The sequence below is a fragment of the Geodermatophilus sp. SYSU D01105 genome (assembly GCF_054050095.1).
This window is the reverse complement of sequence record NZ_JBJGYR010000001.1, coordinates 111492-224057: the sequence shown is the minus strand read 5'-3', so window position 1 is coordinate 224057 and position 112566 is coordinate 111492. Positions and strand designations below refer to the sequence as shown.

Here is a 112566-nt window from a genome sequence, read left to right as displayed (position 1 = left end):
TCGATGTGCATGACCGGCGTGCCGACGTCGTCGCCGACGGGGTCCATGCCCTCGTGGTGGCTCTTCTCGAGCGCCTCGTCGTACTCGGTGGAGGTGGCGGCCTCGGCCAGCGACGCGGGCAGGCCGACCCGCTCCAGTGCGGGGGCGATCAGCTCGTCGAGCTCGACGCCCTCGTGGTGGCGCAGCGTGCCCATGGCCGTGTAGAGGTCGCCGAGGACCTCGTCGCCGTGCTGCTGGGCGGCGGCGATGGCCACGCGCACCGGGCCGATCGCCTTGGTCATCATCTCCTGGTACTCCGGCGGCAGGTCCCGGCCGCGGTTGAGCACGGCCAGCGACATGACGTGCCAGTGCAGGTCGATCTCGCGGACCTTGGCCGCCTCCAGGACCCAGCGGCTGGTCAGCCACGCCCACGGGCACAGCGGGTCGAACCAGAAGTCGACGCGGGCCTTCACGGGGGCGCTCTGCACTGCCTCGGTCATGGTGGGTTCTCCTCGCTGCTGGACGTCTCTCGCCGGTCTCAAGCCCGACCGGATGGTGGTTGTTCCCTCAACCGGATGCCGGCCCCCGCGCACCGGGGAGTGGTGTCGGGCCTCCGTGGGAAGCTGCCGTCCGTGGCCGTACCCAACCTGACCCGGAATGACGCCGCCCGCCGCGCCGAGCTGCTGGCGGTCGACAGCTACGACGTCCAGTTCGACCTGACCGACGGTGCCGGCCGCCCCGGCGAGCACACCTTCGGGTCGACGACGACGGTGCGGTTCACCTGCCGCGAGCCCGGGGCGAGCACCTTCATCGACCTGGTCGCCGAGACCGTCCACTCGGCCACGCTCAACGGCACCCCCCTCGACGTCGGCACCTACACCGAGGAGGGCGGCCTGCCGCTGCCCGAGCTCGCCGCGGACAACACGCTGGTCGTCGTCGCCGACTGCCGGTACTCCAACTCCGGCGAGGGGCTGCACCGCTTCGTCGACCCCGAGGACGGCCGGGTCTACCTCTACACGCACTTCGAGCCGGCCGAGGCCAAGCGCGTGTTCACCTGCTTCGACCAGCCCGACCTCAAGGCCACCTACACCGTCCACGTGACCGCGCCGTTCGACTGGGAGGTGGTATCCAACACCGGCGGCCGCACGGTCGAGGCCGGGCCCGCAGGCTCCCAGCTGGTGCACTTCGAGCCGACGAAGCGGCTGTCGACCTACCTGCTGGCGCTGATCGCCGGCCCGTACGCGCGGGTCACCGACTCCCACGAGGGGATCCCGCTGGGGCTCTACTGCCGCGCGTCGCTGGCCCAGCACCTCGACCCGGAGGAGCTGTTCCGGGTCACCAAGCAGGGCTTCGACTTCTACCACCGGGTGTTCGACTACCCGTACCCGTTCGACAAGTACGACCAGCTGTTCGTACCCGAGTTCAACGCCGGGGCGATGGAGAACGCCGGCGCGGTCACCTTCCTCGAGGACTACGTCTTCCGCTCCAAGGCCACCCGCGCCCGCTACGAGCGGCGCGCCGAGACGGTGCTGCACGAGCTGGCCCACATGTGGTTCGGCGACCTGGTGACCATGCGCTGGTGGGACGACCTGTGGCTCAACGAGTCCTTCGCCACCTACATCTCCACCCTCTGCCAGGCGGAGGCCACCGACTACACGACGGCCTGGACGACGTTCGCCAACACCGAGAAGGCGTGGGCCTACGCGCAGGACCAGCTGCCCTCCACCCACCCGATCGCCGCCGACATGGTCGACGTCGCCGCGGTCGAGGTGAACTTCGACGGGATCACCTACGCCAAGGGCGCCTCGGTGCTCAAGCAGCTGGTCGCCTACGTCGGCCGTGACGAGTTCCTGTCCGGGGTCCGCCGGTACTTCCGCAAGCACGAGTACGGCAACACGACCCTCGCCGACCTGCTCGACCCGCTGTCGGAGGCCACCGGCCGCGACCTCTCGGCGTGGGCGGAACAGTGGTTGCAGACCAGCCAGGTCAACACCCTGCGCCCGGTCGTCGAGCTGACCGACGACGGCCGCTACGCCCGCTTCGCGATCGAGCAGACCGCCGTGCCCGAGCACCCCGTGCTGCGCCGCCACCGGCTGGCCGTCGGCCTCTACGACCGCGGCCCCGACGGGCTGACGCGGACCACCCGCGTGGAGCTCGACGTCGACGGGGAGCGGACCGAGGTGCCCGACCTGGTCGGCCACCCGGCGGCGGACCTCGTCCTGGTCAACGACGACGACCTGACCTACGCCAAGCTGCGGCTCGACGAGCGCTCACTGGCCACGCTCAAGGAGAGCATCGGCACCATCCCGGGATCCCTGCCCCGTGCGCTGTGCTGGTCGGCCGCCTGGGACATGACCCGCGACGCGGAGCTGCCCGCCCGCGACTGGGTGGCGCTGGTCCTGGCCGGGGTGGACGCCGAGACCGAGATCAGCGTCGTCCAGTCGCTGCTGGCCCGCGTGCAGACGGCACTGGCGAACTACGCCGACCCGCGCTGGGCCGAGACCGGCTGGCGCGCCCTGGCGGACAAGGCGCTGTCGGCGCTGGAGGCCTCCGAGCCGGGCAGCGACACCCAGCTGCAGTGGTCACGCACCTTCGCCACCGCGGCGCGCACCGGCGAGCACGCCGCCGTCCTGCGTGGTCTGCTCGACGGCTCCCGCGTCGTCGAGGGGCTGCCGGTCGACGCCGACGCCCGCTGGGCGTTCCTGCACGGACTGGTCGCCATCGGCGCCGCCGGGGACGCCGAGATCGCGGCGGAGGAGGCCCGCGACGCGACCGCCACCGGCCAGCGGCGCGCCGCGACGGCCCGGGCGCTGCGCCCGACGGCGGAGTCCAAGGAGGAGACCTGGCGGCGGGCCCTGACCGACGACAGCATCCCGAACGCCGTCCACGAGGCGATGCTGCAGGGCTTCTGGCACCCGGCCCAGCGGGAGCTGACCGCCGGCTACGTCGAGCGCTACTTCGCCGACATCCGCCCGCTGTGGGACCGCCGTCCCGGGGAGATCGCGAAGAACGCGGTGCAGTACCTGTTCCCGCCGGTGGTGGAGCTGCGCACCGTGCAGGCCGCCGACGCCTGGCTGGCCGCAGAAGACCACCCCGCCCCGCTGCGGCGGCTGGTCGCCGAGGGCCGGGACGGGATCGCCCGGTCGCTGCGTGCCCGGGAACGGGACGCCGCCGAGAACGGCTGAGCGGACGAGAGGCCCAGGACCCGACGGGTCCTGGGCCTCTCCCGTGTCCGGGGTGACGAGGACGGGCGGCCCTGGTGCAGGGCCCCACGCCGAGCGTGCGAGGCGTGGGGGGCACCGGGGCCCTTCTTCAGTGCGTGCGCAGGCTCCGCGGGTGGCCGGCCTGGTCCGACAGCTGGCGCAGGCCGTTGACGATGCCGCCCACCAGGTCGCCGGAGGCGAAGGAGTTGGTCATCGACAGCACCGCCAGGGCGCAGGCGCGGTCGGGCAGCCGGCGGGACGCCGCCGCGCCGACGACGACCTCGATCACCCGCTGCCCGGGCGAGACGGCCAGCAGCACCGACTCGGCCAGGTTGCCGCCGGAGCGCTCGAACAGCCCCTCGGCGCGCTGGCGGGTCTGGGCACCGAGGTCACCGATGTAGAGCGTGAACCGCAGCCCGGTCTCCCGGGAGGACATGGTCAGCGCCTCGTCGATGCGGAGCAGCTCGCGGTAGCTGAAGATCGAGTCGAGCGACTCGGCCTCGTCGGACCGCGCCGCCGCGGTACCGGCCGACGTCGCCGTGTCGTGCGACGTGGCTTCCAGCGCGCGGGTCATCGCAGGCCTCCGGAGGCGTTCTCGGTGCGGATCAGGGGGGTCATGCGCTCACCACGTCCCGCGGGCGCCGCCGTAGGGGCGGGCCGCGGCCACCGCGGCCGCGGACGGGAGAGCAGTGGCCCCACGGCCGTGCCCGTGCCCGCCGTCGTGCGCCGGCCCGTCGTGCTGCTCGGGGTACATCGACGAGCCCAGCGCGGTGGTGCCGTCCCCGGGGACCGCAGCCGGGCCGTGCGCCTCCGTCGGGCCGTGCCCACCCCCCTGCGGGTGCGGCTCGTACCAGACGGGCTCGTGCTCCCACGGCTGACCCGGCTTGTAGCGGACCTTGCGGCGTCGCGCGCCCGGGACGAGCGTCAGGAGCGCGAGGAGCAGGACCACGGCCAGCGGGGCCCCCACGTAGACGAGGATGGTCTCGACGACGGTCACCCCCTCAACCTACCGGCAGCCGTCGCACCCCTCCTGGTCAGTCCCATCCGGCGGGGCGCCGGTGCGCCCAGGGCCGGACCGCCTCCAGCTGGGCGGACAACGCGATGAGGGTCGCCTCGTCGGCCGGGCGCCCGACGAGCATGGTGCCGACCGGCAGACCGCCGTCGGTCCAGTGCAGCGGGACGCTGACCGCCGGCTGTCCGGTGACGTTGAAGACGGCGGTGAACGCGGCGTAGCGCTTCTGCCGCTCGAAGTCGGCCGCGCCGTCCCCGTCGGCGTCGAACCAGCCCACCGGCCGCGGCGTCAGGGTGGTCACCGGCGCCAGCAGGACGTCGAACGGGCGGGTCGCCTCGAGGAAGCGGCGGGAGAACAGCCGCAGCGCGGTCAGGGCCTCCATCGCCGCCTGGGCCGACAGCGCCAGACCGCGGGAGCGCAGCTCGCGGGTGAGCGGCCGCAGCTCCCCCACCCGCTCGGGCGGGACCGGCAGCAGCGTGCCCGACAGCGTCCACGCCCGCTCGAAGGCCGCCAGCACGTCCGCACCCAGCAGGCCGGCCGGGACGTCGTCCACCTCGTGGCCGAGGTCGGTGAGCAGCCGGGTGGCGTCCTCGAACGCGGCCGCCACCTCCGGCTCGAGGACGGCGTCGGGCATCGGGGACTCCAGGTGCCGGCCGATCCGCAGCCGGCCCACCGGGCGGTCGGCGTAGCCGAGGAAGGTCTGGCCGGGCGGGGGCGGTGGGGCCCAGGTGGCGTCCCCGGGGACCGGGCCGGCCATCGCGTCGAGCATGGCGGCGGCGTCGCGCACCGTGCGCGCGATCGGCCCGTTGGTGCCCAGGCCGGTCACGTCGGCGCCCAGCGGCCCGTTGCTGACCCGGCCGCGGCTGGGCTTGATGCCGAACAGGCCGTTGACGCCGGCCGGGATCCGGATCGAGCCCCCGCCGTCGCTGCCCTGCGCGAACGGCAGCATCCCGGCGGCCACCGCGACCGCCGCTCCCCCGCTGGACCCCCCGGCCAGCCGCGTGCGGTCCCACGGGCACAGCGCGGGACCGGCGAGGGCGTTGTCGGTGTAGCAGGGGAACCCGAACTCGGGGGTGTTGGTCTTGCCCACGCTGATCGTCCCGGCCGCGGCGAGGGCGGTCACCACGTGGTCGTCGATGCGGGGGACGTTGTCGGCGAAGACCGTGCAGCCGTACGTCGTCCGGACCCCTGCGGTGTTGTTGAGGTCCTTGATCGCGGTCGGGACGCCGAGCAGCGGGGGCAGCTCCCCGCCGCGCGCCACCCGGTGCTCGGCCCGCCGCGCCGCGGTCAGCGCCCGCTCCGGGGTGACGGTGAGGAAGGCGCCCAGCCCCGGGCCGACGTCCTCGATGCGCCGCAGCGCGTGCTCGACGAGCTCGACCGGACTGACCTCCCGCGCGCGGACGGCGGCGGCCTGCTCCAGGGCGGTGAGGTCGTGCAACTGGGTCACGGTGCGGGACGGTAGACCGGTACACAGGACGGCGTGGACCTCTCCCGTGCACACGCCGAGTCCCTCGACGCGGCCGACCCGCTGGCCGCCTTCCGGAGCCGCTTCGCCGGTGCGGGCGAGGACGGCCTGCTGTACCTCGACGGCAACTCGCTCGGGCGGATGCCGCGGGAGACCCCCGCGGCGCTGGCCCGGGTGGTGGAGGACGAGTGGGCCCGCGGGCTGGTCGGCTCGTGGTCGTCGTGGATCGGCGCGGCCACCCGGATCGGCGACCTGCTGGCCGAGGGGGTGCTCGGCGCCCGGGCCGGCGAGGTGCTGGTGAGCGACTCGACGTCGGTGGACCTCTACAAGCTGCTCGTGGCCGGGGCCGACGCCCGGCCGGGCCGCGACGTGCTGGTCTGCTGCGCCGACGACTTCCCCACCGACCGCTACGTCGTGGCCGGTGTGGCACAGGCGCGGGGCATGACCGTGCGGGAGATCGCGGCCGACGTCGACGAGGGGCTGGACCCCGCGGTGCTGGCCGCGGCGCTCGACGAGCGGGTGGCCGTCGTCGTCCTGTCCGCCGTCGCCTACCGGTCCGGTGCGCGGGCCGACGTCGCCGCCGTCACGCGCGCCGCGAGGGAGGTGGGCGCGCTGGTGCTGTGGGACCTCTCCCACGCCGCGGGCGCGGTGCCGCTGGACCTGACCGCCAGTGGCGCCGACCTCGCCGTGGGCTGCACGTACAAGTACCTCAACGGCGGGCCGGGCGCGCCGGCCTTCCTCTACGTGCGCCGCGAGCTGCAGGAGTCGCTGCGCCAGCCGATCTGGGGCTGGTTCGGCCAGCGGGACCAGTTCGCGATGGGCCCGGTCTACGACCCGGTGCCGGGGATCGAGCGGTTCGGCGTGGGGACGCCGCCGGTCGTGGCGATGGCCCCGGTCGAGGTGGGCGCCCGCCTGGTCGCCGAGGCCGGGATCGAGCGGCTGGCGGCCAAGGGCCGGGCGCTGGGCGAGCTGACCGTCGCCCTGGCCGACGCCTGGCTGGCTCCGCACGGCGTCGCGCTGGCCTCGGCGCGGGACCCGGCGCGCCGGGGCTCGCACGTCACCCTCGCCCACCCGCAGGCCTGGCAGCTGACCCAGGCGCTCGTGGCCCGCGGTGTGGTCCCCGACTTCCGCACGCCCGACCGCGTGCGGCTGGGCCCCGCGCCGCTCTACACCCGCTTCGTCGACGTGTGGGACGCGATGGCCTGCTCCCGGGAGATCCTGTCGACCGGCGCCCACGAGTCCTTCCCCGTGGAGCGCACCAGGGTCACCTGACCAGCGGTATCGGAAGCGACACCCGCGTATCGGCCCGGCAGACGACGGTTCCGCTTCCGATACCGCTGGTCAGTCCGGGTCGGGGACGCCGATCGGGTTGCGGTCGGGCCACAGCCCCGCGGCGAGGACGGCCCGCCGCAGCGGCACCAGCAGCTCGGCCAATCGGTCGCAGCGCACGGCGCCGAGCTCCTGCCACGGGCCCAGCGCCAGCCGGTCGGTGTCGGCCTCGACCGCGGCCACGATGGCGGCGCCCTCCGCGGTGAGCTCCTCGCCGGCCAGCCAGCCGCGGGCGGCGAGGTCCTCGGCGGCGGCGTCCCACGCGGCGGCGTCCCACCCGCGGGCGCGCAGGAGCCACTCCTTCTCCGTCCGGCCCGCGGCGGCGGCCAGCACGTGGGCGCCCACCCCCGAGATCTCCCGCTGCAGCAGCGCCGCGTTGTGCCCGTCGCCCCGGTGCTCCCGCAGCGTGGTGAGCGACTGCCACAGGGCCAGGTGCGTGTCGCCGGGGACGGGCAGTCCGGCGTTGGCCGCGGCCAGCGGCCGCCCGGGCAGGTCGACCACCGCGGCGGCTCCCCCGGCCAGCTCCGCCGCCTCCGTGACGGCGGCGCGCCAGTCCTCCCCGAGCACCCGGCGGACCGCGGCGTCCACCCCGACCAGCCGGGCGGTGAGCGCCTGCTCCGGCGTCACGGTCTGCCAGACCGCCGGCACCCGGCGGGCCACGAACGCCGGCGCGAAGTTGTAGAAGGTCGCCGTCACGACCTCGGGGCCGACCGGTCCCAGCGGGGCGGCACGCATGGCGAAGTAGGGGGACCAGAAGCCGGTCAGACCGGCGGCCTCCGCGGCCGACCGGCACTCGTCAGCGAAGTAGGTCAGCGCGTGGACGGGCTCCGCCAGCGCCCACAGGCGCCGGGCCGTGGCCGGCGAGGTCATGCCGGCCCCGTGCAGGGACCGGCCGCGAGCGTGCGGGCGGCGGGGGGCAGCGGGTCCTCCCTCACGCCGACACGCTCTCCGGCACGCCGAGCCACTCCCGCCAGCGGGGGTCGACGGTGCGGGCGCCGAGCAGCCGCCAGGCGGCTCCGCTCGGGGTCCGCGGCGGGTGCGGGAGCTTCCAGCCGAGTTCCGCCAGCGACCGGTCGGCCTTGGTGTGGTTGCACCGCCGGCAGGCCGCCACCACGTTGTCCCAGGTGTGGGTGCCGCCGCGGCTGCGCGGGACGACGTGGTCGATGCTGGTCGCCGATCCGCCGCAGTAGACGCAGGAGGAGCCGTCCCGGGCGAAGACCGCCCGCCGCGACAGGGGCACCTGCGCCGGGTAGGGGACGCGCACGTACCGGGTCAGCCGCACCACGACCGGCACCGGCAGGGCGACCGTCTCGGCGTGGACGACCTCCGGTGCGCTGTCCACCGACACGGCCTTCTCGGCGAGGACGAGCACGATGGCGCGGCGGCTGGACACCACGCACAACGGCTCGTACGTGGCGTTGAGCAGCAGGGTCGCGGCCGTGGTCGACCGCGCGGGAGCGGGCGCGAGTGGATGAGGGAGTGGGTCGCGCCGCTGACCTGGCTGGCCGGCGGACGACCCTGACGCGGAACGCGGCACAGGGCACCTCCGAGCGCCCGGGGCCGCGCGCCGGGTGCTGTGCGACCCGTGGGCGCTCCCATTCTGACCTGCGACAGCGCATCCGCGCTGCCGGGAGCGGCCCAGCGCCTCGATACCGTGACCCGGGTGCGCTACCCCGACGCCCCCCGGCTCGACCTCGTCGAGCACCTCCACGGCCACCCCGTCGCCGATCCCTACCGCTGGCTCGAGGACCCCGACGACGCCCGCACGGTCGCCTGGACCGAGGCCCAGGACGCCCTGACCGCCGAGGCGCTGGCCGGCCTGCCGCTGCGCGACCGGTTCGCCGCCCGGCTGGAGGAGCTGGTGCACGCCGGCGCGGTCGGCGTGCCGGTCTGGCGCTCCGGCCGCGCGTTCTCCACGCGGCGCGACCCCGGGCAGGAGCACGCCGTCCTCCGCGTGCTCGAGCCCGACGGCAGCACCCGGGTGCTGGTCGACCCGATGGCGATCGACCCGTCGGGCACCACCACGCTCGACGCGTGGTCGCCGTCCTGGGAGGGCGACCGGTTGGCCTACCAGCTCTCCACCGGCGGCGACGAGGAGTCGCGGCTGTACGTCCTCGACGTGGCCAGCGGCGAGCAGCTCGACGGGCCGATCGACCGCTGCCGGTACTCGCCGGTCGCCTGGCTGCCCGGCGGCGAGGAGCTGTTCTACGTCCGCCGGCTGGCCCCCGACCTCGTCCCCGCCGGGGAGGAGCAGTTCCACCGGCGGGTGTGGCGCCACCGGGTGGGCGCCGACCCGGACGGTGACGCGCTGGTGCACGGGGAGGGCAGCGACCCCGCGACCTACTTCGGCGCCCGCACCAGCCGGGACGGCCGCTGGCTGGTGGTCTCCGCGTCGGTCGGCACCGCTCCGCGGGACGACGTCTGGCTGGCCGACCTGGCCGGGGACGGCGTCCTGCGCGAGCTGCAGGTGGGGGTCGACGCGCAGACCGCGGCGTGGGTCGCCCGCGACGGCCGGCTCTGGCTGATGAGCGACCGCGGCACCCCGCGCTGGCGGCTCGCCGTCGCCGACCCCGCGGACCCGGGCACCTGGGCGCCGGAGGCGTGGCGGGACGTCGTCCCCGAGCAGGAGGACGCCGTGCTGACCGACGTCGCCCTCGTCGACGGCGCGGACGGCGACCTGCAGGTCCTGGCCGTCCACTCGGTGGACGCCACAGATCGGCTGTCGCTGTGGGCCGGGGACGGGTCCGGGCGCGTCGCCGAGGTGCCCCGGCCCGGCGCGGGCAGCATCTCCGGGGTCAGCTCCCCGCCGGAGGGCGGGACCACCGCGTGGATCGGCTACACCGACCATGCCACCCCGCCGTCGGTGTACCGGTGGGAGACCGGCGCCCCCGAGGAGCTGACCACCTGGGAGCGGGCCCCGGTGGCCGGCGAGGTGCCCGCGGTGCGCGTCGTGGAGACCCACGCGACCTCCGCCGACGGCACGCCGGTGCACCTGTTCGTCCTCTCCACGACCGGGACGCCGGACCGGCCCCGGCCCACCGTGCTCTACGGCTACGGCGGGTTCAACGTCGCGCTCACCCCGGCCTACTCGGCACAGGCGCTGGCCTGGGTGGCCGCGGGCGGGGTGTGGGCGGTGGCCAACCTGCGCGGCGGCTCCGAGCACGGCGAGGAGTGGCACCGCGCGGGGATGCGCGAGCGCAAGCAGAACGTGTTCGACGACTTCGCCGCGGCCGGGGAGCACCTGGTCGCCGAGGGCTGGACGACGCACCCGCAGCTGGCCGTGATGGGCGGCTCCAACGGCGGCCTGCTGGTGGGGGCCACCCTGACCCAGCGGCCCGACCTCGCCGCCGCCGTCGTCTGCAGCGCGCCGCTGCTGGACATGGTCCGCTACGAGCGCTTCGGCCTCGGCCGGACCTGGAACGACGAGTACGGCACCGCCGAGGACCCGACCGAGCTGGGCTGGCTGCTCGGCTACTCCCCCTACCACCGGGTCGTCGAGGGCACCGCCTACCCCGCGGTGCTGTTCACGACCTTCGAGTCCGACACCCGCGTCGACCCGCTGCACGCCCGCAAGCTCGCCGCGGCGCTCCAGCACGCGACCAGCTCGGCGGCGCCGGTGCTGCTGCGCCGGGAGACCGAGGTCGGCCACGGCGCGCGGGCGGTCAGCCGCACCGTCGGGCTGGCCGCCGACCAGCTGGCGTTCCTCGCCGCCCACACCGGGCTCGAGGGCTGAACGACAGCGGGCCGCGCCCCCTCCGCGGTGGAGGGGACGCGGCCCGCCGGCGGCCCCCCGCAGGGTCCCGCCGCGAGCTCGCGAGTGGCGGGGGGCAGGGGGTCCTCTCTCAGTTCTCGACGAAGATGTTGTCCAGCTCGACGTCGCCCTCGATGATCCCGTCCTGCTCACCGAGCTCCAGCAGCTTCTCGACCGACTCGCGGTTGATCTCGCTCTGGAAGGTCGGCAGGGTCAGCTGCTGGGCGATCTCGGGGCTGATCTGGGTGTAGGTGCCCAGCACCGCGCGCACCTGGTCGGGGTTGGCCTGCGCGTACTCCTGGGCCTCGATCATGGCGTCGGCGAACCGCTGCACCACGTCGGGGTTCTCCGCCGCGTACTGGTCGGAGGTGAAGTACCCGGCCACGGTCAGGTCGTCGTCGGTCTCGGTGTAGGGGGCCGACACCCGGCGCAGGCCCTGGCTCTCGCCGACCGTCGCCGACGGCTCCACGGCGAAGGCCGCGTCGACCTGGCCGGTGCTCACCGCGGCCGGCATGTCCGGGAAGGGGATCTCGACGAACTCGACGCTCTCGGGGTCACCGCCGGCCTGGCGCACGCTCTCCCGGACGACGGTGTCGCTGATGTTGTTGATCGAGTTGATCGCCACCCGCTTGCCGGCGAGGTCCGCCGAGGACTGGATCGGGCTGTCGGCCGGGACGACCACGGCGGCGAAGTCGTCCTCGGCGTTGCCGGTCGCGCCGGGGCCGGGGGCGACCAGGCCCAGCGGGACGCCGCGGGCCTCGGCCTGCAGCAGGCTGGTGATGTTGGAGAAGCCGAACTGGGCCTCCCCGTTGACGACGGCGGGCACGATCGCCGCGCCGCCCTGGGCGAGGAACGGCTCGACCTCGAGGTCGTGCCGCTCGAAGATGCCCTGCTCGATGCCGAGGTAGAGCGCGGCGACGTCCACGATCGGGATCGCGCCGACCCGGATCTGGGTGGGGCCGGTCTCGCCGCCCCCACCGGAACCGCCGGAGTCCTCGTCCCCGCCCCCACAGGCGGCGAGCACCACGGTGCTCGCCAGGGCGAGGGCCATCCACGTACGACGCACAGGTCCTCCACGGTGTTGCTCGGCCGGACACGTGACGGACACGCGACCGACGCATGGTCGGCGGCGATCGTCAGATCGGCGCCGACCACGCGTCAACACGGCCGTCGGAACCGCTACCGAATCGTGGCCGACGCTCCCGGGCGGGACCGATCCCCCGCGGGTGGTGCCCCTCGGGCCGCGAACCTGAGAGTATTTCCCGTGATGAACGCGTCACCCTCCGTGCTCGCCGCGGCCGACGACGGCCTGGCCGGCTCCGTCCCCGACTGCGCCGACTACTGGCTCTGCCAGAAGGTCTACGACTGGTTCGGGATGGACTGGCTGGCCGAGAACGCCCAGGCCCTCATCGCCAAGCCGGCCAAGATCCTGCTGATCGTCGTCCTCGCGACGCTGGTGCGGGCGCTGGCGCACCGGGCCATCCGGCGGCTGACCGACTCCACCGCCAGCGGCGCCGTGCCGGCCATCCTGCGGACCCGGCGCACCCGCGCCACCGCGCTCGGCGACGCCGCCGAGCAGATCGCCGCCCGGCGCACCCAGCGCGCCGAGGCGATCGGGTCGGTGCTGCGCAGCTCCTCCTCGATCGTCGTGCTCGGCATGGCCGTGGTGCTCGTCCTCGGCGAGCTGGGCATCAACCTGGCGCCGATCCTGGCCAGCGCCGGCGTGGTGGGCGTGGCCCTGGGCTTCGGCGCGCAGAACCTGGTCAAGGACTTCATCGCCGGGATCGGCATCATCCTGGAGGACCAGTACGGCGTCGGGGACGTCGTCGACCTCGGGGAGGTCAACGGCACCGTGGAGGCCGTGGGGCTGCGCATCACGCGGCTGCGGGACGTCAACGGGGTCGTCTGGTACGCCCGCAACGGCGAGATCCTCCGCGTGGGCAACAAGAGCCAGGGCTTCGCCCAGGTGGTCATCGACATGCCGGTCGCCCACGACACGGACCTGGACCGCTGCCGCACCGTCATGCAGGAGGTGGCCGACGAGATGTACGCCGAGGCCGAGTGGGCACCGGCGCTCCTGGCCGCCCCCGAGTCCCTCGGTGCCGAGCAGATCACCGCGGAGGGGGTCGTCATGCGGCTGCAGGTGCGCAGCACCAGCGCCGACCAGTGGCGCGTCGGCCGTGAGCTGCGCATGCGGCTCCAGGAGCGCTTCGTGCTCGAGGGCATCAAGACCCCGCTGCCGTTACTGAGCGCGGTGTCCGGTGCCGGGGCGGGGGCCCCCTGACCGCGGGCGCGCCGGCGGGCCGGGGCCCGGCCGGCGGCAGTCCGTCCCGTCCGGCGACCTTCCGCGAGGTCTTCGCCGTGCCGGAGTACCGGCCGCTGTTCGGCAGCTACCTGCTGTCGACGATCGGCGACGAGCTGGCCCGCGTGGCGCTGACCGTCCTGGTCTACCAGCGCACCTCCTCCCCGCTGCTGTCGGCGATCACCTTCGGCATCAGCTACCTGCCGTGGCTGCTCGGCGGCCCGCTGCTGTCCACCCTCGCCGACCGGTTCCCCCGGCACCGCGTCCTCATCGCGACCGACGTCGCCCGCGCCCTGCTGGTCGCCGGCATGGCGATCCCCGGCACCCCGCTGCCCGTGCTGCTGGCGCTGCTGCTCCTGGTGGCCCTGGGCGCACCACCGTTCGAGTCCGCCCGCTCCGCGCTCATGGCCGACGTCCTGGACGGCGACCGCTACGCCGTGGCCACGTCCCTGACCAACGTCGCCGGCCAGGTGTCCCAGGTGGTCGGGTTCGCGCTCGCCGGCGCCCTGGTGGCGGTGCTCTCCCCGTCGACGGTGCTGCTGCTCGACGCCGCCACCTTCGTCGTCTCCGCGGTCTGGCTGTGGGCGCGGCTGGAGCGCCGACCGGCTCCGGACGCCGGCACGCCCGGGGAGGACCGGCCGCGGTCAATCTGGCGGGACGCGGCCGAGGGGCTGCGGCTGATCGGCCGGACGCCGCGGCTGCGCGCCATCATCGCGCTGACCTGGATCGGCACCCTGTTCGCCAACGCGGCCGAGGGCGTCGCCGCGCCCCTGGTCGACCAGCTCGGCCAGGGGGCCACCCAGGTCGGCCTGCTGCTCGCGGCCAACCCGCTCGGTGTCACCGTCGGCGGGCTGCTCATCGCCCGCGCGGTCACCCAGGACCGGAGGGAGCGCCTGGTGCCGGGGCTGGTGGTGCTGTCCCTGGCGCCGGTCGCGCTGGCCGGGCTGGTCGCGCTGTGGGCCGACCCGGGACGCGGGGCCTACCTCCTCGTCGTCGCGCTCATGTTCGTGGCCGGCCTCGGTGCGGCCTGGGGGATCCCGCTCAACGTCGCCTTCGTCCAGGCGGTGCCGCAGGCCTTCCGCGGCCGGGCCTTCGGGGTGGCGGTCAGCGGGCTGTACGGCGTGCAGGGGCTGGGCGTGCTCGCCGCCGGCTTCGCCGCCGAGGGCCTGTCGCCGGGCGCGGTCGTGGCGCTCGTCGGAGGCGTCGGGCTGGTCGCCGTCGTCCAGCCGCTGGTGGCCTACGGACGTACCCAGGGTCACGTGGCAGCAGCCGCCGCGGCTGCGGGACGATCGACGTCATGAGCCGTTCCCTGCCCTCGGCGCGGACCTTCTACGAGGAGGTCGGCGGCGCGCCGACCTTCCAGCGGCTCGTGGCCCGCTTCTACGCCGGGGTCCGCACCGACCCGGTGCTCGCGCCGCTGTACCCCCAGGACGACTGGGAGGGCGCGGAGACCCGCCTGCGCGGGTTCCTGGAGCAGTACTGGGGCGGTCCCACCACCTACTCGCAGCAGCGCGGCCACCCGCGGCTGCGCATGCGGCACGCCCCCTTCGCCATCGGCCCGGCCGAGCGCGACGCGTGGCTGGCCCACATGCGCGACGCCGTGGACTCCCTGGAGCTGTCCGCCGAGCAGGACGCCACGCTCTGGGGTTACCTGGAGATGGCGGCACGCAGCATGCAGAACCGCTGGCCCGACGACGCGCCCGGAGACCTGTCGCTCGCCTGAGGCGAGCGCTCCCCCGATGTCCACCGGCCTCGGCCCGAGACCCACCCCGAGCGTGCGAGGGGTGAGGAGGCCGAGGTCCTTCTCCTGAGGAGCCCGGTGAGCCCTGCTCCCACCTCCCGCCGCACCGACGCCGACTGGTGGCGGGACGCCGTCTTCTACCAGGTCTACATCCGCAGCTTCGCCGACGGGAACGGCGACGGCGTCGGCGACCTGGCCGGCATCCGCGCGCGGCTGCCGCACCTGGTCGAGCTCGGCGTCGACGCGCTGTGGATCACGCCGTTCTACCCCTCCCCCATGGCCGACCACGGCTACGACGTCGCCGACCCGCGCGACGTCGAGCCCGCCTTCGGCGACCTCGGGGAGTTCGACGCCCTGCTGGCCGAGGCGCACGCCGCGGGCATCCGGGTGACCATCGACCTGGTCCCCAACCACAGCTCGCACCAGCACGAGTGGTTCCAGGCGGCGCTGGCCGCCGGCCCCGGCTCGCCGGAGCGGGCGCGGTACGTCTTCCGCGACGGCCGCGGCCCGGACGGCGCGCAGCCGCCGAACAACTGGCCGTCGGTGTTCGGCGGCCCCGCCTGGACGCGGGTGCCCGACGGCCAGTGGTACCTGCACATCTTCGCGCCCGAGCAGCCGGACCTGGACTTCACCAACCCCGAGGTGCTCGCCGACCTCGAGACGACCATGCGGTTCTGGCTCGACCGCGGCGTCGACGGGTTCCGCATCGACGTCGCCCACGGCATGGCCAAGCCCGAGGACCTGCCGGACATGCAGCCGATGGAGGACACCGGCCTGCTCGACGACCACGGCCCCGGGGACCACCGGTTCGACAACGACGGCGTGCACGACGTGCACCGGCGGATCCGGGCGGTGCTCGACCAGCACCCCGGCACCATGGCCGTGGGTGAGGTGTGGGTCTCCGACGACGACCGGCTGGCCCAGTACCTGCGTCCCGACGAGCTGCAGCTGGCGTTCAACTTCAAGCTGCTCACCGCCGACTGGACCGCCGAGGAGCTCCGGGACGCCGTCGTCCACTCCCTGGCCACGGTCGAGGGCACCCCGGCCCCGGCCTGCTGGGTGCTGTCCAACCACGACCGTCCGCGCCACGTCACCCGCTACGGCGGCGGGGAGCTCGGCACCCGCCGGGCGCGCGCCGCGCCGCTGCTCCAGCTGGCGCTGCCCGGGGCGGCCTACCTCTACAACGGCGACGAGCTCGGCATGCCCGACGTCGACCTGCCCGACGAGGCCCTGCAGGACCCGATCTGGGAGCGCTCTGGCCACACCGAGCGAGGCCGCGACGCCTGCCGCATCCCGGTGCCGTGGTCGGGCACCGAGCCCTCCTACGGGTTCAGCTCCCGCCGGGACACCTGGCTGCCGATGCCCGAGGGCTGGGGCGCGCTGACCGTGGCAGCGCAGGACGCCGACGCCGGTTCGGTGCTGTCGCTGTACCGGACGGCGCTGCGCCTGCGGCGGGGGTCCGACGCGTTCGCGGGCGAGTCGCTGGAGTGGCTCCCCGCGCCGGAGGGCTGCCTCGCGTTCCGCCGTCCGGGCGGCCTGGTGTGCCTGCTCAACGTCTCCGGCGCCGCCGTCCCGCTGCCCGAGGGCCAGGTGCTGCTGGCCAGCGCCGACGTGGCGGCGGGGACGCTGCCCGACGACGCGGCGGTGTGGCTGCGGGCCTGAGCGGGCAGGACCCCGGGGCGTTCCCCGGCCTCCGGGTTCGGGAGGCGCCAACCCCGTGCGCGGGTAGCATCGGACCGGTGACGAAGCGTCGCGGGGGACGCTGACACGACGATCGACCGACCCCGTGGTCGGGGACCCTGACGGGGAGGCCGCCCGCCCATGCCGCTGCTGCAGGTCGAGGGCTTGAGGAAGTCCTTCGGGGGCCGGCGCGTCCTGCGGGAGGTCTCCTTCGAGATCGCCGAGGGCGAGATCGTCGGGCTGGTCGGCACCAACGGCGCGGGCAAGTCGACGCTGGGCGACATCGTCGCCGGGATCACCCCCGCCGACGCCGGCGTGATGACGCTGCTGGACCACCCCTACGCCCCGCTGTCGGCGGAGGACGCCCGCCACGTCGGCGTCGGGGTCGTCGAGCAACTGGTCCGCATCGACCCCGGGCTGACCGTGGCCCAGGCCGTGTTCCGCGGCACGGCGCAGGCGGGGCGCCCCCAGGCGGAGCTGCGCCGGCCGGCCCAGGCCCTGCTCACCGAGGTCGAGCTCGAGGTCGACCCCGACACCCTCGTGGGGGACCTGCCGCACTTCGTGCACCCCCTGGTGGAGACCGCCCGCGTGCTGGCCGAGGACACCCGGCTGGTCGTGCTCGACGAGGTCTCGGCGGTGCTGCTGCCCTCGGAGGTCACCCGGTTGCACGCCGTCGCCGGCCAGTTGAGCAAGCAGGGGCGTGGCGTGCTCTACATCAGCCACCGGCTGCCCGAGATGCTCGAGGTGGTCGACCGGGTGCTGGTGCTCAGGGACGGTCGGATCGCCCTCGACAGCCCGAGCGCGTCCCTGGACCCGGTCCGGCTGGCCGCGGAGACGGTGGGCGGACCGGTGTCCCTGCCGGTGCGCCGCGAGTCCGCGACTCCTCCGCCGACGCAGCCCGACGACGCCCCGGCCCCCGCACCGGCCCGGCCGGCGCCGTCCGAGGAGGTGGCCCTGCGGGTCCGCAACCTGCGGGTCCCCGGCCGGGTCCAGGGCGTGGACCTCCTGCTGCGCCGGGGCGAGGTGGTCGGGCTGACCGGGCAGCGCACCTCCGGCGTCCGCGAGATCGCCGGGGCCCTGAGCGGAGAGCTGCCGGCGCTCAGCGACGAGGCGGTGCTGCACGGTGAGCCGCGCACGCTGGACCCCTCCGCGGACGACGCCGCCCTGCGGCTGCCCGCCTACCGGCCCGACGACGACGCCTACGGCGTCGACCCCGGCGAGACGATCGCCCGCACCCTCACCCAGGAGGCGTGGGGCACGCTGACCGACCTGCGCAAGGAGATCGCCACGCTGCGCAGCGTGATCAAGACGGTGCACCAGCTCGACGTCAAGACGATGAGCATCCGCACCGTCTTCGGCGCCCTGTCCGGCGGTGACCAGCACAAGCTCGCGCTGGCCCGGTGGATGGCATCGGCCCGGGACGTCGTCGTGCTGCACGAGCCCACCCGCGGCCTCGACGTCCGCGCCCGCCAGCAGGTGCGCCAGCTGCTCGACGAGGCGACCGCACACGGGACCTCGGTCGTCGTGGTGTCGGTGGACCCCGACGAGCTGGCCGACTTCTGCGACCGGGTCGCCATCGTGGCCGACGGCCGCGTCACCCGCTGGATCGACACCGGCGAACTCGCCGTCGAGGCCGTGCGCGAGCGGATCATCGAGGCCGCCACCGCCGCCGCCTGAGGCGGGCCCCCGCAGGAGGGCCGACGACGTCGGCCGGCAGCGGCGCCGCCGTGCCCCCGGGCCCGGCGGCGCCGCCCGCCGTCAGACGCTCACGGTGCCCGCGACGGCGCGCAGCTTGTGCCGGGCCAGGGCGAGGTTGGCGGTCATGCGGTTGAGCACGAGGTAGATGAACAGGCCGGCGTTGCCCTGCCCCTTGAGCACGTTGATCAGGTGGTACTGGTTCTGCAGCGTGATCAGGACGTCCTCGATCTCGTCCTTCAGCTCGAGGTCCTGGATGGTGCGCAGCTTCGCGCGCACGACGTTCGAGTTCCCGGCGGCCGCGACGTTGAGGTCGAACCCGGGCGTGCCGCCGGCCGCGAGGGCCATGCCGCTGTCGATGTCGACGATGGCGGCGCCGCTGGCGCCCTCGATCGCGAGCAGGTCGGCGATGACGTTGTCGAGCTGTGCCACGGATGGGGCTCCTGTCGTCTCGTTGGGGGCCCGCAACGGGGTGCTGCGGACCGGGTCGGGGGGCGACCCGGGTCGACCGGACGAGCCGGGCGTCTGTCGGCGTGCGGTGTGCCGGGGCGGCTCCGGTGCCGCCTCGACGCGTGTCGCACCGGCCGGAGCGCGGTGCGCGGCCTCCTCGTCGACGGCGGGCGGCAGGGACGGCGGCGGTGTCCGCTCCGGCCGGGCCCCGTCGCCGGGACCCCGATCGGGGTGCTGCGGTGCGTCCGCGGCGAGCTCGTGCGGTGCGGGGCGTCCCCACGGCCACAGCGACGCCCACCACCCGCTTGCCATGCCTTGTTCCGCCTTCGCCGAGGGGGCTCAGGAACTCCAGACAACACGGCTCGGGCAGGCCCGGCAAACCGGCCCGCGTATCTGCAGGTGAGCGCGCAGACACCGACGGCGACCGATTCGCGACCCGCCGGACCGGGTCCCGATGACGCTGCGACGTGGGATCGCGGGCGGGAGACCGGGCGGGGACGACGGCCGGCCGTCCGGGTACGTTCCGCGGGGACCCGAGCGCCGCACCGATCCGCCGCCGTCAGGAGGAGACCGCCGTGAAGACCAGGGATCTCGCCTACGTCGCCCTGTTCGCGGCGATCACGGCCGTGCTCGGGCTGCTCCCGCCGGTGCCCGTCCCCGGCATCCCGGTGCCGATCACCGCGCAGACCCTCGGGGTGATGCTGGCCGGCTCGGTGCTGGGCGCCCGGCGGGGCGGGCTGGCGCTGCTGGTCTTCCTGGCGGTCGTCGCCGTCGGCGCCCCGGTGCTGTCGGGCGGGCGCGGGGGCCTGGGCGTCTTCGTCGGGCCGACGGCCGGCTACCTGTACAGCTGGCCGGTCGCGGCCTTCGTCGTCGGGCTGCTCACCCAGCTGTTCTGGCGGCGGCTGAACCTCGCCTGGGCGCTGGTGGCCAACCTGGTCGGCGGGGTGGTCGTCATCTACGCCATCGGCATCCCGTTCACCAGCCTCTACGGCGACGTCCCGCTCTCGGCGTCGTCCACCGGCGCCCTGGCCTTCATCCCCGGGGACGTGGTCAAGGCCGTGGCGGCGTCGGTGGTGGCGGTGGCGGTCCGCCGCGCCTACCCGGTGATCGAGCTGCCCGGCCGGCGCGCGACCGCCGGCTGACGCGTGCGCTGGGGACGACGGGGCGCGCAGGTGGCGCCCGCGGCGACCCTCCCGCGCACGGCGATCGAGCTGCGCGAGGTCGGCCACGCCTACGGCGAGCGGACCGTGCTGACCGACGTCTCGCTGACCCTGACCGAGTCGCGGGTCGGCGTCATCGGCGCCAACGGCTCGGGCAAGAGCACCTTCGCGCGGCTGCTCAACGGGCTGGTCGTACCGACGGCCGGCACCGTGCTGGTCGACGGTCTGGACACCAGGACCCGGGTCCGCGAGGTGCGCCGCCGAGTGGGCTTCGTCTTCCAGGACCCCGACGCGCAGATCGTGCACCCCACCGTCGCCGAGGACGTCGCCTTCGGGTTGACCAACCAGGGCGTGCCCCCCGACGAGATCGCCCGCCGGGTGGACGACGTCCTCGTGCGCTACGACCTCGGCGGCCACCGCGACCACCCCGCGCACCTGCTCTCCGGCGGGCAGAAGCAGCTGCTGGCCATCGCCGGGGTGCTGGTGATGCGCCCGGAGCGCGTGGTCTTCGACGAGCCGACCACGCTGCTGGACCTGGCCAACACCCGGCGGGTGGCCCGGGTCATCGCCGAGCTCGAGCAGGACGTCGTGGTGGTGACCCACCACCTGGACCTGCTGGCCGGGTTCGACCGGGTGCTGGTGTTCGACGACGGCCGGGTGGTCGCCGACGGGACGCCCGCCGAGACGGTGCCCTGGTACGTGGCCAGGATGGGCTGATGCTGTCGCTGTACCTCCCGGGCACCAGCCCGGTCCACCGGGCGCCGGCAGGCCTGAAGCTGGCGGTCCTGGCCGGCCTCGGCGTCGGGCTGTTCGTGGCCTCCCGGCTCGAGGTGCTGGCCGCGGCCCTGGCGGCGGTGCTCGCGGTGGGCCTGCTCGTGGCGCGGCTCCCGGCCGGGGTGCTGTGGGCCCAGGTGCGCCCGGTCTGGATCTGGCTGGCCGCCCTGCTCGCCGTGCACCTGCTGGTGACCGACGCCGTCACCGGCACCAGGGCCGTGCTGCGCCTGCTGACCCTGGTGCTGGCCGCCGCGGTGGTCACGGCGACCACGCGCGTCACCGCCCTCGTGGCCGTCGTCGAGGTGCTGGCCCGGCCGCTGCGCCTGGTGGGGGTGCGACCGGCCCGGGTGGGGCTGGTGATCGCGATGACGCTGCGGTTCATCCCGCTGGTGGCCGAGCAGGCGGCCCGGATCCGGGAGGCGCAGGCCGCCCGCGGCGCTCCGCGGCTGCGCGCCGGGATGCTGGTGCCGCTGCTCATCTCGGTGCTGCGCCTGGCGCACACGCTCAGCGAGGCACTGGACGCGCGCGGGGCCGACGACGTCCCGCCACGGCGGGTCTCCCCGGGGAGGGCGTGATGGGTGAGCTGGCCGAGATCTGGCTGACCGGGACGGCGGCCGCGCCGATGCGCCGGGTGTCCTCGGCCCGACTGCTGGCCGGGCGCGGGCTGGAGGGCGATCGCTACGCCCTGGGCGGCGGCACGTGGGCGGACTACCCCGACCTGGAGAAGCAGCTCACGCTCATCGACGCCGACGACGTCGCAGCCGTGGCGGTGGAGGTCGGCGCCGACCTGGTGCCCGGCGACACCCGCCGCAACCTGGTGACGACGGGGATCGACCTGCCCTCGCTGGTGGGCCGCTGGTTCACCGTCGGCGACGCGCTGCTGTTCGGCGTGAAGCGCTGCCCGCCCTGCACCCACCTGGAGCGGCTGACCGGGACCCGGCTGGTCAAGGCCATGGTGCACCGCGGTGGGATCAACGCGGCGGTGTTCGCCGGGGCCCCCATCGCCCCGGGCGCGCCCGTGCGGGTGCTCTCCGAGGAGGAGGCGGCCCGCCGCGGCGCTCCCACCGGCACCGACCGCCCCGTTCCCCGGATCGTCGGGAGCTGAGCGCCCGGGTCACGCGTGGTCGCTCTCCTCTCACCGTGGGAGAGCGCCACCACCCGGGGGGAACCGGGCGGCGGCGCGGCCCGTGGGACGGGCGTGGACACCATGCGGACACTGCTCAACCTGGTCTGGCTGGTCTTCCAGGGCTGGATCCTGGCCCTCGCCTACGCCCTGGCCGGACTGGTCGCCTGCCTGCTGATCGTGACGATCCCCTTCGGCATCGCCGCCTTCCGGCTGGCCGGCTTCGTGGTCTGGCCGTTCGGCCGGACGACCGTGCCGGCGCCGGGTGCCGGGGTGGCCTCGGCCGTGGGCAACCTCGTGTGGTTCCTGGTCGCCGGGTGGTGGCTCGCCCTGATCCACGTCGTCAGCGGCATCGGCTTCTGCCTCACGATCATCGGCATCCCCTTCGGGATCGCGTCGTTCAAGCTGGCCGCCGTCGGGTTGTTCCCCCTCGGCAAGCGGGTCGTCGAGACCGCTCCCCCACGCGACTGGCTGCACGCCGGCGGTGGCGTGGTGCAGGCCCCGGCCGTCCGCTGAGCGGGATGCGGGCCCCGGCCGTGCGCGGAGCGGCGGGCTCCTCGTCAGCCCTGCGGCTGCTCGTCGGTCCAGCGGACGAGGAAGTCCTTCTCCTCCGGGGTGAGCCGGCGCGGCCGGTTCAGCGAGAAGTCGAAGGGGACCAGCAGCGTGCTGCCGGTGACCGCCAGCTGCTCGTGGTCGAACAGCTCGTAGTGGCAGGTGAAGGCGGCGGCACGCAGGCCGGAGACCCAGATCTGCACGTCCAGCGGGCGGGAGGAGTAGACGACCGGCCGCTTGTACTGGATGTCGTGGGCGGCGACGACCGTCCCGCGGCGCAGGCCGGTCCGCTCCTCCAGCGAGGCCCGCTCGAAGAACAGGTCGACGCGGGCCATCTCGAAGTACTGCAGGAACACGACGTTGTTGACGTGGCCGTAGGCGTCCATGTCCGACCAGCGCATCGGGACCTGCACCGTGTACCGCACGGCCGCCACCCTGCCGTACGGCCGACGGGGACGGTCACCGCCCCCCGCGCAGACGCCGACGGCCGGCCGGAGCGGGTGCTCCGACCGGCCGTCGGTGAGGTGCTGGAACGGCCCCGGGCAGGGCCCCACGGTGCCCGGCCCCCTGCCGGGCCCACCGCGAGCTGGCGAGCGGTGGGGAGCAGGGGGTCCTTGCTCAGTCCCGCGTGAGCTTGCGGTACGTCGCGCGGTGCGGACGCGCCGCCTCGGGCCCGAGCCGGTCGACCTTGTTCTTCTCGTAGTCGGCGAAGTTGCCCTCGAACCAGAACCACTTCGACTCGCCCTCGTAGGCGAGGATGTGCGTCGCCACGCGGTCGAGGAACCACCGGTCGTGGCTGACCACCACGGCGCAGCCGGGGAACTCCAGCAGCGCGGACTCCAGGCTGGTCAGGGTCTCGGTGTCGAGGTCGTTGGTCGGCTCGTCGAGCAGCAGCAGGTTGCCGCCCTGCTTGAGGGTCAGGGCGAGGTTGAGGCGGTTGCGCTCACCGCCGGACAGCACGCCGGCCGGCTTCTGCTGGTCCGGGCCCTTGAACCCGAACGCCGCGACGTAGGCCCGCGAGGGCATCTCGACGTTGCCGACCTGGATGTGGTCCAGGCCGTCGGAGACGACCTCCCACAGCGTCTTCCTGGGGTCGATGCCGCTGCGGTTCTGCTCGACGTAGGAGAGCTTGACCGTCTCGCCGACCTTGATCTCGCCGTCGTCCGGCTTCTCCTCGCCGACCAGCATCTTGAACAGCGTGGTCTTGCCGACGCCGTTGGGCCCGACGACCCCGACGATGCCGTTGCGCGGGAGGGTGAAGGACAGGTCGTCGATGAGGACGCGGTCGCCGAAGCCCTTGGTGAGGTCCCGGGTCTCCACGACGACGTTGCCCAGCCGCGGACCCGGCGGGATCTGGATCTCCTCGAAGTCCAGCTTGCGGTACTTGTCGGCCTCGGCCGCCATCTCCTCGTAGCGCTGGAGGCGGGCCTTGCTCTTGGCCTGGCGCGCCTTGGCGCCCGACCGCACCCACTCCAGCTCCTCCTTGAGGCGCTTCTGCCGCTTGGCGTCCTTGGCGCCCTCGACCTTGAGGCGGGCGGCCTTGGTCTCGAGGTAGGTCGAGTAGTTGCCCTCGTAGGGGTAGGCCCGGCCCCGGTCGAGCTCGAGGATCCACTGGGCGACGTTGTCGAGGAAGTACCGGTCGTGGGTGACGGCGACGACGGTGCCGGCGTACTTCTCCAGGTGCTGCTCCAGCCAGGCCACGCTCTCCGCGTCGAGGTGGTTGGTGGGCTCGTCGAGCAGCAGCAGGTCCGGCGCCTCCAGCAGCAGCTTGCACAGCGCCACGCGGCGGCGCTCACCGCCGGAGAGGACCGTGACGTCGGCGTCGCCGGGCGGGCAGCGCAGCGCGTCCATCGCCTGCTCGATGCGGGCGTCGAGCTCCCAACCGTCGTGGTTCTCGATGAACTCCATGAGCTCGCCCTGCTCGGCGAGGAGGGCGTCGAAGTCGGCGTCGGGCTCCCCCATCGCCGCGCTGACCTCCTCGAAGCGGGTCAGCGCGTCGCGGAGGGGCTTGACCGCCTCCTCCACGTTGCCGCGGACGTCGAGCTCCTCGTTGAGCGGCGGCTCCTGCAGCAGGATGCCGACCGAGGCTCCGGGCGCGAGCATGACGTCGCCGTTGGAGGGCTGCTGCAGGCCCGCCATGATCTGGAGGACCGTCGACTTGCCGGCGCCGTTCGGCCCGAGCACGCCGATCTTGGCGCCGGGCAGGAACGACAGGGTGACGTCGTCCAGGATCACCTTGTCGCCGTGCGCCTTGCGCGCACGCACCATCGTGTAGATGTACTGAGCCACTGGGCTTCGCAGGCCTTCCGTCGATTCGCGAGTGGAGGGCGGGCCGGCTGCCTGCCGGCCCGCCCCCGTGCGTTCCCGCCGTCGATCCTCCCAGCCCGAGGCAACTACGCGTGCGCGGGATCCCTGGCGAGGTCGCCGGTGGTCGTGTCGTACAACGCCTCGTCGGCCTCCACGTAGTCCCGCCCGGGCACGGGAGTGTCGGGATCGCCGACGAACGGGTCCGCCTCGGCGGCGGCCGTCCCCGGCACCGGTGGCGCTCCCTCGTCGGCGGCCCGCGCCGGCCGGCTGCGCTTGAACAGGGCCGTCCCCCGGTTGAGGTTCGGCCCCACGGCGGTGGCCCGGATGCGCGGGACGCTCCGCCGGCCGTGCTCGCTCTCCCAGCTGTGGGTGCTCAGCGTGCCGTGGACGATGACGGGGTCACCCTTGCTGACGCTGCCGGACACGTTCCCGGACAGCTCGTTCCAGCACTCGACGTCGACCCAGAACGTGGTGCCGTCGACGAACTCCTGGGTCCGGCTGTCGAAGCGCCGCTGGGTCGAGGCCATGCGGAAGTTGGTGACGGGGTTGCCGCCGTCGGGACTGAAGCGACGGGGTGGGTCGACGACGTTTCCGACGACGGTGACGTGGGTCTCGTTCACGGTGCTCCTCGGGTCCGTGGCGCCGGGACGGCGCGACCGGCGCGGTGCCGGTGTGCGGTCGACCCTCGGCGGCACGAGTCCCGCCGGACAGCCATGGCGGGCATCTGTGGACGGCGCGGCTCCCTGTGGAGGACGGAGCCGGGATCCGAGCAGCGGGGTGCTGCACTGCCCGGGTGAGCGCCTCACCCCTTCCGACCGTGCACCGCCCAGGCCCGGGCGATCAGGCGGATCGAGCCGTCGTCCGCCGTGGGCACCCGGGCCCGCAGGGTCTCGCGCAGGGCTGTCCGCGCCTCCTCCCCGAGGGAGGCGGCGTAGGCCGGTGCCGGTCCCGTACCGCCCAGGAAGGGCGTCCAGAGGTCGTCGAAGTCGTCGAACACCGTCGGGACGACGATCTCCTCGACGGCCACGTCGGCCAGGCCGGCGCCGGTGAACAGCGCGCGCAGTGGCTGGGGCGCACACCCGGGGAAGCGCACGCCCTCGTCGAGCGCGTGAGCCGCGGGGTCGCAGGCGGTCGCGGCGTCCCAGAACGACCGGATCACCTGCATGCCCTCGGCGTAGTCCCAGACGTAGGCGGCCACGACGGCCCCGGGTCGGGCCGCCCGCTGCATCTCGGCCAGGGCGGCGGCCGGGTCGGGCACGAAGTTGAGGACCGAGCCCGAGACGACCGCGTCGACCGAGGCGTCGCCCACCGGCAGCGCCTGCGCGTCGCCCTCCCGGAACGACACCCTCCGGTCGCGCAGGTGGCCGGCCGCGTGGGCGAGGAAGGCCGCGGACGGGTCCACGCCGACGACACTCTCCGGTGCGCACGCCGCGAGGACCGCCCCGGTGAGCGCGCCGGTCCCGCAGCCGACGTCGAGCCAGCGCCCGCCCGCGGGCACGCCGAGCCTGGCGACGAACCGGCGCGCGACCGGCCTGCTCCACCGGCCGACGTAGGCCTCGTACTGGTCCGCTCGCGCCCACGTCCCCGGCGCTGCACCGAGCTGGTCCACGGCGGCCTCCCGTCGACGGGCGGCGGTTGCCCGGCCATCGTCGTCCCGGGCCGGCGATCGGCACCAGAGGCCGACTCCCCGTGGCCCGTCGACGGACCCGAGGAGGGCCGGGGGTGCGATGATCGCCACCGAGCGCCCGTAGCTCAGCGGATAGAGCAGGTGCCTTCTAAGCACTTGGTCGCAGGTTCGATCCCTGCCGGGCGCGCCCACGGCACCCGCCCCTCAGAGATGAGCGCATCAGGTCCTCGGACCCTCGGCAGACGTCGGCGCCGTCTCGTGCCCGAAGATGCCCTGACGGTCGAGCGGACGCTCGGGCGTCTGCTCCGGCTGGGGTTGGACCTGCCTCCGGCTCCCGCTACGCAGACCAGGCCTGCCCAGGCGTGTCTTCGGATGCGATGCCCGGGACGTCAACGGCAGGACGGCCATGGGAGGGGACCGACATGAGCGCACCCCCACCGACTCCTGCGCCTGGGAGACGGAGGCAGCGGGACTGCTCGTCAGGCTGCTGAGAGACCGTAACGCTCCGGTCCATGCAGGCCCCGAGCGCTCGCCAACGACGATCACCACCATCGGGGGGAGTGGCTGCGCTTCAACTCCTGTCCCCATCGCGCTGCCGGGCGCCCGGCACCTGACTACGGATCGGAAGGTAGGCGGGTCCGAACCCCTCCGGGCGCACAGAGAACGGCTGAAGAGCGCGAACACCGCCCAGGCCTTCAGCACCTCGCGGGCGGTTCCGGTCACGGACCGCCACCCGAGGTCAGGCGCCCGCCGTCATCCGGTTGAGGACGTTGGCGGTCATCCGCTGGATGCGCGGGTCTGCATAGCGGAGACCATCGCCGTTGAACAGGCCCCAGGACCACTGGATGGTGCCGGCGTTGAACACCCACGCTCCGCTGGGCGCCTGGTACACGGACGACTGTTGGTGGGCCTGCAGGTGGTCGCTGTCGATGTACGGCGAGTGGGAGAGCCTGGTGTAGGTGCCGGCCCTCGCCGTAGGCCGCGGATAGCCGCTGTCGTAGCCGTCGGTCTCGTAACCGACGATGGCGGCGACCGGCTCGTTCTCGCTCAGGCCCGTGCCGGCGTAGACCCAGTTCGAGGTGTTGGTGGCGATGAACATCGCCGGTGACCCGGTGTCCAGCTGCATGCCGGACGTCATCGTGCCGAGCAGTTGCTGTTCCGGGCGGTTCAGCGGTGGGTCGCGCCAGAGCACCGTCTCCGTCGAGTCCTCGACCGGATCGAGGCCGGCGTCCTTGTAGCACACCTGCACCCGATGCGGTCTGCCGTTGGCCGACGGCTCGAAGCGGATCTGCCACACGACGGAGTTGGCGCCGAAGAACCCCAGACCCACGCCCTGATCGCGGGCATCCTCGGCCGCGTCGTACATCCGGGCCGACCAGTACTCGTCATGGCCCACCGACAGGAAACCGCGATGCTTCAACAGTTGGTCGCCGTCGCGGTCGACGTCCACGTTCGTCGTGTAGGTGACGTCGAAGCCGCGCTGCTCGAGCCAGCGCACGTAGTAGCTCTCCCACTGCGTGAACTGCCCTGACCCGTCACGCCGCCCGACGGCGGCGGAGTACGGCCGGTCGTAAGAGACCTCCACCGCCCGCTGCGTACCCAGCCCGGTCCGCACCGTGGAACTGTTGAAGTCGTAGAGGCTCTTGCCGGTGGCGGGGAGGGAGGCCCCCGGCGGGGCGTCGTACGGGTAGTTGTTGTACGCCTGATAGGTCGTCACGCTCTGCTGGTACAGCAGTGCGGAGCGGCGGTCGTCGTCGCGTACGACGAAGGTGATGTAGTTCTCGAAGCCCTCCGCGTTCGTCAGCTTGGCCAGATAGACGCCGCTGGTCCACGTGGTCGGGACGTCGAGGGTGTAGTTCGGGGACCAGTCGCAGGAGACCATCCCGGTCGTCGGGTCGACGGGGCAGCTCGGCTGGGTCACTCCGGTGCCCGCGTCGACGTGCTGCATCAGGCGGCCGCCCAGACCTTGGTAGTAGCCGAACCGGTACACGTCGATCGAGTACCCCTGCACCGGGTTCACCGTCACGAAGAACGTGATCGACTCGCCCAGGTCGACGCTGACGGCGGACGCGTAACCCTTCACCTGCTGGTGGACGTCGTCGCTGCGCCGGGTGATCTGCCACGACTCAGTCCCGGGATGTTGGTTCTCCACCACGACCGGATTCGGGCGGGCAACGGAGGTCGAGCACGCGCCCCAAGTCAGGGGGGCCACCACGGCCAGGAGCAGCGCGAGCACGAGGCGGCCGACCCTCGTCGGGCGCGCAGACGTTGCCATGTGCATCCCCCGCCCACCGGAGCGCTCTCAGGGTTGGCAAGGTACGGCGTCCGCCGCACCGATGTCTGCGCCTCGGGTCGGGAGCGCGGAAGCCGTCAGCGCCCTGGTGCCGGGGGGTCATCCGGCACCGCGTTCTGCTCCACGGTCCGACGTACGTGGTCCGGACGTCGCCGTGCACCAGGACGTCGGGCATCTCGACGAGCCCTCGGGCGCCCTGGAAGCCGTCCCTCCACCCGTGGTCGGGTGGACGCAGCCGCCTTTCGACCAGGCCTCCCCTGGATGGGGTGAACGTCGCCCACTGGACGTAGTCGAACCGCTGTCCTCCGGACGGCTCGTGAGCCTCACAGCTCGTGTCGAGGTCCGCGTCGACGCAGCCCGCGAATCGCTCGGTGCCGGTTCCGATCACGCGGGAGTCGGACTCGTACAGAGGACCGCACGTGAGGATCCAGAAGTCCCCCAGCAGACCGCCGTGGATCTCGTACAGGTTCTCCCTGACCAGGATCTGAGTGCCTCCCACGTGGAAGGTCGTCGGTCCGTCGACCATGGCAGCGGCCGGAGCCGCAGTGGCCACCGAGGTGCAGGCGATGGCGAGCCCGGCCAGCGCGGTTGTCTGCGAAGCAGCGTTCACCGATCTGCCCCTGGACGACGGAGCACCGTTCCGGACGAGGCCGTCGACATGGAGCGGACAGTGGCCGGGACGGCGCCAGGGGGAGACCGCGGATCGACCGCATGCCGGTCGAGCTGCACAGGACCCAGCGGGTCACACCGGTACGCACGGGCCGGCTGACCCGAGGTCACGCCGATCGACTCCCCCGTCCCGTGCACCCCACGCTGACCGTCCGCCTCGGGAGTCCGGAGAGCGGACCTCCGGAACCGGTACGTTGCGCCCGATCCGGATGGGCACGCGACACCGCGCCTCCCATCGACCCGCCGGTGGAGGCAGCAGTGAGACAGCGCGCACTCGTCCTCGGGCTGACCGCGGCCCTGTTCCTGGCCGGGCTCGTCAGCGCCGCGCCGACCCCGGCCGCGGCCGCCACGGCGTCCGGCCAGGTGGTGACCGTCTCCGCGGCGTCGGCGACGAGCACCTACGCGACGGTCGAGGCATGGTCCCGCCAGCCCGACGGCCGGTACAAGCGGGTGGCCCGGTTCCCCAACGCGCGGATCGGGTCCGCCGGCATGGGGACGGCCAGCGAGAGCGTGGCGCGGACACCGGTCGGCCACTTCCGGCTCAGCCAGCCCTTCGGGATCAAGCCGAACCCCGGCGTCGGGTCCTGGTTCCAGGTCGACCGCAACGACGTGTGGACCGGGTCCACGGGCTCGGTGGTCAACCAGCACCGGCGCTGCGCCCCCAGCACCTGCCCGGCCGGCTACGGCTCGATCGAGCGGCTGAGCAACTACCCGGGCGCCTACGACTACGCGATCTTCATCGGCTACAACGCGCCGGCCCCGTACGGCACCGGCGCCGTCCGCGGCAAGGGCTCGGCCTTCTTCCTGCACGTGAAGAACTCGAAGGCCACGGCCGGGTGCGTGGGGGTGTCGGCGAGCGAGATGCTGTGGCTCCTGCGCTGGTTCCGCGGCACGCAGAACCCGACCATCTCGATCGGCGTGGGCACGCGGGCGTACGCGCCCATCCCGCACCGCTACGTCTGAGCCCGGTCTCGGCCGGTCTCCAAGTCGGCCACCAGAGAGCGACAAGTACGGCGAAAGACCTCCCCGCCAGGCTCCTCACCGAGCCCCATGGAGGAGGAACCCATGACCCAGCAGGCCCACGACCCCCGGTTCGGCGCCACGCAGCCGTCCCCGCCCGGCCCGCCGTCCGCGCCGTACGCCCAGCCGCCGATCGCCCAGCCGCCGTACGCCCAGCCGCCGTCCGCGCCGTACGCCCAGCCGCCGTACGCCCAGCCGCCGTACGCCCCGCAGCCCGGCTTCGGCGCCCCGCAGCCGCCGGCGCCCCGCAGGAGGACCGGCGCGGTCATCGGCGGCATCGTCGGCGTGCTGGTGGCCGCCGGCCTGGTCGTCGGCGGGCTCTTCCTGTTCGGTCCGAGGACGCTGGACACCGCCGAGGTCGAGCGGCAGATCGCGGCGCTGACCGAGGAGCAGGTGGGCGTGGCGGCGTCCGACGTCTCGTGCCCCGAGGACGTCGAGGCCGCGGCCGGCGGCACGTTCCCCTGCACCGGCACCCTCGACGGCCAGGAGGTCTCCTTCACCGTCGAGCAGACCGACGACGAGGGCAACGTGCAGATCTCCGGGGACGACACCCTGGTCGTGGTCGCCGCCGTCGAGGAGTCGGTGGCCCAGCAGGTGGGCGCCGAGGCCGAGGTCCAGGCGGTCGCGACCTGCGACGCCGGGGGCCGCAGCGTGCTGGTCGACCCCGCCGGGACGCCGATCCCCTGCACGGTGACCAACGCGACGGACAGCACCGACAGCGCCGACGTCCTCGCCACGGTCGACGAGGCCGGCGCCGTCAGCTACGAGTTCGTCTGACCCCCACGACGGCGGAGGCGGTGGCACCCCGGAACGCCCGGCGCCACCGCCTCCGTGCTGTCAGCGGCCCCGCTCGGCCGGCGGCACCCAGCCGATCGCCGGGGCCACGTGGCGCACGATCGTCTCCAGCAGCCGGGCGTTGTAGTCGACGCCCAGCATGTTCGGCACCGTGAGCAGCAGCGTGTCGGCCTCCCGGACGGCGGCGTCCTTGGCCAGCTCCTCGGCCAGCTGGTCGGGCTCGCCGACGTAGCTCTTGCCGAACCGGGCGCGCACCCCCTCGAGCAGGCCCACCTGGTCCTCGCCCGAGCGCTCGCCGAAGTACTGCCGGTCGAGGTCGGTGACGACCGGCAGCACGCTGCGGCTGACCGACACCCGCGGGGTCCGCTGCCAGCCGGCCTCGGCCCAGGCTGCCCGGTAGCGAGCGATCTGGTCGGCCTGCAGCTCGTCGAAGGGCACGCCGGTGTCCTCGCTGAGCAGGGTGGAGCTCATCAGGTTCAGTCCCTGCCGCGCGGTCCACTCGGCCGTGCTGCGGGTCCCCGACCCCCACCAGATCCGCTCGGCCAGCCCCGGCGCCTGCGGCTGGATCACGAGCCGGCCGGTCACACCACCGGTCATCCGCGGGTCGGCGTCCACGACCGGCTCACCGGCGACCGCCGCCAGGAACAGCGCGGTCTTCTGCCGGGCCAGGTCGGCGTCGGAGGAACCCTCCGGCGGGACGTAGCCGAACGCCTCGGAGCCGCGCAGCGCCGTCTCCGGTGACCCGCGGCTGACGCCGAGCTGGAGCCGGCCACCGCTGAGCAGGTCGGTGGCCGCCGCCTCCTCGGCCATGTACAGCGGGTTCTCGTAGCGCATGTCGATCACGCCGGTGCCGAGCTCGATCCGGCTGGTCCGGGCGGCCATGGCGGCCAGCAGCGGGAACGGCGAGGCCAGCTGCCGGGCGAAGTGGTGCACGCGGACGAAGGCGCCGTCCACCCCGAGCTCCTCGGCGGCCACGGCCAGCTCCACGCTCTGCACCAGCGCGTCCCGGCCGGTCCGCACCTGCGACCCGGACACCGGCTGCCAGTGCCCGAAGGACAGGAACCCGATCCGCTTCTCCACTGCGTCCACGCCCCTCCGAGCGCCGGCGACCGCCGGTCTGTTCCCGGAGGAGCGTGCCCTGCTCAGCGAGGGACGACCGCGGCGCTGCGGGCCGACGCCGGTCCGGTGCCGGCGGCGTTGGTGGCGGTGACCGTGAACGTGTGCTGGACGCGTGTGGCCAGGCCGGTCACGGTCACACTCGTTGCGCCGCCCCTCACGACGACGGTCCTCACCAGCGTCGAGCCGCGGTAGGCGCGCACCGTGTAGCCGGTCACCGCCGCTCCCCCGTTGCTGACCGGTGCCGCCCAGCGCACGACCGCGGCGGCGTAGCCGGCGCTGGGCGTCCCGATCCGCGGCGCGCCGGGCGTGGTCCGGGGGACGACCGCGACGCTGCGGGCCGACGCGGCCCCCGCACCGGCGGCGTTGGCCGCGGTCACCGTGAAGGTGTACGACCGGCCGTTGACCAGACCGCTCACCACCGCGCTGGTCGCCGCGGCGCCGGCCCGGACCGTCGTCACCCACGTCGAGCCCCAGTAGGCGCGCACCGTGTAGCCGGTCACCGCCGCTCCCCCGTTGCTGGCCGGCGCTGCCCAGCGCACGACCGCGGCGGCGTTGCCGGCGCTCGGCGTCCCGATCCGGGGCCCGCCGGGCGTGGTGCGGGGGACGACCGCGACGCTGCGGGCCGACGCGGGCCCCTCGCCGGCGGCGTTCGTCGCCGTCACGGCGAACGTGTACGGCTTGCCGTTGACCAGGCCGGTCACCGCGGCGCTGGTCGCCGTCGCGCCCGCCCTCACCGTCACGGCCGGCGCCGAGCCGGAGTAGGCGCGCACCGTGTAACCGGTCACCGCCGCTCCCCCGTTGCTGGCCGGCGCCGTCCAGCGCACCACCGCGGCGGCGTTGCCCGCGCTCGGCGTCCCGATCCGCGGCGCGCCGGGCGCGGTCGCCGGGGCCCTCGGGGTGACCGGGGTGCTGCGGGCCGACTCCGGCCCGGGACCGACCGAGTTCGCCGCGGTCACCGTGAAGGTGTACGCCCGCCCGTTGGTGAGTCCGCCGACGGTCGCGCTGGTCGCCGATGCGGGCGCCGACACCGTCGTCGCCGGCGTCGACCCGTCGTAGGCGCGCACCGTGTAGCCGGTCACCGGCGACCCGCCGTCGCTGACCGGCGCCGTCCAGCGCACCACGGCCGCGCCGTTCCCGGCGGTCGGCGCCACCGCGATCGACGGGGCCCCGGGGACCGTCGCGACCGGCGGTGCCGGCGCCTGCTGGCCGGTCAGCAGTGCGTGGGCGTCGATCAGCCCGTAGCCGGTGTTGTCGTCCCGGCCGGGCGCCTCGATGTCGGTCGCGGTCGCCTGCAGGGCGGCCCGGACCTGCGCCACCGTGGCGGTGGGGTGGGCGGCGAGGTACCGCACGAGCACCCCGGCGACGTTGGGAGCGGCCATCGACGTGCCGCTGGCGTAGTCGTAGGCGGCGGGGTCCCAGCTCTGGGTGGAGACGACGTCGACCCCCGGCGCGCTGATGAGGTTGGTGGGGCCGCTGTAGCTGAACTCGGCGGACGCGCCGCTCACGTCCGTGGCCGCGACCGCGAAGGCGCCCGGCGAGGCGGCGGGGTAGCCCACGGTGTTGCCCTCCAGCCGGTTGTTGCCGGCGGCCACGACGACGAGCACGCCGCGGTCGGTGGCGTACCTGACCGCCGGGTCGTAGTGCGAGGCGTACGGGCCGGACAGGCTCAGGTTGATGACGTCGGCGCCCACGTCGACCGCGTGGTGGATGCCCGCGGCCGTCCAGGAGGACCAGCCGCGCCCGGCCGCGTCGAGGACGCGGACGGGGATGATCTCCGCGTTGCTCACCCCGGCGATGCCCAGGCCGTTGTCGGGGACCGCCGCGATCTGCCCGGCCACGTGGGTGCCGTGGCCGTCCGGGTCGGCGCACCCGTCCCCTGCGGGGTCGTAGGTGGCGGCGTCGTCGGTGAAGTCCCCGCCCAGGTCGCAGCGCACCCGGCCGGCGAGGTCCTCGTGGTCGGCCAGCACACCGGTGTCCAGGACGGCGACCTTCAGGCCCGACCCGTCCGGCGTGCCGGGCGGGAGCCGGTCGACACCCATCGCCGGCAACGACCACTGCTCGTCGCGGAAGAAGTCCGCGGTCCCGGCCGCGGACACGGGCACGTCCACGCCGACGTGCACGACGCCGGGCTCCTCCCGCAGTTCCGCCTTCGCCTCGGGCACGTCGGCCGGCGCGACCTCCTGGGTCACCACGTCCACGCCCTCGTCGGTCACCACGACCGCCGAGACCGGGACGAGGTCGCCGTCCGCGGGGACCGGGTCCTCGGCTCGTGCCGGCGCGGGCACGCCGACGGCGGCGAGGGCGACCGCGGCCACGGCGGCGAGGACGAGCGGACGCAGCCGGGACCGGCGGGCGGGGAGGGGGTGCACGGAGCGCTCCTTGACGTGGGGTCTCCGTCCTCCGTCGGCTCGCGCGCGCCGGTTCCGGAGCGAGATCACCCTCCCGGGTCACCGGACCGCCGCCTCGGATCCCGGCCCCCGCGTCGTCCCACCCGCCACTCCCGCCTCACCGCACACGGCCCATCACGGTCTGTGACCGATCGACCACGACTCTCCGTCGACGGGTTCCGTCACTTGACGGCTCCGGTCCCGCACCCTGTCCGGGTGACTCTGAGCGCCCCCGACGTACCGCGGCCCCGGGCGGGGACCCCCGGCCCCGCCGCCGGCTCGAGGCTCCGCGCCATCGACACCCTGCTCGCCGACCGCGGCCAGCTCTTCCGCGCCCTCTTCCTGGAGGCGCCGGTCCCCAAGGCGCTCGTCGACCTCGACGGGCACCTCCTCGTGGTCAACGAGGCGCTCTGCGCACTCACCGGGCGCACCGCCGAGGACATGGTCGGCCGGCACGTCGACCTGCTCGCCCACCCGGACGAGGCGCCGGTCCCCGACCTCCCGCCGGACGCCGAGGCCGCGCTGGACCCGTGGCTGCGGGTCGACGGCGAGCGGCAGCTGCGCCGGGCCGACGGCGAGGAGCTGTGGGCGCTGCAGTCGCACCAGGTGATCCACACCAGCACCGGCGACCCGCACTTCGTCGTCCTGTCGCTGGTCGACGTCACCGACCGCCGCCGCGCCGAGGAGGACCTGGTCCGGCGGGCGTTCACCGACCCGCTCACCGGCCTGCCCAACCGCCGGGCCCTCGGTGACCGGCTCAACCACGCGCTGGCCCTCTCGCGCCGGCGGGGGCTGCAGGTGGGGCTCGTGCACCTGGACCTCGACCGGTTCCAGGCGGTCAACGACGTCCTCGGGCACGAGGCCGGCGACCAGCTGCTCACCCAGGTCGCCGACCGGCTGCGCTGGAGCACGCGCATCGAGGACACCGCCGTCCGGCTGGGCGCCGACGAGTTCCTCATCCTCGCCGAGGACGTCGAGGACCTCGACGGGCTGCGGGCGCTCGCCGACCGGCTGCTCTCGGTCCTCGACGACCCGTTCCTCATCGGCGAGCGCGAGATCGTGCTGTCGGCCAGCGTCGGCCTCACCCTCGGCTCCGACGTCGCCCCCGACGACCTGCTGCGGCAGGCGCACACCGCGCTGACCCGCGCCAAGGCCGACGGCAGCCGGGCGCGGATCGAGGTGCACGACGGGGTGCTCAGCGACAGCGACGTCGACCAGCTCCAGCTGGAGACCGACCTGCGGCACGCCCTGGAGGGCGACGAACTGCGGCTGTTCTACCAGCCGATCGTGTCGCTGTCGGACGAGACGCTGCTCGGCTACGAGGCGCTGATCCGCTGGCAGCACCCCACCCGCGGGCTGCTGCCGCCCGGCGCCTTCCTCGACGCCGCCGAGAACAACCGGCTGACCTCCAGGCTCGGCGCCTGGGTCCTCCGCCAGGCGTGCCTGGACGCCGCCGGCTGGCCGGCGGGCCTGCGGGTGCACGTCAACGTCTCCGCCCGGCACCTGGCCGAGCCCGGCTTCGCCGACCTGGTCGCCGAGGCGCTGGCCGAGTCGGGGCTGCCGCCCGAGCGGCTGGAGCTGGAGATCACCGAGTCGACGGCGCTGTTCGCCGCCGAGGCCACCCTCCAGGCGGTGTCGGAGGTGACCGACGCCGGCGTCACCCTCGCCCTCGACGACTTCGGCACCGGCTACTCCGCGATCACGGCGCTGCACCGGCTGCCCATCCACACCGTGAAGATCGACCGCTCGTTCGTCGCCGACGTGGTCACCGAGCCCTCCACCGCGGCGCTGGTGCAGGGCCTGGTGCAGCTCGGCCTCGGCATGGGCCTGCAGGTCATCGCGGAGGGGATCGAGGACCTCGAGCAGGCGCAGTGGCTCCGCGAGCACGGCTGCGGGATGGCGCAGGGCTACGCGTTCGGCCGCCCGGCGCCGCTGCCCAGCCACCCCGACGACCCCGAGGACGTCGAGCTGACCGGCACCCTCCCGCCCGGGACGGTCACCGTCGAGGACGTGCTCGCCGCCGAGGAGCCGGCCGCGCCGGAGCAGCCGGCCACCCGGCTGATGAGCGCCGAGGAGCTGACCGCCGAGGGGCTGGCCGCGCACGAGCTCGCGGCCCGGGAGGACGAGGAGGGGCCGACCGGCCCCGAGTAGCCGACGCGGGGTCAGGCGCGGGGCAGGGCGAGCGGCACCGGCCGCTTGGCCGCGCGGCCGTCCCCGGACGACCGCCCGCGCAGCCGGCGGCCGATCCACGGGGCGACGAAGCCGCGCACCCACGCGGCCTCCTCGGCCAGGGCCGCCCGGAACGCGCGCCTCGGCTGTGGCGGCAGCGGGGTGCGCCAGTCGTCACCGACCGGCAGCCCGAGCGCCGTCGCGGCCGCCAGCGCCGTCCGCCGGTGCCCCTCGTCGGTGAGGTGGATGCGGTCGGTGTCCCACATGCGCCAGTCCTGCAGCCAGTCGGCGCCCCACTGGTCGAGGACGACGGCCCCGTGCCGGGCCGCGATCGACCACAGGGAGGCGTTGAACACCGCGACCCGCCCGCGCGTGCGGCGGATGATCGGCGTCTGCCGCGGGTCGACGCCGGTCGCCAGCAGCACGTCGGCGCCCGCGGCCCGGAACCGGGCCACGGCGTCCTCCAGCGTGGCGGCCAGCCGGTCGGGGTCGGCGCCGGGCCGCAGCAGGTCGTTGCCCCCGGCCACCAGGCTCACCAGGTCCGGCCGCGCGCCCAGCGCCACCGGCACCTGCTCCGCGACGACCTGGTCCAGCAGCCGGCCGCGGACGGCGAGGTTGGCGTACTCCAGGTCGCCGTCGGTGGCGGCGGCCAGGTGCTCGGCGAGCCGGTCGGCCCAGCCGCGGTACTCCCCGGGGCGCTGCGGGTCGGGGTCGGCCAGCCCCTCGGTGAAGGAGTCGCCGAGGGCGACGTAGCGGCGCCAGGTGGTCCGGGAGGGCTCGAGCTGCACGCTCCCACTCCAGCACGCCGTCCCCACGCGGACCGGTCCCAGGTGTGGTGACCGCCCCCACACCCCTCCGACCTGCGCCGACGCCACGATGGGGCATGCGGACCGACGTCGCGGCGACGATGACCACCTCCTCCCCCGCACCGGCGACGGCGCTGCTGCAGGTGGCCGCCGCGGCCCCCGCCGAGGAGCGGCTCACCGTGCTCTGCGACGGCCGACCCCTGCGGTCGAGGAGTTCGCCGTCGGGGAGGCCCGGGTGCACCGGGTGGAGCTCGCGGAGAGGGGACGACGACGGTCGCCTGCACCGCGACGGTGGAGGGCGACGGGCCACCCCGGCCGGTCACGGGCCACCGCCACCGTCGAGGGCGAGCTGCCGGTGACCACTCCGGCGCCGCACGCGCTGCCGCGACGCCGACCTCCCCGCAGGATGGCCCCGTGCGGACGACGAGCAGCAGGGAGGTCTACCGGAACCCGTGGATCCGGGTCCGGGAGGACACCGTCGAGCGCGCCGACGGGTCGGCCGGGGTGTACGGCGTGGTGGAGAAGCCGCACTTCGCCGTCGTCCTGCCGTTCGAGGACGGCGGCTTCTGGCTGGTCGAGCAGTTCCGCCACCCGGTGGGACGGCGGGCCTGGGAGTTCCCGCAGGGCACCTGGTCGCACGGTGCGGGCGGCACGCCGGTGGAGCTGGCCCGCGCCGAGCTCGCCGAGGAGACCGGCCTGCGCGCCGGGTCACTGCGCCACCTCGGCCACCTCGACCTCGCCCCGGGCCTGTCGACCCAGGAGTTCGACGTCTGGCTGGCCACCGACCTCACCCCCGGCCCGACCGCGCGGGAGGCCACCGAGGCCGACATGCGGTCGGCGTTCGTGCCCGAGGCCGAGCTGCGCGCGATGGTCCGCGCGGGCCGGTTCAGCGACGGGCCGAGCCTCGCCGCCTACGGCCTGCTGCTGCTCGACCGGGCCGACGCGTCCCGGTAGGCCTCGAGCAGCCGCAGCCAGATCTCGCTCGTCGTCGGGAAGGCCGGGACGGCGTGCCACAGCCGGGCGATCGGCACCTCGCCCACCACTGCGATGGTCGCTGCGTGCAGCAGGTCGGCCACGCCCGCGCCGACGAAGGTGACCCCGAGCAGCACCTCCCGCTCCGGGTCGACGACCGCCACCGCCGTCCCCTCGTAGCCGTCGGCGGACAGCTGCGCCCCGGCGACACTGCCGAGGTCGTACTGCACGGCCACGTGCGGCACGCCGGCCTGCCCGGCCTGCGCCCGGGTGAGCCCGACGGTGGCCACCTGTGGATCGGTGAAGACCACCGACGGCGTGGCGACGCGGTCGGCGGTGGCGGCGCACGGCGACCAGTCGGCCAGGGACACCCGTTCCCCGCGGGCGCGGGCGACGATCGCCGCGCCGGCCTGCCGGGCCTGGTACTTGCCCATGTGCGTGAGCTGCCGGCGGCCGTTGACGTCGCCCACCCCGTAGAGCCAGGGCAGGCCGCGCACCTGCAGCGAGTCGTCGACGTCGAGGTACTCCCCCGGCGGGAGGTCCACCGAGTCCAGCCCGAGGTCCCCGGTGCGGGCCCGCCGGCCGACCGCGACGAGCACCTCGTCACCGCGCACCTCGCCGTGCGTGCAGCGCAGCACCACCTCGTCGCCGTCCCGACGCGCGGCGGTGACGTCGGTGCCGAGCCGGACGTCGACGCCCCGTTCCCGCAGCGCAGCGGCGACCGCGTCCCCGGCCTCGGGCTCCATGTCGTCGAGCAGCCGGTCGGCGCGCTGCAGCAGGGTGACCCGCGCGCCCAGCGCCTGCCAGGCCGTGGCCATCTCGCAGCCGACGTACCCACCACCCACGACGAGCAGCCGGCCGGGGACCTCCTTGGCGCTGGTCGCCTCCCGCGGGGTCCAGGGCCCGACGTCGGCCAGGCCGTCGACCGGCGGGACGGCGGCCTCCGAGCCGGTGCACACCGCGACGGCGTGCCGGGCGGTCAGCCGGGTCCGGGAGCCGTCGGGCCCGCTGACGACGACCGTGCGTGCGCCGTCGAGCCGGCCGGTGCCGCGGAGCAGGTCGATGCCCGCGCCCTCGACCCACCGGGCCTGGCCCGAGTCGTCCCAGTGGGCGGTGAACGCGTCCCGGCGGGCGAGCGTCGCGGCGACGTCCTGCTCACCGGTCACGGCCTGCCGCGCGCCGTCCACCGCGCGGACGGCGGCGAGCGCCTCGGTGCCCCGCAGCAGCGCCTTGCTGGGCATGCACGCCCAGTAGGAGCAGTCGCCACCGACCAGGTCGCTCTCGACGAGGGCGGCGGTCAGGCCGCCCCGGACGACGGTGTCGGCGACGTTCTCCCCGGTCGACCCGCCCCCGAGGACGACGACGTCGTAGGTCTGCTCTGCATCGGCCACCTGGAGGATCCTGGCGGTGTGGTCGACTGGCCGCCATGCCGGTCGACCCCGCCACCTTCACCGAGGCCCTCCGCCAGTACGCCGCCGGGGTGTGCCTGCTGACGGTGCGGGACGACATCGACGACGTCGGGACGACGGTGTCGTCGGTCATGAGCGTGTCGGCCGAACCGGCGCTGGTCGCCGTGGGGCTGACCGCGGACGGCTACCCGGCCGAGGTGCTCACCGCCGTCGGCCGGTGCGCGCTGACCGTGCTCGCCGCCCCCCAGGCGATCCTCGCCAGCCGCTTCTCGTCGGCCGGGCGGCCCGGCGCGCGGCACCTGCTCGAGTCGGTGCCGTGGAGCCGGGCGGCCGGCAGTGGGGCGATCGTGCTCGACGGGGCCCTGGCGGCGCTGGACTGCCGGCTGCACCGGGTCGTCGAGGCCGGCGACCACGTGGTCGCGCTGCTCGAGGTGGAGGACGTGCCGGTGCTCGACGCGGGCGCGGTCCCCCTGGTGCGGCTGCGGGGCCGGTACGTCGAGGGCACCGGCGGCCCGGCCGGCCGAGCCTGATCCCGCGGCCTCCGTGCAGGATCCCGCCGTGGCCCCGTCCCGGGCCCCGACCTGAGCGTGCGCAGGATGGGGAGGACGGGGTCCTTCGACTAGCGTCGGCCGCGATGACCGAGCCGCTGCCGCCCACCGACTCCGGCCTCCGCCGCGCGCTGGCCCGCGCCGACCGCGGCGTGACGCTGGACGCCACCGAGGCCGAGATCCTGCTGTCCGCGCGCGGGCTGGGCCCCGGCGAACCCCTGGACCGGCTGCTCACCGCGGCCTCCCGGGTCCGCGACGCGGGTCTGGCCTCGGCCGGCCGTCCCGGGGTGGTGACCTACAGCCGCAAGGTGTTCATCCCGCTGACCCACCTGTGCCGCGACCGCTGCCACTACTGCACGTTCGTGACCACGCCCGGCGCGCTCCGCCGGGAGGGGAAGGCGCCGTTCCTGTCCCCCGACGAGGTGCTCGGCATCGCCCGCGCCGGGGCCGCGCTGGGGTGCAAGGAGGCGCTGTTCACGCTCGGCGACCGCCCGGAGGACCGCTGGCCGGTCGCCGCCGAGTGGCTCGAGGCGCACGGCTTCGACTCCACCCTGGCCTACCTGCGGGCGATGGCGATCCGGGTGCTGGAGGAGACCGGGCTGCTGCCCCACCTCAACCCCGGGGTGCTCAGCTGGGAGGAGGTCCAGCGGCTCAAGCCGGTGTCGGCGTCGATGGGCATGATGCTCGAGACCACCGCGACCCGGCTGTGGTCCGAGCGGGGCGGCCCGCACTTCGGGTCGCCGGACAAGGAGCCGCGGGTGCGGCTGCGGGTGCTGGAGGACGCCGGGCGGTCCGCCGTCCCGTTCACCACGGGCGTGCTGCTGGGCATCGGGGAGGACGCCGCCGAGCGGGTGGACGCCGTCCTGCAGATCCGCGCCGCGCACGCCCGGCACGGGCACGTGCAGGAGGTCATCGTCCAGAACTTCCGGGCCAAGCCGCGCACCGCGATGGCCGGCGCCGACGACCTGGAGCTCCAGGAGTACGTCGCCGCGGTCGCCGTCACCCGGCTGCTGCTCGGCCCGAAGGTGCGCGTGCAGGCCCCGCCGAACCTGTCCGACTCCACCGAGCTGGGCCTGCTGCTGCGCGCGGGCGTCGACGACTGGGGCGGGGTCTCGCCGCTGACCCCCGACCACGTCAACCCCGAGCGGCCGTGGCCCAACATCGACGAGCTGGCCGCGCTGACCGCCGAGGCCGGGTTCACCCTCCGCGAGCGGCTGGCCGCCCAGCCGCCCTACGTCCGCTCGCCCGAGCCGTGGATCGACCCGCGGGTGCGCCCGCACGTGGCCGCGCTGGCCGGGCCGGACGGGCTCGCCGTGGAGGGCCGGGTGCCCGCTGGGCTGCCCTGGCAGGAGCCGGACGAGGTGTGGACCTCCTCGGGCCGCACCGAGCTGCACGTCGAGGTCGACACCGTCGGGCGCACCACCGACCGGCGCAGCGACTTCGACGCGGTCTACGGGGACTGGGGCGAGCTCCGCGACCGCACCGCGGCCGCCCGGTCGGCGGGGTCGACCGCCCTGGCCGCCGGCGACCCCGAGGTGCTCGCGGCGCTGCTGCGCGCCGAGGCCGCCCCGGCCGGGCTCAGCGACGCCGAGTACCTGACGCTGCTCGGCGCCGACGGCAGCGACCTCGAGCACCTGTGCGCGCTGGCCGACGCCGTCCGCCGGGACGTCAACGGCGACGACGTCACCTACGTCGTCAACCGGAACATCAACTTCACCAACGTCTGCTACACCGGCTGCCGGTTCTGCGCCTTCGCCCAGCGGCGCACCGACGCCGACGCCTACACCCTGTCGATGCAGCAGGTCGGCGACCGGGTCGACGAGGCGTGGCGGGCCGGGGCGACCGAGATCTGCATGCAGGGCGGCATCCACCCCGACCTGCCCGGCACCGCCTACCTCGACCTCGCCCGCGAGGTGAAGCGCCGCCAGCCGGGCATCCACCTGCACGCCTTCTCGCCCATGGAGATCGTCAACGGCGCCGCCCGAACGGGCCTGTCGTTCGAGGAGTTCCTGACCGCGGCCAGGGAGGCCGGGCTCGACAGCATCCCGGGCACCGCGGCGGAGATCCTCGACGACGACGTCCGCTGGGTGCTGACCAAGGGCAAGCTGCCGACCGCGACGTGGATCGAGATCATCACGACCGCGCACCGGGTGGGCATCCCCACGACGTCGACGATGATGTACGGCCACGTCGACACCCCCGCGCACTGGGTGGCGCACCTGCGCACGCTGGCCCGGGTGCAGGACGAGACCGGCGGCTTCACCGAGTTCGTGCTGCTGCCCTTCGTGCACCACAGCTCGCCGATCTACCTGGCCGGCGTGGCGCGCCCCGGGCCCACGGTGCGGGAGAACCGGGCGGTGCACGCCGTGGCCCGGCTGCTGCTGCACGGCCGGATCCCGAACATCCAGACCTCGTGGGTCAAGCTCGGCGAGGCCGGCACCCAGGCGGTGCTGCAGGGCGGCGCCAACGACCTCGGCGGCACGCTGATGGAGGAGACGATCAGCCGCATGGCCGGCAGCGAGAACGGCTCGCTGAAGACCATCGCCGAGCTGGAGGGGATGGCCGCCGCGATCGGCCGCCCCGCCCGTCAGCGCACCACCGAGTACGGCACGCCGTCGGCCGAGCGCCTGGCCACTGCGCGGTCGGAGGAGGGCCGCCGCGCGCTGACGCTGTCGATCACCCCGGTCTGAGGGAGGACCCCCTGCCCCACCGCTCCCGAGCACGCGGCGGGACCCTGCAGGGGCCGGGACGGGGCCGCCGGGAGCGGGATCAGCGGACGGTGGCCACCGGGCCGCGGGGCGCGGGGACGGCGAGCTGGGCCGGCGGCTGCTGCGCCGTGGCGGGCGCCGGCCGGCCGAACAGGTACCCCTGGGCGTGCGAGCAGGCCAGCCCGCGGAGCACCGACCGCTGCTGGTCGGTCGCCACGCCCTCGGCGACGACGTCCAGGTGCAGGCTGCGGGCCAGCCCGATGATCGAGGCGACCAGGGTCGTCGTCCGGCCGCCGGTGCCCAGGTCCTGCACGAAGCTGCGGTCGATCTTGACGATGTCCGCGGGCAGCCGGCGCAGGTAGGACAGGCTCGAGTAGCCGGTGCCGAAGTCGTCGATGGCGATGCGGACACCGAGTGCGCGCAGCGCCCGCAGCTGGCGCACGACCAGGTCGACGTCCCGGACGAGCACCCCCTCGGTCACCTCCAGCGTCAGCTGGCGGGCGGGCAGGCCGCTGGCCTCGAGCGCGGCGTGCACCGCCGTCACGACGTCGTCGTCGGCCAGCTGCCGGGGCGAGAGGTTGACCGCCATGCTGATCGGCCGCCCTGCCTGCACCGACCAGGCGGCTGCCTGGCGGGTGGCCTCGCCGAGCACCCACCGGCCGATCTCGACGATCTGCCCGCCCGCCTCGGCCAGCGGCACGAACTCGCTCGGGGAGACCAGCCCGCGGGGGGGTGCCAGCGCAGCAGCGCCTCGGAGCCGGTGGTGCCGCCGGACGCGAGGTCGATGGTCGGCTGGTAGTGCACCGCGAGCTGGCCGGCCGCGCGAGCCGCGGTGAGGTCCTCGAGCAGTTCGGCAGCACGCCGAGGGCTCCCGCCTGGGCGACGGCGGTCCAGACGAGGACGCGGTGCCGACGCCGCCAGACCTCGTTGGGCAGCCGTCGTCCCTCGGGCAGCAGGGCCGCCAGGCGGCGGGGCAGGAGGGCGGACGCCGTTGTCATCGTGGCGAAGGCGGCCCGGCTGCAGCGGTGCGCCGTGGGCCTCACCCGTTGTGGGGACGGCGGTCAGGCGGCGGCGCGCTCCTCCGGCAGGTCGTCCCCCTGCGGCAGCGGCAGGACCGGCGCGCGACGGCGGTGCCAGGGCAGCGTCCACCAGCTGCCGAGCAGCTCGTCGAACTCCGGCTCCAGCCGCGTCCAGCCGGCCCCGGGATAGGGCGTCAGCTCGCCGAACCACAGCTGCCCGGCGTGCTCGTAGAAGTCGACGCGCAGCATGTCGTAGCCCGCGGCCAGCGCCGCCGCGGCGGCGAGCATGTCCGCCAGTCGGTCCGGCGGCGCGGTGTCCGGCCCGCACCGGTAGCCGGCGGTCCACGGCAGCGGCTCCCAGTCGGGCGTGCGGAACCGGATCCGGTGGTCCGGCCCACGGGCGGTGTGCACCTCCACCACCCGCGGCACCCCGTCGAGGACGAGGACCTTCAGGTCCACCGGCACCTGGCCGGGCACCCCGACGAACTCCTCGACCAGCAGGCCCGGCCGTGCCCGCCGGTAGGCCCACTCCTCGCTGAGCCGCCAGTACCGCTCCTCCACCCACCCCGCCGTGCGCGCGGCGAGGTCGGCGGGATCGGCCGCTCCGGAGCCGACCAGCACCCGGCGGCAGGAGTGGACGGGCTTGAGCACCCAGTGCGCCGGCAGCTCCACCCCGGCGAGCCCGGCGACGTCCGTGCCGGCCCACAGGGTCCGCGGGATCCGCAGCCCTGAGGGCCCGCGCCGCCGCGCGTGCTCCTTCATCGCGAGCTTGTCGCAGGTGTGCGCCAGCAGGGCGCGGCGGTCGAAGCAGATGCGCCAGTTGAGCTTCTCGTTGAAGGTCCGGGGCCGCAGCAGCGGCGGGAACCGGCCGGTGACCTCCCGGTAGCGCCGCACCCGCCGCACCGGGGAGGGGACCAGGCGGGGCAGCAGCGGAGGCACCGCCCGACCTCACCAAAGGCCGCCGCACCCGGCAACGCGAGCCCCTCGACCCGGCAGCGGAGTGCGGAGACGCAGGTTTCCCGCGCCCGTGCCCTCCGGTACACCCCCGGGATGAGCCCGACGGTGGTGGTCGACCTGGACAAGGTGCTGCTCGGCGGGGACGCCTCGACGCTGTTCCTCTCCGGCCGGCTGCGCCAGTCGCCGCTGCGCGTCCTGCCCCTGCTGGTCCTCGCCCCCCTGCTGCTGGTCGGCGCCACGCTGCCCTGGACCCGTCCGCTGGCCGCCCGCCTCCTCACCCGCGTGACCGTCGGCCGGCAGCCGGCCGGCGACGTGGCCGCGGTCGCCGAGGCCTACCGGCACGCCCTGGCCCGCAGGCCGGAGGCCGCCGTCGCCGAGGCCGTCGCATGCGTGCGGCAGCACCAGCGGCAGGGCCACCGCGTCGTGGTGGCGACCGGCTGCGAGGAGACGATGGCCCGCGGGTTCCTCACCGCGCTCGGCCTGGGGGACGTCGACGTCGTCGGCTCGACCGGGTCGCTGTGGCCGCTGCGGGTGCGGCGCGTCATGGGCGAGACGAAGGTGGCGGCGCTGACCGACCGCGGCCACCCGCCACCGTGGGTGGCCGTCTACAGCGACAGTCCCTCGGACCTCCCGCTGTTCGCCGGCACCTCCCGCCCGGTGCTGGTCAATGCCGACGGGGACGCTGCCCGCGAGGTGACCCGCGTGCTGGGACGCCGTCCGGAGACCCGCACCTGGCGCTGAGGAGGCACGGTGACCGATCTGCAGGAACTCGCCGACCAGCTGCTGGCGCAGGCCGCCGCACCACCCGCACGCCGGGCCGCCCGGTCCCTGCCGCACCCCGCGGAGGGCCTGCGTCAGGCGGTGCTGGCACTGCTGGCCGGTGCGTCGCTCGCCGAGCACGAAGCGCCCGGAGCGGCCAGCCTGCTGGTGCTGCGCGGTTCGGCCCGGCTGGTGGCCGGCGACGACGTCCTGGAGCTCCGACCGCACCAGCTGGCGCCGATCCCGCCGCGCCGGCACGCCCTGACCGCCGACGAGGACGCCGTCGTCCTGCTGACCGTCGCCGTGCCCGAACGCGTGCCGAGCGCCGACTGACCCCGGTCTCGGGCTGCGGCACCCCGCCCGGTCCGGGTAGGCAGGACCCGTGCGAGCCATCACCTACACGCAGACCGGCGACGCGGACGTCCTCCAGCTCGTCGACCGCCCCACCCCCGAGCCCGGCCCCGGCGAGGTGCGGGTGCGGGTCGCCTTCTCCGGGGTCAACCCCACCGACTGGAAGAGCCGCAGCGGGGCGACCGGTGGCGCCGCGTTCGGCGCCGACGGGCAGATCCCCCACCAGGACGGCTCCGGCACCGTGGACGCCGTCGGCGAGGGGGTCGACCCGGTGCTGGTCGGTGAGCGGGTGTGGATCTGGGAGGCGGCCTGGCAGCGGCCGTTCGGCACCGCCGCCGAGTACACCGTCGTCCCGGCCCGGCACGTCGTGCTGCTCGGTCCCGCCCCGTCCTTCGAGCTGGGTGCGGCGCTGGGCATCCCGTTCCTCACCGCGCACCGCTGCCTGACCGTCGCCGAGTCGCTCCCCGATCGGCTGGGGCCCGGCTCCCTGACCGGGCACACCGTGCTCGTGCAGGGCGGCGCCGGCGCGGTCGGCAACGCCGCGATCCAGCTGGCGCGCTGGGCCGACGCCACCGTCATCGCCACGGTCAGCAGCCCCCGCAAGGCCCAGCTGGCCGCCGCGGCGGGGGCCAGCCACGTCGTCGACTACCGCGAGCAGGACGTCGTCGCCGAGGTCCGCCGCATCACCCCCAAGGGCGTCGACGCGGTCGTCGAGGTGGCCCCCGCGCAGAACGCCGCCGTCGACGCGCAGGTCGTCGGCCTGCACGGCGCGGTGGCGGTCTACGCCAACAACGGCGGCGACGAGGTGACCCTGCCGGTCCGCGCTCAGATGGGGCCCAACGTCCGCTGGCAGTTCGTCCTCGTCTACACCGAACCCGAGCGGGCCAAGGCGATCGCCGTCGAGGACGTGAACGCCGCCGTCCTCGACGGCGCCGTCCGGGTCGGGGAGGACGCCGGGCTGCCGCTGCACGTGTTCCCGCTCGCCGAAACCGCGCAGGCGCAGCGGGCCGTCGAGGAGGGCGCCGTCGGCAAGGTCCTCGTCGACGTCACCGCCTGAGCGGAGGAGCGGCCCACCCCACCCCTGCCGCGGCCCACCCCGCCCCTGCCGCGATCATGGAGCCGCGGGGACGACACGCCGACCCTCGCCCGCGTGTCACATCCCGGACTCCATGATCGCGGGGGGGGGCGCCTCGGCCCGGTCAGGCGACGCCGAGGTCGCGGGCGATGAGCATCCGCTGCACCTCGCTGGTCCCCTCGCCGATCTCCAGGATCTTCGCGTCGCGGTAGAAGCGGCCGACCGGGAACTCGTTCATGAAGCCGTAGCCGCCGTGCACCTGGGTGGCGTAGCGGGCGTTGTCCATCGCGATCTCCGAGCTGTAGAGCTTGGCGATCGCGGCCTCGCGCTTGAACGGCTCACCGCGCAGCATCTTCTCCGCCGCCCGGTAGTAGGCCAGCCGCGCGGTGGAGGCCCGCACCTCCATGTCGGCGATCATGAACTGGATCGCCTGGTTGCGGCCGATCGGCTGCCCGAACGCCTCCCGCTGCCCGGCGTACTTCACTGACTCGTCGACACACCCCTGCGCCAGACCCACCGCCAGCGCGGAGATGGCGATCCGGCCCTCGTCGAGGATCGACAGGAACTGCGCGTACCCGCGCCCCCGCTCGCCGACCAGGTTCTCCTCCGGCACGCGGCAGTCGCTGAAGGACAGCTCGCGGGTGTCCGAGGCGTTCCACCCGACCTTGGAGTACCGCTGGCCGACGGTGAACCCCGGCGTCCCGGAGGGGATGGCGATCGCCGAGATCTCCTTGCCGCCGTCCGGGCGGGTGCCGGTGACCGCGGTGACGGTCACCAGCTCGGTCAGCTCGGTGCCGGAGTTGGTGATGAACGCCTTGGAGCCGTTGAGCACCCAGTGCCCGTCCTCCAGGCGCGCGGTGGTGCGGGTGGCGCCGGCGTCCGAGCCGCCGCCGGGCTCGGTCAGCCCGAACGCGCCCAGCGCCTCCCCGGCGCACAGCCGGGGCAGCCAGCGCTGCTTCTGCTCCTCGGTGCCGAACCGGTGGAGCGGCATCGCGCCGAGCGAGACGCCGGCCTCGAGGGTGATCGCCACCGACGAGTCCACCCGCGCCAGCTCCTCCAGCGCCACGCACAGGTCGAAGTAGGTGCCCCCCGACCCGCCGTACTCCTCGGGGAACGGCAGCCCGAACAGGCCGAGCTCACCCATCTGCCGCACGATCGCGGTCGGGAACTCGTCGCGCTCGTAGAACTCCCCGATCTGCGGCGCGATCACGTCGTGCGCGAACTCGCGCACCACCTTGCGCAGGGCCTCGGTCTCCTCGTCGAGCCGGTAGTCCAGCACCGTCGGTCACTCCCCCTCGTCGGCGGCCGATGGGGTCACCACGGCCACCCGCTCGTCGAGCCGGACCGATCGGCCGGCCTCCACCGAGAGCTCGGCGACCGTCCCCGCGACGGGGGCGGTCAGCACGTGCTCCATCTTCATCGCCTCGACGACCAGCAGCGGGGTCCCCGCCTCCACCCGGTCGCCGAGCGCCACCTGCACCACGGTCACCGTCCCGGGCATGGGGGCGGTGACCACGCCGCCGTCAGCAGCACCCTCGGTCGCGGAGTGCAGCCGCTCGTGCTCGCGGAAGGCCGTCACCCGGCCGTTCGCGGCCAGCCAGACGTCCCCGCCGGCGTGGACGACGGCGTACCGCGACGTGACGCCGTCCAGGGTCACGGCGAGCTCGCCGCCGTCCCGTTCCGCCGACGCGGGCACCGGGTCGCCGTCCCCCACGCGGACCTCGGCGGCCGAGGCCCGCCCGCGGACCCGCACGGTCACCGGCTCACCCCCGGCGGCCTGCAGCCGGCGCACCGTCCAGGCGGGCTCACCGAGCCGCCAGCCGTCGGGGACGTCCCAGCGGTCCACCAGCGGTCCGGCCGGCTCGGCCTCCACCAGCAGTGCCAGGGCGGCCGCGGCGTACACCGACGGCGGCACCGGGTCGGCCGCGGTGAGCGCCTCCCCGCGCCGCTCGATGAGCCCGGTGTCCAGCCGGCCGGCCACCACGTCGGGGTCGGTGAGCAGCGCCCGCAGGAAGGCGGTGTTGGTCGGCACCCCGAGGACGGCGGTGTGCCCGAGCGCACCGACCAGCCGCGCCCGCGCGGTCTCCCGGTCGGGGCCGTACGCGACCACCTTGGCCAGCATCGGGTCGTAGTCGGTGCCGACGACCGAGCCGACGGCCAGCGAGCTGTCCAGCCGGATGCCGGCGCCGGCGGGCTCGCGCAGGCCCAGCACGGTGCCGGTCTGCGGGAGGAAGCCGCGGGCGGGGTCCTCGGCGTAGAGCCGGGCCTCGATCGCGTGCCCGTCGAGCCGGACGTCGTCCTGGCCGAACGGCAGCCGCTCCCCAGCCGCCACCCGCACCTGCAGCTCCACCAGGTCCAGGCCGCTGACCATCTCGGTGACCGGGTGCTCGACCTGCAGCCGGGTGTTCATCTCGAGGAAGAAGAAGTCGGTCGGCCGTTCGGCGTCGACGATGAACTCGACGGTGCCCGCGCTCGTGTAGCCGACCGCGCGGGCGGCCTCGACCGCGGCCTGCCCCATGGCCGACCGCTGCGCCGGGGACAGCAGCGGGGACGGCGCCTCCTCGACGACCTTCTGGTGCCGCCGCTGCAGGCTGCACTCGCGCTCCCCCAGGTGGACGACGGTGCCGTGCGCGTCACCGAGCACCTGCACCTCGATGTGCCGCGCCGAGCCGATGTAGCGCTCGACCAGCAGGGTGTCGTCGCCGAACGAGCCGCGGGCCTCCCGCCGGGCGGCGGCGATCGCGTCGCGCAGCTCGGCCTCCGACCGGACCACCCGCATGCCCTTGCCGCCCCCGCCGGCGCTCGGCTTGAGCAGCACCGGGAAGCCGGCCTCGACCGCGGCGGCGGCCACCGTGTCGTCGTCCATGCCCGGCTCGGTCCGGCCGGGGACGACGGGCACGCCGGCGGCCATCACGGTCCGCTTGGCCCGGATCTTGTCGCCCATCGCCTCGCTGGCCGCGACCGGCGGGCCGATGAAGACGATCCCCGCCTTCTCGCAGGCACGGGCGAACTCGACGTTCTCCGACAGGAAGCCGTAGCCCGGGTGCACGGCCTGCGCGCCGGCGCGGACGGCGGCGTCGAGCACCCGCTCGATGGACAGGTAGCTGTCGACGGCGGGAGCCGGGCCGATCGGGACGGCGACGTCGGCCTCCCGGACGTGCCGCGCCCCGGCGTCGGCCGCGCTGTACACGGCCACCGAGCGGATGCCCATGGCCCGCAGCGTGCGGATGACCCGGACGGCGATCTCACCGCGGTTCGCGACCACGACGGTGTCGAACACGTGCGCGGCCCTCACATCCGGAAGACGCCGTAGCCGACGTCCTCCAACGGCGCGTTGGCGCAGGCGGACAGGGCCAACCCCAGCACGGTGCGGGTCTGCGCGGGGTCGATCACGCCGTCGTCCCACAGCCGGGCGGTGGCGTAGTAGGGGTGCCCCTGGTGCTCGTACTGGTCGCGGATCGGCTCCTTGAACGCCTCCTCGTCCTCGGCCGGCCACTCCTCGCCTCGCGCCTCCAGCCCGTCGCGGCGCACCTGGGCGAGCACCGAGGCCGCCTGCTCCCCGCCCATCACCGAGATGCGGGCGTTGGGCCAGGTGAAGAGGAACCGGGGCGAGTAGGCCCGGCCGCACATCGAGTAGTTGCCCGCGCCGAACGAGCCGCCGATGACGACGGTCAGCTTGGGCACCCGGGCGCAGGCGACCGCGGTGACCATCTTGGCGCCGTGCTTGGCGATGCCCCCGGCCTCGTAGTCGCGGCCCACCATGAAGCCGGTGATGTTCTGCAGGAACAGCAGCGGGGTGCTCCGGCGGTCGCACAGCTCGATGAAGTGCGCACCCTTGAGCGCCGACTCGCTGAACAGGACCCCGTTGTTGGCGATGATCCCGACCGGGTGGCCGTGCAGCCGCGCGAAGCCGGTGACCAGCGTCTGCCCGTAGAGCGGCTTGAACTCGGCGAACCGGCTGCCGTCGACCAGCCGGGCGATCACCTCGCGCACGTCGTAGGGGGTGCGCGGGTCCGGCGGCACCACCTCGTAGACCGACTCCGGCGGGTACAGCGGTTCGCAGGCCGGCTCGACGTCCCAGGGGCGCGGGCTGCGCGGGCCCAGGGTGGCGACGATCTGCCGCACGAGCTGCAGCGCGTGGGCGTCGTCCTCGGCCAGGTGGTCGGTGACCCCGCTGACCCGGCTGTGCAGGTCGCCGCCGCCGAGCTCCTCGGCGGTCACCACCTCGCCGGTCGCGGCCTTCACCAGCGGCGGGCCGCCGAGGAAGATCGTGCCCTGCTCCCGGACGATGACCGCCTCGTCGCTCATCGCCGGCACGTAGGCACCGCCGGCGGTGCAGGACCCGAGGACGGCGGCGATCTGCGGGATGCCGGCCTTGGACATGGTGGCCTGGTTGTAGAAGATCCGACCGAAGTGCTCGCGGTCGGGGAAGACCTCGTCCTGCATCGGCAGGAAGGCCCCGCCGGAGTCGACCAGGTAGACGCAGGGCAGCCGGTTGTGCAGCGCCACCTCCTGTGCCCGCAGGTGCTTCTTCACCGTCATCGGGTAGTAGGTGCCGCCCTTGACGGTGGCGTCGTTGGCGACGACGACGCACTCGCGCCCGGAGACCCGCCCGATGCCGGTGATGATCCCGGCGGCCGGGGCCTCGCCGTCGTAGAGGCCGTGGGCGGCCAGCGGGGACAGCTCGAGGAAGGGGCTGCCCGGGTCGAGCAGCGCGTCCACCCGCTCGCGCGGCAGCAGCTTGCCGCGGGCGACGTGCCGCTCCCGGGCGCGCTCACCCCCGCCCAGGGCCACGGTGCGCAGCTGCCCGGCCAGGTCCGCGACCAGCGCGGCGTGGGCCGCGGCGTTGCGGGCGGCGGCCTCCCCGTCGGCGGTCGGTGTGCGGGAGAGCACAGGTGCGTCCACGGCGGCGATGTTAACGACGGTTCACGCGAACGGTCAACGAGCGTTAACATCCCTCCCGTGACCGAGGTGGACACCGCGCTGCACTCCGACGCGGCGCGCCCGTCCCGGCGCGAGCAGATCCTGCGGGCGGCCGCCCAGCTGTTCGCCGAGCGCGGTGCCCGGGCTGTCGGCGTCGACGACGTCGGCGCGGCGGTGGGCGTCACCGGGCCGGCGATCTACCGGCACTTCGCCAGCAAGGACGCGATGCTCGCCGAGATGCTGCTGCGGATCAGCGAGCGGCTGCTGGCCGGCGGCACCGAGCGGGTGGCCGCCGCCGGGGACGACCCGCTCGCCCAGCTGCGGACGCTGATCGCCTTCCAGGTCGACTTCGCCCTCGACAACCCCGCGCTGATCACGGTGCACGACCGGGACCTCGGCACGCTGCCCGACGACGAGGCCGCACAGGTGCGCCGCCTGCAGCGCCGCTACGTGGAGGTGTGGGTCGGCGTCCTGGGCCGGCTGCACCCGCAGGCGGACGCCGCGACGAGCCGGGCACGGGCGCACGCGGTGTTCGGGCTGGTCAACTCCACCCCGCACAGCGCCGGGCGCGTGCCGCGGACCCAGATGGCCGCCCTGCTCGCGACGATGGCCGAGGCCGCCGCCACCGCCTGAGAGGGAGGACCCCGTCCTCCCCACCCCTCCCACGCCCGGGCGGTGCGCTGGACGGGGCCTCAGGCGGTCGGGTCGGGCATCGGCAGCGTCAGCGCCGACGACGCCACGACGTCGAGGTCCTCGGCGCTGCCCTTCGTGCCGCCGCCGGCCCACGCGGTCTCGATGATGGTCACGGTGCTGCCGGACACCGCGCTGGCGTACTCCGCCTTCGACAGCTGGTCGGGACCACCGTCGTAACGGACCCCCTCGCGCAGCAGGTCGCTGACGTTGCCGCTGCCGTTGCGGTCGGCCAGCGCCCGCAGCGCCCGCGCGGCCGCGGAGTCGCCCATGTCGACCACCGAGACCGACACGACGACCGGCCGCCCGTCGACGTCGGTCGAGTAGAGCGCCCGCCCCAGGCCGGCGCAGTCGGTGTCGGCGAAGAAGTCGGCCACCGCCCCGTAGGCGTTGCCCGCGCACGTGTCGTCGACCCGCACGCCGCGGACGACGAACGTCCGGCCGTCCACCACCTCGCGGTCGCCGGTCGCGGGCCCCGGCGCCACCTCCGCCGGTGCGGTGGTGTCCCCCGCCTCCGACGTCCCCGTGCCGGCCGACGCGCGGTCGTCGTCGTTGCCGCCGAACAGCAGCGCCGCGCCGATCCCGAGGACGACGACCAGCAGCAGGGCCGCAGACACCAGCACCGCGGTCCGCCGCGCGGACCGCGGGCGCTGCCGGGGCCCGACCAGCGGGACGCCGTCGGCCAGCGGCGGCCGGGCGGCCGGGGGTGCGGCGACCGGCGCGGCGGGCTCCGCGGCCCTCGTGCGCTCCTCCGGCTCGGCGCCGGCGAACAGGCCGCCGATGCCGCCGGTCTCGTCGGCCGTCACGCCGACGGTCGGGCCGACGAGGGTGTCCATCGGACGGGCCCGGGACGCCCCGTCGGCGGGCTCCGCCGGTGCCGCGGGCGCGACGGGAGCGGGAGTGTGGGCCACCGCGGCGTCCCCGGCCGCCGCGGCGCGGGCGGCGGCCTCCTCGTCGGCGCGGATGGCGGCGGCGGCCACCGCGGCCGCGGCCGCGGGGTCGACCAGCGGCCGGCTGGGCGGTGCTGGTGCCGGTGCCGGTGCCGGGGATGGTGAGGGTGCCGGGGCGGGCGCAGCGGGAGCGGCGGCCGCAGCCGGGCTCCGGGGGGCAGCCGTCATCGCGGCGGGGGCCAGCAGCTCGGGGGTGCGCAGCACGTACGGCGAGTACGGGAAACCCTCACCGTTGAGCTCCTGCACCGTGGGAGCGCGGCCGGCCAGGCCCAGCGCCTCGAGGGCCGCGCGGACGTCGGCGGTGGTCCACAGCCGGGGGTTGTCCACGCCGGTGTAGCGCGCGACGCGGGCGATGCCCAGCAGCAACGAGCGCGGGTCGGCCAGGGCGACCTGGTCGCCCTCGCCCAGATCGCCGTCCGCGGGCACCAGGCCGGCGAGGTCGCCGACCAGCACGGTGAGCCGGGCGATCCGGCCGGGCTCGAGCCCGGCCCGCCGCAGCCGGACGGCGGCGTCCATGCCGGCGCGCATGAGCCCGTCCAGGGGCGAGGAGCCGCCCCCGGACAGCTGGAGCACGTCGCCGGGCCTGCCTGGCTCGCTCCCGATCGTCCAGGCACCCTCCGGCGACGCGGTCACCACGCCGCTCTGGCGGACCACCTCGACGACCCGGACGACCGCCAGCCCCTCGGGCACGAACAGGACCGCGTCGGAGAGCCGCCGCTCCATCGGCCCGTCGACGACCGGGATGGAGGCCACGACCGCCCCCCGGACCGCGCTGCCGGTGTCCCAGCGGGTCAGCTCGGCGAAAAGCGCACGCTCCCCCGCCGTCTGCAGCGGCATGGGGGTGAGGGGCAGCACGTCGTCCTCCGAGCGGGTCTGGCGGGCGGGGCGGCAGGGAGCCGCGCCAGCGCTGGGGCCGGGGCACGGGGATCGACGGCGATCCGCCCCCGGCGGAGCTCTGTCATCCGAACGTTACGTCATGTGACGCGGAGGGCCGGAGCCCTCAGCGGGTCGGCGCGCCGCCTGCGGCCGCGCCCACCACCGGGTTCGCCGCGTCCTCGCGGCCGGGTTCGACCGGGCGCGCCCAGGCGGCCAGCCACCGGCTGCGGCCCACCGCGTCGACCGCCGTCCAGAGGGCGGTGAAGACGACACCGGTCAGGAGCACCACCTCCGGATCCCAGTTCCAGGGCGGCAGGAAGCCGATCGCGTCCTGGGCGGCACCGGCGGCGTAGAAGGCCGTGGCGACCAGGGGCCCGGCCACCCAGCCCGGCAGCCGCAGGGTCACCGCGAGGTCGATCGCGACCGCCCCGGCCAGCAGCGCCAGCGGGAGCACCGACGGCGGGAAGTCCAGCGCGACCAGGCCCAGCCACATGACGCCGCGGTAGGCGAGGTAGGTGGCCGCGACGGCGGTCGCCGTCCAGCGCAGGCCGACCAGCTTCCGGGCCACCGCGAGCGCGAGCAGGCCGGCGCAGAGCATCCAGGCCGGGTGCACCCAGGAGGGCACCGGCAGCATGAACATCGTCGGCGTCTGCCCCTGGGAGGCGGCGAAGTCCAGCAGCTGCGGCTCGGCCGTCGTCCGGCCGGCCTCGTAGGCCTGCAGCGACAGGACGCCGTACTCCTGGTGCTGGTTGGGGAAGACGACGTTCTCGACGAAGAACAGCCAGAGCCCCAGCGAGACGAGGTCGCGGGTGCGGCCGGGCGCGGCGTACAGCCACCAGCCGCGGATCGCCCCGGCCAGCATGATCGCCGTCCCGATGTAGAGCAGCGCGTGGCTGGGGCTCCAGCTGGTGATGTCCAGGCCGTTGATGCGGTGGTTGAGGATGTCGATGGGGATGGCGACCAGGAAGGTGGCGATGCCCCCCTGCATCAGGCGCAGCGCCCGGCGGTCGACGCCGTAGCCGGTGTAGCTGTGGAAGACCACCAGCGCGACCACCACCGCGGTGCCGGCGGAGTTGAGCAGGTGCGGCGGGGCCAGGTCGTCGCGCAGCCACTTGAAGTGCCAGGAGACGTCCCAGGAGGAGCCGAGCATCTTCAGGAGGAACGCGCCCAGCCACGCCGTGTAGATCCAGCGCAGCTCCTGCGGCGCCGTGGGCCGGCCGGGCCGCCCGGGGGTCGCGTAGGCCGCCCAGAGCCAGCGCAGCGTGGCCAGGGGGTGCCGGAGAGCGGCGGCGAGGGTCCCCGGAGCCGGGGGGACCGCTCGGTCGGTCGCGGCAGGTGCGGCGGCAGCGGGCACGGCGGAACTCCTGGTCTCGGAACGGATCGCCGCCGAGCCTAGTGGTGGAACGGCCCTCCACCCGCCCCTCGAGTGGCACCGGTGTGGCGGGTGCGCTATGCAGCCGACACGCGGGGCGGTCGTGGTGGGCGGGACGTAGGGTCGTCGGACGTGGCGGACAGCGCGGGACACCTGGTCTGGATCGACTGCGAGATGACCGGGCTGGACCTGACCCGGGACAAGCTCATCGAGGTCGCGGTGCTGGTCACCGACTCCGAGCTCAACGTCCTCGACCCCGGGCTGGACCTGGTCATCTCCGCGTCGGACGCCGACCTCGCCGGCATGGCCGACGTGGTGACCGAGATGCACGCCAAGTCCGGACTCACCGAGGCCGTGCGCGCCGCGACGCTCACCGTCGCCGAGGCCGAGCAGCAGCTGCTCGCCTACGTCCGGCGCTTCGTCCCCGAGCGGCGGACCGCACCGCTGTGCGGCAACTCGATCGGCACCGACCGCGGGTTCCTCGCGCGCGACATGCCCGAGCTCGACGACCACCTGCACTACCGGATGATCGACGTCTCCTCGATCAAGGAGCTCGCCCGCCGCTGGTTCCCGCGGGTGTACTTCGCCCAGCCGCAGAAGGGGCTGGCCCACCGCGCGCTGGCCGACATCATCGAGTCGGTCCGGGAGCTGGCCTACTACCGCAGGACGCTGTTCGTGGACGGTTCCGGCCCCTCGACGGCCGAGGCGCAGGCCGCCTCCGCGCAGGTCACCGAGTCCTTCGCGGCGATCTTCGCCGCCGAGGACGCCGGTGAGCCGGGCACCACACCCCCGGCCGCGTCGGAGGCCTGAGCCGCCCGGTATCGTTGTCCCGGTGCCCCGACCTGGTCGGGGTCACGGTGGGTGTAGCTCAGCTGGTAGAGCACCAGGTTGTGATCCTGGGTGTCGCGGGTTCGAGCCCCGTCACTCACCCTCCGCGGAGAGGCCCCGGTCAGGGAACTGGCCGGGGCCTCTCGCCGCTGGGGCCAGCCGCTGGCACCGGCGTCCTCGTCGCTCCCGACCGCCGGGGCGGCGGCCTCTGAACCACCGCGACGCGAGACGGCTAGCCTGCCCCCATGCCGTTGATCTTCCACTGGGGCGGCCCTCGGCACGGCGAGATCGACGACGTGCCCGCCGAGCAGCTGGCCTCCTCGGTGCTGGTCTACGACGGACCCCGCTGGTTCGGCGTCTACCAGCGGTTCGAGCCGGTGCAGGAGCAGAAGACCCCGCAGGGTCCGGCCGAGGTCTGGGTCGTCCGCGAGTAGCCGCTCGCACCGCACTCCACCGCGCGGTCCGGGCGCTCAGTCCCAGCGGCGGTCCCCGCCGGGCACCGCGCCGGTGTCGGTGAGCTCGCGGGCGATGTCGACCAGCTTCCGGTTCAACTGCTGGGAGGCCCGGGCGAGCACCCCGAACGCCTGGTCGGCGGTGAGCCTGTGCCGCTCCATGAGGATGCCCTTGGCCTGCCCGATCACGTCCCGGTTGGTCATCCCGGCGCGCAGGTTCTGCTCGTGCTCGGCGCCGGCCAGCGCCACGGCGGCGTGCGCGGCGAAGACCAGCCCGACGTCCTGGCTCTCGTCGTCGAAGGCGTCGGGTTCGGAGGAGTACGTGTTCAGCGCCCCCAGTCGGTCGCCGTGGACGAACAACTGGAAGCACAGCATGCTGCGCACCCCCAGGTCGGCAGCCTGCCGGGCGAACTCCGGCCAGCGCTCGTCGGTGCCGACGTCGTCGACGCGGACGACCTCCTCCTCCCAGACCGCATCCAGGCACGGGCCCTGCCCGAGGCGCTGCTGCAGGGCGTCGACCTGCCGCGGCAGGTCGCCGGTCGGCGCGCGGGACTCGACCCGCGACCGGCCGATCACGTAGCTGATCCCGCACTCGTCGGCGTTCGGCACGGTCCTGACGGCCGCGGCGGTGATCGCCTGCAGCGTCGCCTCGACGTCGCCGTGGGACTCTTGGAGCTGCCGGGCGACGCGGGTCATCACGGCGCCCAGGTGCTCGGGCGCGCCGTCTCCACCCACCGCCGCGTCCCCGGGCGCAGTCATGCCGCGGAACCTACCGCGCGGCACGACCGTCGGTGGGCGAACCGAGAGTGGTGCGCTCGTCACCGGACTCCTCGTCCGTCCGGCGGCCGCACCCCCCTAGTTCGGGGACCCGACACCCCCTCGACTCGGGATCCGCGGGCGGCCGCGACCGGTCAGGGTCGGTCCAGCGGTCGCGGCGCGGCCGTCCGGGACGACGGACGGCCACGCGTCGTCGGCAGGGAGCCCAGGACCGCGCAGGACCCGGGAGCCGCGATGCCCAGCTCGTCCCTTCCCCGTCGCACCCACCGCGGCGCCGTCGCGACGGTGGTGGCCGGCACCGCCCTCGCCCTGATCGGCCAGGACCTGCTCGGCGCCACGCCGGCCCGGGCGTCCCTGACCGGCCCGGGCGTGGACGAGGGCGAGCACGTCACCGTCTCCGCCGCCGCGGACGCCGTGGCCGTGTCCGGGTACCCCGAGGGGACACCGCTGGTCGTGGAGGTGCTGCGCCGGGACCCGGCCACCGGCGGGGACCTCGTCCTCGGGCGGGCGAGCGGGCCGGCCCGTCTCCTCGCGGGGGGCACCGGGCTGGCCGTCAACCGCGGGCCGGCGGGCGCCGCTGCGCAGCCGGGCGACTGCTGGGACGTGCAGACCCCGGACATCCGCCCCGGCGACCGGGTCGTCGTCACCACGCCGGACGACGTCGACGAGGTCACCGTCGACGACCTGCGGTGGACCGGCACCCCGTTCCTGGACCCGGTCACCGGCGACGTGCTCGTGTCCGGCGTGGCCCGGTACGCCGACGGTGAGCCGATCCCGGTCGCCGAGCTCACGGCCGACCAGTTCCACAACGACACGGGCGGGTACCGGATCGACCCGGACGAGGTGGCCGCCACCGATCCGGACGGCGGCTTCCAGATCCGCTACCGGACGCCGTTCACCGGCTCGCGCAACGACGAGGACCTCGCGCTGGAGCAGCGGCGGGCGGTGCTGCTCGGCAACGGCCACGGCGTCGGTCACGACCAGTACGCCGAGATCCCGTCCGCCGGGACCGCAACCGACCTCCCGCCGGTCGAGGGAACGGCCGACGGGGCGCCGGTCGAGACGCCGCCCGACGAGCCGTCGTCTCCCGAGGACCCGCCGTCGCCCGAGGAGCCGGCGTCGTCCGAGGAGCCGGCGTCCGACGCGACTGCACCGCCTGACGCGGCAGCCTCGCCCGGCGAGACGGCATCGCCCGACGAGACGGCATCGCCCGACGAGACGGCACCACCCGACGAGCTGCAGCCGGTCGCGACCATGCACGTCAGCGGGCCGGCCGAGACCCCCGGTCCGGCCGAGGGGTGCGAGGGCTCCCCGGCCGGCGGCGACACCCCGCCGCCGGACGGCGGGACCACCCCCCTGCCGGACGGCGACACGCCCGCGCCGACGGAAACGGACACCGACTCCTCCGAGGGCGCCACGGACACCCCCACGCCGGCGGACCCCGGGACCGACCCCACCGACGGCGTCACCGACACCCCCACGCCCGCGGACACGGACACCGGCACCCCCGCGCCGGCGGACACGGCTGCCGCGCCGGCGGCTCCGGAGCCCGAGGAGCCGGCCGAGACCGTCCCCTCGCAGGCCGCGGACACGGCGGCCCCGGAGCCCGAGGAGCCGGCCGAGACCGTCCCCTCGCAGTCCCCGGACACGGCGGCCCCGGAGCCCGGGGAGCCGGGCGAGACCGTCCCCTCGCAGGCCGCGGACACGGCGGCCCCGGTGGCGACCGCGACCGCCCCCGCGTCCGGGGTCACCGGCGTGCCCCTGGACGCACCGGTCACCGCGACGTTCGGCGAGCCGGTCAGCGGGGTCGACGGCACGACCCTCACCCTCACCGGTCCGGACGGCGCGGTGCCGGCGACGGTCACCTACGACCCGGCCACGCGGGTGGCGACCCTCGACCCGGAGGACCTGCTCGCCCCCGAGGCCACCCTCGTGGCGACCGTGGCCGAGGGGATCCGCGACGCGGCCGGCAACGCCCTGGCCCGGTCCTCGTGGACCTTCACCACCGGGCCGGCACCCGACACCACCGTCCCGGCCGTCACCGGGTCCACGCCCACCGACGGCCGGACCGGCGTGCCGCGGGACGCGACGGTCACGGCCACGTTCAGCGAGCCGGTCACCGGTGTCGACCCGACGACCCTGGTGCTGCGCCCGGACGGCGGGGGCGCCGCCGTCCCCGCCGCGGTCCGGTACGACAGCGCCACCCGCGCAGCGGTCCTCGTCCCGACGGCGGAGCTGGCCGCGGGCACCCGGTACACGGCCGGCCTCGGCGGTGAGGTCCGGGACCCGGCGGGCAACCTGCTGGCCCCGGTGTCCTGGTCGTTCACGACCGCCGCGGCGCCGACCGTGGACACCGCCACCCCCACGATCAGCGCCCGGACCCCGGCACCCGGGGCCACCGGGGCGCCCCGCGAGGACGACGTCCGGATCACGTTCGACGAGCCGGTCAGCGGGGTCAGCGCCACCACGGTCGGCCTGCGGGCCGCGGGCGTCGGCGCCGTGCGGGCCTCGGTCCGCTACGACGTGCGCACCCGGGTGGCGACCCTGGACCCGGCCGCGCCGCTCGCCGCCGGCACCACGTACGCGGTGAGTGTCACCGACGGGGTCCGCGACGCGGCCGGCCACCCGCTGACCGCCACGACGTGGAGCTTCACCACCGAGGGCCCTCCGCCGCCGGACCGGGTGCGCCCGACCCTCACCGGGCAGAGCGCGGCGTCCGGCGCCACCGGGGTCGCCCCCGACGCGCTCGTCGGCCTCGTGTTCAGCGAGCCGGTCACCGGCCTCACCGGCTCCTCGGTGAGCCTGCGGTCGGCCAGCGGCCGGGCCGTGCCCGCCGAGCTGAGGATCGACCCGGCCACGGCCTCGGTCGCCCTCGACCCCACCGTCGACCTCTCCCCGGGCACCCGCTACACGGTGTCGGTCACCACCGGGGTGCGGGACGCCGCCGGCAACCGCTTCCCCGGGGCCTCGTGGAGCTTCACGACGGCCGCGGGCCCGGACACCACACCGCCGGGCGCCCTCGCGGTGACGTCGGCGTCGTCCCCTCCGGGCCGGTGACCGCGGCACCGTCCCGTGCCGGGTGGGACGGCTGTGGCGGGTGCGCCGAACACGCCCGCCGGGGTGCTGGTCGGCCCCGGCGGGCGGAACGACGCTGGGGCCATGACTCTCGCCTACTCCTACGGGACCGCTCACGCCGTCGTGATGGTCGGCTCGGTGGGCAGCCCCGAGGGCCTGCAGCCCCGGCAGATCGGGCCGGCGCACGCCACGATCGGCCGGGTCACCGGCCGCAGCCGCAAGGCGTTGTGCGGCGCCTACGTCGCGGTCGACGAGCAGACCGTGTGGCCACCGGAGGGCTACGAGCACTCCCAGCTGTGCGCCGAGTGCGCCACCCTGGCCGCGCTCTGAGCCTGCCGGCCGGGCGCCCGGGTCAGCCGCCGGCCACCGACGGCAGCACCTGGACGACGGCGCCGTCGGGCACCGGCGCGCCCAGCCCGCCGGCGAACCGGACGTCGTCGCCGTCGACGTAGACGTAGACGAACCGCCGGATCCCGCCCGCCTCGTCGCGGATGCGGCGGTCCAGCAGCGGGTGGTCGGCGGCGAGCGTGTCCAGCACCTCCCGGAGGGTGCCGCCGCCCGGTTCCAGCTGCAGGTGCTTGGCCCCACCGGCGAGGTCGGCCAGCACGCCGGGCAGCACCACCTCGACGCTCATCCGTCGATCCGCGCCGCGCGGACCACCAGCACGTCGGGCAGGTGGTCGGCCACCAGGGTGAAGGTGTCGCCCTCGTCGGAGCTCGCGTAGACGCAGCCGTCCCGCGTGCCGACGTAGAGCCCGGTCGGGTCGGCCGTGTCGGCGCAGAACCCGTCGCGCATCACCGCGGCCCAGGAGCGGTCGGGCAGCCCCTCTCCGAGCTCGGTCCAGGTCTCGCCGGCGTCCCGGGTGCGGTGCACCCGCAACCGGCCCCCGGGTGGGACCCGCTGCATGTCCGCGACCAGCGGCACCACCCACGCCGTCCCGGGCGTGGACGGCGAGGCGACGATCGGGAACCCGAAGTCGGCCGGGAGGCCACCGGCGATCGACGTCCAGGCCCTCCCTGCGTCGTCGGTGCGGAAGACGCCGAAGTGGTTCTGCGCGTACATGCGGTCCGGGCCGGCCGCGTCGACGGCGACCTTGTGCACGCACTGGCCGTACTCCGGCGGGGGCTCGGGCAGGAAGACGGCGCTGATCCCGGAGTTGCGCGGCGTCCACCCGTTCCCGCCGTCCTCGCTGACGTAGACCCCGCCCGTGCTCATCGCGACGGTCACCCGGTCCGACGCCGGGTCGGGCAGCACGGTGTGCACCGCCCCTCCCCCGCCCCCGGGCTCCCAGGTCGGTCGGTGCGGGTGGTCCCACAGGCCGCGGACCAGCTCGAACGTGCAGCCTCCGTCGGTGCTGCGCCACAGCGAGTGCGGCTCGCACCCGGCCCACACGACGTCGGGCCGATCGGGGCTGTCGGGACGCAGCTGCCAGACGCGGGCGAGGGCGGCGCCGGTGTCCTCGGGGAAGCGGATGGCGCCGGCCTCGGTCTCCTGCCAGCTCGCGCCCAGGTCGTCGGACCGCATGACCGTGGGCCCCCAGTGCCCGTACTGGATGCCTGCGAGGACCCGTGGCGTGGGTCGGCGGGTGTCGATCGACACCGCGGCGACCTCCTGGGCGAGCAGGTGCGGCTCCCCCAGCGTCCAGGTGCGGCGGTCGTCGTCGCTGCGGGCCAACCACAGGCCCTTGCGCGTACCGATGGCGAGCAGGTCGGTCATGGCGCCCTCCGGGTCGACGGCAGGGCGCAGAGATCGCCCCTCGGACGTGGAGACCGTCCGAGGGGCGAGAACTCAGCGGCGGGTCGCGCCGCCCGCGGGCTGGTCGGGGCCGGCGGTCTGGCCGCCGGCGTAGCGGCCGTCGGCGGGCGTGCCGTCGGCGGAGGTGCCGTCGGCGTGCCGACCGTGGTGGTCGCCGCGACCGTGCTGCTCGGCGAGCCCGGGCGCGAGCTTCTCGGCCTTGGCGCGCAGCTGGTCGGCGGCCGAGGCGTGCTCCTGGGCCTGCGCCGCGCGCTGCTGCGCCTCCTGCTCGGCCAGCCGGGTCCGCTCCTCGACCTCCGCCCGCTCCCGCCGGGCGCGGGCGGCCTGCTCCTCGGCGGCGGCCCGCTCCTTCTCCGCCTGGGCGCCGCGCAGCTGGGCCTCGCGCAGGTGCTCACGCGCCTGCTCGCGCTTCTTCGCGCCGTTGATCCGGTTGCGCTTGGCCAGGGTGAGGGCCAGCAGTGCGAGCAGCACCACCGCCACCACGACGATGAGCACGATCACCCAGGTGTCCACGGCCATCTCCTCCACTCGGGACCGGGGTGATCGATTCCCCTCCGGCCGGTCGCGGAAACGCCGAGGCGCAGGTCAGCTCACGTGAGCGCGCTGCCGGCCTGCCACTCCTCCCACGGGATGGTCCAGTCGTAGATGTCGGAGCGCAGCGTGCCCGCGCTGGAGCCGCGGATCTCCACGACGTCGCCGGGCTGCGAGAAGTCGAAGAACCAGGCGGCCCGGTCGGTGGAGAGGTTGATGCAGCCGTGGGAGACGTTCTCCCGCCCCTGCTGGGCCACCGACCACGGCGCGGCGTGCACGAACTCGCCGCTGTCGGAGATGCGGACGGCGTACTCCACGGGCGTCCGGTAGCCGCCGGGGCTGTCGACCGGAACGCCGTAGGTGCTGGAGTCCATGACCCGGTTGCGGTTGAGCTCGGTCACCACGTGCGCCCCGTTGTAGCTCGGGTTGTCCGGGCTGCCGGCGCTCATCGGCCAGGTCTGCACCAGCTGGTCGCCGTCGTAGACCTCCATGGTGTGCGTCGACGCGTCGGCGATCGAGACGTGCCGCTCCCCGATGCGGAAGGAGACGGTGCGGTCCTTCTCCCCCCACACGCCGTTGCCGAAGTCGACGCCGTAGAGGTCGGCCTCGAGCGTGACGTCGGTGTTCTCCGGCCAGTACTGGGACGGCCGGAAGTGCACCTCGGTGTCGCTGAACCAGTTCCAGACGCCGTCGGTGGGCGTGGAGCTGGTCACCTGGAGGTGGCTCTCGACGGCCGCCTTGTCGGTGACGGGCTCGTCGAAGTAGACGCGGATCGGCATGCCGACGCCGACCGTCTGCCCGTCCAGCGGCCCGATGGACGGCGTGGTGACCGTGCCCGGGTCGACGGTGGTGAACGTGGTGGAGGCCTCCACCGGCTGCTCGTCCGCGCCCTCGGCGGTCGCGGTCAGGGTGTAGCTGGCGGCGTAGGCCAGCGGGGTGTCCGGCGTCCAGACGTCGGTGGCCGGGTCGTCCGGCGAGTCCGCGACCGACCCGGTCACCGCCGCGCCGCCCCCGTCGACGACGGTGACGTCGGTGAGCTCGCCGTCTGTGACGGAGATCTCCAGCGGAACGGTCGGCGAGACGTCGGCCGAGCCGTCGGCCGGGGACACCTCGACCGTGGCCGGCGGGGCCGGCGCGGCCGTCGCGGTGGGCGCGGCGCTCGCCGACCCGCCGCCGTCGCTGCCCTGGCACCCGGTCAGCAGGGCCAGTGCCCCCGCCGTGACCAGCGCGGCCGTCCGTCGCATGCGTGTCCCTCTCCCTCGTCGGCAGCCGTCCCCCGCCCCGGCCGCCTGCACCGTCGTCCCAGTGTCCATGCCGGAACCGGAACGGGGGCGGACGCCGGGCCGGGGACCACCCCGACGGCACCTGCGACGGCGCTGGTATCGTTTCCCCTCGTTGCCGGCCGAGCCGGACGACACGCGCCATTAGCTCAATTGGCAGAGCAGCTGACTCTTAATCAGCGGGTTCGGGGTTCGAGTCCCTGATGGCGCACCTGGATCGACCAGCGGCTCCGCCCTCCGGGGCGGGGCCGCTTCGTCGTCTCCGGGGTCGTGTGAGCGTCCCCGCGGGAACGCCTCCCCCTCCGGGCGGCCGGTGGGCAGGATGACCGGACCACCGGCCGGTAGCAAGCGGGAGGTCGCGGACCCGTGCTCCTCGTGCAGCACCGCGTGCCGCCGCCGCTGCGGCCCTTCGTCGCCGAGGCGCACGGCTACCGGGTCGAGGCCAACCCGACCGGGGTGCACCGCGGGCTGCCGTCCCGCCACCTGACGCTGGTCGTCGAGCTGGCCGCGCCGTTGCGGCTCACCGGCCTCGGGGGCGCGGTCGCCGCCCACGCCGTGGTCGGGGGCCTGCACACCCGGCCCGCGCTGATCGACGCGAGCCGCCCGCAGGACGGACTGCAGTACGGGCTCACCCCGCTCGGGGCGAGCGCCCTGCTCGGCCTGCCCGCGGGCGAGCTCGGCGAGCGCGCGGTCGACCTGGGCGACGTCCTCGGTCGCGCCGCCGCCGAACGGCTGGTGGACCAGCTCGCCGAGGCCCCCGGCTGGGCCGAGCGGTTCGCCCGGCTCGACGCCGCGTTGCTGGACCGGCTCGACGGCACTCCCGACCCGGTCCCGCCGGAGGTGCGGGAGACCTGGCGGCTGCTGCACCGCAGTTCCGGCCGCTGCCGGGTCGAGGACCTCGCCGCGTCGGTCGGGTGGAGCCGGCGGCACCTCACCGAGCGGTTCCGGCTCGCGACCGGGCTCACCCCCAAGCAGGTCGCGCGGATCGCCCGCTTCGAGACCGCCCGGCGACTGCTGGTCGCTCCCGGGCGCCCGTCCCTGGCCGAGGTCGCCGCGCGCTGCGGGTTCGCCGACCAGCCGCACCTGGCCCGCGAGTGGCGGGCGCTGGCCGGGTGCAGCGTGGGCACCTGGCTGCGCGAGGAGCTCCCATTCGTCCAAGACACCGGTGCCGCCGCGGAGGCACCCTCCCGGACATGACCACCGAGATCCCCACCGCACCCGCCCAGTCCACCGGCACCGACCGTCCCGCCCCCACCGTCTGGCCCAGCGTCGGCTTCACCGACGTCGACGCCGGCATCCGCTTCCTCACCGAGGGGCTCGGCTTCGTGGTCACGGCCTGCCACCGCAGCGAGGACGGGACCGTCGAGCACGCCGAGGCCCGCTGGCCCGACGGCGGCGGCGTCATGTTCGGCAGCCGCGGCAAGCCCGGGGACTGGGGCGGCCTCGGTCCGCAGGGCGTCTACGTCGTCGCGGCCGACCCGGCCACCGTCGACGCGGTCTGGCAACGGGTCCGCGGGATGGACGGCGTCGAGGTCCTGCGCGAGTTGCACGACACCGACTACGGGTCCCACCAGTTCGACGTCCGCGACGCCGACGGCAACCTCTGGACGCTCGGCACCTACCGCGGCGCCTGACCGGCCGGACCCGCGTCCCGGCCTCCCGGCGGCGGCGACCCCCGGAACACCAGCCAGACCAGGGTCCCCTGCCACAGGAGGAAGCCGGCGAGGGCGGCCAGCCACTCGGCCGGGCCCATCGCGGCGAGCGTCCTCCGCGGGAGCACCGCCACCGAGCACAGCGCCGCGACGCCGGCCAGCCACACGGCGAGGGCCGCCCAGCGGTAGCACGGCGCCCGGCTGGGGCGGACGGTGATCCCGAGCGCGGACAGGTCCTCGGGCGGGTGCCGGCGCAGCATGCGGCGCCGGGACCGGTAGACGGCCGCCCGGGGGTACCGCTCGGCCAGCAGCCGCTCGCACCGGCGCCGGCGCAGGCGGGTGCGGCGAGGGAGGCTGACCGCCTCGACCCGCGCCGCGGCGGCCCGGAACCCGGTGTCACCGAGGACGATGCGGCCGCGGGCGGCGATCACCGCCGTCACGTCCCCCCACCCGGCGCCCAGCCCGGTGTGGCTCGGGTGGTACCAGCCGTAGAGGCCGCAGCCGCACCCCCGCGCCGGCGGCACGTGCGCCTCGTCGACGGTGCACCGCGCGGAGTGCACCTCCCCGCTCCAGGGGCCCGTGCCGACGTGCACCGGCGGCCGGAGCCCGTCCTCGGCCAGCCGGAAGCGCCGGTAGCCCCGCAGCTCCCCGGCGACCAGCGTGGGCGGGTCCGGGGGCGGGTCGGCCGCGGCCGTCACGCCGGGGCCGGGGCCGCCGGAGCCGGGACCGGGGCCGCCGGCGCCGGCTCGGCCGGGGCGGCGGTCGGCTCGGTCACCGGCTCGCACTCGATCTCCCGGCGCTCCGGGCCGATGTCGCCGGCGACGCACGGCCGGGCGGACCGGGCTGACAGGGACGTTCTCGGCGTGACCATCTGGCGGCTCCTCGCCCGTGCGGCTCGGCTCGGGGGAGGTCGTCGCGGCCGCGCCGGGACGTGGCCGACGTACCGGCCTCCGCCTGGGCGTCCAGTGAAGCACCGGCCGCCGCCCGGGTGGGGGTCCGCGGGCGTCAGGACGGTGTGGGTGCGGTGGGCCGCGACTCCGGCTCCTCGGCGGGCGCCGACGAGCGGCTGAGCTTCCGCCAGATCCAGCTCGAGGGCACCCGGCGTCCGGTCACCACGTACTCCAGGGTGGCGTCCACGACCAGGACGGTCGACAGCGCCCGGCGGGCCGCGCCCCAGCCGGCGAGCAGCAGCTCGTCCTCCGGGCGGAGCAGGAAGTCCGCGTCCGGTGCCAGCGTGGCCTCACCGCCGCGGAGGATGAGCAGCACCATCGCGTGCACCGGCTCGTCCCGGTTCTCGGGGTTGCGCATGACGTCGCCCAGGCGGGCCTCCCGCGTCGCCAGCCACCGCACGAGCGCGGGCGCCTCGGCGGGGGTCAGCCGCACCTTCCACAGCGACTGCAGGTGCCGGCCGCACCGCCCCGTCAGCCGGTCGATCAGGTCCTCCGCCCACTCGTTGCCGCGCGCCGGCATCTCGCGCAGGAACCGCCACAGCAGCGGCGTCGCCAGCTGGGCGTAGACCTCGTGCGCGATGACCTCGGTGGGGACCAGCAGCGAGTCGGCCCCGATCGCCGCGAACAGCGGGGCGTTCGCCGGGCGGTTCTGCCGCGCCGCGACGAACAGGCGGGGGTTGCTCCGCCGTGCGGCGGCCACCAGCGACAGGTTGGCGGTGTCGTTGTCGGTGCCGGCGACGAAGCCGACCGCGTCCTCGAGCCCCGCCTCGGCCAGCGCCCCCGGCTCCGAGCCGTCGACGACCAGCAGGCCGTCGGTCTCGGCGTCGGTCGGGAGGGACTCCACCACGGTCACCCGGATGCCCTCCGCCCGCAGGTCCCCGGTCAGTTCCCGGCCCAGCCGCCCGTAGCCGCAGACGACCCAGCGGCCGCTGCGCGGTGGGGTGCCGCGCACCGGCAGGGGCGACCCCGGCGCGCTCTCCAGCCAGGTCAGCAGCTGGTAGGACGCCGGTGCGCGCAGCGACAGCCGCAGGTGGTCACCGAACCGGTCGAAGGGGTTGACCACGTTCGGCGACCCGAAGGCGCGCATCCGCTCGGCCATGCCGCGGGAGGTCGCCCGGGCGATCACCGGCAGGTCGGGACGCAGCAGCGCCGCCGCCATGACCACGGTGAGGTTGGCCTCCTCGTCGTTGGTGAGGGCCACCACCGCCTCGCAGCAGGGGTGGTCGAGGCCGGCTACGGCGAGGTGGCCGGGGTCGCGGGCGTCGGCGGCCAGCCCGGGGACGTCGGCGTGGTACGAGCCCAGCTCCAGGTCGTCGATGCGCTGGTCGGACACGTCGAGGACGACGAACCTGCGGCCCAGCGCGTCGAGCGAGTGCCCCAGCAGCTCACCGGCCCTCCCGTGGCCGGCGATGAGCACGAACGGCTCCCGCAGGCGGCGGACCTTGCGGGTGAAGTGCTGGAGCGCCAGGGCGGAGCGGAAGGCCCGGTCCTGCACCAGCGCGAGCAGGGACCCGATCGCGTAGGCCCAACCGATGACGGTGAGGTAGATCGAGATCGTCACCCACATCCGCTGGTTGTAGGTGAACGGGTACGGGATCTCGCCGAAGCCGATCGTCGACGCGGTGTAGCTCATCACGTAGAAGGCGTCGAAGAAGCCCATGTCCCACGGCCGGCCCTCGGCGTCCTGCCCGGGGATGAGGGTCAGCCCGAGCACGCTGATGGCGAAGATGCCGATGAGCACGATCAGCGGCGCGCGCATCCGCCGCATGACCAGGAAGATCGTGGCCGAGGCCTGGGCGGCCGAGGACGCCGCGGCGCGCACGAGGGTGCGCCGTCCCCGCCGCTCGTCCTCCTCCACGCCGAACAGCTGCCGCCAGAAGGTGAGCAGGGGGTTGCCCACGCCGGTCTCCCCTCAGCCGCGGTGGAACGACACCGTCTCGACCACCAGGAGGACGACGGAGACGATGTTGGCCAGCAGCGCGCCGCCGGACAACGACACGACGCTCGCCGTCCACGCCGGGGTCATCCCCGCGGTCGAGACGTAGACGGCGTAGCCGTACATCAACGCCGCGCCGATCAGCTGCAGGTCGGCGACCAGGCTGGTGGCCAGGTGCACGGCCCCGATCTGGGTGCGGTCGCCGAACTTCAGCACGGTCGCGATGAGGTTGACCACGACCGCGGCGAACAGCTCGTAGGGGTTGTGCACGGTGGGGTCGTCGATGTCGCCGATGAAGAAGCCGAAGTTCAGGGTCGCCGCGAGCAGGACGAAGAAGCCGAAGACGACCTTCTCCAGGTTCACCCGGCCCTCCCGACGTCGGGTCCGCCCGCTTGCCCCGTTCACGCCGGTCCGAAACGCGGGGACGGCGCCGCGACCCTCAGGTCCCCTCGCCTCGCCTCCGTGGGCAGCGGAGCAGCGGCAGCACCAGGTCGTCGACGACCTCGGTCACCAGGTCCGCGTCGACGGCCCGCCCGGTGACCAGCCAGCGCAGGGCGAGCACCGCCGGGCCGACCTCCACGGCCAGCGAGCTCGCCGCGTCGCGGGTGATCTCGTCGCGGTCGACCGCCCGCTCGAACACCGTCGCCCACGCCAGGTCCCAGCTGGCCAGGGGGCCGCGCTGGTAGGCCTCGGCGAGCGCCGGGTCGTCGATCACCGCTCCCAGCAGGCTGCGCGTCGTCCGGCCGGCGGGGCCGGAGAGCCGGGCCACGGCGGCGGTCAGCAGGGCGACGAGGTCCTCGCGGAGGTCGCCGGTGTCAGGGGCGGTCACCCGGTCCCCGCCGGCGACGTCCATGACCCCCAGGAGGAGGTCGGCCTTGCTGGACCAGCGCCGGTAGATCGTCGCCTTGCCCACGCCGGCCGCCATGGCCACGGCGTCCATCGTCAGCCCGGACCACCCCTCCCGGCCGAGCACCTCCAGCACGGCGGCGGCGATGGCCTCGTCCCGCGCCGGGTCCAGCCGGCGGCCGCCCCTGCGGGTACGGGTCCGCGCGACCTCCGGCTGTCGCAGCTCGTCACCCACCGTCACCACCCGAACGTAGCGCGTATCGGAAATCGGCGCAGCACCCCGGAACAGCGCTCGTCTCAACACGACGCGTGACGGAACGTGGGCGTTCCGCACGTGGTCTCCTGGTGTCGGCCGGTGAGGAGGGGCGCCGCGCGGAGGAGGACGATGCACCGCCGCTTCGCCTGGGGCTCCCCGAGCGCCCGGCTGGTCCTGTCCGCGGCCCTCGACGCGCTGGTCGACGTGGGGTGCGCGAGGCTGACCGTCCCCTCGCGCAGGCCGTCGGCGGAACTGGTCGACCACCCGGTCACCGGGCTCGAGCCGTCCTCGGCCTGAGCCGCCCCGCGGACGCCGCGAGGCCGGCCGCGGGAGCCCCGCGGCCGGCCTCGTCGTCCCCCCTGGGGACCGGCACCGCCCTCCCCCGCGACGGCGCCGGTCCCCTCGATCGGTGCTCCCGTCCCCCGCGGGAACCCCGATCGTCGTGCCCGGCGCGCCGTTCCCCCGCGGCGTCGCCGGTCGTGCCGGCCGGTGCTCCCGTCCCCTGCGGGAACACCGGTGGTCCGTGCCCGGCGACGCCGTCCCCCTCGGCGTCGCCGGTCGTGCAGGCCGGCGGCTCCGTCCCCCCGTGCGATGGAGACGCCGGCTGTCCATCAGACCCTGCTCACCGCCTGACTCCGCGCCCCGGTCCGCGCCTCGCTCGTTCCTCGCTGCGATGCTCCCGGGGCTGTCGTCAGGCCGTGCAGGGCCGGCTCATCGGGGTGCGCCGCCCCGCTGCACACCGCTGAAGGTGAAGTCCAGGGAGCTGCTGGCCCCCTCGACGAGGTCCGCACCGGTCGTCGACGGCAGGGACGCGGTCAGCAGCAGGTGCGTGACCCCGCCGGGCGCCAGGCTGCCCGCCCCGTCGAGCACCGCGTCGAGCACGATCGGGCCCGAGTAGAAGCGGGTCGCCGTCCCGCCGCAGGTCCAGTCCCCGCCGGCGGACTCCCAGTCCTCCGAGCACCCCTCGACGGTGAGCTGCAGCCCGTGCACCGGGTCGCTGTCGAGCGCGCTGGACGACGTCGCGACCGAGCCCAACCGCAGCTCCGAGAGCGCGACCGTCCCGTCGTTGACCAGGTCGATCGCCGAGCTCTCCGAGTCCCCGGCCAGGAAGACCCCGTGGTCGAACAGCGACACCGTGGCGGCGTCGGCGGCCTCGCTCAGCGCGATGGACAGCACGCCGGTGCCGAGATCGGTGACCACCGGGGTCGTGCTGTCGGTGAAGGTCCCGTGGGTGCCCAGGCCCGCGACGGCCGCGGCGACGCCGAGCACGCCGATCGACGCGGCGATCCGGGCGCGGGTGGCGCGGGTGTCCCGGTTGGTCACGGTGGTCCTCCTCCGGTGTGTCGTCCTCGCCGGTGTCCCGGCGACACGAGGGACTCTGGCGGGCCGACCGCAGGGCTCCCGCCGCGCCACCGCAAGGGATCCGCAAGATGCGAGAAACCCGGTTGCCCGCCTCCCTACCGTCGGGACGTGACCCGGACCGAGGAGCTGGAGCCGGTCCACCGCGAGGTGGACGGCGAACTGGTGGGCTACCTGAGCACCGTGCGGCGCGACGACGCCCGGTGCGTGGTCGCCCACGCGCTCTTCGGCTCCGCCCTGCGCGCCTTCCCCGACCGGGAGGAGGCGGCGGCCTGGCTGCGGCACCGCGGCCTGCCGGTGCTCGCCGAGCGCTGGTGGTACCGGCCCCCCGACGGGTCCGACGAGCGCCCCACAGAGCTGGTCGAGGCTCGGCTGGGCGCGGTGACCGTGCGGTTCGGGTACGACCCGCAGGACACCGTGACGCTCACCGGCGCCGAGCTGGACCGGCTCGCCCCCGCCCGGCTCGGCTGAGGAAGGCCCGCGCGCCCGGCGCGGTTGTCCCTACCGTGAGCAGGGACGTCGAGGTCGTCGTCATCGGCGCCGGCCAGGCCGGGCTGAGCGCCGCCCACCACCTCGCGCGGCAGGGGTTCGCGCCCGGCGCGGGCTTCGTCGTCCTGGACGGCGAGGCCCGCGCCGGCGGCGCCTGGCAGCACCGGTGGCCCTCGCTGACGCTGGCCCGCACCCACCACGTGCACGACCTGCCGGGGCTGCCCTTCCCCGCGGCGGGCGACGACGTGCCCGCCGCGGACGCGGTGCCGGCCTACTTCGCCGACTACGAGCGGCACTTCGCGCTGCCGGTGCACCGGCCGGTGCGGGTCACCGCCGTCCGCCGCGCCGGCGACCGGTTCCTCGTACGGACCTCGGCCGGCGACTGGACCGCCGACGCGGTGGTGAACGCGACCGGCACCTGGACCGCCCCGTTCGTCCCGCGCTACCCCGGCCAGGAGCTGTTCCGCGGCCGGCAGCTGCACCCGGTCGACTACCGCGGTGCCGCCGAGTTCGCCGGCCGGTCGGTGGTCGTCGTGGGCGGCGGCGCCTCGGCGGTCCAGCTGCTCGGCGAGATCGCCGAGGTCGCCGACACCACCTGGGTCACCCGGCGCCCCCCGGTGTGGCGGGAGGAGCCGTTCGGGCCGGAGGCGGGCCGGGCCGCGGTCGCCCTGGTGGCCGACGCCGTCCGGCAGGGGCGCCCGCCGAGCAGCGTCGTCGGCGTCACCGGCCTGGTGGTCACCCCGTGGGTGCGGGAGGCCCGGGAGCGCGGGGTCCTGGACCGGCTGCCCGTCTTCGACCGGATCACCCCGGACGGCGTCGCGTGGGACGACGGCCGCTTCGTGCGGGCCGACGCGATCCTGTGGGCCACCGGCTTCCGCGCCGCGCTCGGCCACCTGGCACCCTTGCACCTGCGGGGCCCCGGCGGGGGCATCCGCATGGCCGGCACCGCCGTCGCGGGCGAGCCGCGGGTGCACCTGGTCGGGTACGGACCGTCGGCCAGCACGGTCGGGGCCAACCGTGCCGGCCGGGAGGCCGCGATGGCCCTCCGCCGCCTGCTGCACCCGGACGGCGGGCTGCTCCGCACCGCCTGACCCCGGGGTCCCCCCTCCGGGAGCGTTCAGGGTCGGTTCAGGGCGCTCCCGGATGGAGCGGGGCGGCGCCGGACGACAGCCTCGACGGCATGAGTTCCCTGCCCTCGCCCCGCCGGGCCGCCCCATGATCACCGCGGACCGGCTCACCAAGACCTACGGCCCCAAGACCGCCGTCGACGGCGTCTCCTTCACCGTGCACCCCGGACGCGTCACCGGCTTCCTCGGCCCGAACGGCGCCGGCAAGTCGACGACCATGCGCATGGTCCTCGGCCTGGACGAGCCCACCTCCGGCAGCGTCACCGTCAACGGCCGCCGCTACGCCGACTCCCCCGCGCCGCTGCGCGAGGTCGGCGCGCTGCTCGAGGCACGGGCGCTGCACCCCGGGCGCTCCGCCCGTGACCACCTGCGCTGGCTGGCCGCGAGCAACGGCATCCCGGTCCTCCGCGTGGACGAGGTGCTGGACCTGGTCGGCCTGACCTCGGTCGCGCACACGCGGGTCGGCCGCTTCTCCCTCGGCATGGGGCAGCGGCTGGGCATCGCCGCGGCGCTGCTGGGCGACCCGCCGGTCGTCGTCCTCGACGAGCCGGTCAACGGCCTGGACCCGGAGGGCATCCGCTGGGTGCGCACCCTGGCACGACAGCTCGCCGCCGAGGGGCGCACGGTGTTCGTCTCCAGCCACCTGATGTCGGAGATGGCGCAGACCGCCGACCACCTGCTGGTCATCGGCCGCGGCCGGGTGCTCGCCGACTGCTCGACGGCGGAGTTCATCGCCGAGCACGCCGCCTCCTACGTGCGGGTGCGCAGCCCGCAGCACGACGAGGTCGCCACGCTGCTCCGCCGGGAGGGGCTCGACGTCGCCGCGCACGGCGGGGAGCTGCGCGTCCAGGGGATGGACGCCGCCGCGATCGGGGAGCTGGTCGGCCGCTCCGGCCTGCTGCTGCACGAGCTCACGCTGGTCCGCTCCTCGCTGGAGGACGCCTTCATGACGCTCACCGCCGACAGCGTCGAGTACGCGGCGGCCCGGCGATGACCGCCGTGGGCACGCCGGCCCCGACCCGCCTCGCGGCCCCGGCCGCGCCCGGGTTCGGCGCGACGCTGCGGGCGGAGTGGATCAAGTTCTGGACCGTCCGGTCGACCCCGTGGTCGCTCGTGGCGATGGTCGTCCTCGGGGCGGGGCTGACCACGCTGGTCTGCGCGCTGGTCGCCCCCGACCTCGCCCGGGGGGACACCGGTGAGCCGATCGGCGCGTTCATCACCTGGGGGATGATGTTCGCGCAGGTCACCGCGGTCGTCCTCGGGACGCTGGCGGTCACCAGCGAGTACGGCACCGGCATGATCCGGGCGACGCTGGCGGCCACCCCGCGGCGGGGCACGGTGCTCGCGGCCAAGGCCCTGGTCCTCACCGGGACGCTCCTCGTCGCCGGCACCCTGACCGCGCTGGCCGGGTACCTCGCCGGCAACTGGTTCCTCGACCGGGAGGGCATCGGCCTGGCGCTCACCGACGACGGCGTGCTGCGGGCGCTGGTCGGCAGCGGCCTCTACATGGCCGGTCTCGGGTTGCTCGCCGCCGCCGTCGGGCTGCTGGTGCGGCACACCGCCGCGGCGCTGTCGATCGTGCTCGGCCTGGTGTTCGTCGTCGGCAACATGGTGATGCTGCTGCCCGGTGCCCTGGGCGAGTGGGCGACCAAGCTGATGCCCGGCAACGCCGGCTCCGGGGTCGCGACGCCCGAGTCGTTCAACCCGCTGCTGCTCGACCCGTGGGCCGGGTTCGCCGTGTTCGTGGCCGAGGTCGCCGCCGTCCTGGCGGTCGCGGCGGTGGCGTTCTCGCGCCGCGACGCCTGACCCGCCCCCCGGGGGTGCTCCCCGGGCTCCGGGGGTCCTGCGGGACCCCCGGAGCGCGGGGGGGCACCCCCGGAGCGCGGGCCCGGACCGGGCAGGCACAGTGGGGCGGTGACCACACCCCATCCGCAGGAGACCGGCCGGCGGACCGCCGACGAGCTGGTCCGCCGGCTCACCGCCGAGGACGCCGCCGGGGCCGAGGACCTGCTCGCCGGGATCGACGAGATCCGCGACCTGGTCTTCGTCGGCGCCGGGCTGACCGCGCTGGCCCGCGCCGAGGGCCGGCAGCTGCCGCCCGCCCAGCGCGCGCAGGCCAGCACCCGGCAGCTGCGCCTGGCCCAGCAGCGCGACGCCTCCCGCACCGATGCCGACGGGCTGCGGGCGTGGCTGCTGCGGTCCGCCGAGGAGATCCTGTTCCTGCGGGCGTTGCGCGAGGCGGCCGCCCGCGTCTCCGGCTGAGTCAGCGACGCGACCGGCCGGTGGCCACCAGTGCCACCGGCAGCACGGCCACCAGGACGGCGGCGACCACCACGTAGGTCCACGGCAGGCCGATCCCGGCCGCGAGCAGGCCCGGCACCAGCGCTCCGACGCCGGTGCCGACGTCGAACGAGGCGTTCCACATCGCGCTGGCGGCGGTCGACCCGCGCTGCCCGGCGCGGGCGAAGGCGGTCACCAGGGTGAGGTTCTGCACCGCGCCGAACCCGGCACCGAACACCGCCGCCCCGGCCAGCACCCAGGCGTCGCCCGCGCCGAGGCCGGCGGCGACCGCCGCCAGCCCGGCCGCGGCGACGACCAGGGCCGCCGGGAGCAGCAGCCGGGGGCCGACGCGGTCGGCGAGCAGGCCGGCCCGCCAGCGGGTCAGGGCCCCGGTGACGCCGAAGACCAGCAGCGCCGCCGTCGCCAGGACGCCGTCCGGGCGCTCGATCGGCAGGAAGGTCACCAGTCCGCCACCGGCGAGGGTGACCACCAGCAGCACGACCGACGGCGCGAGCGCGGCGAGCGCGGCGGCCCGCGACGCCCCGCCGGCCGCCGGCTCCAGCCGGACCGACCGCACCAGGACCGGCACCAGGGGCAGGGCGAGCACCGGCGCGGCGGCCAGCCACGCCAGCCAGCCCGCGTGCCCGTCCAGGACCAGGGCGACCCCCGCCGGGACGGCGACCAGGTTGGGCACCGCGATGGCCAGCCCGTACAGGCCGATCGACTCCCCGCGGCGGTCGAGCGGGGCCACCTGCGCGGCGAGCATCGCCCCGAGGACGGTGAGCACGGCGAACCCGGCCCCGCGCACCACCCCGATCGCCGACAGCCAGCCCAGCCCGTCCCCGACGGCGTACAGCGGGGCCGGCGCCCCCAGCGCGATGAGCCCGACGGCCAGCACCGGGCCGAGGCCGAAGCGGGCGGTCAGCGCCGGGACGACCGCCTGCACCGCGACGGTGACCCCCAGCAGGACGGCGGTGACCACGCCGGCGAGGTCGGGGTCGGCGCCGCCGGCGACCGCGTACGCCGGCAGCGAGGCCAGCGTCAGGCAGTAGCTCGCGAACCCCAGCGCCGTGGCCCCGACCAGCGCCCGCATCGGCGGGAGCCGCCACAGCGACTCCCTCGTCCTCGTCCCGCCGGCCACACCGCTCCTCTCCCCGGGCACCGTCGCCCGGCCGACCAGCATGCCCGCCTCCACCGCGGTGGCGGGTAGGGACCGGAGATGCCTCTGCTCACCGTCGGCCACGGCCCCGAGGACCGTCGGCGCCTGGGCGCCCGGCTGGCCGCGGCGGGGGTCGCGCGGGTCGTCGACGTCCGCCGGTTCCCCGGCAGCCGGACCAACCCCGACGTCCGGCGCGAGGCCCTCGAGCAGTGGTTGCCCGCCGCCGGCATCGGCTACCGGTGGGACGCACGGCTCGGGGGCCGGCGGCAGCTGCCCCCCGGGGAGCCGGTGCGGGACGGGTGGTGGACCGTCGCGCAGTTCGCCGCCTACGCCGCCCACACCCGGACGGCGGAGTTCGCCGCCGCCCTCGACGAGGTGCTGGCCGACGCGGCCGGGGACCCCGTGGCGGTCATGTGCAGCGAGAGCGTGTGGTGGCGCTGCCACCGGCGGCTGATCGCCGACGTCGCCGTCCTGGGTCGGGGCGTGCCGGTGCAGCACCTCATGCCCGACGGGCGGCTGACGCCGCACACCCCCGCGGCCGGCGCGGTGCTCGCGGACGACGGCCTCGTGCACTGGCCCGCCGGGTGACGTGCTGGAACGGCCGCCCTGCAGGGTCCCGCCGCGAGCCTGCGAGCGGTGGGGGGCAGGGGGGTCCTCACTCCATGTGCGGGTAACGCCAGTCGGTCGGCGGCACGAACGTCTCCTTGATCGACCGGGTCGACGTCCAGCGCTGCAGGTTCTGCGCCGCCCCGGCCTTGTCGTTGGTGCCCGAGGCCCGCCCGCCGCCGAAGGGCTGCTGGCCGACGACGGCACCGGTCGGCTTGTCGTTGACGTAGAAGTTGCCCGCGGCGAACCGCAGGAACCGCTCGGCGTGCGCGATCGCGGCGCGGTCCTGGGCGATGACCGCCCCGGTCAGCGCGTACGGCGCCGCGGACTCCATCTGGGCGAGCACCGCGTCGTAGTCGGCGTCGTCGTAGACGTGCACCGCCAGGACCGGCCCGAAGTACTCGGTGGTGAAGACCTCGTGCCCGGGATCGGTGCCCTCGATGATCGTCGGGCGCACGAAGAAGCCCTCGCTGTCGTCGGCCTGGCCGCCCGCCACGATGGACAGCGCCGGGTCGTCGTCCACCCGGTCGATGACGCCGGACAGCTTGGAGAACGACCTCCGGTCGATCACGGCGCCCATGAAGTTCGAGAAGTCGGTGACGTCGCCCATCGGCAGCGCCTCGGTCTGGCCCACCAGGTCGTCGCGCAGCCGCGCCCACACCGACCGCGGCACGTAGGCGCGGCTGGCCGCCGAGCACTTCTGCCCCTGGTACTCGAACGCGCCGCGGATCAGCGCGGTGCGCAGCACGTCGACGTCGGCCGAGGGGTGGGCGACGACGAAGTCCTTGCCGCCGGTCTCGCCGACGATGCGCGGGTAGCCCCGGTAGGAGGCGATGCGCTCGCCCACCTGCCGCCACAGCATCTGGAACACCGCCGTCGACCCGGTGAAGTGGATGCCGGCGAGGTCCCGGTCGGCCAGGACGACGTCGGAGACCGCGGCCCCGTCGCCGGTGACCATCGTGATGACGCCCGGCGGCAGCCCGGCCTCCTCGAGCAGCCGCATGAGGAAGTGCGCGGCGAACTGCTGGGTGGGCGCGGGCTTCCAGACCACGGTGTTGCCCATGAGGGCCGGGGCCGTGGGCAGGTTGCCGGCGATCGCGGTGAAGTTGAACGGGGTGACGGCGTAGACGAATCCCTCGAGCGGGCGGTGGTCGCTCCGGTTCCACACGCCCGGCGAGGACGCCGGCTGCGCGGACACGATCTCGCGGGCGAAGTGCACGTTCCAGCGCCAGAAGTCGACCAGCTCGCAGGCGCTGTCGATCTCGGCCTGGTAGGCGGTCTTGCTCTGGCCGAGCATCGTGGCGGCGTTGAGCGTCTGCCGCCACGGGCCGGCGAGCAGCTCGGCGGCCCGGAGGAACACCGCGGCGCGGTTGTCGAAGGACAGCTCCCGCCACGCCGGTGCGGCCTCCTTGACGCAGGCCACCGCGTCCTGCGCGTCGGCGTGCGTCGCGTGCGCCGCGGTCCCGAGGACGGCGGCGTGCCGGTGCGGCTGGACGACGTCGAAGCGCTCGCCGCCGCCCAGCCGCCGCTGCTCGCCGATGGTCATGGTCAGCTCGAGCGGCTCACCGGCGAGCTCGGTCAGGCGCGCCTGGAGTGCCGCCCGCTCCGGCGATCCGGGGGCGTAGGTGAGCACCGGCTCGTTGCGCGGCGGGGGGACGCGGGTGATGCCGTCCATGAGAGGACTCCTGTTCAGGACGTGGTGACGAGGGAGCGCAGGAAGAAGCGCAGGTTGGCCGGCCGCTCGGCCAGGCGGCGCATGAAGTAGGCGTACCAGTCGGCGCCGTAGGGCACGTAGGCGCGCACGCACACGCCGGCCGCGGCCAGCCGGCGCTGCTCGCCGGTGCGGATGCCGTACAGCATCTGCACCTCCCAGGAGTCCGGCCGCCGCCCGGCACGTGCGGCCAGCCGCTGCGCGATCGCGATCAGCCGGGGGTCGTGGCTGCCGACCATCGGGTAGCCGGCCCCGCCCATGAGGACGCCGAGGCAGCGGGCGTAGGAGGCGTCGACCTCCGCCCGGCTCTGGTAGGCCACGGACGGCGGCTCGTCGTAGGCGCCCTTGACCAGCCGGACCCGTGACCCCGCGACGGCGAGCGCCCGGGCGTCGTCCTCGGTGCGGTGCAGCGCCGCCTGGAGCACGGCGCCGGTGCCGGGGTGGTCGCGACGCAGCTCGGTGAGGACGGTCAGGGTCGAGTCGACGGTGGCCGACTCCTCCATGTCGAGGGTCACCGTGGTGCCGATCGCGCCGGCCGCCTCGACCACCGGCCGGACCAGCTCGAGGGCCAGGTCGGTGCCGCCGTCGGGCAGCGCCTGCCCGAAGGCCGACAGCTTGACCGACACCTCGGCGGCACGTCCCAGCCGCAGCGGGGCGAGGCCCTCGAGCAGCGCCAGGTAGGCGTCGCGCGAGCGGAGCGCCTCGGCGCGGTCGGTCACGCCCTCCCCGAGGTGGTCGAGGGTCACCGCGATGCCCTCACCGGTGAGCCGGCGGACGACGGCCAGCGCCTCCTCCTGCGTCTCCCCGGCGACGAAGCGGTCGACCACCCGCCGGGTGGCCGGGGTGCCGGTGACCAGCCGGCGCAGCTCGGGACGCCGGGACGCACCGAGCAGCAGTGCCTTCTGGGAGAGCACGCCCACCTCCGCCGGCCGGGGACCGCGACACCTCCGACGCTAGGCAGCCGCCGCCTCCGCCACCAGCGACAGACGTATGGTCCATCCGGTCGGGTTCTCATACACGTGTACAGGGAGGACGGCGGGTGCTCGACGAGCTGCAGGAGCTGGTCGACCGCGTCTCGGCCCTGCTCGCGGCCCCCGCCACGCTGGAGGACGCCGACTTCACCCTCCTGGCCTTCTGCGCCCACCCGGTCGACGGCGAGGACGAGCCGGTGATGGACGACGTCCGGACCCGCTCGATCCTGGGCCGCGGCTCGACCCCGGCAACCCGGCGCCGGTTCGAGGAGTTCGGCATCGCGACCGCGACCGGCCCGCTGCGCACGCCGGAGGACCCGGCGGCGGGCATCCTCACCCGCCTGGTGCTCCCGGTGCGCCACGCCGGGCGCACCTACGGCTACCTGTGGTTGCTCGACGGCGGCCGCACCCAACCCGACGGGGACGATCCCGCGCTGGCCCGCGCGGGCGAGCTGGCCGCCGAGGCCGGGCGGCTGCTCGCCGAGCGCGCGCGGAACACCGGCGACCTGGGCCGGCCACTGGCCGCGGCCCTGTCCGGGACGGCGGGCGGCCGCGCGCAGGCGGTCCGGACCCTCGCGGCGGTGTGGGGCGAGGACACCGCCCTCGTGCTGGTCGCGCTGCGGCCGCGCGGCGAGCTCCCGGCCGGCTGGCGGCCGCCGGTCATCGGCGCGGTCCCCGCGGTGCTGCCCGAGGAGGGGCTGGTCGCCGTCCTGGTCCCGCTGCCGGGGCCCGGGGACCTGCGGCCGGCCGGGGCGCTGACCGCCGCCGCGCTGAGGGCGCTGCCGCCGGGCAGCACCGCGGGACTGTCCGCCGTCGGGCGCGGCGTGACCGGGCTGGGCGAGCGGTGGGCGCAGGCACGGACGGCGGCCGAGGTCGCCGCGGCCGCCCCGCGCCTGTCCCCCGTCGCCTCCTGGGAGGAGCTGGGCGGCTGGCGACTGGCCGCCGCACTGCCCGGCCCGGACCCCGCCGTCCTCCCCCTGCTGGCCGACCCGGTGCTCACCGCGACCGCGGAGGCCTGGCTCGACGCCGCGGGCAGCGCCGCCCGGACCGCGGAGGACCTGGGCATCCACCGGCAGACGCTCTACTACCGGCTCGGCCGCATCGCCGAGCTGACCGGTCTGGACCCGGCCGACGGCGACGCGCGGCTGCTGGTGCACGCCTCCCTGCGCGCCGCGCGGCTGTGCGCGGTGCGCTCGGGCAGCACGTGACCGTTGCACCGTGCACCCGTCGGCTGCGCCCGTGGCGCATGGGTGGCCTACCCTCGGGTAGCTGACCGGTGTGGGAGGAGAGGCGTTGCCTCGAGATGCGGGGCGCGCCGACGTCCTGACGACGTTGCGGTCCGCGACGGCCGCCGAGCACGAGCAGGTGGAGAACACCCTCGCGCTGATGGACCCGGCGCTGAGCCGCGACCGGCTGGTCGACGTCCTGGCCCGGTTGCACGCGTTCTGGACCGCCGCCGAGGCCGGCCTGGACGCCTGGGCGGGCCGCGAGCCGGCCGACGCCGAGACGGTGGGGTGGGCGCGTCGCCGGCGTGCCGCCCTGTTCGCCGCCGACCTGCAGGCGCTGGGCGCCGCCCCCGGGCCGGCCGCCGTCCCCGACCTGCCGGACGTGGCCGACACCGACCAGGCCCTCGGCCGGCTGTACGTGCTGGAGGGCTCGACCCTCGGCGGCACGTTCATCTCCCGTCACCTGGCGGCCCTCCCCGGCCTCGCCCCCGGGGTGCAGGTGCGCGCGTTCTCCCCGTACGGCGCCGAGACCGGCGCCATGTGGCACGCCTACCGGAGGGTGACCCGCGATCGGGTCGCGGCCGGGGGCGACGCGGGCCGCGTGGTGGACGCGGCGCGGGCCACGTTCACCGCGCTGGCGGAGTGGGTGGCCCCGGTCGGGGTCCCCGCGTGAGCCGGGCGGAGCCGGACCTCGAACTGCTGCCGCCGGGCACGCCGATCGACCTGACCAACTGCGAGCGCGAGCCGATCCACGTCCCGGGCAGCATCCAGCCGCGCGGGGTGCTGCTCACGGTCGACGAGCCCGACCTGGTCGTCGTCCAGGTGTCGGAGAACCTCGGCGACCTGGTGGGCCTGGACTGGCGGGCGGCGCTGGGCCGGCGGCTGGCCGACGTCCTGGGGATGGCCGCCGCCGAGGCGATCGCCCGGTCGGCCAGCGCCTTCGGGGACCTGCGCGAGCGCAACCCGGTGGAGGTCACCCTCGACGTCGACGGCAGCCCGGTGCCGGTCGACGCGCTGCTGCACCGCGCGGTCGGGGAGCCGGCCGCGGACGGCGCACCGCCGGTGTCCGCGCTGGTCGTGGAGCTGGAGGCGGCCCGCGGCCCGCGGCCGTTCTCCTTCCCGAACACCTACCAGGCGGTGCGCGGCACCGTCGGTGAGCTCAACCGCGCCTCGACGCTGCAGGAGCTCTACGACATCACCGCGCAGGCGGTCCGCCAGCTCACCGGCTTCGACCGGGTGATGGTCTACCGCTACGACGCCGACTACAACGGCGAGGTCGTCGCCGAGGCCAAGGCGCCCGGCCTCAACTCCTTCCTGGGGCTGCACTACCCGGCCTCGGACATCCCCGCCCAGGCGCGGGCGCTGTACGAGAGGAACTGGATCCGGCTGATCTCCGACGTCGACTACGTCCCGGCGCGGCTGCAGCCGACCCACCTGCCGGCGACCGGGCAGCCGCTGGACCTGACCTACTCCACGCTGCGCAGCGTCTCGCCGATCCACATCGAGTACCTGCAGAACATGGGCGTGCACGCCTCCATGTCGATCTCGCTGCTGCGCGACGACCGGCTGTGGGGCCTCATCGCCTGCCACCACTACTCGGGACCGCACGCGCCCCCCCACGCCACCCGCGCCGCCGCGGAGTTCCTGGGCTCGACGCTGTCGGTCCGGCTGGTCGACCGCGCCGAGGAGGACGAGGTGCACCGCGCCCTGCGGGTGCGCTCGACCCTGGCCTGGCTGACCGCCGCCACCCTCGACGAGGACCGCCCCCTGGCCGAGACGCTGCTGGGCTCCCCCAGCCTGCTCGACCTCCTGCCCGCCGATGGCGTGGTCGTGTCGCTGCAGGGCAGCACCGGCAGCCGCGGCACCCCCCTGCCCGACGGCGCGGCCGAGGCCGTCGCCGCGTGGGCGGCCACCCGTCCCGAGGACGTCGTGGCCACCGACTCCCTGCGCCTGGAGGCCCCCGCGCTGGCCGGAGCGGCGGAACCCGCCTGCGGCGTCCTGGTGCTCCCCCTGCCGGAGGGCCAGTTCGTGCTCTGGCACCGCGCGGAGGCCGTGCGCACGGTGGACTGGGGCGGGGACCCCCACAACAAGGCGATCGCCGCCCGGGAGGGCGACGAGATCCGGCTGAGCCCGCGCCGGTCCTTCGACCGCTGGCGCGAGACGGTGCGCGACCGCGCCGAGCCGTGGACGGCCCAGCAGCTCGCCGAGGTCGGCGAGCTGCGCACCCACCTGCTGGAGGCGCTGTACGCGCGCTCCCGCCGGATCGTGCGCGCCGCCGAGACCCTGCAGCGGAGCCTGCTCGCCGAGCCGCCGGCGCCGGCGGACCTGGAGATCGCGGTGCGGTACGTGCCGGCCACCCGCGAGGCCCAGGTGGGCGGCGACTGGTACGACGTCTTCGAGCAGCCCGACGGCTCGACGATGGTGGTCATCGGCGACGTCGTCGGGCACGACACCGCTGCCGCCGCGGACATGGCCCAGCTGCGCGGGCTGCTGCGGGGCATCGCCTTCGACAACGCCGAGGGTCCGGCCGCCGTCCTGGCGCGGCTGGACAACGCCGTCGCCGGGCTGCAGCTCGGCGCGCTGGCGACCGTCCTCGTCGGCCGGCTGACCGCCGACCCGGGATCCGGCGGCACCCGGCTGCGCTGGTGCAGCGCCGGCCACCTGCCGCCGCTGGTGGCCGGGCCGGACGGCGCGACGCGCACCCTCACCCCCGCGCGGGCCGGCCTGCTGATCGGCGTCGACGCGACGGTGACCCGCAGCGAGTCCGAGGTGCTGCTGGAGCGGGGTTCGACCCTGCTGCTCTACACCGACGGGCTTGTCGAGCGCCGCGACCAGGTCTTCGACGACGGTGTGGAGCGGCTCCGGGAGGAGCTGGCTCCCCTCCGGGAGCGGCCGGTCGACGAGGTCTGCGACGAGGTCGTCGCGCGGCTGCTCCCGGAGGGTGCGGAGGACGACGTGGCGCTGGTCGCCGTCCGGCTGCGCTAGGGCGCCCCCTCGGTCCTCGTGGCGGTGCCCCGCAGGAGGGCCGCTCTCAGTCCCCCGGCGGGGCGGTGAACCGGGCGGACAGCCCGTCCCCCTGGTCGCCGCCCTCCGCCGGCAACGGCGCCTCGTCCTCCGCCGCGCGCACCTCGGCGGTCGTCTCCTCCGGGGGCGCCGCCCCGGTGCGGGCGTCGCGCTCGAGGGCGGCCAGCAGCCGCTCCTCGTCGGGCGCCAGGTCGCCCGGCCCCAGGTGGCCCCCGGGCTCACCGGCGTCCGAGCCCGACGCCATCGCGCTGTCGGGGGTCGGGTCGTCGGGGTCGGTCGAGCTCATGCCGCGCCTCCTCTTGCCGGACACCGCAGGTCAGCGGGGGAAGTTGGGTTCGAGTCGCGGCACGATCTGCATCTCGGGCACGAAGGCCGCCGGGTGCAGGGTGACCAGGTAGCGCACCATCTCCGCGACGGCCGACGGCGGCATCATCAGGTGGGACGGGATGCCCCACTGCTCCATCATCGGGGTGTCCATCGCGGCCGGGATGACCGCCTGCACGCGGCACGGGAAGGGCCGCTCGGTGCCGTCGTCGGCCCGGACGGCCTTCTCGCGCAGCTCCCGCTGGATGCACCTGGTCGCGTTCAGGAAGCCGGCCTTGGAGCCGTTGTAGGCGATGGCGCCGCTGCCGGAGGTGATCGCCGACAGGGACACGATGTGGACGACGTCCGCGGTGCGCCCCTCGGGCAGGTGCTGGACCCGCTTCACGAACTCACTGGTGAGGAAGACCGGCCCCTCGCAGTTGACCGCCTGCACCCGCTGGTAGTCCGCGAGGTCGATGTCGGTGATGTAGCCGGGCCGGTCGATGCCCGCGACGTTCACCAGGAGGTCGAAGGCGTCGCCGTGCGCGTCGAACAGCTGCTGCACCACCTGCCGGCGGCTCGCGTCGTCGGTGACGTCGAGCGGGACGACCTCGGCGGAGCCACCCGCGTCGGCCACCAGCTTCGAGGTCCCCTCGCTGCCGGCCGCGTCGATGTCGGCGATCGCCACGTGGGCACCGGCCTCCGCCAGCGCCACGCACGTCGCCCGGCCCAGGCCGCTCGCGCCCCCGGTGACCAGGGCGACCCGCCCCGCCAACGTCCCGCTGTCTGCCATCCGCTCCTCCAGGTGATCACGTCGATGTCGTGATCAGCCTCGCCGAAGAGCGGGCCGCCCGCAGGTCGGGGAGCGTCAGGCGATGGTCGCGGTGCCCGACAGCGAGCGGACCCCCGACAGGCTCGGCGGTCCCCACACGTCGGCGAGGGTGACCGTCTCCAGGCCGCGCTCGGCGATGAGCTCCAGCAGCTCGTCGTACACCTGCGTGATCGTCGGCTGGTTGGCGTGGCCGACGATGATCGACTGGGCGGTGAACCACTCGCGGGCGGCGGCCATCAGCTCGTCCGGGGTGAGCAGCCGGTTGTCCTCGAACGTGCCGTTCCACAGCACGACCGTCGGGTGACCGACCAGCTCGGAGATGCGGTCGATCCGCTCGTCGTGCGAGCCGAACGGCGGGCGGAAGAAGGGCGTGTCCTGCGCGCCGAACGTGGTCTCCAGCCAGTCCCGGTTGCGGCCGATCTCGTCGGCCACCTGGTCGTCGGAGAGCGTGGTCAGGTCGGGGTGGGACCACGTGTGGTTTCCCATCGCCACCTGACCGGAGTCGATCAGCGGCTGCAGCAGCTCGCCGTTCTCCTCCCACGACTTGTACATGCCGTTGGGGAAGAAGGTCAGCCGGACGCCGCTGTCCTTCGCGAAGGTGCACAGCGAGCCCACCACCTCCGAGCTCGTGCCGTCGTCGATGGTGAGCGCCAGCTTCACCCCGTCCCCCGGCAGCACGTCGACCGTCCCGACCGGGGGGTCCAGGAACTCCCGGGCGGCTGTCCTGGCGGGCTCGGCGGCGACCGCCGGGGCAGCGGGGGGAAGGGGGGACTGCTCGGGGTCCACGAGACCGGAGGTGCCGCGGCCCACGGCCGCACCAGCCACACCCGCCGCGAGGAAGAGCAGGAACCGTCGGCGCTCCATGCGGCGGAAGTTAGGACCCGCGACCTGCGTGTTCCCGGCAGCGACACGAGCACCCCCGAGCGGCTGACACGCCTCGTGCGGCCCTCGCTACGGTGCGCTGTGAGGGACCAGTCCCGCGTCCTCGATCAGCCGGGCCTGCTCGCGGCACCAGGGCGACCAGGTCGCGTCACCCTCGGTCTCCTGGCGGCGGCGGAACGCGGTCCAGTCGAGCAGTTCCCAGGCGCCGACCTCGGTGGGGTCCGGGGCCGGCGTGCCGGTGAAGCGCCCCAGGTAGACCGGGCAGACCTCGTTCTCCACCACGCCGCGGAACTCCGCCCGGTACCGGTAGCCGGGCAGCGCCTCCCGCAGCCGGTCGACCCCCAGGCCCAGCTCGAAGGCGGCGCGGCGGGCGATCGCGGCGGCGTCGTCCTCCCCCGGCCCCGGGTGGCCGCAGACGGTGTTGGTCCACATGCCCGGGAAGGTCTGCTTGCCGTCGGCGCGGCGGGTGACCAGCAGCCGCCCGGCGTCGTCGAACAGGTAGGCGGAGAAGGCGCGGTGCAGCGGCGTCTCACCGTGGTGGACCAGCGGCTTGGGCATCGTGCCGATCGCCGTCCCGTCGTCGTCGACGAGGACGATCAGCTCCTCCTGGGTGGCCGTCACGCCTCCATCGTCCCGGATCGCCGGGTGGCGCGCCGTGAGCGGGCGCGACCGCCTCGGGCTCAGACCTCCTTGACGTGTTCGAACGGCTCCCGGCAGCTCCGGCAGCGGCGCAGCGCCTTGCAGGCCGTTGCGCTGTACTCGCTGACCTCCTCGGTGTCGCCGGACCCGCACAGGGGGCAGGACGCCGTCCGCCGGGACGGCCCCAGCGGCACGGGCACCGGCCCGGGACCGTGCTGCGGGGCCGGGCCCGGCGGTGCGATGCCGGCCTCGGCGAGCTTGCGGCGGCCCTCCGCGGTGATCCGGTCGGTGCTCCACGGCGGCGCGAGCACGGTCCGGACGTCGACGTCGGGGTAGCCGGCCTCGTGGAGGGCGCGCAGCAGGTCGGCGCGCATCGTCCCCATCGCGGGGCAGCCGGCATAGGTCGGCGTGATCTCCACGACCACGATGCCCTCCTCCACGCGGACGTCGCGCAGCACACCGAGGTCGCTGAGCGTGAGCAGCGGCAGCTCGGGATCCGTGACCGTGTCGGCCACGGCCCGGAGATCCACTGTGGTGGTCATCACAGCCACCATGTCCCGAGCGCCGCCTGCACGCCAGTGTCTGCACCCGTCCGGGCGGTCGCGTGTCCGCGCACGAGTCCTCACGGACCGTGACGGCCGGGCGGACCACTGGCGCGCCGCGGTGGTGGCGAGCAGGGTCACGGGGTGGACAGCTTCCGGCGCGACGGCATGGTGTTCGACGTCCGGGACGGCGGCCCTCCCGACGGTGAACCCGTGGTGCTCCTGCACGGCTTCCCCCAGGACTCCACCGCGTGGGCCGCCGTCGCGGCCGGCCTGCACGCCGCCGGCCTGCGCACCCTCGCGCCGGACCAGCGCGGCTACTCCCCCAGCGCCCGGCCGACCGGGCGGTCGGCGTACCGGCTGCGGGAGGTGACCGCCGACGTCCTGGCGATGCTCGACGAGGCCGGGCTCGGCAGCGCCCACGTCGTGGGCCACGACTGGGGCGGCATCGTCGGCTGGGCGCTGGCGGCGTGGCACCCGGAGCGGGTCCGCACGCTGACCGCCCTCTCGGTGCCGCACCCGGCCGCCATGGCGCGGGCGATGGTCACCAGCGACCAGGCGCTGCGGTCGTACTACATGGGGCTGTTCCAGGTGCCGTTCCTGCCCGAGCGGCTCCTCCTGGTCGGGGGCGGCGAGCCGCTGCGCCGCATGTTCCTGCGCAGCGACCTGCCGCAGGACGTGTGCGACCACTACGTGGCCCGCATGCGGGAGCCCGGCGCGCTGTCCTCGGCGCTGGCCTGGTACCGGGCGCTGCCCTTCGACGCCCGCGACCCGGTCGGCCGGGTCCGCGTGCCGACCCTGCACGTGTGGAGCACCGGGGACGCCTTCCTCGGCCGGGCCGCGATCGAGGCCACCCACCGCTTCGTGGACGCGCCCTACCGGCTGGAGGTGCTGCAGGGGGTGACCCACTGGATCCCGGAGCTCGCTCCCGAGCGGGTCGCCGAGCTGGTGACCGCGCACGTGCGCCAGCACGGCTGACGGGCCGGCCGGGAATCTCCAGTCACCACTGGAAGTTGTATGCGGCGTCCACCCACATCGAGTCGAGAGGAGTCCGGGACATGACCCTGCCCGTCCGTTCCCCGTCGCGCTCCGTCGCCTCGTGGGACCCCTTCCGCGAGTTCGCCGACCTCGCCGAGCGGATGAACCGGCTGTGGGAGACCGGCCTCGGCGGCAGCGGCCTGGACCGGTGGGCCCCGCTGGCCGACGTCGAGGAGACCGACGACGCGTGGTCGGTCGAGATCGACCTGCCCGGCGTCGCGCGCGACGACGTCGACATCCAGCTCACCGACCGGGAGCTCACCGTCTCCGGGGAGGTCAAGGAGAAGGAGCGCGCCGGCATCCTGCGCCGCCGCGCCCGCCGCGTCGGCCAGTTCTCCTACTCGGTCACCCTGCCCGGCGACGTCGACGCCGACGGTGTGACCGCGCAGCTGACCGACGGCGTGCTGACCGTGCGCGTGCCCAAGTCCCAACAGGCCAAGCCGCGCCGCATCGCCATCAGCAGCTGACCCCCCGACCGGGGCCGCCGGGGAGGCCCCGGGGCCCCTGGTCCGGCGAGCAGCTCGCCGCCTGGCACCACCCGCCGGAGTGCGCCGGGCGAGGATCCCTCGCCCGGCGCACTCCGCGTCACACCGTCGCAGCCGCCGGGAGGGCGAAGCGGGGATCGGCGGACGCCCGGTCCAGCGCGAGGTCGGCGGCCAGCTCCCCCACCAGCGCGGCGAACTTGGCCCCGTGGCCCGAGCACGGCGAGACGACGACGACCGGGCCGACCCGGTCGAGCACGAAGTCCTCGGTCGGCGTGGTGGTGTAGAGGCAGCTGCCCTGGGCGACCGGTTCGGGAGCCAGGCCCGGGAGCCACTCGGCCACGAACCGCGCGACCCGTTCCCGCGACACCGGGTCGATCCGGCCGTCGCGGGCCGACGCCGTGGTGGCGGTGCCACCGTCGTGCTGGGCGACCTTGAACGCCGGCCGCGGGCCGCCGTCGGCGCCCGAGGGCAGCCCGAACAGCTGCAGGTCCCCCTTGTGCACGAAGGTCGGCCAGGCGGCCTCCGGGTCCGCGAGCCGGAAGTGGAAGACCTGCTGCTGGGTCACCGTGAGCGGCGGCAGGCCGAGGGGCACGCCGACCTCCGGCGCCAGCTCGGGCAGCCACGGCCCGGCCGCGACCACCACCCGGTCGGCTGCGACCGCCGGCCCGTCGGTGCGCACCAGCACGCCGTCCCCGAGCGGCTCGACGCCGGTGACCCGCGTGCGCCCCAGGACGGTCCCGCCGAGCTCGCCGACCCGGCGCACCCAGGCGGCGACCGCGGCGTCGGCGTCGAGCACCGCCGCCTCCGGGTGGAACAGCACCGGCCCGTCGAAGCGCATCCCCGGCCAGCGCCCCTCGGCCTCGGCCGCGGGGAGCAGCTCGTGCGGCACGCCCTCCCGCTCCATCAGCCCGGCCAGGCCGACCGGGTCGCGCGCCGAGCCGTGGTCGAGGCCGCCGGTGGTCCGCAGCAGCGTCGTCCCGGTGTCGGCCTCGGCCTCGGCCCAGCGGTCGAACGCCCGGCCGGTCAGCCGCACGTAGAACGGGTCGGCGTAGGCCCGGCGGACGATCCGCGACGTGCCGTGCGAGCTGCCGTGGACGTGGCCCGGGTCGAAGGCCTCCACCAGCGCGACCGACACCCCGCGCCGGGCCAGCTCCCACGCCGTCGCGGCGCCCATGAGGCCCGCCCCGACGACGGCGACCTCGGCCCGCAGGTCGCTCACGACACCCCCCGTTCGCTCCCGCGGGGCGTTCCGCTCCTCGCTCGCCGGCGGTCGCGGCGATGCTCGCGCCCCTGTCCGCTCATCGGCCCGGGATCCAGGAGGTGCCGGCCAGCGGGACCCGGGCCATCGCGGCGGCCTCGATGGTCAGGGCGACGAGGTCCTCGGGCTCCAGCGAGTGCAGGTGGGCCTTGCCGCAGGCGCGGGCGATGACCTGCGCCTCCATCGTCATCACCCGGATGAGGTTGGCGACCCGCCGCCCGCCGACCACCGGGTCCAGGCGCGCGGCCAGCTCGTCGTCCTGGGTGGTGATGCCGGCCGGGTCGCGGCCGGCCTGCCAGTCGTCGTAGAACCCGGCCGCGGAGCCGAGCGCCCGGTACTCCTCGTCCAGGTGCGGCGAGTTGTCGCCGAGCGCGATCAGCGCGGCGGTGCCGATGGCGACGGCGTCGGCACCCAGTGCCATGCACTTGGCGAGGTCGGCGCCGTTGCGGACGCCCCCGGAGACGATCAACTGCACCTGCCGGTGCAGCCCCTCCTCCTGCAGCGCCTGCACCGCCTGGGGCAGCGCGGCCAGGGTCGGGATGCCGACGTTCTCGATGAACACGTCCTGGGTCGCGGCGGTGCCGCCCTGCATGCCGTCGAGCACGATGACGTCGGCGCCGGCCTTGGCCGCCAGCTTCACGTCGTAGTAGGTGCGGCTGGCGCCGATCTTCACGTAGACCGGCTTCTCCCAGTCGGTGATCTCCCGCAGCTCCCGGATCTTGATCTCCAGGTCGTCGGGGCCGGTCCAGTCGGGGTGCCGGCAGGCGCTGCGCTGGTCGACGCCGACCGGCAGGGTGCGCATCCCGGCGACCCGCTCGGTGATCTTCTGGCCGAGCAGCATCCCTCCGCCGCCGGGCTTGGCGCCCTGGCCGAGCACGACCTCGATGGCGTCGGCCATGCGCAGGTGGTCGGGGTTCATGCCGTAGCGCGAGGGCAGGTACTGGTAGACGAGGTGCTTGGACTGGCCGCGCTCCTCCTCGGTCATCCCGCCGTCGCCGGTGGTCGTCGACGTCCCGACCTCGCTGGCACCCCGGCCCAGCGCCTCCTTGGCGCGGCCGGACAGCGCGCCGAAGCTCATCCCGGCGATCGTCACCGGGGTGGACAGGTGCAGCGGGTAGGTGGCGTTGCGGTCGCCGAGGACGACGTCGGTGTCGCAGCGCTCGCGGTACCCCTCGAGCGGGTACCGGGACATGCTCGCGCCGAGGAAGAGCAGGTCGTCGAAGTGCGGCACGCGGCGCTTGGCCCCGCCGCCGCGGATGTCGTAGATGCCGGTCTCGGCGGCGCGCTGGATCTCGGCGATGGTGGTGCGGTCGAAGGTCGCGGATTCACGCATGAGAGCCCCCTCAGTACGCCGAGGCGTTGTCGACGGAGAAGTTGTAGAGCCGGCGGGCGGAGCCGTACCGGCGGAAGGACGACGGGTCGGCGTCCAGGCCGGCCGCGGCCAGCAGCTCGGTGAGCTCGGCGAGGTGCTCGGGACGGACCTCCTTCTCCACGCAGTCCGCGCCGAGGCTCGCGACCGAGCCGGCCACGTAGATGCGGGCCTCGTAGAGGGAGTCGCCGAGCGCGTCGCCGGCGTCGCCGCAGACGACCAGCCGGCCGGCCTGGCCCATGAAGGCGCTCATGTGCCCGACGTCGCCGCCGACGACGATGTCCACGCCCTTCATCGAGATGCCGCAGCGCGCGGCGGCGGAGCCCTCGACGACCAGCAGCCCGCCGTGCGCGGTGGCGCCGGCCGCCTGCGAGGCGTTGCCGCGCACCCGCACGGTGCCGCTCATCATGTTCTCGGCGACGCCGACGCCGGCGTTGCCCTCGACGGTCACCGTCGCGGTCTTGGTCATCCCGGCGCAGTAGTAGCCGACGTGCCCCTCGATCCGGACGTCGATCGCGGCGTCGAGGCCGACGGCCACGTTGTGCTTCCCGTCGGGGTGCGTGACCCGCCAGGACGGCGCCTTGTCGGCGACGTCGGGGGCGTGCAGCGCCTGGTTGAGCTCCCGCACGCCGGAGAGGGACAGGTCGACGAGGGCGGGCTCCACCGCGGTGGGGACCTCGATCGTGCTCAGCGCTGCCATGCGTAGACCTCTTCCGGCTCGGGCTCGAAGATGCGGGCGGACTCGACGCCGGGCAGGCCGGCCAGGGCGCGGTACTCCGACGCCATCGCCACCCACTGCGGGGTCTCGGCGACGACCGCGGGCTTGCAGGCGATGGCGTCGCGGACGACGGCGAAGCTGTCCCTCGTGGAGACCAGCAGCGTGTAGAAGCCGTCGAACCGCTCGCAGAGCAGCTTCAGCGACGTCGACAGGTCGTACCCGGCGGCCAGCTGCGCGGCGACGAAGCGGGCGCCCACCTCGGAGTCGTTGTCGCTGTCGAAGACGGCGCCGGCCGCCCTCAGCTCGCGGCGGATGGTGGCGTGGTTGGCGAACGAGCCGTTGTGCACCAGGCACTGGTCGGTCCCGACCGAGAACGGGTGGCAGTGCGCCGGCGTCACCGCCGACTCCGTGGCCATCCGGGTGTGCGCCACGCCCTGCCAGCCCTGTGCGGCGGGCAGGCCGAACTCGGCGGCCAGCGACTGCGGGGAGCCGACGCCCTTGAGGACGGCGACCTCGTCGCCGGCCCCGATGACCAGCGCGCCCGGCACGGCCTCCCGGACGGCGGCGGCCAGCGTGCCGGGGTCGGTCGCGGCGTGCACCACGAGGGTCTGGCCGGCGTCGACGACCTCGGCCTCCGGCAGCGTTCCGCGGACGGCGGCGGCGACGTCGTCCGCCGTCCGGTCCCCGGTCAGCAGCGAGACGCTGGCCTCGCCCTGCGGCGACCACCGCGGGTCGCCGTACACGGCGACCCCTGCGGAGTCCGGGCCGCGCTCGGTGACCTGGCAGAGCATCCCGGTCAGCAGCTCGCCGAGCCGGGGGTACAGGGAGGGCTCCCGCAGGTGGAGCCCGACGATCCCGCACACGTCAGGGGGGTCCTCTCGTCCGGAGTGGGTCGGGTCAGAAGGCGGTCACGTAGCGGTCGACCTCCCAGGGGGTCACCTGCCCGTGCCACTCGAAGAACTCGTCGCGCTTGAGCCCGGCGAAGTAGCCGGCCACGCCCGGGCCCGCCACGTCGAGCGCGCCCGCGACGACCGGGTCGGCCTCCAGCGCCTCGACCGCGTGCAGCAGCGTCGGCGGCAGCACGGCGCTGCGGGTGGCGCCCGGGTCGCCGGGGTCCAGCCCGCGGCGGACGCCGTCCAGCCCGGCGGCGAGTGCGGCCGCGGCGGCCAGGTAGGGGTTGGCCGAGCCGTCACCGCCGCGCAGCTCGACGCGGTTGCCGTCGGGCACCCGCAGCAGGTGGGTGCGGTCGTTGCCGCCGTAGGTCGCCGTCCGCGGTGACCAGGTCGCGCCCGAGCGGGTGGAGCTCGCGCCGGTGCGCTTGTAGGAGTTGACCGTCGGGGCGAGCACCGCCTGGAGCCCGGCCGCGTGCTCGATCAGGCCCGCGACGAAGGAGTACGCCAGCGGCGAGAGCCCCAGGCCGCGCCGGTCCCCGGCCTCGGGGAAGGCCGGGACGCCGTCGCGCCACAACGACAGGTGCATGTGCAGCCCGCTGCCGGTGCGGTCGCTGAACGGCTTGGGCATGAAGGTCGCGGTCATCCCCCGCTGCTCGGCCAGCACCGACAGCAGGTACCGGAGGGTCACCACCCGGTCGGCGGTGGTGAGGGCGTCGGCGTAGGCGAAGTTCTGCTCGAACTGCCCGTTGCCGTCCTCGTGGTCGTTGGCGTAGTTGCCCCAGCCCAGGGAGTTGATCGCCCTGCTCACCTCGGTGAGGTGGTCGTACATGCGGGTCAGGCCACGGGCGTCGTAGCAGGGGCGCTCGGCGGTGTCCCTGGGGTCGGCCGGGCGCAGCGCGCCGTCCGGGCCGCGCTCGACGAGGAAGTACTCGACCTCGGCGCCGACCTTGAGCTCCAGACCGAGCGCGGCGGCGCGGGCCAGCTGCTCCCTGAGGATCACGCGGGGGGCGTACGGCCAGGGCCGCCCCTCGACGTGCGGGTCGCAGTGCACGATGGCCAGGCCCGGCCGGATGAACGGCACCGGCATGTAGGAGGACGGGTCGGGGACGGCCATGAGGTCGGGGTCCCTGGGCTCCTGGCCCATCGCGCCGACGGCGTAGCCGGCGAAGCCGACACCCTCGGTCTGCAGCTCCTCGACCGCCTCGACCGGCACCAGCTTGGCGCAGGGCTTGCCGGTGAGGTCCACGAACAGCGCCAGGACGAACTCGATGCCGTCGGCACGGGCGCGGGTGGCGAGGTCGAGGGCCGGCACGTCGACCGGCTCCGGCGGGGCCTCGGGGCGGGTGGCGGTGAGCGACACGGGAGCCTCCTGGCGTTGCGTCCACTGACGTGAACTGTTGTCGCATGGGAGTGAACCCGCGGCGGGTTTCACGACGGTTACCGCCACGGTGAGTTCGTGTTGCCCGCCGTCCCACCGCGGCGGGGAGCGCCGGGCCGCCGCGGTGGGACGGCCCCTCGTCGCCTCGTCGACCACACGCCGGGCGGTGGCCGATGACTCCCGGCGGCCGGGGCGGTCCAGACTGCAGGACACCATCGCGGGAGGACTCGTGGGACGGTTCGACGGCCGGGTCGCATTCATCACCGGGGCGGCGCGCGGGCAGGGCCGCAGCCACGCCCTCCGCCTGGCCGGCGAGGGCGCCGACGTCATCGCCGTCGACCTCTGTGCACCGATCGGCACCGTCGCCTACGACCTGGCCACGCCCGAGGACCTCGCCGAGACCGCACGGCAGGTGGAGCGGCTGGACCGGCGCGTGGTGACCGCGCAGGTCGACGTCCGGGACGCCGACGCCCTCCGGACGGCGGTGCGGGACGGCGTCTCCGAGCTCGGCCGGCTCGACGTCGTGCTCGCCAACGCCGGCATCGGCCTGATGTCCCCGGACGTGCCCGCCGCCGAGGCCTTCCGCGACCAGCTCGAGGTCAACCTCGCCGGCGTGTGGAACACCGTGCAGGCGGCCGCGCCCGTGCTGATCGAGCAGGGCCGAGGTGGCGCCGTCGTCCTCACCAGCTCGGCGTTCGGGCTGACCGGCCGCGGCGGTGACGGCTCCGGCGGCGGCGACGGCTACGTCGCCAGCAAGCACGGCGTGGTGGGGCTGATGCGCACGTGGGCCAACTGGCTGGCGCCGCACGGCATCCGGGTCACCTGCGTCAACCCGTCGGGGGTGGCGACACCGATGGTGCTCAACCCCGCGGTCGAGGCGCTCTTCGGCGGCAGCATCGACACCCCGGCCAAGCCGGTGGAGGACGTGGCCAACCTGCTCGACGTCACCCTCGTCCAGCCGGAGGACGTGAGCGCCGCCGTCGCCTTCCTCGCCTCCGACGAGGCCCGCTACATCACCGGCGTGGCGCTGCCGGTCGACGCCGGCATGCTCGCCCGCTGACGCCGGCGCAGCGCGGGCAGGAAGCCGCCCACCACCGCCGCGCGGACCAGCCCGTCGAGGGCGTAGGCCCACAGGGGCGAGCGGCCGCGCAGCACGACCGTCCGGTCCCCTGCCCCGAGCAGTGCCGGACCGACCGCGCACCAGGCGACCACGGCCACGAGCGCCCGCGCCGAGCGGATCCCCGCCGGGTGCGGGCGGCGCAGGGCCAGCGACCCGAGCACGACCGCGTGCACCCCGGCGACGAGGGACGGACCGGCCTGGACCCCGGTGCGCCCGCGCGCCCGCCGGACCAGTGGCAGCACCAGCGCCACCGGGTCGGCGGCCACGAACGCCGTCGCGATGCCCGTCTTCAGCCGGCGCTCCGGGTCCTCCCCGGCCGGCGTGCTCGCGCTCGTCATGCGGCCAGCATGGCGGCTGTGCAGGCCTTCCTCGCGCCGAGCGGACCCGCTGCGGGGACCCTCCGGCGCGGGACGGGCCCGCAGGGCACCCGTCGGCCGGGGTGTCCGCCGGACGGGTCAACTGTGCGTGACGTTCCGGTCAACCGGGGGTTCCCGACCTCTCACCGGACCTATGCTCGGCCGGGTGGAGGTCACCCCGGCCGGGGCGCACGACGAGGCACCCAGCGGCCATCTCGAGGACGTCATAGCCCTCCGCGTGCGCGAGTTCCGCCTGGCCAAGGGCATCTCGCTGGCCGAGCTGGCCCGGCTCACCGGCATGAGCAAGGCGATGCTGTCCAAGATCGAGAACGCCCAGACCTCCTGCAGCCTCTCCAGCCTGGCCCGCCTCGCCGACGCGCTCGCCGTGCCGGTGACCGCGCTCTTCCGGGGCCTCGACGCCGAGCGCGAGGCGGTGTTCACCCCCGCCGGACACGGCGCGCAGATCGTGCGGCGGGGCAGCAACGTCGGCCACCTCTACCAGCTGCTGGGGTCGCTGCGCGGCGAGCACAAGCGGCTGGAGCCGCTGCTGGTGACCCTCACCGAGGCCAGCGAGGTCTTCCCCCTGTTCCAGCACCCGGGCACCGAGTTCCTCTACGTGCTGGAGGGGGTCATGGTGTACGGGCACGGTGAGGCCCGGTACGAGATGCACGCCGGCGACTCCCTCGTCTTCGACGGGGAGGGTTGCCACGGGCCGGCCGAGCTGGTCGAGCTGCCGATCCGGTTCCTGACCGTCACCGGCTACGGGCACGTCACCGCATGATCGGCGACCCCGGTGGGCATCCCCCGATCCCATCGGAGACGCCCCCGGGAGGCCCCCGTGTCCACTCTGACCCGACGCCGCTGGCGCACCGCCGCGGCGGGGATCGCCATCGCCGCCGCCTCGTTCACCAGTGTCGCGTGCGGCAGTGACGTGGTCGACGACGACGTCCAGCAGAACGTGGAGGAGGGCGTCGACGACGCCGAGCAGGAGGTCGAGGACGCCACCGACGGCGAGGACAGCGACGGCTGACCTGCTCGCCCCGCGTGACCGGCGGTCGCGCGGGGTACGCGCGGCCCGATGAGCACCGACGCGACGACGACCTCGCTCACCCGGGCACAGCGCCTGGACCGGCTGCCGTTCACCCGCGAGCACGGCCGGCTGGTGGTCGGCTCCGGGCTCGGCTGGGCCCTGGACGCGATGGACGTCGGCCTCATCTCCTTCGTCATGGCCGCGCTCGCCGTCCAGTGGGAGCTCAGCGCGACCGAGCTGTCGTGGATCGGCTCGATCGGCTTCGTCGGGATGGCCCTGGGCGCCACCCTCGGCGGGCTGCTGGCCGACCGGATCGGCCGGCGGCAGGTCTTCGCGCTGACCCTGCTGGTGTTCGGGCTGGCCACCGGCGCGGCCGCGCTGGCGTGGTCGGTGGCGGCGCTGCTGGTGTTCCGGTTCCTCATCGGGCTGGGCCTGGGCGCCGAGCTGCCGGTCGCCTCCACGCTGGTCAGCGAGTACGCGCCGGCGAGGGTGCGCGGCCGGGTGGTGGTGCTGCTGGAGGCGTTCTGGGCGGTCGGCTGGCTGCTGGCGGCGCTGATCGGCTACCTCGTCGTCCCGCGCAGTGACGCCGGCTGGCGATGGGCGCTCGCTCTCGGCGCCGTCCCCGCGGTGTACGCCGTCGTCGTGCGCCGCGGACTGCCCGAGTCCGTGCGCTTCCTGGAGCTGCGCGGGCGGACCGACGAGGCCGAGGCGGCGGTGCGCCGCTTCGAGTCCGCCGCCGGCGTCGACCCGGTGCCGTCGGCACCCGCCGCACCCGCCACCCCTCCCGGCCCGGGAGCTCTGTGGGCCCGGGGCACCCGCGGTCGGACGGCGGCGCTGTGGACGGTGTGGTTCGGCATCAACTTCGCCTACTACGGCGCCTTCATCTGGCTGCCGACCCTGCTGGTGGCCTCCGGGTTCTCCCTGGTCCGGTCCTTCGGGTTCACGCTGCTCATCACCCTCGCGCAGCTGCCCGGCTACGCCGCCGCCGCGGTGCTCATCGAGCGCTGGGGACGGCGGCCGACGCTGGTCGTCTTCCTGGTCGGGTCGGCCATCGGCGCGGGGCTGTTCGCGATCGCCGACGGCGAGGCCGCCGTCCTGGTCACCGGCATGGTGCTGTCGTTCTTCAACCTCGGCGCGTGGGGCGCGGTCTACGCGGTCACGCCGGAGGTCTACCCCACCGCGCTGCGCGGCACCGGCGCCGGGGCGGCGGCCGGCTTCGGCCGGATCGCCTCCATCGCCGCTCCGCTGTGCGTGCCACCGCTGCTGGACGCCGGCGGCAACGGCCTGGTCTTCGGCACCTTCGCCGCCTTCTTCGCGGTCACCGCCCTGGCCTCGTGGGCGCTGCCCGAGCGACGGGGGCGGGCGCTGGAGGACACCACTCCCCGGGGTTGATGCAAAGGTACCTTTGCAAAGGCTCCTTTGCATAGTACCGTCGGGTGGGTGACCGGCGAGCTCCCACCGACCCCTGCCGTCGACGTCCGTGATCCGCGCACGCTCCGCGCGCTGGCCCACCCGTTGCGGGCCACCCTGCTCGGCCTGCTGCGCGCCGAGGGGCCGTCGACCGCCTCGAGGCTGGGCCAGCGCCTCGGGGAGAGCAGCGGCGCCACCAGCTACCACCTGCGGCAGCTGGCCTCGTTCGGCCTGGTCGAGGAGGTCCCCGGCGAGGGCACCGGCCGCGAGCGCTGGTGGCGGGCCCTGCACCGCAGCACCCGGTGGCACACCGAGGAGCTCGTCGACCAGCCCGGCGGCCGGGAGGTCGTCGACGAGCTCACCCACCGCTCGCTCAGCCAGCACCGCCGGCTGCTGGCCGCGCACGCCGAGCAGCGCGAGGAGCTGGACGAGGCCCAGCGGGACGACGCGTCGCTCAACGACTGGGCGCTGCGCCTCTCCCCCGCCCGCGCCCGCGCCCTCGCCGACGAGCTCAACGCCGTCCTCGAGCGGTGGCGGGCCGAGGAGGAGGAACCCGACCAGCCGCTGGTGCACGTGCTGGTCGACCTGTTCCGGCTGCGCGAGTACCCGGCGTGAGCAGGCCCCTGGGGGTCCGCTCCGCGACCCGGCGCTTCGTCGGGCTCACCGCGCTGCGCTGGCTGCCGATCGGGCTCAGCGCGCCGGTGACCGTGCTGCTGGCGTCCGCACGCGGCCTCTCCCCCGCCGACATCGGCGTCGTCGTGGCGGTCTACTCGGTGGTCACCCTGGCGTTGGAGCTGCCCACCGGCGGGCTGGCCGACGCGATCGGCCACCGGCCGGTCCTGCTCCTCTCCGGGGCGCTCACCGTGGCCGGCCTGCTGACGACGGTGGTCGCCGACGGCGTGGCGCTGTTCGCCCTGGCCTGGGCGCTCACGGGGATGGGACGCGCGCTGGACTCCGGGCCGCTGGAGGCCTGGTACGTCGACACCGCCCGGACCGCCGACCCGGCGGCCGACGTGACGCCGGGGTTGTCCCGGGCGGCCGCGGCCGACGGGGCCGGCCTGTGCCTGGGCGCGGTGCTCGGCGGCGTGCTGCCCCTGCTCGCCGAGCCGGGGAGCGGGGCGCTGACCGTGCCGCTGCTGGTCGCGGCGGCGCTGGCCGGGGTCTCGATGGTCGCCGTCGCGGTGCTCGTCGTCCCGGTGGGGGCTCCGCGGTCCGGCGGGACAGCGGCGCTGCGGGCCGCGCTGTGGGAGGTCCCAGCGGTCGTGCGGGACACCGCGTGTCTGGTGGTGCGCGACCGGCTGCTGCGGCGGCTGCTCGCCGTCTCGCTGCTGGTCGGCACCGTGCTCACGACCCTCGAACTGCTGGGCCCGCTGCACGTGGCCGAGCTCGTCGGCAGCAGCACGCAGGGGTCGGCCGTCTTCGGCGTCGTGATGGCCGTCTCGTACGCCGCGGCCGGGGTCGGCGCGCTGCTCGCCCCGGCGGTGCGCCGGGGCGCCCGCGGCTCGGTCGCCGCCGCCAGCGTCGGGCTGTCCGCGCTCGGCGCACTGGCCGTCGCCGCGGTGGCCGTCGCGGGGGACGTCGTCCTGACCGGACTGGCCTTCGCGCTCTTCCACCTCACCAACGCGGCGGCCTGGCCGTTGTGGAAGGACCTGCTGCACGGGCGGGTCGGCGCGGGACAGCGGTCGACGGCGCTGTCGGCCAGCTCGCTGGCGCTGATGGTCGGCGGGCTCGCCGGCAGCCTGCTGGTCACCCGACTGGCCGAGGCGGCGGGCGTCCCGGCCGGCTTCTGGGCGGCTGCGGGGGCGGCGCTGGTGATCGCGCTGGTGTCCCTGGGCCTGCGGGCCCCCGGCGATCGCGGGAGCGGAGTGGATCCGTGCGGGTCACCCGCACGGATCCACTCCGCGCGTGGGGTCAGCCGGCGGGGGTCTCCGTCCGCGGTCCGGCTCCGGCCCGCGGGGACGGCGCACCCGAGGCGGCGATCCGCTCGGCCGAGGCGATGACGCTCTCGGGCGACGTCGTCGCACCGGGGGTGTGCAGGCTGCCGTCGAGGTCGTAGGCGACCTCCGCGTGCTGGGCGACGTCGATGCCCCCCATCTCGGCTTCCTCGCCCACCCGCAGGCCGATCGTCTTCTGGATCGCCAGGGCGATGACCAGCGTGACGACGAAGGAGTAACCGATCACCGCGACCGCGGCCACCGCCTGCACGCCCAGCAGCTCGAAGCCGCCGCCGTGGAGGAGGCCGTCCCGGCCGCTGGGCGCCTCCGCCGAGCCGAACACGCCGACCAGCAGCGTGCCGACGATGCCGCCGACCAGGTGGACGCCGACCACGTCGAGCGCGTCGTCGTAGCCGAAGCGGTACTTCAGCGAGATGGCCAGCGGGCAGATGGCGCCGGCGATGGCGCCGACGGCGAGGGCGCCCATCGGCGTCACCGCGCCACAGGACGGGGTGATCGCGACCAGGCCGGCGATGGCGCCGGACATCCCGCCGAGGGTGGTGGCGTGGCCGTCGCGCAGCTTCTCGACCAGCAGCCAGGACAGGATCGCCGCACAGGTCGCGTTGAAGGTCGTCAGCACCACCACCGAGGCGCTGTTGCCCGCGGCGAGGGCGGAGCCGCCGTTGAAGCCGAACCAGCCGAACCACAGGATGCCCGCGCCCAGCGCCACCAGCGGGAGGTTGTTGGGGCGGGCCTGGCGCGGCCAGCCGGTGCGCTTGCCGATCACCAGGACGACGGCCAGCGCACCGATGCCGGCGTTGATGTGGACGGCGGTGCCGCCGGCGAAGTCGACGGCGGCCAGCCGGTTGGCGATCCAGCCGCCCACGACACTGCCGTCGGCGGAGTCGAACGCGAACACCCAGTGCGCGACCGGGAAGTAGACCAGCGCCGCCCAGAGCCCCGCGAACAGCAGCCACGGCCCGAAGCGGACCCGGTCGGCGACCGCGCCGGCGATGAGCGCCGTGGTGATGACGGCGAACAGCGCCTGGAAGACCGCGACGAGGGCGGGGGGCAGCGCCGCGGACTCGTCGCCGGCCACCAGCGACCCCAGCCCCGGGTACTCGGTGACGTCGCCGAGCAGCCCGGCGCCGCCGTAGGAGTCGCCGAAGACGGCGGAGAAGCCGAACAGCGTCCAGAGCACGCCGACGACGGCGACGGCTCCGAACACCATCATGACCATGTTGAGGATGCCGCGGGAGGACACCATGCCCCCGTAGAAGAGGGCCAGCCCGGGGATCATCAGGGCGACGGCCATCGTGGCGGCGAGGATGAATGCGGTGCTTCCGACGTCCATGCTGGACCTCTCGATCGTCTACTCGCGGTGTTCGCGGTTGCGCGCCAGTAGACGGTGTGCCGGTTACCGCCGGCGTCGTCGTCTGTGACGATCGGGTGACGCGCGGCCCCGGGTTCACCGGCCCGGATGCGGGTAGCGGCCCTGCATGGCTGAACTGTCCCGCGACCGCCTCCAGGGCCTGACGGTCGCCGTCACCGGCGCGAGCGGCAACGTCGGGACGGCGCTGCTGCGCCGGCTCACCGCCCCGACCAGCGGCGTGGCGCAGGTGCGCGGCCTGGCCCGTCGCCAGCCGCCCGACACCGCGCCCTACGACCGGGTCCAGTGGCACCTGGCCGACCTCGGGGAGACGCGCAGCGAGCACGAGCTCACCCGGTTCCTCGACGGCGTCGACGCCGTCGTCCACCTGGCCTGGGCGCTGCAGCCGGGCCGGGAGCCCGAGCGGCTGCACCGGGTGAACGTCGAGGGCACCCGCCGGGTCGCCCGCGCCGCGGCGGCCGCGGGGGTGCAGCACGTCGTCCACCTGTCCTCGCTGGGTGCCTACGCCGCCGGCGCCGCAGGACAGGAGGTGGCCGAGGACTGGCCGACCACGGGCATCCCCACGTCGCAGTACAGCCGGGACAAGTCCGAGGCCGAGCGGGTGGTCCGCGAGCTGATCGGCCGCCGTCCGGAGACCACGCTGACCGTCGTCCGCCCGACGCTGGTGCTGCAGCCGGAGGCCAGCAGCGAGATCGGCCGCTACTTCCTGGGCCCGCTGCTGTTCGGCGCGGCGCGGCTGCTGCCCGGGCAGGTCGCCAGGCTGCTCCCCCTCCCGCTGCCGTCGGTGCACGTGGGTTTCGTGCACGCCGACGACGTCGCCGACGCCCTCACCCGGATGCTGGACCGCCGCGCCGCCGGCCCGTTCAACCTGGCCGCCCAGCCGCTGATGGACGCCGACGGCATCGCCCGCGCCCTGGGCACCGTCCGCGTGCCGGTGCCGGCGTTCGTGCTCCGGGCGGCCCTCTCGGCCGCCTTCACCGCCCACCTCGTGCCGACCGAGCCCGGCTGGCTGGACCTCGGGACCCAGGCACCGGCCCTCGACACGACCCGGGCGCGCCGGCTCCTGGACTGGGCGCCGTTCCACAGCGGCGACGAGGTCCTGGCGCAGTTCGTGGCCGCGATGGGCCGCGGCGAGGGCGCTCCGGGTGCCCTCCTGGAGCCCGCCGGCGGCCCGGAGCGCGACCCGGGCGGTGACCCGGCCAACACCCCGGGCCCGCGGGCGGACTAGTCGCCGCGGGTGGTCCAGGCGCCGATCGGCCGGCTCATCGGCGCCGACACGCCGGCCGCCCGCTCCGGCCGTGGGGCGACGAACAGGCCCTCGGCCTCGGCGAGCACGGTGTCCGGGTCGTCCGCGGCGACCAGCCGTGCGGTGGCCGGGGTGCGCCGGCCGGAGGCCTGACCCGCCTCCGCCGACAGCAGCAGCGGGACGCCCAGCGGCACCGGCCGGCGGTACCGCACGGTCAGCGTGGCGGTCAGGCCGCCCCGGCCGGCAGCGCGCACGGCCCGGGCCAGGACGTGGTCGAGCAGGGTGGCGACGACCCCGCCGTGCACCAGGCCGGGCGGACCCTCGTGCGCCTTGCCCACGGTCACCCGGCCGGTGGCCCGGCCGTCGGGGGTGTCGGCCGCCTCCAGCGGCGGCGCCACCGGGCTGCCCGGGCCGTGGACCGGGCTGTACCAGCGCTCGCCGGCGTCCGGGTCGTCGACCCGGGCCACGTCGTGCAGCCCCCGGCTCTGCGACCGCAGACGGGCGGTGAGCTCGCGTGCCGCGGCCGCGACCGCGGCCAGCTCGTCGGAGGGCACCTCGGTGCGGACGGCGGCGTCGACGAGGTCCCGGAGCGCGGCGCCGAGCTCGCCCACGACCTCCCGCCGGTCGGCCCGGTCCTCCGCCGGCCCTCCTGCAGGGTCCCGCCGCGAGCCCGCGAACAGCGGGGGGCAGGAGGGCCCTCCCTCAACCACGGGGCATGCCGGCGTCGCGGAGCAGCCCGCCGCCGATGACCACCCGCTGGACCTCGCTGGTGCCCTCGTAGAGCCGGTAGAGGCGGGCGTCGCGGTAGAAGCGCTCGACCGGGGTGGTGCGCAGGTAGCCCAGGCCGCCGTGGACCTGCACCGCCCGGTCGACGGCGCGGCCGACCATCTCGGTGCAGAACAGCTTGGCCGACGACGGGCCGATCGAGGTGTCCTCGCCGGTGTCGTAGCGGGCGGCGACGTCGCGGACCAGGGCGCGGCCGGCGAGCAGCTCGGCGTGCATGTCGGCGAGCTGGGCCTGGACCAGCTGGAACCGGCCGATCGGCGCCCCGCCCTGCCGGGCGGTGGCCGCGTAGGCGACCGACTCGTCGAGCACCCGCTGGGCCATCCCGACGCACAGCGCGGCGATGTGCAGCCGGCCGCGGGAGAGCACGGTCAGCGCCTGGGCGTAGCCGCGGCCCTCCTCGCCGACCAGCGCGTCGGCGGGCACGCGGGCGTCGTCGAAGAAGACCTCCGCGGTCCAGGCGCCGGCCTGTCCCATCTTGCGGTCCTTGGGCCCGACGGTGACCCCGGGCGTCCTCGCGTCGACGACGAAGCTGGAGATGCCGCGCCCACCCCGCTGGTCCGGGTCGCTGCGGGCGAAGACGACGAACAGGTCGGCGACCGGCGCGTTGGTGATGTAGCGCTTGCTGCCGCTCAGCACCCACGCGTCGCCGTCCCGGCGGGCGGTGGTGCGCAGGCCGGCCGGGTCGGAGCCGGCCTCGGCCTCGGTCAGGGCGAAGGAGGCGATCAGCTCCCCCGACGCCAGCCGCGGCAGGTGGGCCTTCTTCTGCTCCTCGCTGCCGAACTTCGCGATGACCTGGCCGGCGATGCCGTTGTTGGTGCCGAACAGCGACCGGAACGCGGGCGTGGTGTAGCCGAACTCGACGGCCAGCTCGACGTCCTCGGCCATGGTGACGCCCAGGCCGCCGTACTCCTCGGGCAGCGCGTAGCCGAACAGGCCCATCTCGGCGGCGCGTGCGCGCAGCTCGTCGGGGATGCGGTCCTCGTCCTCGATCCGCTCCTCGAGCGGGATCACGACCTCCCGGACCAGCTGCCGGACGGCGTCCACGACCTGCCTGAAGTCCTCGGCGTCCACGACGGTCATGGTGCCGCGCACGGGGCCGGACCGCTCCGGCGGGTCGTGCGCGACACGCCAGAGCACAGCGCAGTCAGCTGACCACTGCGAGTTGTGGCGATCGGCGATCGGAACTAGCGTCGACGGCAGCTGCCCGAACCCGCAGGCGGCTCGCACCAACCTGCCGGAGTGCCCGTGCCGCACCTTCGAGTCGCGCTCGTCCCCGCCCCCGACCAGGTCGTCGTCCGGGTGACCGGCGACGCGGACACCTCCACCGTCGACCGGCTCACCACCGCCCTCCAGGAGGCGGCAGCCCTGGGCACGCACCGCGTGGTCGTGGACGTGGCCGGGGCGCGGTTCGCGGACCCCTCGGCCCTGCACGCCCTCACCGTCTTCACCGCTGTCCTGGCCCCGACCGGGCGCCAGTGCCGGGTCGTCGGGGCCCCCGCGGCGACCCGGCGGCTGGTGCGGTCCGCCGGGCTCGCCGACCGGCTGGAGCTCGACGGCCCGCTGGCCGGGGACGACCCGGTCCGGCCCACCCCGACGCCGGCCCCCGCGCCGGCGCCCGTGGGGGCCGCCCCGGCCGGCCGCGCGGTCACCGCCCGCCCGGTGCGGGCGGCGCGGCGGGCGGAGGACCGGCCGCGCCGACGCCGCCTCCGGCTGGGCAGCCTGCGCCGCTGGCGCTGACGGAGACCCGGCCCGCCGCTCAGGCGGCCAGCGCGTCCAGGCGGGCCATGTCCTCGTCGGAGAGGCGCAGCCGGGCGGCGCCGAGGTTCTCGGTGAGGTGCTCGACCGACCGGGTGCCCGGGATGGGCAGGACCGCCGGCGAGCTGTGCAGCAGCCAGGCCAGCGCCACCTGGGACGGCGTCGCGTCGAGCTCGCGGGCGATGTCGGCCACGGGGCTGTCGGGCGCGGCCAGGTCCCCGGTCGCGATGGGGAACCACGGGATGAAGCCGATCCCGTGCTCGGTGGCGTAGTCGAGGACGTCCCGGGACCCCCGGTCGGTCAGGTTGTAGAGGTTCTGCACCGTGACCACGTCGACGATCTCGCGGGCGGCCGCCAGCTCGGCCACCGAGACCTCCGAGACGCCGATGTGGCGGACCTTGCCCTCGTCCTGCAGCTCCTTGAAGGCGCCCAGCTGGTCGGCCAGCGGCACCTCCGGGTCGATGCGGTGCAGCTGGATGAGGTCGATCCGCTCGACCCGCAGGTGCCGCAGCGACAGCTCCACCTGCTGCTTGAGGTAGGCCGGGCGGCCGACCGGCGTCCAGATGCCGGGGCCCTGGCGGGTCAGCCCGGCCTTGGTCGCGACGACCAGCCCCTCCGGGTAGGGGTGCAGCGCCTCGGCGATGACCTGCTCGCTGACGAAGGGCCCGTAGGAGTCGGCGGTGTCGATGAAGTCGACGCCCTGCTCGACCGCCGAGCGGACGACGCGCAGGGCGCCCGCGCGGTCGACCGGCTCACCCCAGACGCCCGGCCCGGGCAGCTGCATCGCGCCGTACCCGAGACGGTGGACGGTCAGGTCTCCGCCGATGGCGAAGGTGTCAGTGGGCGCGACCGTGGTCATGGTCCCTCCGGGGAGTCGGCACACCCCACGGCGGACGCCGCGGGGCCACGGTGCGCGACAGCTGCCGCACCGGGGGTTGCTCTTCCAGGATGTGACCCGCCAGACAGTCAGGAGGCCCGATGGGCGAGATCGTCGTGCTCCGGCACGGGCAGACCGAGTGGAGCCTCAGCGGCCAGCACACCAGCGTCACGGACCTGCCCCTGCTGCCCGAGGGCGAGGAGCAGGCACGCCGGCTGGCGGGCACCTTCGGGGACCGGACCTTCTCCGCGGTGTGGGTCAGCCCGCGGCTGCGGGCCCGGCGGACCGCCGAGCTGGCCGGGCTCACCCCGACGGCCACCGACGAGGACCTCGTCGAGCTCGACTACGGCGGCTACGAGGGCCGGACGACGGCGGCGATCAGCGAGGAGCTGGGCCGGACGTGGTCGATCTGGGTCGACGGCACGATCGCCGGGGACACCCCCGGGGAGTCGCTGGCCGACGTCGGCGTGCGGGTGGACCGGGTGCTGGACCGGGCCCGGCCGCTGCTGGCCGACGGCGACGTGATGCTGGTCGCGCACGGGCACGTCCTGCGGATCCTCACCGCGCGCTGGCTCGGCCTGGAGCCGGCGGCCGGCGCGCTGTTCGCGCTGCCGGCCGGCTCCTACGGCGTCCTCGGCCACGAGCACAGCCGCCCGACCCTGACCGGCTGGGGCCTGCACTGACCGGCGCGCTCGTCATGCACCGTCGGCGGAGGCGTCTTCCGATGGTGTGACGACGGGAGCGACGGCACGCGGACGCGGCGCCCGCGGGCCAGGGCCCTTCGGACCCCTCGACACGCGCCGTCGTGCCCGCGCGCGGGCGGGCCGTGGCGCGCACGCTGCGGTCGTGGTCACACGAGGATCACCGGGCGGCCCCGGCGGTGCACGGAGCGGCCGGCCCTCCTCACGCCGAGCGGGGGGTGACCGGCCGGCCGAACAGCCAGCCCTGCCCGAGGTCGGCCCCGAGGTGCTCGACCTCCTCGGCGACCTGCTCGTCCTCGACCCCCTCGGCCACCACCAGCGCGCCGAGCCGGTGGGCCACGTCCACCACCGACCGCACCATCGTCCGGGCACCGTCGTCGGGCAGGGCCTGGACGAGCGCCTTGCCGAGCTTGACCACGTCCGGCCGGACGGCGGCCAGCAGCTCCCGGCTCGACCAGCCGGCCGCGACGTCGTCCAGGGCGACCCGCCAGCCCCGAGAGCGGTGGTGCTCGAGCACGGAGAACAGGTGCCCGCGGTCGGAGACGGCCCACACCTCGCCGACCTCGACCACCAGGCGCCCGGGGTCGATGCCGGCGTCCTCCAGCGCCTGCTCGGTGCCGGCCAGCGAGACCTCCGGCCGGTGGACCGAGGCCGGGTGGGAGTTGACGAACAGGTCGGCGTCCCCCAGCCAGGGCGCCGCACCGGCGATCGCCGTCTCGCGGCCGATGCGGTCCAGCCGGGGCAGCCAGCCGGCGGACTCCGCGACGAAGAACAGGTCCCCGCCGCCGACCTCCCGGCCGTCCACCAGGCCGCGCAGCAGCGCCTCGTGGGCGACGACCCGCCGGTCCCCCAGGCGCACGATGGGCTGGTAGGCCGACCACAGCTCGGCCTCGGCGAGCAGGCCGATGTCGGCGGTCACCCCGCGGCGGGCCAGCTCGACCGCCAGCGCGGGCGCGGTCAGCAGCCGGGCCGTGAGCGCCGTCTGCTCGGCCGGCGGATCAGTCACCACCCGCACGCCCTCGGCCTCCGCGGTGGTCAGCTCCCGGGCGAGCCGGCGGAAGAGCCGCTCGATTCCGCGCTCACCGTCCTCGTCGGTGAGGTCGAGGAGGTCCGGCGCCGCGGACACCGACAGACCAAGCCCTCGTGCGGTGCGGGCCACCTCCGCGAGCAGGTGCGCGTCCTCGGTCCCGAGGAGGACCCGGCTCGCGTGACCGGGGACGTGCCAGTACTCCCGGCGCCGGGCTCCGGGATGGGTGCTCGCCACCTCTGCAGGATGACCGAGCGCGTCCGGGTCGCCGCACAGGCGCGCTGTCCCCCGACCGGGGGGACGGAACGACACCCGCCACGCACACATCCCAGACCTGTCGGTCGTCGTCAACTTGAATGTCTAAGGTCAACTCCATGGTCGCTCTCCAGATGACTGACCCGCCGCGCTCCACCCGTGGCGGGCGCCCCCGTGACCCGAGCCGGGACGGGGTGATCCGGGCGGCCATCCTGCGGCTGCTCGCCGAGGTCGGGTACGGGGCGCTCACGATGGACGCCGTCGCGGCGGAGGCCGGGGTCGGGAAGGCCACGATCTACCGTCGCTGGCGGACCAAGCAGGACCTGGTCGTCGACACCATCTCCGACCTCAACCAGTTCATCGCCGCCCCGCCGGACACCGGCAGCATCGCGGGCGACCTCCGCGCGATGATGCACCTGGTGGCCGAGGCCACCGCGAGCCCCGCCGGGGCTGCCATCCGGTCCCTACTGCCCGCGATGCAGTACCAGCCGGCGCTGGTCGAGGCCTTCCGGAGCGGCCCGCTCGCCGTCTGGCGGGGGGCCTACGCGGAGATGTGGGCGCGCGCGGAGGCCCGCGGCGAGGTCCGCCCCGGCCTGGCCCAGTCGGTCACCGCCGAGGCGACGAGCGCACTGATCGTGCAGCGGTGGTTGCTCACCGGCGAGCCCGTGGACGACGACTACGTCGACCGCGTGCTCGAGGTGGTCGTCCTGCCGCTGATCGAGAACGCGCGGCCGACGGAGTCCTGACTCACCAGCCCAGCGTGCCCGGCTCCCCCTTGAAGGGGCCGACCACCTCGGCGGTGATCCAGCCGCCGTAGAAGCCACCGGGCTGGGGACGGACCGGCTCACCGTCGACCAGGGCCCGGTCGACGCGTCCCGGGTAGAAGGCGACGGCTCCGCGCAGGAGCGCGTACCGCGGGGCGGGTTCCTCGTACGACCAGCCGACGGCCGCCACCCGGCGGCCGTCGACGACGGCGTCCCAGTACGTGGCCGCGCCCTTCCACTCGCACCACGAGGCCCCGGCCCCGGGGAGCAGGACGCCGTCGGCGACGTCCGCGCGCGGGACGTAGTACACCGGCGGGTGACTGGTCTCGCACACGCGCACCGCCCGCTCGCTGGCGGCCAGCACCCGGCCGCCGAGCTCCACGACGACCCGCCGCCCGGTCACCTCGGCCGAGGGCGGGCGGGGGTAGCTCCAGACCGACTCCTGCCCCGGACCCACGGGGTCGGGGCGCGGGCGGGGCACGTCAGTCGTTGCGGTGCCGCACCTTCTGGACGACGACCAGGGTCATGAGCAGGCCGATCGCGCCCACCGTGGCCATGCCCGCCGGCGTCTGCAGGAACGACTGGACGGCGGCCTGCCCCTTGGCCTTCAGGCGCTGCGGACTGCTCCGGGCGACCAGCTGGTCCAGGGTGGCCGCGAGCGACTCACGGGCGGCGTCGATCTCCAGCTGGATCTGTCGAGGGTCGCGAGGCACGGCGACAGCCTGCCAGACGCCGCCCGAACCAGCGCGTTCCCCTCGACACGGGCACCCGCACGGGCGATCCGGGAACGGAAGGGCTCCGCGCCGCGACCTCCGGGACCCGGAGGTCCTCCGGCTGGCGCCTCTAGACTCGGCACCCCACGCGGGAGTGGTGTAACGGCAGCCACGCCAGACTTAGGATCTGGTGCCTTCGGGCGTGGGGGTTCGACTCCCCCCTCCCGCACACCGACGCCTGCCCTGCTCACCGGCCGACGCAGTCGATCTCGGCCGACGTCGCGAGCACCCCCGGATGAGCAGCGTGCGCTCGGCCAGCGGGATGAACTGGCAGGCGGGACGAGCCCGCGCTCGGGGTGCTGCCACCGCACGAGCGCCTCGACCCCGCACATGAGCAACCGGACGTGGACGTCCCTCCTCCGGGCACTCCGGCTCCGGGGCCGCCGCGACCGCGGGTAGTCGACGCACACCGCGACCGCCGGGCTCGTCGTCGTCCTCCTGGTGCTGACCGTCTTCTCGGTCACCGCCGCCGTGGCCAATGCCTCCGCGGCCGAGAAGGCCGGGCAGAGCGCCGCGGTCACCACGTGGTCGCAGGAGGCCGAGCGGTCCCCATGTCAGGTCCCCCACCGTCGGACACCCGCCTCGCGCAGGGTGCTCGGAGACCGGATCGGCCGGGCCGGTGGGCGGCCCGAGTGCGGGACGGCCCGCCCCCCCGTCGGGGGATCCCGCCCGGGCGACGCCTGTCCCCCGATCGGGTCCCCCGGCCGGGTCCGGGGCTCGGGGGCCGCCGGACTCGTGCCGACGTCCGGTGCGTGACCCTCCTGCGCCCCGATTCCCTCCGCCTGCCCCTCCCCTGGTCCGCGCGCCGCCGCGCCGCCGGTCCGCTCACCGGCCTGCTCGAGCGTGCCCGGACGGTGCTCAGCCCGGACGACCCCGGCGCCTGGGACCCGGAGGTGGACGGCGAGCTGCTCGACTGGCTGGGCTTCTCGCCGGCCGCCCGCTGAATCGCACCCGCCCGGACCGCGTCCTCCTCGGTGTGGCTCGTCGAGTGGGTGGCTCCCCGCGGTGAGCGGCGACCGGAGGGGCCGGCTCAGGCGCGGCCAAGGAGCTCGGCGACCAGCGGGACCAGCGCCGCGAAGGCCTGGCCTCGGTGACTGCGGGCGTCCTTCTCCTGCGGGGCCAGCTCGGCCGCGGTGACCTCGAGCCCCTCGGGGACGAACACCGGGTCGTAGCCGAAGCCGTTGGTGCCGCGCCCCTCCCGGATGACCCGCCCCCGCCAGGCCCGCTCCAGCACCCGCTCGGCCCCCTCGGGGGTCGCCACGGCCGCGGCGCAGACGAACGCCGCGCCCCGTCGCTCGTCGGGCACGTCGGCCAGCTGGCCGAGCAGCAGCGCGGTGTTGGCCCCGTCGTCCCCGTGCCGCCCCGACCAGCGGGCGCTGAGCACCCCCGGCATCCCGTTGAGCGCGTCGACGGTCAGCCCCGAGTCGTCGGCCACCGCGGGCAGCCCGGTGTAGCGCACCGCCTCCCGCGCCTTGAGCAGCGCGTTCTCGGCGAAGGTGGCGCCGGTCTCGGGCGCCTCCGGGTAGTCCTCGACGTCGCGCAGGCCGACCACGGTCACCCCGGGGACGGCGGACTCCAGCAACCGCTGCAGTTCGGCCAGCTTGCCCGGGTTCCGGGTGGCCAGCAGCAGCCGGGTGCTCATCGGGTGGTGCCCTGCAGCGCCGCGGTCTGGATGCGGGTCAGCTCGGCGCAGCCGGCCACGGCGAGGTCGAGCAGCGCGTCGAGGGCCGTCCGGTCGAACACGCCGTTCTCGGCGGTCCCCTGCACCTCGACGAAGCTCCCGCCCCCGGTGCAGACCACGTTCATGTCGGTGCCGGCCCGCACGTCCTCCTCGTAGGCGAGGTCCAGCCGCGGCTGCCCGTCGATGACGCCGACGCTGACCGCCGCCACCGACTGCACGATGGCGTCCTTCTTCGCCAGCTTCCTGCGGTCGCCCAGCCACGAGACGGCGTCGGCCAGCGCGACGTAGGCGCCGGTGATCGCCGCGGTCCGCGTGCCGCCGTCGGCCTGCAGGACGTCGCAGTCGATCGCGATGCTGTTCTCCCCCAGGGCGGCCAGGTCGATCGAGGCCCGCAGCGAGCGCCCGACCAGCCTGCTGATCTCGTGGGTGCGGCCGCCGATGCGCCCCTTCACCGACTCCCGGTCGCTGCGGGTGTGGGTGGCGCGCGGCAGCATCGAGTACTCCGCGGTGACCCAGCCCAGGCCCGACCCCTTGCGCCAGCGCGGGACCCCCTCGGTCACGCTCGCCGCGCACAGCACCCGGGTGCGCCCGAACTCGACGAGGACCGAGCCCTCGGCGTGGTCGAGCCAGTTGCGGGTGATCGTCACGGGGCGGAGCTGGTCGGCCGCCCGGCCGTCGGGTCGGGTCTTCCCCGGTGTCGCCGTCACGTGCTCCGACAGTAGTGCGCCGCGGGCGGGCGCTCTCCCGGCCCGGCAGGATCACCGGCATGCGATCGGAGCTGCGAGCGGTCCGGACCGGCGGGATGCCGGCCGTCGTC

111 protein-coding genes and 4 tRNA genes (2 of these 115 running past the window's edge) are annotated in these 112566 nt (G+C 75.3%); 57 read left to right on the top strand and 58 right to left on the bottom strand.

Annotated elements, in window-relative coordinates; translation table 11 throughout:
• A protein-coding gene (locus ACI79I_RS01140; protein WP_456990214.1) for a mycothiol-dependent nitroreductase Rv2466c family protein crosses the window boundary here: on the bottom strand, positions 1-479 show its 5' portion. The gene continues 187 nt to the left of window position 1, outside the view; the window shows 479 of its 666 coding nt (coding positions 1-479); the start codon lies at positions 477-479; its stop codon lies beyond the left edge, outside the window.
• Positions 480-611: 132 nt separating this feature from the next.
• On the opposite strand from ACI79I_RS01140, the gene pepN reads away from it, so the two are divergent.
• Positions 612-3164: an aminopeptidase N gene (gene pepN, locus ACI79I_RS01135; RefSeq protein ID WP_456990212.1), complete on the top strand. Its 2553-nt coding sequence runs from the start codon at positions 612-614 to the stop codon at positions 3162-3164.
• A 127-nt stretch (positions 3165-3291) separates the two neighbouring features.
• Here the strand turns inward: pepN and ACI79I_RS01130 are convergent, their stop codons facing one another.
• The 3 genes from ACI79I_RS01130 to ACI79I_RS01120 are packed head-to-tail and all read right to left on the bottom strand — an operon-like array spanning position 3292 to position 5641.
• On the bottom strand, positions 3292-3756 hold the full coding sequence (locus ACI79I_RS01130) for a DUF5130 family protein (RefSeq protein ID WP_456990210.1): 465 nt from the start codon (positions 3754-3756) through the stop codon (positions 3292-3294).
• Positions 3757-3804: 48 nt separating this feature from the next.
• Positions 3805-4179 (bottom strand): aa3-type cytochrome oxidase subunit CtaJ, encoded by a 375-nt coding sequence (gene ctaJ / locus ACI79I_RS01125; protein WP_456990208.1) that lies wholly within the window; start codon positions 4177-4179, stop codon positions 3805-3807.
• Between the two features lie 37 nt (positions 4180-4216).
• Positions 4217-5641: an amidase gene (locus ACI79I_RS01120; protein ID WP_456990206.1), complete on the bottom strand. Its 1425-nt coding sequence runs from the start codon at positions 5639-5641 to the stop codon at positions 4217-4219.
• Between the two features lie 33 nt (positions 5642-5674).
• On the opposite strand from ACI79I_RS01120, the gene kynU reads away from it, so the two are divergent.
• Positions 5675-6931: a kynureninase gene (gene kynU / locus ACI79I_RS01115; RefSeq protein ID WP_456990204.1), complete on the top strand. Its 1257-nt coding sequence runs from the start codon at positions 5675-5677 to the stop codon at positions 6929-6931.
• Positions 6932-7000: 69 nt separating this feature from the next.
• On the opposite strand, the gene ACI79I_RS01110 is transcribed toward kynU, so the two are convergent.
• The gene (locus ACI79I_RS01110; RefSeq protein ID WP_456990202.1) at positions 7001-7858 is read right to left on the bottom strand and encodes an SCO6745 family protein; all 858 of its coding nucleotides are present in this window, start codon (positions 7856-7858) and stop codon (positions 7001-7003) included.
• A 61-nt stretch (positions 7859-7919) separates the two neighbouring features.
• Positions 7920-8384: an HNH endonuclease gene (locus ACI79I_RS01105; RefSeq protein WP_456990200.1), complete on the bottom strand. Its 465-nt coding sequence runs from the start codon at positions 8382-8384 to the stop codon at positions 7920-7922.
• A 267-nt stretch (positions 8385-8651) separates the two neighbouring features.
• Here ACI79I_RS01105 and ACI79I_RS01100 point away from each other — a divergent pair, with 267 nt between their 5' ends.
• Positions 8652-10721: a prolyl oligopeptidase family serine peptidase gene (locus tag ACI79I_RS01100; RefSeq protein WP_456990198.1), complete on the top strand. Its 2070-nt coding sequence runs from the start codon at positions 8652-8654 to the stop codon at positions 10719-10721.
• A 109-nt stretch (positions 10722-10830) separates the two neighbouring features.
• On the opposite strand, the gene ACI79I_RS01095 is transcribed toward ACI79I_RS01100, so the two are convergent.
• A complete protein-coding gene (locus tag ACI79I_RS01095; protein WP_456990196.1) occupies positions 10831-11790 on the bottom strand; it encodes an ABC transporter substrate-binding protein in 960 nt (319 codons plus the stop codon).
• A 216-nt stretch (positions 11791-12006) separates the two neighbouring features.
• On the opposite strand from ACI79I_RS01095, the gene ACI79I_RS01090 reads away from it, so the two are divergent.
• The 5 genes from ACI79I_RS01090 (at position 12007) to ACI79I_RS01070 (ending at position 18139) form a co-directional block, all read left to right on the top strand.
• Entirely contained in the window at positions 12007-13023 is a 1017-nt protein-coding gene (locus ACI79I_RS01090) for a mechanosensitive ion channel family protein (protein ID WP_456990194.1), read from the top strand.
• Positions 13024-13100: 77 nt separating this feature from the next.
• Positions 13101-14342 (top strand): MFS transporter, encoded by a 1242-nt coding sequence (locus tag ACI79I_RS01085; RefSeq protein ID WP_456990192.1) that lies wholly within the window; start codon positions 13101-13103, stop codon positions 14340-14342.
• The gene (locus ACI79I_RS01080; protein WP_456990191.1) at positions 14339-14764 is read left to right on the top strand and encodes a globin; all 426 of its coding nucleotides are present in this window, start codon (positions 14339-14341) and stop codon (positions 14762-14764) included. Before ACI79I_RS01085 ends, ACI79I_RS01080 begins: the two co-directional genes overlap by 4 nt.
• 96 nt (positions 14765-14860) lie before the next feature.
• Entirely contained in the window at positions 14861-16444 is a 1584-nt protein-coding gene (locus ACI79I_RS01075; protein WP_456990188.1) for a glycoside hydrolase family 13 protein, read from the top strand.
• Between the two features lie 159 nt (positions 16445-16603).
• The gene (locus ACI79I_RS01070; protein ID WP_456990186.1) at positions 16604-18139 is read left to right on the top strand and encodes an ATP-binding cassette domain-containing protein; all 1536 of its coding nucleotides are present in this window, start codon (positions 16604-16606) and stop codon (positions 18137-18139) included.
• Positions 18140-18220: 81 nt separating this feature from the next.
• Here ACI79I_RS01070 and ACI79I_RS01065 read toward each other — a convergent pair whose 3' ends face one another.
• Positions 18221-18589 (bottom strand): hypothetical protein, encoded by a 369-nt coding sequence (locus tag ACI79I_RS01065; RefSeq protein WP_456990184.1) that lies wholly within the window; start codon positions 18587-18589, stop codon positions 18221-18223.
• 593 nt (positions 18590-19182) lie between these two features.
• Here ACI79I_RS01065 and ACI79I_RS01060 point away from each other — a divergent pair.
• From ACI79I_RS01060 to ACI79I_RS01040, 5 genes are all read left to right on the top strand, one after another.
• Complete coding sequence (locus tag ACI79I_RS01060; RefSeq protein ID WP_456990182.1) at positions 19183-19749, top strand: biotin transporter BioY; 567 nt, start codon at positions 19183-19185, stop codon at positions 19747-19749.
• A 30-nt stretch (positions 19750-19779) separates the two neighbouring features.
• The gene (locus ACI79I_RS01055) at positions 19780-20484 is read left to right on the top strand and encodes an energy-coupling factor ABC transporter ATP-binding protein (protein ID WP_456990180.1); all 705 of its coding nucleotides are present in this window, start codon (positions 19780-19782) and stop codon (positions 20482-20484) included.
• Positions 20484-21116, top strand: a complete 633-nt coding sequence (locus ACI79I_RS01050; RefSeq protein WP_456990178.1) for an energy-coupling factor transporter transmembrane component T family protein — start codon at positions 20484-20486, stop codon at positions 21114-21116. Before ACI79I_RS01055 ends, ACI79I_RS01050 begins: the two co-directional genes overlap by 1 nt.
• A complete protein-coding gene (locus tag ACI79I_RS01045; protein WP_456990176.1) occupies positions 21116-21646 on the top strand; it encodes an MOSC domain-containing protein in 531 nt (176 codons plus the stop codon). Before ACI79I_RS01050 ends, ACI79I_RS01045 begins: the two co-directional genes overlap by 1 nt.
• 102 nt (positions 21647-21748) lie before the next feature.
• The gene (locus tag ACI79I_RS01040; protein WP_456990389.1) at positions 21749-22180 is read left to right on the top strand and encodes a YccF domain-containing protein; all 432 of its coding nucleotides are present in this window, start codon (positions 21749-21751) and stop codon (positions 22178-22180) included.
• Between the two features lie 44 nt (positions 22181-22224).
• On the opposite strand, the gene ACI79I_RS01035 is transcribed toward ACI79I_RS01040, so the two are convergent.
• From ACI79I_RS01035 to ACI79I_RS01020, 4 genes are all read right to left on the bottom strand, one after another.
• A complete protein-coding gene (locus ACI79I_RS01035; RefSeq protein WP_456990174.1) occupies positions 22225-22641 on the bottom strand; it encodes an acyl-CoA thioesterase in 417 nt (138 codons plus the stop codon).
• Positions 22642-22834: 193 nt separating this feature from the next.
• Positions 22835-24505, bottom strand: coding sequence for an energy-dependent translational throttle protein EttA (gene ettA, locus ACI79I_RS01030; protein WP_456990172.1), 1671 nt, complete (start codon positions 24503-24505; stop codon positions 22835-22837).
• Between the two features lie 104 nt (positions 24506-24609).
• On the bottom strand, positions 24610-25143 hold the full coding sequence (locus ACI79I_RS01025) for a single-stranded DNA-binding protein (RefSeq protein ID WP_456990170.1): 534 nt from the start codon (positions 25141-25143) through the stop codon (positions 24610-24612).
• A gap of 182 nt (positions 25144-25325) precedes the next feature.
• On the bottom strand, positions 25326-26132 hold the full coding sequence (locus ACI79I_RS01020) for a class I SAM-dependent methyltransferase (protein ID WP_456990168.1): 807 nt from the start codon (positions 26130-26132) through the stop codon (positions 25326-25328).
• A 132-nt stretch (positions 26133-26264) separates the two neighbouring features.
• On the opposite strand from ACI79I_RS01020, the gene ACI79I_RS01015 reads away from it, so the two are divergent.
• Positions 26265-26337 (top strand) — tRNA-Arg (locus ACI79I_RS01015).
• A 552-nt stretch (positions 26338-26889) separates the two neighbouring features.
• Here ACI79I_RS01015 and ACI79I_RS01010 read toward each other — a convergent pair.
• The gene (locus tag ACI79I_RS01010; protein WP_456990166.1) at positions 26890-28305 is read right to left on the bottom strand and encodes a N,N-dimethylformamidase beta subunit family domain-containing protein; all 1416 of its coding nucleotides are present in this window, start codon (positions 28303-28305) and stop codon (positions 26890-26892) included.
• 1065 nt (positions 28306-29370) lie between these two features.
• Between ACI79I_RS01010 and ACI79I_RS01005 the strand changes: the two genes are divergently transcribed.
• Positions 29371-30075: a L,D-transpeptidase family protein gene (locus ACI79I_RS01005; protein ID WP_456990164.1), complete on the top strand. Its 705-nt coding sequence runs from the start codon at positions 29371-29373 to the stop codon at positions 30073-30075.
• Between the two features lie 102 nt (positions 30076-30177).
• The gene (locus tag ACI79I_RS01000; protein WP_456990162.1) at positions 30178-30909 is read left to right on the top strand and encodes a DUF4333 domain-containing protein; all 732 of its coding nucleotides are present in this window, start codon (positions 30178-30180) and stop codon (positions 30907-30909) included.
• A 60-nt stretch (positions 30910-30969) separates the two neighbouring features.
• On the opposite strand, the gene ACI79I_RS00995 is transcribed toward ACI79I_RS01000, so the two are convergent.
• Together ACI79I_RS00995 and ACI79I_RS00990 are read right to left on the bottom strand one after the other, a co-directional pair.
• Positions 30970-32016: an LLM class flavin-dependent oxidoreductase gene (locus ACI79I_RS00995; protein ID WP_456990160.1), complete on the bottom strand. Its 1047-nt coding sequence runs from the start codon at positions 32014-32016 to the stop codon at positions 30970-30972.
• 53 nt (positions 32017-32069) lie between these two features.
• Positions 32070-34415, bottom strand: coding sequence for a S8 family serine peptidase (locus ACI79I_RS00990; RefSeq protein ID WP_456990158.1), 2346 nt, complete (start codon positions 34413-34415; stop codon positions 32070-32072).
• Positions 34416-34649: 234 nt separating this feature from the next.
• Between ACI79I_RS00990 and ACI79I_RS00985 the strand changes: the two genes are divergently transcribed.
• Positions 34650-36584 carry a putative bifunctional diguanylate cyclase/phosphodiesterase gene (locus ACI79I_RS00985; protein WP_456990156.1) on the top strand — a complete coding sequence of 645 codons (1935 nt, stop codon included), beginning with the start codon at positions 34650-34652 and terminating at the stop codon, positions 36582-36584.
• 11 nt (positions 36585-36595) lie between these two features.
• Here ACI79I_RS00985 and ACI79I_RS00980 read toward each other — a convergent pair whose 3' ends face one another.
• Complete coding sequence (locus tag ACI79I_RS00980) at positions 36596-37390, bottom strand: SGNH/GDSL hydrolase family protein (RefSeq protein ID WP_456990154.1); 795 nt, start codon at positions 37388-37390, stop codon at positions 36596-36598.
• A gap of 432 nt (positions 37391-37822) precedes the next feature.
• Between ACI79I_RS00980 and ACI79I_RS00975 the strand changes: the two genes are divergently transcribed.
• Complete coding sequence (locus tag ACI79I_RS00975) at positions 37823-38362, top strand: NUDIX domain-containing protein (protein ID WP_456990152.1); 540 nt, start codon at positions 37823-37825, stop codon at positions 38360-38362.
• Here the strand turns inward: ACI79I_RS00975 and ACI79I_RS00970 are convergent.
• Entirely contained in the window at positions 38320-39771 is a 1452-nt protein-coding gene (locus ACI79I_RS00970; RefSeq protein WP_456990150.1) for a dihydrolipoyl dehydrogenase family protein, read from the bottom strand. The genes ACI79I_RS00975 and ACI79I_RS00970 overlap by 43 nt on opposite strands.
• A gap of 35 nt (positions 39772-39806) precedes the next feature.
• Here ACI79I_RS00970 and ACI79I_RS00965 point away from each other — a divergent pair, with 35 nt between their 5' ends.
• Positions 39807-40319 carry a flavin reductase family protein gene (locus ACI79I_RS00965; RefSeq protein ID WP_456990148.1) on the top strand — a complete coding sequence of 171 codons (513 nt, stop codon included), beginning with the start codon at positions 39807-39809 and terminating at the stop codon, positions 40317-40319.
• Between the two features lie 104 nt (positions 40320-40423).
• Positions 40424-43027: a bifunctional FO biosynthesis protein CofGH gene (locus ACI79I_RS00960; protein ID WP_456990145.1), complete on the top strand. Its 2604-nt coding sequence runs from the start codon at positions 40424-40426 to the stop codon at positions 43025-43027.
• A gap of 79 nt (positions 43028-43106) precedes the next feature.
• On the opposite strand, the gene ACI79I_RS00955 is transcribed toward ACI79I_RS00960, so the two are convergent.
• Both ACI79I_RS00955 and ACI79I_RS00950 read right to left on the bottom strand, forming a co-directional pair.
• Positions 43107-43745, bottom strand: a complete 639-nt coding sequence (locus ACI79I_RS00955; protein WP_456990143.1) for an EAL domain-containing protein — start codon at positions 43743-43745, stop codon at positions 43107-43109.
• A gap of 361 nt (positions 43746-44106) precedes the next feature.
• Positions 44107-45003 carry an ATP-grasp fold amidoligase family protein gene (locus tag ACI79I_RS00950; RefSeq protein ID WP_456990141.1) on the bottom strand — a complete coding sequence of 299 codons (897 nt, stop codon included), beginning with the start codon at positions 45001-45003 and terminating at the stop codon, positions 44107-44109.
• Between the two features lie 111 nt (positions 45004-45114).
• Here ACI79I_RS00950 and ACI79I_RS00945 point away from each other — a divergent pair, with 111 nt between their 5' ends.
• From ACI79I_RS00945 to ACI79I_RS00935, 3 genes are read left to right on the top strand one after another with little or no spacing between them, the layout of a single operon-like run.
• Complete coding sequence (locus ACI79I_RS00945; RefSeq protein ID WP_456990139.1) at positions 45115-45762, top strand: haloacid dehalogenase-like hydrolase; 648 nt, start codon at positions 45115-45117, stop codon at positions 45760-45762.
• A 9-nt stretch (positions 45763-45771) separates the two neighbouring features.
• On the top strand, positions 45772-46113 hold the full coding sequence (locus ACI79I_RS00940) for a hypothetical protein (protein ID WP_456990137.1): 342 nt from the start codon (positions 45772-45774) through the stop codon (positions 46111-46113).
• A 49-nt stretch (positions 46114-46162) separates the two neighbouring features.
• Complete coding sequence (locus ACI79I_RS00935; RefSeq protein WP_456990135.1) at positions 46163-47188, top strand: NADPH:quinone reductase; 1026 nt, start codon at positions 46163-46165, stop codon at positions 47186-47188.
• Positions 47189-47330: 142 nt separating this feature from the next.
• Here the strand turns inward: ACI79I_RS00935 and ACI79I_RS00930 are convergent, their stop codons facing one another.
• From ACI79I_RS00930 to ACI79I_RS00920, 3 genes are read right to left on the bottom strand one after another with little or no spacing between them, the layout of a single operon-like run.
• A complete protein-coding gene (locus tag ACI79I_RS00930) occupies positions 47331-48485 on the bottom strand; it encodes an acyl-CoA dehydrogenase family protein (protein WP_456990133.1) in 1155 nt (384 codons plus the stop codon).
• A gap of 6 nt (positions 48486-48491) precedes the next feature.
• A complete protein-coding gene (locus tag ACI79I_RS00925) occupies positions 48492-50486 on the bottom strand; it encodes an ATP-binding protein (protein ID WP_456990131.1) in 1995 nt (664 codons plus the stop codon).
• Between the two features lie 11 nt (positions 50487-50497).
• The gene (locus ACI79I_RS00920; protein WP_456990129.1) at positions 50498-52111 is read right to left on the bottom strand and encodes a carboxyl transferase domain-containing protein; all 1614 of its coding nucleotides are present in this window, start codon (positions 52109-52111) and stop codon (positions 50498-50500) included.
• 57 nt (positions 52112-52168) lie between these two features.
• Between ACI79I_RS00920 and ACI79I_RS00915 the strand changes: the two genes are divergently transcribed.
• Positions 52169-52762: an SACE_7040 family transcriptional regulator gene (locus ACI79I_RS00915; RefSeq protein WP_456990127.1), complete on the top strand. Its 594-nt coding sequence runs from the start codon at positions 52169-52171 to the stop codon at positions 52760-52762.
• Positions 52763-52821: 59 nt separating this feature from the next.
• Here ACI79I_RS00915 and ACI79I_RS00910 read toward each other — a convergent pair whose 3' ends face one another.
• Together ACI79I_RS00910 and ACI79I_RS00905 are read right to left on the bottom strand one after the other, a co-directional pair.
• A complete protein-coding gene (locus ACI79I_RS00910) occupies positions 52822-54624 on the bottom strand; it encodes a hypothetical protein (protein ID WP_456990125.1) in 1803 nt (600 codons plus the stop codon).
• Positions 54625-54769: 145 nt separating this feature from the next.
• The gene (locus tag ACI79I_RS00905; protein WP_456990123.1) at positions 54770-55999 is read right to left on the bottom strand and encodes a hypothetical protein; all 1230 of its coding nucleotides are present in this window, start codon (positions 55997-55999) and stop codon (positions 54770-54772) included.
• A gap of 150 nt (positions 56000-56149) precedes the next feature.
• On the opposite strand from ACI79I_RS00905, the gene orn reads away from it, so the two are divergent.
• The 3 genes from orn (at position 56150) to ACI79I_RS00890 (ending at position 57279) form a co-directional block, all read left to right on the top strand.
• Positions 56150-56827 carry an oligoribonuclease gene (gene orn, locus ACI79I_RS00900; RefSeq protein WP_456990121.1) on the top strand — a complete coding sequence of 226 codons (678 nt, stop codon included), beginning with the start codon at positions 56150-56152 and terminating at the stop codon, positions 56825-56827.
• Positions 56828-56874: 47 nt separating this feature from the next.
• Positions 56875-56947, top strand: a tRNA-His gene (locus ACI79I_RS00895).
• A 143-nt stretch (positions 56948-57090) separates the two neighbouring features.
• Positions 57091-57279, top strand: a complete 189-nt coding sequence (locus ACI79I_RS00890; RefSeq protein WP_456990119.1) for a hypothetical protein — start codon at positions 57091-57093, stop codon at positions 57277-57279.
• 36 nt (positions 57280-57315) lie between these two features.
• On the opposite strand, the gene ACI79I_RS00885 is transcribed toward ACI79I_RS00890, so the two are convergent.
• On the bottom strand, positions 57316-58056 hold the full coding sequence (locus ACI79I_RS00885; protein WP_456990117.1) for a GAF and ANTAR domain-containing protein: 741 nt from the start codon (positions 58054-58056) through the stop codon (positions 57316-57318).
• Positions 58057-58308: 252 nt separating this feature from the next.
• On the opposite strand from ACI79I_RS00885, the gene ACI79I_RS00880 reads away from it, so the two are divergent.
• Both ACI79I_RS00880 and ACI79I_RS00875 read left to right on the top strand, forming a co-directional pair.
• The gene (locus ACI79I_RS00880; RefSeq protein ID WP_456990115.1) at positions 58309-61131 is read left to right on the top strand and encodes an Ig-like domain-containing protein; all 2823 of its coding nucleotides are present in this window, start codon (positions 58309-58311) and stop codon (positions 61129-61131) included.
• Between the two features lie 102 nt (positions 61132-61233).
• Positions 61234-61479 (top strand): hypothetical protein, encoded by a 246-nt coding sequence (locus ACI79I_RS00875; RefSeq protein ID WP_456945983.1) that lies wholly within the window; start codon positions 61234-61236, stop codon positions 61477-61479.
• Between the two features lie 22 nt (positions 61480-61501).
• On the opposite strand, the gene ACI79I_RS00870 is transcribed toward ACI79I_RS00875, so the two are convergent.
• The 4 genes from ACI79I_RS00870 to ACI79I_RS00855 form a co-directional block, all read right to left on the bottom strand.
• Positions 61502-61783, bottom strand: a complete 282-nt coding sequence (locus ACI79I_RS00870) for a MoaD/ThiS family protein (protein WP_456990113.1) — start codon at positions 61781-61783, stop codon at positions 61502-61504.
• On the bottom strand, positions 61780-62865 hold the full coding sequence (locus tag ACI79I_RS00865) for an exo-alpha-sialidase (RefSeq protein ID WP_456990111.1): 1086 nt from the start codon (positions 62863-62865) through the stop codon (positions 61780-61782). The genes ACI79I_RS00870 and ACI79I_RS00865 overlap by 4 nt, the downstream gene beginning before the upstream one ends.
• A gap of 72 nt (positions 62866-62937) precedes the next feature.
• Positions 62938-63423, bottom strand: a complete 486-nt coding sequence (locus ACI79I_RS00860) for a hypothetical protein (RefSeq protein WP_456990109.1) — start codon at positions 63421-63423, stop codon at positions 62938-62940.
• Positions 63424-63494: 71 nt separating this feature from the next.
• Entirely contained in the window at positions 63495-64679 is a 1185-nt protein-coding gene (locus tag ACI79I_RS00855) for a L,D-transpeptidase (RefSeq protein ID WP_456990107.1), read from the bottom strand.
• Between the two features lie 174 nt (positions 64680-64853).
• Between ACI79I_RS00855 and ACI79I_RS00850 the strand changes: the two genes are divergently transcribed.
• From ACI79I_RS00850 to ACI79I_RS00840, 3 genes are all read left to right on the top strand, one after another.
• Positions 64854-64926: transfer RNA gene (locus tag ACI79I_RS00850), tRNA-Lys, on the top strand.
• Positions 64927-65081: 155 nt separating this feature from the next.
• Positions 65082-65912 (top strand): helix-turn-helix domain-containing protein, encoded by an 831-nt coding sequence (locus ACI79I_RS00845; RefSeq protein WP_456990104.1) that lies wholly within the window; start codon positions 65082-65084, stop codon positions 65910-65912.
• The gene (locus ACI79I_RS00840) at positions 65909-66349 is read left to right on the top strand and encodes a VOC family protein (protein ID WP_456990102.1); all 441 of its coding nucleotides are present in this window, start codon (positions 65909-65911) and stop codon (positions 66347-66349) included. The genes ACI79I_RS00845 and ACI79I_RS00840 overlap by 4 nt, the downstream gene beginning before the upstream one ends.
• Here the strand turns inward: ACI79I_RS00840 and ACI79I_RS00835 are convergent.
• The 5 genes from ACI79I_RS00835 to ACI79I_RS00815 form a co-directional block, all read right to left on the bottom strand.
• A complete protein-coding gene (locus ACI79I_RS00835; RefSeq protein WP_456990100.1) occupies positions 66334-67065 on the bottom strand; it encodes a hypothetical protein in 732 nt (243 codons plus the stop codon). The genes ACI79I_RS00840 and ACI79I_RS00835 overlap by 16 nt on opposite strands.
• Complete coding sequence (locus tag ACI79I_RS00830; protein WP_456990098.1) at positions 67062-67238, bottom strand: hypothetical protein; 177 nt, start codon at positions 67236-67238, stop codon at positions 67062-67064. Before ACI79I_RS00830 ends, ACI79I_RS00835 begins: the two co-directional genes overlap by 4 nt.
• Positions 67239-67372: 134 nt before the next feature.
• Complete coding sequence (locus tag ACI79I_RS00825; protein ID WP_456990096.1) at positions 67373-69217, bottom strand: potassium channel family protein; 1845 nt, start codon at positions 69215-69217, stop codon at positions 67373-67375.
• Between the two features lie 12 nt (positions 69218-69229).
• Complete coding sequence (locus tag ACI79I_RS00820; protein ID WP_456945993.1) at positions 69230-69616, bottom strand: DUF6394 family protein; 387 nt, start codon at positions 69614-69616, stop codon at positions 69230-69232.
• A 76-nt stretch (positions 69617-69692) separates the two neighbouring features.
• Positions 69693-70340, bottom strand: a complete 648-nt coding sequence (locus ACI79I_RS00815) for a TetR/AcrR family transcriptional regulator (RefSeq protein WP_456990093.1) — start codon at positions 70338-70340, stop codon at positions 69693-69695.
• A 144-nt stretch (positions 70341-70484) separates the two neighbouring features.
• On the opposite strand from ACI79I_RS00815, the gene ACI79I_RS00810 reads away from it, so the two are divergent.
• Complete coding sequence (locus ACI79I_RS00810) at positions 70485-70652, top strand: hypothetical protein (RefSeq protein ID WP_456990091.1); 168 nt, start codon at positions 70485-70487, stop codon at positions 70650-70652.
• Positions 70653-71066: 414 nt separating this feature from the next.
• On the opposite strand, the gene ACI79I_RS00805 is transcribed toward ACI79I_RS00810, so the two are convergent.
• On the bottom strand, positions 71067-71678 hold the full coding sequence (locus tag ACI79I_RS00805) for a hypothetical protein (protein ID WP_456990089.1): 612 nt from the start codon (positions 71676-71678) through the stop codon (positions 71067-71069).
• A gap of 147 nt (positions 71679-71825) precedes the next feature.
• On the opposite strand from ACI79I_RS00805, the gene ACI79I_RS00800 reads away from it, so the two are divergent.
• From ACI79I_RS00800 to ACI79I_RS00780, 5 genes are all read left to right on the top strand, one after another.
• Positions 71826-72185, top strand: coding sequence for a hypothetical protein (locus ACI79I_RS00800; RefSeq protein WP_456990087.1), 360 nt, complete (start codon positions 71826-71828; stop codon positions 72183-72185).
• A gap of 35 nt (positions 72186-72220) precedes the next feature.
• On the top strand, positions 72221-73294 hold the full coding sequence (locus ACI79I_RS00795) for an NAD(P)-binding domain-containing protein (RefSeq protein WP_456990085.1): 1074 nt from the start codon (positions 72221-72223) through the stop codon (positions 73292-73294).
• 124 nt (positions 73295-73418) lie between these two features.
• Complete coding sequence (locus tag ACI79I_RS00790; protein WP_456990083.1) at positions 73419-74324, top strand: ABC transporter ATP-binding protein; 906 nt, start codon at positions 73419-73421, stop codon at positions 74322-74324.
• Positions 74321-75136, top strand: coding sequence for an ABC transporter permease subunit (locus ACI79I_RS00785; protein WP_456990081.1), 816 nt, complete (start codon positions 74321-74323; stop codon positions 75134-75136). The genes ACI79I_RS00790 and ACI79I_RS00785 overlap by 4 nt, the downstream gene beginning before the upstream one ends.
• A 108-nt stretch (positions 75137-75244) precedes the next feature.
• Positions 75245-75592: a hypothetical protein gene (locus tag ACI79I_RS00780; protein WP_456990079.1), complete on the top strand. Its 348-nt coding sequence runs from the start codon at positions 75245-75247 to the stop codon at positions 75590-75592.
• Between the two features lies 1 nt (position 75593).
• Here ACI79I_RS00780 and ACI79I_RS00775 read toward each other — a convergent pair whose 3' ends face one another.
• Positions 75594-76793, bottom strand: a complete 1200-nt coding sequence (locus ACI79I_RS00775; RefSeq protein WP_456990077.1) for an MFS transporter — start codon at positions 76791-76793, stop codon at positions 75594-75596.
• 36 nt (positions 76794-76829) lie between these two features.
• Here ACI79I_RS00775 and ACI79I_RS00770 point away from each other — a divergent pair, with 36 nt between their 5' ends.
• Positions 76830-77357: a DUF488 domain-containing protein gene (locus tag ACI79I_RS00770; protein WP_456990075.1), complete on the top strand. Its 528-nt coding sequence runs from the start codon at positions 76830-76832 to the stop codon at positions 77355-77357.
• A gap of 67 nt (positions 77358-77424) precedes the next feature.
• Here ACI79I_RS00770 and pruA read toward each other — a convergent pair whose 3' ends face one another.
• Together pruA and ACI79I_RS00760 are read right to left on the bottom strand one after the other, a co-directional pair.
• Positions 77425-79050, bottom strand: a complete 1626-nt coding sequence (gene pruA / locus ACI79I_RS00765; RefSeq protein ID WP_456990073.1) for an L-glutamate gamma-semialdehyde dehydrogenase — start codon at positions 79048-79050, stop codon at positions 77425-77427.
• A 14-nt stretch (positions 79051-79064) separates the two neighbouring features.
• Entirely contained in the window at positions 79065-80000 is a 936-nt protein-coding gene (locus ACI79I_RS00760) for a proline dehydrogenase family protein (protein ID WP_456990071.1), read from the bottom strand.
• A gap of 125 nt (positions 80001-80125) precedes the next feature.
• Between ACI79I_RS00760 and ACI79I_RS00755 the strand changes: the two genes are divergently transcribed.
• The 3 genes from ACI79I_RS00755 to ACI79I_RS00745 all read left to right on the top strand — a co-directional run bounded on the left by ACI79I_RS00755 (position 80126) and on the right by ACI79I_RS00745 (position 84268).
• Positions 80126-81265: a PucR family transcriptional regulator gene (locus ACI79I_RS00755; protein ID WP_456990068.1), complete on the top strand. Its 1140-nt coding sequence runs from the start codon at positions 80126-80128 to the stop codon at positions 81263-81265.
• 85 nt (positions 81266-81350) lie between these two features.
• Positions 81351-81956 (top strand): biliverdin-producing heme oxygenase, encoded by a 606-nt coding sequence (locus ACI79I_RS00750; RefSeq protein ID WP_456990066.1) that lies wholly within the window; start codon positions 81351-81353, stop codon positions 81954-81956.
• Entirely contained in the window at positions 81953-84268 is a 2316-nt protein-coding gene (locus tag ACI79I_RS00745) for a SpoIIE family protein phosphatase (protein ID WP_456990064.1), read from the top strand. Before ACI79I_RS00750 ends, ACI79I_RS00745 begins: the two co-directional genes overlap by 4 nt.
• 46 nt (positions 84269-84314) lie before the next feature.
• Here the strand turns inward: ACI79I_RS00745 and ACI79I_RS00740 are convergent, their stop codons facing one another.
• The 5 genes from ACI79I_RS00740 to paaD form a co-directional block, all read right to left on the bottom strand.
• Complete coding sequence (locus tag ACI79I_RS00740; RefSeq protein ID WP_456946009.1) at positions 84315-84593, bottom strand: hypothetical protein; 279 nt, start codon at positions 84591-84593, stop codon at positions 84315-84317.
• Between the two features lie 30 nt (positions 84594-84623).
• The gene (locus ACI79I_RS00735) at positions 84624-85403 is read right to left on the bottom strand and encodes an SDR family NAD(P)-dependent oxidoreductase (RefSeq protein ID WP_456990062.1); all 780 of its coding nucleotides are present in this window, start codon (positions 85401-85403) and stop codon (positions 84624-84626) included.
• A 75-nt stretch (positions 85404-85478) separates the two neighbouring features.
• Positions 85479-86306 (bottom strand): polysaccharide deacetylase family protein, encoded by an 828-nt coding sequence (locus tag ACI79I_RS00730; RefSeq protein WP_456990060.1) that lies wholly within the window; start codon positions 86304-86306, stop codon positions 85479-85481.
• 87 nt (positions 86307-86393) lie between these two features.
• Positions 86394-86945, bottom strand: coding sequence for an isopentenyl-diphosphate Delta-isomerase (gene idi, locus ACI79I_RS00725; protein ID WP_456990057.1), 552 nt, complete (start codon positions 86943-86945; stop codon positions 86394-86396).
• Positions 86946-87004: 59 nt separating this feature from the next.
• Positions 87005-87505, bottom strand: coding sequence for a 1,2-phenylacetyl-CoA epoxidase subunit PaaD (paaD, locus tag ACI79I_RS00720; RefSeq protein WP_456990055.1), 501 nt, complete (start codon positions 87503-87505; stop codon positions 87005-87007).
• 144 nt (positions 87506-87649) lie between these two features.
• Between paaD and ACI79I_RS00715 the strand changes: the two genes are divergently transcribed.
• Together ACI79I_RS00715 and ACI79I_RS00710 are read left to right on the top strand one after the other, a co-directional pair.
• The gene (locus ACI79I_RS00715; protein WP_456990053.1) at positions 87650-88483 is read left to right on the top strand and encodes an alpha/beta fold hydrolase; all 834 of its coding nucleotides are present in this window, start codon (positions 87650-87652) and stop codon (positions 88481-88483) included.
• A gap of 80 nt (positions 88484-88563) precedes the next feature.
• A complete protein-coding gene (locus ACI79I_RS00710; protein ID WP_456990051.1) occupies positions 88564-89010 on the top strand; it encodes an Hsp20/alpha crystallin family protein in 447 nt (148 codons plus the stop codon).
• A gap of 118 nt (positions 89011-89128) precedes the next feature.
• Here ACI79I_RS00710 and ACI79I_RS00705 read toward each other — a convergent pair whose 3' ends face one another.
• The 5 genes from ACI79I_RS00705 to glnT all read right to left on the bottom strand — a co-directional run bounded on the left by ACI79I_RS00705 (position 89129) and on the right by glnT (position 94626).
• The gene (locus tag ACI79I_RS00705) at positions 89129-90247 is read right to left on the bottom strand and encodes an FAD-dependent oxidoreductase (protein WP_456990049.1); all 1119 of its coding nucleotides are present in this window, start codon (positions 90245-90247) and stop codon (positions 89129-89131) included.
• Between the two features lie 79 nt (positions 90248-90326).
• Positions 90327-91619, bottom strand: a complete 1293-nt coding sequence (locus tag ACI79I_RS00700) for an FMN-binding glutamate synthase family protein (protein ID WP_456990047.1) — start codon at positions 91617-91619, stop codon at positions 90327-90329.
• A gap of 10 nt (positions 91620-91629) precedes the next feature.
• Positions 91630-92355 (bottom strand): GltB/FmdC/FwdC-like GXGXG domain-containing protein, encoded by a 726-nt coding sequence (locus ACI79I_RS00695; RefSeq protein WP_456990045.1) that lies wholly within the window; start codon positions 92353-92355, stop codon positions 91630-91632.
• Positions 92343-93236 (bottom strand): hypothetical protein, encoded by an 894-nt coding sequence (locus tag ACI79I_RS00690; protein WP_456990043.1) that lies wholly within the window; start codon positions 93234-93236, stop codon positions 92343-92345. Before ACI79I_RS00690 ends, ACI79I_RS00695 begins: the two co-directional genes overlap by 13 nt.
• A gap of 34 nt (positions 93237-93270) precedes the next feature.
• Entirely contained in the window at positions 93271-94626 is a 1356-nt protein-coding gene (gene glnT / locus ACI79I_RS00685; protein ID WP_456990040.1) for a type III glutamate--ammonia ligase, read from the bottom strand.
• A 247-nt stretch (positions 94627-94873) separates the two neighbouring features.
• Here glnT and ACI79I_RS00680 point away from each other — a divergent pair, with 247 nt between their 5' ends.
• Positions 94874-95704, top strand: a complete 831-nt coding sequence (locus ACI79I_RS00680) for a mycofactocin-coupled SDR family oxidoreductase (RefSeq protein ID WP_456990038.1) — start codon at positions 94874-94876, stop codon at positions 95702-95704.
• Here ACI79I_RS00680 and ACI79I_RS00675 read toward each other — a convergent pair.
• Positions 95653-96102: a hypothetical protein gene (locus ACI79I_RS00675; RefSeq protein ID WP_456990036.1), complete on the bottom strand. Its 450-nt coding sequence runs from the start codon at positions 96100-96102 to the stop codon at positions 95653-95655. The genes ACI79I_RS00680 and ACI79I_RS00675 overlap by 52 nt on opposite strands.
• A gap of 184 nt (positions 96103-96286) precedes the next feature.
• Between ACI79I_RS00675 and ACI79I_RS00670 the strand changes: the two genes are divergently transcribed.
• Genes ACI79I_RS00670 through ACI79I_RS00650 form a run of 5 tightly spaced genes read left to right on the top strand, consistent with a single transcriptional unit; the run spans position 96287 to position 100560 of the window.
• Entirely contained in the window at positions 96287-96901 is a 615-nt protein-coding gene (locus tag ACI79I_RS00670; RefSeq protein WP_456990034.1) for a helix-turn-helix domain-containing protein, read from the top strand.
• Positions 96902-96958: 57 nt separating this feature from the next.
• A complete protein-coding gene (locus ACI79I_RS00665) occupies positions 96959-97150 on the top strand; it encodes a hypothetical protein (RefSeq protein WP_456990032.1) in 192 nt (63 codons plus the stop codon).
• Positions 97151-97198: 48 nt separating this feature from the next.
• On the top strand, positions 97199-98542 hold the full coding sequence (locus ACI79I_RS00660; RefSeq protein ID WP_456990030.1) for an MFS transporter: 1344 nt from the start codon (positions 97199-97201) through the stop codon (positions 98540-98542).
• A gap of 48 nt (positions 98543-98590) precedes the next feature.
• Positions 98591-99175, top strand: a complete 585-nt coding sequence (locus ACI79I_RS00655) for a helix-turn-helix domain-containing protein (RefSeq protein WP_456990028.1) — start codon at positions 98591-98593, stop codon at positions 99173-99175.
• Positions 99172-100560: an MFS transporter gene (locus ACI79I_RS00650; RefSeq protein ID WP_456990026.1), complete on the top strand. Its 1389-nt coding sequence runs from the start codon at positions 99172-99174 to the stop codon at positions 100558-100560. The genes ACI79I_RS00655 and ACI79I_RS00650 overlap by 4 nt, the downstream gene beginning before the upstream one ends.
• Here ACI79I_RS00650 and ACI79I_RS00645 read toward each other — a convergent pair.
• Positions 100472-101848 (bottom strand): ammonium transporter, encoded by a 1377-nt coding sequence (locus ACI79I_RS00645; protein ID WP_456990024.1) that lies wholly within the window; start codon positions 101846-101848, stop codon positions 100472-100474. The two genes, ACI79I_RS00650 and ACI79I_RS00645, sit on opposite strands and share 89 nt — an antisense overlap.
• Before the next feature lie 145 nt (positions 101849-101993).
• Here ACI79I_RS00645 and ACI79I_RS00640 point away from each other — a divergent pair, with 145 nt between their 5' ends.
• The gene (locus ACI79I_RS00640) at positions 101994-103112 is read left to right on the top strand and encodes an NAD-dependent epimerase/dehydratase family protein (RefSeq protein ID WP_456990022.1); all 1119 of its coding nucleotides are present in this window, start codon (positions 101994-101996) and stop codon (positions 103110-103112) included.
• Here ACI79I_RS00640 and ACI79I_RS00635 read toward each other — a convergent pair.
• Positions 103109-103741 (bottom strand): PaaI family thioesterase, encoded by a 633-nt coding sequence (locus ACI79I_RS00635; RefSeq protein ID WP_456990020.1) that lies wholly within the window; start codon positions 103739-103741, stop codon positions 103109-103111. The two genes, ACI79I_RS00640 and ACI79I_RS00635, sit on opposite strands and share 4 nt — an antisense overlap.
• Before the next feature lie 91 nt (positions 103742-103832).
• Positions 103833-105008, bottom strand: coding sequence for an acyl-CoA dehydrogenase family protein (locus tag ACI79I_RS00630; protein ID WP_456990018.1), 1176 nt, complete (start codon positions 105006-105008; stop codon positions 103833-103835).
• A gap of 153 nt (positions 105009-105161) precedes the next feature.
• Between ACI79I_RS00630 and ACI79I_RS00625 the strand changes: the two genes are divergently transcribed.
• Positions 105162-105653, top strand: a complete 492-nt coding sequence (locus tag ACI79I_RS00625) for an STAS domain-containing protein (protein ID WP_456990016.1) — start codon at positions 105162-105164, stop codon at positions 105651-105653.
• Between the two features lie 19 nt (positions 105654-105672).
• On the opposite strand, the gene ACI79I_RS00620 is transcribed toward ACI79I_RS00625, so the two are convergent.
• A complete protein-coding gene (locus tag ACI79I_RS00620; protein WP_456990014.1) occupies positions 105673-106530 on the bottom strand; it encodes an aldo/keto reductase in 858 nt (285 codons plus the stop codon).
• A 119-nt stretch (positions 106531-106649) separates the two neighbouring features.
• On the opposite strand from ACI79I_RS00620, the gene ACI79I_RS00615 reads away from it, so the two are divergent.
• Positions 106650-107231 (top strand): histidine phosphatase family protein, encoded by a 582-nt coding sequence (locus ACI79I_RS00615; RefSeq protein WP_456990012.1) that lies wholly within the window; start codon positions 106650-106652, stop codon positions 107229-107231.
• A gap of 220 nt (positions 107232-107451) precedes the next feature.
• Here the strand turns inward: ACI79I_RS00615 and ACI79I_RS00610 are convergent, their stop codons facing one another.
• Positions 107452-108513: an EAL domain-containing protein gene (locus ACI79I_RS00610; RefSeq protein WP_456990010.1), complete on the bottom strand. Its 1062-nt coding sequence runs from the start codon at positions 108511-108513 to the stop codon at positions 107452-107454.
• A gap of 137 nt (positions 108514-108650) precedes the next feature.
• Between ACI79I_RS00610 and ACI79I_RS00605 the strand changes: the two genes are divergently transcribed.
• On the top strand, positions 108651-109277 hold the full coding sequence (locus ACI79I_RS00605) for a TetR/AcrR family transcriptional regulator (RefSeq protein WP_456990008.1): 627 nt from the start codon (positions 108651-108653) through the stop codon (positions 109275-109277).
• Position 109278: 1 nt separating this feature from the next.
• Here ACI79I_RS00605 and ACI79I_RS00600 read toward each other — a convergent pair whose 3' ends face one another.
• Positions 109279-109776, bottom strand: coding sequence for a DUF427 domain-containing protein (locus ACI79I_RS00600; protein ID WP_456990006.1), 498 nt, complete (start codon positions 109774-109776; stop codon positions 109279-109281).
• A 1-nt stretch (position 109777) separates the two neighbouring features.
• Positions 109778-110008: a DUF3618 domain-containing protein gene (locus ACI79I_RS00595; protein ID WP_456990004.1), complete on the bottom strand. Its 231-nt coding sequence runs from the start codon at positions 110006-110008 to the stop codon at positions 109778-109780.
• A 148-nt stretch (positions 110009-110156) separates the two neighbouring features.
• On the opposite strand from ACI79I_RS00595, the gene ACI79I_RS00590 reads away from it, so the two are divergent.
• Positions 110157-110237: transfer RNA gene (locus ACI79I_RS00590), tRNA-Leu, on the top strand.
• A gap of 583 nt (positions 110238-110820) precedes the next feature.
• The gene (locus tag ACI79I_RS00585) at positions 110821-111012 is read left to right on the top strand and encodes a hypothetical protein (protein ID WP_456990002.1); all 192 of its coding nucleotides are present in this window, start codon (positions 110821-110823) and stop codon (positions 111010-111012) included.
• Positions 111013-111098: 86 nt separating this feature from the next.
• Here ACI79I_RS00585 and rdgB read toward each other — a convergent pair whose 3' ends face one another.
• The gene (gene rdgB, locus ACI79I_RS00580) at positions 111099-111710 is read right to left on the bottom strand and encodes an RdgB/HAM1 family non-canonical purine NTP pyrophosphatase (protein ID WP_456990000.1); all 612 of its coding nucleotides are present in this window, start codon (positions 111708-111710) and stop codon (positions 111099-111101) included.
• A complete protein-coding gene (gene rph, locus ACI79I_RS00575; RefSeq protein WP_456989998.1) occupies positions 111707-112456 on the bottom strand; it encodes a ribonuclease PH in 750 nt (249 codons plus the stop codon). The genes rdgB and rph overlap by 4 nt, the downstream gene beginning before the upstream one ends.
• 59 nt (positions 112457-112515) lie before the next feature.
• Here rph and ACI79I_RS00570 point away from each other — a divergent pair, with 59 nt between their 5' ends.
• Positions 112516-112566, top strand: the beginning of a protein-coding gene (locus ACI79I_RS00570; protein ID WP_456989995.1) for a YjbQ family protein. 354 nt of this gene lie beyond the right edge of the window; only the first 51 of its 405 coding nucleotides appear in the window; it begins with the start codon at positions 112516-112518; the stop codon falls past the right edge of the window.

Coding starts and splice junctions, on each gene's coding strand:
- ACI79I_RS00785 (WP_456990081.1), top strand. CDS start 74,321: ATGACCGCCGTGGGCACGCCGGCCCCGACCCGCCTCGCGGCCCCGGCC.
- ACI79I_RS00945 (WP_456990139.1), top strand. CDS start 45,115: ATGAGCCCGACGGTGGTGGTCGACCTGGACAAGGTGCTGCTCGGCGGG.
- ACI79I_RS00965 (WP_456990148.1), top strand. CDS start 39,807: ATGCCGGTCGACCCCGCCACCTTCACCGAGGCCCTCCGCCAGTACGCC.
- ACI79I_RS00605 (WP_456990008.1), top strand. CDS start 108,651: ATGGTCGCTCTCCAGATGACTGACCCGCCGCGCTCCACCCGTGGCGGG.
- ACI79I_RS00960 (WP_456990145.1), top strand. CDS start 40,424: ATGACCGAGCCGCTGCCGCCCACCGACTCCGGCCTCCGCCGCGCGCTG.
- ACI79I_RS00660 (WP_456990030.1), top strand. CDS start 97,199: ATGAGCACCGACGCGACGACGACCTCGCTCACCCGGGCACAGCGCCTG.
- ACI79I_RS00890 (WP_456990119.1), top strand. CDS start 57,091: ATGCCGTTGATCTTCCACTGGGGCGGCCCTCGGCACGGCGAGATCGAC.
- rdgB (WP_456990000.1), bottom strand. CDS start 111,710: ATGAGCACCCGGCTGCTGCTGGCCACCCGGAACCCGGGCAAGCTGGCC.
- ACI79I_RS00860 (WP_456990109.1), bottom strand. CDS start 63,423: ATGGCCGTGGACACCTGGGTGATCGTGCTCATCGTCGTGGTGGCGGTG.
- ACI79I_RS01080 (WP_456990191.1), top strand. CDS start 14,339: ATGAGCCGTTCCCTGCCCTCGGCGCGGACCTTCTACGAGGAGGTCGGC.
- ACI79I_RS01040 (WP_456990389.1), top strand. CDS start 21,749: ATGCGGACACTGCTCAACCTGGTCTGGCTGGTCTTCCAGGGCTGGATC.
- ACI79I_RS00695 (WP_456990045.1), bottom strand. CDS start 92,355: ATGGCAGCGCTGAGCACGATCGAGGTCCCCACCGCGGTGGAGCCCGCC.
- ACI79I_RS00710 (WP_456990051.1), top strand. CDS start 88,564: ATGACCCTGCCCGTCCGTTCCCCGTCGCGCTCCGTCGCCTCGTGGGAC.
- ACI79I_RS00855 (WP_456990107.1), bottom strand. CDS start 64,679: ATGCGACGGACGGCCGCGCTGGTCACGGCGGGGGCACTGGCCCTGCTG.
- ACI79I_RS00615 (WP_456990012.1), top strand. CDS start 106,650: ATGGGCGAGATCGTCGTGCTCCGGCACGGGCAGACCGAGTGGAGCCTC.
- ACI79I_RS01095 (WP_456990196.1), bottom strand. CDS start 11,790: ATGGCCCTCGCCCTGGCGAGCACCGTGGTGCTCGCCGCCTGTGGGGGC.
- ACI79I_RS00810 (WP_456990091.1), top strand. CDS start 70,485: ATGCACCGCCGCTTCGCCTGGGGCTCCCCGAGCGCCCGGCTGGTCCTG.
- ACI79I_RS00830 (WP_456990098.1), bottom strand. CDS start 67,238: ATGGTCACGCCGAGAACGTCCCTGTCAGCCCGGTCCGCCCGGCCGTGC.
- ACI79I_RS01130 (WP_456990210.1), bottom strand. CDS start 3,756: ATGACCCGCGCGCTGGAAGCCACGTCGCACGACACGGCGACGTCGGCC.
- ACI79I_RS00775 (WP_456990077.1), bottom strand. CDS start 76,793: ATGCTGGTCGGCCGGGCGACGGTGCCCGGGGAGAGGAGCGGTGTGGCC.
- ACI79I_RS00740 (WP_456946009.1), bottom strand. CDS start 84,593: ATGAGCTCGACCGACCCCGACGACCCGACCCCCGACAGCGCGATGGCG.
- ACI79I_RS00735 (WP_456990062.1), bottom strand. CDS start 85,403: ATGGCAGACAGCGGGACGTTGGCGGGGCGGGTCGCCCTGGTCACCGGG.
- pruA (WP_456990073.1), bottom strand. CDS start 79,050: ATGGACGGCATCACCCGCGTCCCCCCGCCGCGCAACGAGCCGGTGCTC.
- ACI79I_RS00875 (WP_456945983.1), top strand. CDS start 61,234: ATGACTCTCGCCTACTCCTACGGGACCGCTCACGCCGTCGTGATGGTC.
- ACI79I_RS00730 (WP_456990060.1), bottom strand. CDS start 86,306: ATGGAGCGCCGACGGTTCCTGCTCTTCCTCGCGGCGGGTGTGGCTGGT.
- paaD (WP_456990055.1), bottom strand. CDS start 87,505: ATGACCACCACAGTGGATCTCCGGGCCGTGGCCGACACGGTCACGGAT.
- ACI79I_RS00640 (WP_456990022.1), top strand. CDS start 101,994: ATGGCTGAACTGTCCCGCGACCGCCTCCAGGGCCTGACGGTCGCCGTC.
- ACI79I_RS01050 (WP_456990178.1), top strand. CDS start 20,484: ATGCTGTCGCTGTACCTCCCGGGCACCAGCCCGGTCCACCGGGCGCCG.
- ACI79I_RS00620 (WP_456990014.1), bottom strand. CDS start 106,530: ATGACCACGGTCGCGCCCACTGACACCTTCGCCATCGGCGGAGACCTG.
- ACI79I_RS00645 (WP_456990024.1), bottom strand. CDS start 101,848: ATGGACGTCGGAAGCACCGCATTCATCCTCGCCGCCACGATGGCCGTC.
- ACI79I_RS01045 (WP_456990176.1), top strand. CDS start 21,116: ATGGGTGAGCTGGCCGAGATCTGGCTGACCGGGACGGCGGCCGCGCCG.
- ACI79I_RS00675 (WP_456990036.1), bottom strand. CDS start 96,102: ATGACGAGCGCGAGCACGCCGGCCGGGGAGGACCCGGAGCGCCGGCTG.
- ACI79I_RS00870 (WP_456990113.1), bottom strand. CDS start 61,783: ATGAGCGTCGAGGTGGTGCTGCCCGGCGTGCTGGCCGACCTCGCCGGT.
- ACI79I_RS01090 (WP_456990194.1), top strand. CDS start 12,007: ATGAACGCGTCACCCTCCGTGCTCGCCGCGGCCGACGACGGCCTGGCC.
- ACI79I_RS00885 (WP_456990117.1), bottom strand. CDS start 58,056: ATGACTGCGCCCGGGGACGCGGCGGTGGGTGGAGACGGCGCGCCCGAG.
- ACI79I_RS00790 (WP_456990083.1), top strand. CDS start 73,419: ATGATCACCGCGGACCGGCTCACCAAGACCTACGGCCCCAAGACCGCC.
- ACI79I_RS00880 (WP_456990115.1), top strand. CDS start 58,309: ATGCCCAGCTCGTCCCTTCCCCGTCGCACCCACCGCGGCGCCGTCGCG.
- ACI79I_RS00840 (WP_456990102.1), top strand. CDS start 65,909: ATGACCACCGAGATCCCCACCGCACCCGCCCAGTCCACCGGCACCGAC.
- ACI79I_RS01070 (WP_456990186.1), top strand. CDS start 16,604: ATGCCGCTGCTGCAGGTCGAGGGCTTGAGGAAGTCCTTCGGGGGCCGG.
- ACI79I_RS00865 (WP_456990111.1), bottom strand. CDS start 62,865: ATGACCGACCTGCTCGCCATCGGTACGCGCAAGGGCCTGTGGTTGGCC.
- ACI79I_RS01000 (WP_456990162.1), top strand. CDS start 30,178: ATGACCCAGCAGGCCCACGACCCCCGGTTCGGCGCCACGCAGCCGTCC.
- ACI79I_RS00700 (WP_456990047.1), bottom strand. CDS start 91,619: ATGCGTGAATCCGCGACCTTCGACCGCACCACCATCGCCGAGATCCAG.
- ACI79I_RS00770 (WP_456990075.1), top strand. CDS start 76,830: ATGCCTCTGCTCACCGTCGGCCACGGCCCCGAGGACCGTCGGCGCCTG.
- ACI79I_RS01110 (WP_456990202.1), bottom strand. CDS start 7,858: ATGACCTCGCCGGCCACGGCCCGGCGCCTGTGGGCGCTGGCGGAGCCC.